Origin of the sequence: Wolbachia endosymbiont (group A) of Hedychridium roseum, assembly GCF_964028325.1 — a bacterium.
GTDB lineage: Bacteria > Pseudomonadota > Alphaproteobacteria > Rickettsiales > Anaplasmataceae > Wolbachia.
This window is the reverse complement of sequence record NZ_OZ034755.1, coordinates 692,059-807,401: the sequence shown is the minus strand read 5'-3', so window position 1 is coordinate 807,401 and position 115,343 is coordinate 692,059. Positions and strand designations below refer to the sequence as shown.

The 115,343-nt window shown below is 35.3% G+C and carries 111 protein-coding genes, 3 tRNA genes, 1 rRNA gene and 9 pseudogenes (2 of these 124 only partly in view); 56 read left to right on the top strand and 68 right to left on the bottom strand.

Annotated elements, in window-relative coordinates; genetic code table 11:
* From ABWU23_RS03905 to der, 5 genes are all read right to left on the bottom strand, one after another.
* Window positions 1-29, bottom strand: the 5' portion of a protein-coding gene (locus ABWU23_RS03905; protein WP_353270831.1) for a hypothetical protein. Its footprint begins 4,207 nt before the window's first position; the window shows 29 of its 4,236 coding nt (coding positions 1-29); it begins with the start codon at window positions 27-29; its stop codon lies beyond the left edge, outside the window.
* Window positions 23-619 carry a hypothetical protein gene (locus tag ABWU23_RS03900; protein ID WP_265045334.1) on the bottom strand — a complete coding sequence of 199 codons (597 nt, stop codon included), beginning with the start codon at window positions 617-619 and terminating at the stop codon, window positions 23-25. The genes ABWU23_RS03905 and ABWU23_RS03900 overlap by 7 nt, the downstream gene beginning before the upstream one ends.
* 170 nt (window positions 620-789) lie before the next feature.
* On the bottom strand, window positions 790-1,332 hold the full coding sequence (locus ABWU23_RS03895; protein WP_265045331.1) for a demethoxyubiquinone hydroxylase family protein: 543 nt from the start codon (window positions 1,330-1,332) through the stop codon (window positions 790-792).
* Window positions 1,307-1,837 carry a disulfide bond formation protein B gene (locus ABWU23_RS03890; RefSeq protein WP_353270830.1) on the bottom strand — a complete coding sequence of 177 codons (531 nt, stop codon included), beginning with the start codon at window positions 1,835-1,837 and terminating at the stop codon, window positions 1,307-1,309. Before ABWU23_RS03890 ends, ABWU23_RS03895 begins: the two co-directional genes overlap by 26 nt.
* Complete coding sequence (gene der, locus ABWU23_RS03885; RefSeq protein WP_353270829.1) at window positions 1,834-3,159, bottom strand: ribosome biogenesis GTPase Der; 1,326 nt, start codon at window positions 3,157-3,159, stop codon at window positions 1,834-1,836. The genes ABWU23_RS03890 and der overlap by 4 nt, the downstream gene beginning before the upstream one ends.
* Window positions 3,160-3,288: 129 nt before the next feature.
* On the opposite strand from der, the gene ABWU23_RS03880 reads away from it, so the two are divergent.
* Together ABWU23_RS03880 and ABWU23_RS03875 are read left to right on the top strand one after the other, a co-directional pair.
* The gene (locus ABWU23_RS03880) at window positions 3,289-4,413 is read left to right on the top strand and encodes a hypothetical protein (RefSeq protein WP_341814311.1); all 1,125 of its coding nucleotides are present in this window, start codon (window positions 3,289-3,291) and stop codon (window positions 4,411-4,413) included.
* 107 nt (window positions 4,414-4,520) lie between these two features.
* Complete coding sequence (locus tag ABWU23_RS03875) at window positions 4,521-6,047, top strand: acyl-CoA carboxylase subunit beta (protein WP_253309552.1); 1,527 nt, start codon at window positions 4,521-4,523, stop codon at window positions 6,045-6,047.
* A 53-nt stretch (window positions 6,048-6,100) separates the two neighbouring features.
* On the opposite strand, the gene ABWU23_RS03870 is transcribed toward ABWU23_RS03875, so the two are convergent.
* A tRNA-Thr gene (locus ABWU23_RS03870) sits at window positions 6,101-6,173 on the bottom strand.
* 19 nt (window positions 6,174-6,192) lie between these two features.
* Here ABWU23_RS03870 and ABWU23_RS03865 point away from each other — a divergent pair.
* From ABWU23_RS03865 to pdxH, 3 genes are read left to right on the top strand one after another with little or no spacing between them, the layout of a single operon-like run.
* On the top strand, window positions 6,193-6,414 hold the full coding sequence (locus ABWU23_RS03865) for a hypothetical protein (RefSeq protein WP_253309551.1): 222 nt from the start codon (window positions 6,193-6,195) through the stop codon (window positions 6,412-6,414).
* Window positions 6,415-6,431: 17 nt separating this feature from the next.
* Window positions 6,432-7,247, top strand: coding sequence for a bifunctional DNA-formamidopyrimidine glycosylase/DNA-(apurinic or apyrimidinic site) lyase (gene mutM, locus ABWU23_RS03860; protein WP_253309550.1), 816 nt, complete (start codon window positions 6,432-6,434; stop codon window positions 7,245-7,247).
* A gap of 16 nt (window positions 7,248-7,263) precedes the next feature.
* Window positions 7,264-7,857, top strand: coding sequence for a pyridoxamine 5'-phosphate oxidase (gene pdxH, locus ABWU23_RS03855; protein ID WP_253309549.1), 594 nt, complete (start codon window positions 7,264-7,266; stop codon window positions 7,855-7,857).
* Between the two features lie 401 nt (window positions 7,858-8,258).
* Here pdxH and ABWU23_RS03850 read toward each other — a convergent pair whose 3' ends face one another.
* Window positions 8,259-8,978, bottom strand: a complete 720-nt coding sequence (locus tag ABWU23_RS03850) for a helix-turn-helix domain-containing protein (RefSeq protein ID WP_253309548.1) — start codon at window positions 8,976-8,978, stop codon at window positions 8,259-8,261.
* 67 nt (window positions 8,979-9,045) lie between these two features.
* Here ABWU23_RS03850 and ABWU23_RS03845 point away from each other — a divergent pair, with 67 nt between their 5' ends.
* Window positions 9,046-10,056 (top strand): DNA-methyltransferase, encoded by a 1,011-nt coding sequence (locus tag ABWU23_RS03845; RefSeq protein ID WP_265017666.1) that lies wholly within the window; start codon window positions 9,046-9,048, stop codon window positions 10,054-10,056.
* Between the two features lie 873 nt (window positions 10,057-10,929).
* Here the strand turns inward: ABWU23_RS03845 and ABWU23_RS03840 are convergent.
* Window positions 10,930-11,006: transfer RNA gene (locus ABWU23_RS03840), tRNA-Met, on the bottom strand.
* A gap of 97 nt (window positions 11,007-11,103) precedes the next feature.
* Here ABWU23_RS03840 and ABWU23_RS03835 point away from each other — a divergent pair.
* The 3 genes and pseudogenes from ABWU23_RS03835 (at window position 11,104) to ABWU23_RS03825 (ending at window position 16,088) form a co-directional block, all read left to right on the top strand.
* Window positions 11,104-13,247, top strand: a pseudogene (locus ABWU23_RS03835) (ComEC/Rec2 family competence protein).
* Window positions 13,248-13,281: 34 nt separating this feature from the next.
* Entirely contained in the window at window positions 13,282-15,132 is a 1,851-nt protein-coding gene (locus ABWU23_RS03830; protein ID WP_353270828.1) for a hypothetical protein, read from the top strand.
* Window positions 15,123-16,088, top strand: coding sequence for an RluA family pseudouridine synthase (locus tag ABWU23_RS03825; RefSeq protein WP_353271039.1), 966 nt, complete (start codon window positions 15,123-15,125; stop codon window positions 16,086-16,088). Before ABWU23_RS03830 ends, ABWU23_RS03825 begins: the two co-directional genes overlap by 10 nt.
* A gap of 177 nt (window positions 16,089-16,265) precedes the next feature.
* On the opposite strand, the gene ABWU23_RS03820 is transcribed toward ABWU23_RS03825, so the two are convergent.
* A complete protein-coding gene (locus ABWU23_RS03820) occupies window positions 16,266-17,093 on the bottom strand; it encodes an EndoU domain-containing protein (RefSeq protein WP_253309545.1) in 828 nt (275 codons plus the stop codon).
* Between the two features lie 58 nt (window positions 17,094-17,151).
* On the bottom strand, window positions 17,152-18,339 hold the full coding sequence (locus ABWU23_RS03815) for a phosphoglycerate kinase (protein ID WP_353270827.1): 1,188 nt from the start codon (window positions 18,337-18,339) through the stop codon (window positions 17,152-17,154).
* Window positions 18,340-18,419: 80 nt separating this feature from the next.
* On the opposite strand from ABWU23_RS03815, the gene ABWU23_RS03810 reads away from it, so the two are divergent.
* Both ABWU23_RS03810 and lepB read left to right on the top strand, forming a co-directional pair.
* Window positions 18,420-18,728 (top strand): hypothetical protein, encoded by a 309-nt coding sequence (locus ABWU23_RS03810; RefSeq protein WP_264688372.1) that lies wholly within the window; start codon window positions 18,420-18,422, stop codon window positions 18,726-18,728.
* A gap of 85 nt (window positions 18,729-18,813) precedes the next feature.
* Entirely contained in the window at window positions 18,814-19,560 is a 747-nt protein-coding gene (lepB, locus tag ABWU23_RS03805; protein WP_353270826.1) for a signal peptidase I, read from the top strand.
* A gap of 7 nt (window positions 19,561-19,567) precedes the next feature.
* Here lepB and hscA read toward each other — a convergent pair whose 3' ends face one another.
* Genes hscA through iscU form a run of 4 tightly spaced genes read right to left on the bottom strand, consistent with a single transcriptional unit; the run spans window position 19,568 to window position 22,588 of the window.
* Window positions 19,568-21,352 carry a Fe-S protein assembly chaperone HscA gene (gene hscA, locus ABWU23_RS03800; protein ID WP_353270825.1) on the bottom strand — a complete coding sequence of 595 codons (1,785 nt, stop codon included), beginning with the start codon at window positions 21,350-21,352 and terminating at the stop codon, window positions 19,568-19,570.
* Window positions 21,330-21,788 (bottom strand): iron-sulfur cluster co-chaperone HscB C-terminal domain-containing protein, encoded by a 459-nt coding sequence (locus ABWU23_RS03795; protein WP_253309542.1) that lies wholly within the window; start codon window positions 21,786-21,788, stop codon window positions 21,330-21,332. Before ABWU23_RS03795 ends, hscA begins: the two co-directional genes overlap by 23 nt.
* On the bottom strand, window positions 21,781-22,185 hold the full coding sequence (locus ABWU23_RS03790; RefSeq protein WP_264328899.1) for a HesB/IscA family protein: 405 nt from the start codon (window positions 22,183-22,185) through the stop codon (window positions 21,781-21,783). The genes ABWU23_RS03795 and ABWU23_RS03790 overlap by 8 nt, the downstream gene beginning before the upstream one ends.
* 10 nt (window positions 22,186-22,195) lie before the next feature.
* The gene (gene iscU, locus ABWU23_RS03785; RefSeq protein WP_114516867.1) at window positions 22,196-22,588 is read right to left on the bottom strand and encodes a Fe-S cluster assembly scaffold IscU; all 393 of its coding nucleotides are present in this window, start codon (window positions 22,586-22,588) and stop codon (window positions 22,196-22,198) included.
* Between the two features lie 190 nt (window positions 22,589-22,778).
* Here iscU and ftsY point away from each other — a divergent pair, with 190 nt between their 5' ends.
* Window positions 22,779-23,690, top strand: a complete 912-nt coding sequence (gene ftsY, locus ABWU23_RS03780) for a signal recognition particle-docking protein FtsY (protein ID WP_353270824.1) — start codon at window positions 22,779-22,781, stop codon at window positions 23,688-23,690.
* On the opposite strand, the gene radA is transcribed toward ftsY, so the two are convergent.
* Window positions 23,677-25,020, bottom strand: coding sequence for a DNA repair protein RadA (gene radA / locus ABWU23_RS03775; protein WP_265045316.1), 1,344 nt, complete (start codon window positions 25,018-25,020; stop codon window positions 23,677-23,679). The genes ftsY and radA overlap by 14 nt on opposite strands.
* 205 nt (window positions 25,021-25,225) lie before the next feature.
* Here radA and ABWU23_RS03770 point away from each other — a divergent pair, with 205 nt between their 5' ends.
* Together ABWU23_RS03770 and ABWU23_RS03765 are read left to right on the top strand one after the other, a co-directional pair.
* On the top strand, window positions 25,226-25,405 hold the full coding sequence (locus ABWU23_RS03770) for a hypothetical protein (protein ID WP_265016489.1): 180 nt from the start codon (window positions 25,226-25,228) through the stop codon (window positions 25,403-25,405).
* Between the two features lie 470 nt (window positions 25,406-25,875).
* Window positions 25,876-26,013, top strand: a complete 138-nt coding sequence (locus tag ABWU23_RS03765; protein ID WP_353270823.1) for a hypothetical protein — start codon at window positions 25,876-25,878, stop codon at window positions 26,011-26,013.
* On the opposite strand, the gene ABWU23_RS03760 is transcribed toward ABWU23_RS03765, so the two are convergent.
* Window positions 25,990-26,604, bottom strand: coding sequence for a hypothetical protein (locus tag ABWU23_RS03760; protein WP_253309859.1), 615 nt, complete (start codon window positions 26,602-26,604; stop codon window positions 25,990-25,992). The genes ABWU23_RS03765 and ABWU23_RS03760 overlap by 24 nt on opposite strands.
* Before the next feature lie 153 nt (window positions 26,605-26,757).
* Between ABWU23_RS03760 and ABWU23_RS03755 the strand changes: the two genes are divergently transcribed.
* From ABWU23_RS03755 to ABWU23_RS03670, 18 genes and pseudogenes are all read left to right on the top strand, one after another.
* Window positions 26,758-28,261 (top strand): 16S ribosomal RNA (locus ABWU23_RS03755).
* Between the two features lie 100 nt (window positions 28,262-28,361).
* A complete protein-coding gene (sdhC, locus tag ABWU23_RS03750) occupies window positions 28,362-28,739 on the top strand; it encodes a succinate dehydrogenase, cytochrome b556 subunit (protein WP_253309858.1) in 378 nt (125 codons plus the stop codon).
* Window positions 28,736-29,092, top strand: a complete 357-nt coding sequence (gene sdhD, locus ABWU23_RS03745; RefSeq protein WP_353270822.1) for a succinate dehydrogenase, hydrophobic membrane anchor protein — start codon at window positions 28,736-28,738, stop codon at window positions 29,090-29,092. Before sdhC ends, sdhD begins: the two co-directional genes overlap by 4 nt.
* A gap of 76 nt (window positions 29,093-29,168) precedes the next feature.
* Entirely contained in the window at window positions 29,169-30,431 is a 1,263-nt protein-coding gene (locus ABWU23_RS03740) for a hypothetical protein (RefSeq protein ID WP_253309856.1), read from the top strand.
* Window positions 30,432-30,548: 117 nt separating this feature from the next.
* On the top strand, window positions 30,549-31,838 hold the full coding sequence (locus ABWU23_RS03735) for a sugar phosphate nucleotidyltransferase (RefSeq protein WP_353270821.1): 1,290 nt from the start codon (window positions 30,549-30,551) through the stop codon (window positions 31,836-31,838).
* Window positions 31,839-31,971: 133 nt separating this feature from the next.
* Window positions 31,972-33,201 carry a lipoprotein-releasing ABC transporter permease subunit gene (locus ABWU23_RS03730; protein ID WP_265017656.1) on the top strand — a complete coding sequence of 410 codons (1,230 nt, stop codon included), beginning with the start codon at window positions 31,972-31,974 and terminating at the stop codon, window positions 33,199-33,201.
* Window positions 33,194-33,925, top strand: coding sequence for a hypothetical protein (locus ABWU23_RS03725; protein ID WP_253309852.1), 732 nt, complete (start codon window positions 33,194-33,196; stop codon window positions 33,923-33,925). The genes ABWU23_RS03730 and ABWU23_RS03725 overlap by 8 nt, the downstream gene beginning before the upstream one ends.
* Window positions 33,922-35,142, top strand: coding sequence for a heme biosynthesis protein HemY (locus tag ABWU23_RS03720; protein WP_253309851.1), 1,221 nt, complete (start codon window positions 33,922-33,924; stop codon window positions 35,140-35,142). The genes ABWU23_RS03725 and ABWU23_RS03720 overlap by 4 nt, the downstream gene beginning before the upstream one ends.
* Before the next feature lie 209 nt (window positions 35,143-35,351).
* Complete coding sequence (gene atpG / locus ABWU23_RS03715) at window positions 35,352-36,224, top strand: ATP synthase F1 subunit gamma (RefSeq protein ID WP_264688382.1); 873 nt, start codon at window positions 35,352-35,354, stop codon at window positions 36,222-36,224.
* A gap of 18 nt (window positions 36,225-36,242) precedes the next feature.
* Window positions 36,243-37,577, top strand: coding sequence for a TldD/PmbA family protein (locus ABWU23_RS03710; protein WP_353270820.1), 1,335 nt, complete (start codon window positions 36,243-36,245; stop codon window positions 37,575-37,577).
* A 174-nt stretch (window positions 37,578-37,751) separates the two neighbouring features.
* Window positions 37,752-38,003 (top strand): cold-shock protein, encoded by a 252-nt coding sequence (locus ABWU23_RS03705; RefSeq protein WP_064124857.1) that lies wholly within the window; start codon window positions 37,752-37,754, stop codon window positions 38,001-38,003.
* Window positions 38,004-38,038: 35 nt separating this feature from the next.
* Window positions 38,039-39,265, top strand: a complete 1,227-nt coding sequence (locus ABWU23_RS03700) for a DEAD/DEAH box helicase (RefSeq protein WP_253309848.1) — start codon at window positions 38,039-38,041, stop codon at window positions 39,263-39,265.
* A gap of 204 nt (window positions 39,266-39,469) precedes the next feature.
* A complete protein-coding gene (locus ABWU23_RS03695) occupies window positions 39,470-41,776 on the top strand; it encodes an AAA family ATPase (protein WP_353270819.1) in 2,307 nt (768 codons plus the stop codon).
* A 64-nt stretch (window positions 41,777-41,840) separates the two neighbouring features.
* A complete protein-coding gene (locus tag ABWU23_RS03690; RefSeq protein ID WP_353271038.1) occupies window positions 41,841-42,737 on the top strand; it encodes a class I fructose-bisphosphate aldolase in 897 nt (298 codons plus the stop codon).
* A gap of 5 nt (window positions 42,738-42,742) precedes the next feature.
* Window positions 42,743-42,814, top strand: a tRNA-Cys gene (locus ABWU23_RS03685).
* 138 nt (window positions 42,815-42,952) lie between these two features.
* Window positions 42,953-44,020: a quinone-dependent dihydroorotate dehydrogenase gene (locus ABWU23_RS03680; protein ID WP_264688383.1), complete on the top strand. Its 1,068-nt coding sequence runs from the start codon at window positions 42,953-42,955 to the stop codon at window positions 44,018-44,020.
* 90 nt (window positions 44,021-44,110) lie between these two features.
* Window positions 44,111-44,809 (top strand): ribonuclease III, encoded by a 699-nt coding sequence (rnc, locus tag ABWU23_RS03675; RefSeq protein WP_253309845.1) that lies wholly within the window; start codon window positions 44,111-44,113, stop codon window positions 44,807-44,809.
* Between the two features lie 81 nt (window positions 44,810-44,890).
* A pseudogene (locus ABWU23_RS03670) lies at window positions 44,891-45,026 on the top strand (IS66 family transposase); the annotation flags it as partial.
* A 417-nt stretch (window positions 45,027-45,443) separates the two neighbouring features.
* Here the strand turns inward: ABWU23_RS03670 and ABWU23_RS03665 are convergent.
* The 6 genes from ABWU23_RS03665 to ABWU23_RS03640 all read right to left on the bottom strand — a co-directional run bounded on the left by ABWU23_RS03665 (window position 45,444) and on the right by ABWU23_RS03640 (window position 49,860).
* On the bottom strand, window positions 45,444-45,986 hold the full coding sequence (locus ABWU23_RS03665) for a hypothetical protein (RefSeq protein ID WP_253309844.1): 543 nt from the start codon (window positions 45,984-45,986) through the stop codon (window positions 45,444-45,446).
* A gap of 109 nt (window positions 45,987-46,095) precedes the next feature.
* The gene (locus ABWU23_RS03660) at window positions 46,096-46,626 is read right to left on the bottom strand and encodes a phospholipase D family protein (protein WP_253309843.1); all 531 of its coding nucleotides are present in this window, start codon (window positions 46,624-46,626) and stop codon (window positions 46,096-46,098) included.
* Between the two features lie 43 nt (window positions 46,627-46,669).
* Window positions 46,670-48,157, bottom strand: a complete 1,488-nt coding sequence (locus ABWU23_RS03655; RefSeq protein WP_253309842.1) for a UbiD family decarboxylase — start codon at window positions 48,155-48,157, stop codon at window positions 46,670-46,672.
* 18 nt (window positions 48,158-48,175) lie between these two features.
* Complete coding sequence (locus tag ABWU23_RS03650; protein ID WP_265016485.1) at window positions 48,176-49,024, bottom strand: AAA family ATPase; 849 nt, start codon at window positions 49,022-49,024, stop codon at window positions 48,176-48,178.
* A 109-nt stretch (window positions 49,025-49,133) separates the two neighbouring features.
* A complete protein-coding gene (locus ABWU23_RS03645) occupies window positions 49,134-49,646 on the bottom strand; it encodes an AAA family ATPase (protein ID WP_353270818.1) in 513 nt (170 codons plus the stop codon).
* Window positions 49,624-49,860, bottom strand: coding sequence for a hypothetical protein (locus ABWU23_RS03640; protein ID WP_264732495.1), 237 nt, complete (start codon window positions 49,858-49,860; stop codon window positions 49,624-49,626). Before ABWU23_RS03640 ends, ABWU23_RS03645 begins: the two co-directional genes overlap by 23 nt.
* Before the next feature lie 127 nt (window positions 49,861-49,987).
* On the opposite strand from ABWU23_RS03640, the gene ABWU23_RS03635 reads away from it, so the two are divergent.
* Entirely contained in the window at window positions 49,988-50,770 is a 783-nt protein-coding gene (locus tag ABWU23_RS03635; RefSeq protein ID WP_353270817.1) for a DsbA family protein, read from the top strand.
* 194 nt (window positions 50,771-50,964) lie between these two features.
* Complete coding sequence (locus tag ABWU23_RS03630; protein WP_253309837.1) at window positions 50,965-52,155, top strand: hypothetical protein; 1,191 nt, start codon at window positions 50,965-50,967, stop codon at window positions 52,153-52,155.
* Here the strand turns inward: ABWU23_RS03630 and ABWU23_RS03625 are convergent.
* Window positions 52,096-53,326 (bottom strand): annotated as a pseudogene (locus tag ABWU23_RS03625) (IS256-like element ISWpi15 family transposase). The gene ABWU23_RS03630 and the pseudogene ABWU23_RS03625 sit on opposite strands and share 60 nt — an antisense overlap.
* A gap of 77 nt (window positions 53,327-53,403) precedes the next feature.
* On the opposite strand from ABWU23_RS03625, the gene ABWU23_RS03620 reads away from it, so the two are divergent.
* Window positions 53,404-54,621, top strand: a complete 1,218-nt coding sequence (locus ABWU23_RS03620; protein WP_353270816.1) for an MFS transporter — start codon at window positions 53,404-53,406, stop codon at window positions 54,619-54,621.
* 243 nt (window positions 54,622-54,864) lie between these two features.
* Here the strand turns inward: ABWU23_RS03620 and ABWU23_RS03615 are convergent, their stop codons facing one another.
* The 5 genes from ABWU23_RS03615 to secG all read right to left on the bottom strand — a co-directional run bounded on the left by ABWU23_RS03615 (window position 54,865) and on the right by secG (window position 58,857).
* The gene (locus tag ABWU23_RS03615) at window positions 54,865-55,245 is read right to left on the bottom strand and encodes a hypothetical protein (protein ID WP_353270815.1); all 381 of its coding nucleotides are present in this window, start codon (window positions 55,243-55,245) and stop codon (window positions 54,865-54,867) included.
* Window positions 55,214-55,870 (bottom strand): hypothetical protein, encoded by a 657-nt coding sequence (locus ABWU23_RS03610; protein WP_353270814.1) that lies wholly within the window; start codon window positions 55,868-55,870, stop codon window positions 55,214-55,216. The genes ABWU23_RS03615 and ABWU23_RS03610 overlap by 32 nt, the downstream gene beginning before the upstream one ends.
* A gap of 601 nt (window positions 55,871-56,471) precedes the next feature.
* Window positions 56,472-56,891: a nucleoside deaminase gene (locus tag ABWU23_RS03605; protein ID WP_253307249.1), complete on the bottom strand. Its 420-nt coding sequence runs from the start codon at window positions 56,889-56,891 to the stop codon at window positions 56,472-56,474.
* A 41-nt stretch (window positions 56,892-56,932) separates the two neighbouring features.
* Complete coding sequence (locus ABWU23_RS03600; RefSeq protein ID WP_265017586.1) at window positions 56,933-58,537, bottom strand: CTP synthase; 1,605 nt, start codon at window positions 58,535-58,537, stop codon at window positions 56,933-56,935.
* On the bottom strand, window positions 58,537-58,857 hold the full coding sequence (secG, locus tag ABWU23_RS03595) for a preprotein translocase subunit SecG (protein ID WP_353271037.1): 321 nt from the start codon (window positions 58,855-58,857) through the stop codon (window positions 58,537-58,539). Before secG ends, ABWU23_RS03600 begins: the two co-directional genes overlap by 1 nt.
* A 144-nt stretch (window positions 58,858-59,001) precedes the next feature.
* On the opposite strand from secG, the gene ABWU23_RS03590 reads away from it, so the two are divergent.
* Both ABWU23_RS03590 and ABWU23_RS03585 read left to right on the top strand, forming a co-directional pair.
* On the top strand, window positions 59,002-59,517 hold the full coding sequence (locus tag ABWU23_RS03590; protein ID WP_253307252.1) for a gamma carbonic anhydrase family protein: 516 nt from the start codon (window positions 59,002-59,004) through the stop codon (window positions 59,515-59,517).
* 10 nt (window positions 59,518-59,527) lie between these two features.
* A pseudogene (locus ABWU23_RS03585) lies at window positions 59,528-59,736 on the top strand (IS256 family transposase); the annotation flags it as partial.
* A gap of 86 nt (window positions 59,737-59,822) precedes the next feature.
* Here the strand turns inward: ABWU23_RS03585 and trpS are convergent.
* The 5 genes and pseudogenes from trpS to ABWU23_RS03560 form a co-directional block, all read right to left on the bottom strand.
* Window positions 59,823-60,821, bottom strand: coding sequence for a tryptophan--tRNA ligase (gene trpS, locus ABWU23_RS03580; protein ID WP_264688393.1), 999 nt, complete (start codon window positions 60,819-60,821; stop codon window positions 59,823-59,825).
* 17 nt (window positions 60,822-60,838) lie between these two features.
* Window positions 60,839-61,408: a nucleotide exchange factor GrpE gene (locus ABWU23_RS03575; RefSeq protein WP_353270813.1), complete on the bottom strand. Its 570-nt coding sequence runs from the start codon at window positions 61,406-61,408 to the stop codon at window positions 60,839-60,841.
* A 61-nt stretch (window positions 61,409-61,469) separates the two neighbouring features.
* A complete protein-coding gene (locus ABWU23_RS03570; RefSeq protein WP_253307255.1) occupies window positions 61,470-62,456 on the bottom strand; it encodes a polyprenyl synthetase family protein in 987 nt (328 codons plus the stop codon).
* Window positions 62,457-62,467: 11 nt separating this feature from the next.
* Complete coding sequence (gene rpsP, locus ABWU23_RS03565; protein ID WP_253307256.1) at window positions 62,468-62,788, bottom strand: 30S ribosomal protein S16; 321 nt, start codon at window positions 62,786-62,788, stop codon at window positions 62,468-62,470.
* Window positions 62,789-63,164: 376 nt separating this feature from the next.
* Window positions 63,165-64,976, bottom strand: a pseudogene (locus tag ABWU23_RS03560) (SurA N-terminal domain-containing protein); the annotation flags it as partial.
* A gap of 334 nt (window positions 64,977-65,310) precedes the next feature.
* Here ABWU23_RS03560 and ABWU23_RS03555 point away from each other — a divergent pair.
* Both ABWU23_RS03555 and rho read left to right on the top strand, forming a co-directional pair.
* Window positions 65,311-65,919: a cell cycle transcriptional regulator TrcR gene (locus ABWU23_RS03555; protein ID WP_064124724.1), complete on the top strand. Its 609-nt coding sequence runs from the start codon at window positions 65,311-65,313 to the stop codon at window positions 65,917-65,919.
* A gap of 192 nt (window positions 65,920-66,111) precedes the next feature.
* Window positions 66,112-67,515, top strand: coding sequence for a transcription termination factor Rho (gene rho, locus ABWU23_RS03550; RefSeq protein ID WP_264328936.1), 1,404 nt, complete (start codon window positions 66,112-66,114; stop codon window positions 67,513-67,515).
* Between the two features lie 121 nt (window positions 67,516-67,636).
* Here the strand turns inward: rho and ABWU23_RS03545 are convergent.
* The 3 genes and pseudogenes from ABWU23_RS03545 to ABWU23_RS03535 form a co-directional block, all read right to left on the bottom strand.
* Window positions 67,637-67,789 (bottom strand): annotated as a pseudogene (locus ABWU23_RS03545) (IS4 family transposase); the annotation flags it as partial.
* Window positions 67,790-68,115: 326 nt separating this feature from the next.
* Window positions 68,116-69,012: an aspartate carbamoyltransferase catalytic subunit gene (locus ABWU23_RS03540; RefSeq protein ID WP_253307260.1), complete on the bottom strand. Its 897-nt coding sequence runs from the start codon at window positions 69,010-69,012 to the stop codon at window positions 68,116-68,118.
* A gap of 203 nt (window positions 69,013-69,215) precedes the next feature.
* The gene (locus tag ABWU23_RS03535; protein WP_253307261.1) at window positions 69,216-70,241 is read right to left on the bottom strand and encodes an extracellular solute-binding protein; all 1,026 of its coding nucleotides are present in this window, start codon (window positions 70,239-70,241) and stop codon (window positions 69,216-69,218) included.
* Between the two features lie 935 nt (window positions 70,242-71,176).
* Here ABWU23_RS03535 and ABWU23_RS03530 point away from each other — a divergent pair.
* A complete protein-coding gene (locus ABWU23_RS03530) occupies window positions 71,177-72,577 on the top strand; it encodes a hypothetical protein (RefSeq protein ID WP_353270812.1) in 1,401 nt (466 codons plus the stop codon).
* Window positions 72,578-72,705: 128 nt separating this feature from the next.
* Here ABWU23_RS03530 and ABWU23_RS03525 read toward each other — a convergent pair whose 3' ends face one another.
* The 10 genes and pseudogenes from ABWU23_RS03525 to ABWU23_RS03480 form a co-directional block, all read right to left on the bottom strand.
* A complete protein-coding gene (locus tag ABWU23_RS03525; protein ID WP_265017346.1) occupies window positions 72,706-72,873 on the bottom strand; it encodes a hypothetical protein in 168 nt (55 codons plus the stop codon).
* A 52-nt stretch (window positions 72,874-72,925) separates the two neighbouring features.
* Complete coding sequence (locus tag ABWU23_RS03520; protein ID WP_353270811.1) at window positions 72,926-73,681, bottom strand: SGNH/GDSL hydrolase family protein; 756 nt, start codon at window positions 73,679-73,681, stop codon at window positions 72,926-72,928.
* A gap of 430 nt (window positions 73,682-74,111) precedes the next feature.
* Window positions 74,112-76,055: an RNA polymerase sigma factor RpoD gene (gene rpoD / locus ABWU23_RS03515; protein ID WP_264688398.1), complete on the bottom strand. Its 1,944-nt coding sequence runs from the start codon at window positions 76,053-76,055 to the stop codon at window positions 74,112-74,114.
* Window positions 76,056-76,178: 123 nt separating this feature from the next.
* A complete protein-coding gene (locus tag ABWU23_RS03510) occupies window positions 76,179-76,505 on the bottom strand; it encodes a cation:proton antiporter subunit C (RefSeq protein WP_253307288.1) in 327 nt (108 codons plus the stop codon).
* A complete protein-coding gene (locus ABWU23_RS03505) occupies window positions 76,502-76,921 on the bottom strand; it encodes a Na(+)/H(+) antiporter subunit B (RefSeq protein WP_164224942.1) in 420 nt (139 codons plus the stop codon). The genes ABWU23_RS03510 and ABWU23_RS03505 overlap by 4 nt, the downstream gene beginning before the upstream one ends.
* Window positions 76,914-77,441 (bottom strand): DUF4040 domain-containing protein, encoded by a 528-nt coding sequence (locus ABWU23_RS03500; RefSeq protein WP_264688399.1) that lies wholly within the window; start codon window positions 77,439-77,441, stop codon window positions 76,914-76,916. Before ABWU23_RS03500 ends, ABWU23_RS03505 begins: the two co-directional genes overlap by 8 nt.
* Before the next feature lies 1 nt (window position 77,442).
* Window positions 77,443-77,730 (bottom strand): monovalent cation/H(+) antiporter subunit G, encoded by a 288-nt coding sequence (gene mnhG, locus ABWU23_RS03495; protein ID WP_096617042.1) that lies wholly within the window; start codon window positions 77,728-77,730, stop codon window positions 77,443-77,445.
* 6 nt (window positions 77,731-77,736) lie between these two features.
* A complete protein-coding gene (locus tag ABWU23_RS03490) occupies window positions 77,737-77,982 on the bottom strand; it encodes a monovalent cation/H+ antiporter complex subunit F (RefSeq protein ID WP_082860906.1) in 246 nt (81 codons plus the stop codon).
* A gap of 28 nt (window positions 77,983-78,010) precedes the next feature.
* A pseudogene (gene rpoZ, locus ABWU23_RS03485) lies at window positions 78,011-78,427 on the bottom strand (DNA-directed RNA polymerase subunit omega).
* A 60-nt stretch (window positions 78,428-78,487) separates the two neighbouring features.
* Complete coding sequence (locus tag ABWU23_RS03480; protein WP_253310011.1) at window positions 78,488-78,784, bottom strand: helix-turn-helix domain-containing protein; 297 nt, start codon at window positions 78,782-78,784, stop codon at window positions 78,488-78,490.
* Window positions 78,785-79,219: 435 nt separating this feature from the next.
* On the opposite strand from ABWU23_RS03480, the gene purE reads away from it, so the two are divergent.
* The 5 genes from purE (at window position 79,220) to ABWU23_RS03455 (ending at window position 86,310) form a co-directional block, all read left to right on the top strand.
* The gene (gene purE, locus ABWU23_RS03475) at window positions 79,220-79,711 is read left to right on the top strand and encodes a 5-(carboxyamino)imidazole ribonucleotide mutase (RefSeq protein ID WP_253307285.1); all 492 of its coding nucleotides are present in this window, start codon (window positions 79,220-79,222) and stop codon (window positions 79,709-79,711) included.
* A gap of 7 nt (window positions 79,712-79,718) precedes the next feature.
* Window positions 79,719-81,578, top strand: coding sequence for a DNA mismatch repair endonuclease MutL (gene mutL, locus ABWU23_RS03470; protein ID WP_265017345.1), 1,860 nt, complete (start codon window positions 79,719-79,721; stop codon window positions 81,576-81,578).
* A gap of 369 nt (window positions 81,579-81,947) precedes the next feature.
* On the top strand, window positions 81,948-82,088 hold the full coding sequence (locus tag ABWU23_RS03465) for a hypothetical protein (RefSeq protein WP_264736007.1): 141 nt from the start codon (window positions 81,948-81,950) through the stop codon (window positions 82,086-82,088).
* A gap of 155 nt (window positions 82,089-82,243) precedes the next feature.
* Window positions 82,244-83,050 (top strand): ankyrin repeat domain-containing protein, encoded by an 807-nt coding sequence (locus tag ABWU23_RS03460; RefSeq protein ID WP_265045295.1) that lies wholly within the window; start codon window positions 82,244-82,246, stop codon window positions 83,048-83,050.
* A 614-nt stretch (window positions 83,051-83,664) separates the two neighbouring features.
* Window positions 83,665-86,310: a 2-oxoglutarate dehydrogenase E1 component gene (locus ABWU23_RS03455; RefSeq protein WP_353270810.1), complete on the top strand. Its 2,646-nt coding sequence runs from the start codon at window positions 83,665-83,667 to the stop codon at window positions 86,308-86,310.
* Here ABWU23_RS03455 and ABWU23_RS03450 read toward each other — a convergent pair.
* The 4 genes and pseudogenes from ABWU23_RS03450 to ABWU23_RS03435 all read right to left on the bottom strand — a co-directional run bounded on the left by ABWU23_RS03450 (window position 86,303) and on the right by ABWU23_RS03435 (window position 88,880).
* Complete coding sequence (locus tag ABWU23_RS03450) at window positions 86,303-86,902, bottom strand: TIGR02217 family protein (protein ID WP_253307282.1); 600 nt, start codon at window positions 86,900-86,902, stop codon at window positions 86,303-86,305. The two genes, ABWU23_RS03455 and ABWU23_RS03450, sit on opposite strands and share 8 nt — an antisense overlap.
* A gap of 52 nt (window positions 86,903-86,954) precedes the next feature.
* Entirely contained in the window at window positions 86,955-87,200 is a 246-nt protein-coding gene (locus ABWU23_RS03445) for a hypothetical protein (RefSeq protein WP_253307281.1), read from the bottom strand.
* 64 nt (window positions 87,201-87,264) lie between these two features.
* Window positions 87,265-88,495: pseudogene (locus ABWU23_RS03440) on the bottom strand (IS256-like element ISWpi15 family transposase).
* Window positions 88,496-88,580: 85 nt separating this feature from the next.
* Window positions 88,581-88,880, bottom strand: coding sequence for an ETC complex I subunit (locus tag ABWU23_RS03435; RefSeq protein WP_253309377.1), 300 nt, complete (start codon window positions 88,878-88,880; stop codon window positions 88,581-88,583).
* 145 nt (window positions 88,881-89,025) lie between these two features.
* Between ABWU23_RS03435 and ABWU23_RS03430 the strand changes: the two genes are divergently transcribed.
* Together ABWU23_RS03430 and pth are read left to right on the top strand one after the other, a co-directional pair.
* A complete protein-coding gene (locus ABWU23_RS03430; protein WP_265044915.1) occupies window positions 89,026-89,634 on the top strand; it encodes a 50S ribosomal protein L25/general stress protein Ctc in 609 nt (202 codons plus the stop codon).
* 2 nt (window positions 89,635-89,636) lie between these two features.
* Window positions 89,637-90,185 (top strand): aminoacyl-tRNA hydrolase, encoded by a 549-nt coding sequence (gene pth / locus ABWU23_RS03425; protein ID WP_253309378.1) that lies wholly within the window; start codon window positions 89,637-89,639, stop codon window positions 90,183-90,185.
* 32 nt (window positions 90,186-90,217) lie between these two features.
* Here pth and ABWU23_RS03420 read toward each other — a convergent pair whose 3' ends face one another.
* The 6 genes and pseudogenes from ABWU23_RS03420 to ABWU23_RS03395 all read right to left on the bottom strand — a co-directional run bounded on the left by ABWU23_RS03420 (window position 90,218) and on the right by ABWU23_RS03395 (window position 93,458).
* Window positions 90,218-90,340: a hypothetical protein gene (locus ABWU23_RS03420; protein ID WP_353270809.1), complete on the bottom strand. Its 123-nt coding sequence runs from the start codon at window positions 90,338-90,340 to the stop codon at window positions 90,218-90,220.
* Between the two features lie 390 nt (window positions 90,341-90,730).
* Window positions 90,731-90,832: pseudogene (locus tag ABWU23_RS07265) on the bottom strand (IS630 family transposase); the annotation flags it as partial.
* 253 nt (window positions 90,833-91,085) lie between these two features.
* A complete protein-coding gene (locus ABWU23_RS03410) occupies window positions 91,086-91,862 on the bottom strand; it encodes a hypothetical protein (RefSeq protein WP_353270808.1) in 777 nt (258 codons plus the stop codon).
* A gap of 65 nt (window positions 91,863-91,927) precedes the next feature.
* Window positions 91,928-92,317, bottom strand: coding sequence for a phage tail tube protein (locus ABWU23_RS03405; RefSeq protein WP_182159821.1), 390 nt, complete (start codon window positions 92,315-92,317; stop codon window positions 91,928-91,930).
* Window positions 92,292-92,702, bottom strand: a complete 411-nt coding sequence (locus ABWU23_RS03400) for a DUF3168 domain-containing protein (RefSeq protein WP_253309381.1) — start codon at window positions 92,700-92,702, stop codon at window positions 92,292-92,294. The genes ABWU23_RS03405 and ABWU23_RS03400 overlap by 26 nt, the downstream gene beginning before the upstream one ends.
* A gap of 207 nt (window positions 92,703-92,909) precedes the next feature.
* Entirely contained in the window at window positions 92,910-93,458 is a 549-nt protein-coding gene (locus ABWU23_RS03395; protein ID WP_264688316.1) for a head-tail connector protein, read from the bottom strand.
* Between the two features lie 141 nt (window positions 93,459-93,599).
* Between ABWU23_RS03395 and ABWU23_RS03390 the strand changes: the two genes are divergently transcribed.
* Window positions 93,600-93,761, top strand: coding sequence for a hypothetical protein (locus tag ABWU23_RS03390; RefSeq protein WP_309166190.1), 162 nt, complete (start codon window positions 93,600-93,602; stop codon window positions 93,759-93,761).
* A gap of 99 nt (window positions 93,762-93,860) precedes the next feature.
* Here ABWU23_RS03390 and ABWU23_RS03385 read toward each other — a convergent pair whose 3' ends face one another.
* Window positions 93,861-94,172: a hypothetical protein gene (locus ABWU23_RS03385; protein WP_353270807.1), complete on the bottom strand. Its 312-nt coding sequence runs from the start codon at window positions 94,170-94,172 to the stop codon at window positions 93,861-93,863.
* A gap of 315 nt (window positions 94,173-94,487) precedes the next feature.
* Window positions 94,488-96,860, bottom strand: coding sequence for an ankyrin repeat domain-containing protein (locus tag ABWU23_RS03380; RefSeq protein WP_353270806.1), 2,373 nt, complete (start codon window positions 96,858-96,860; stop codon window positions 94,488-94,490).
* 69 nt (window positions 96,861-96,929) lie between these two features.
* On the opposite strand from ABWU23_RS03380, the gene ABWU23_RS03375 reads away from it, so the two are divergent.
* Entirely contained in the window at window positions 96,930-97,055 is a 126-nt protein-coding gene (locus ABWU23_RS03375; protein WP_264688313.1) for a hypothetical protein, read from the top strand.
* A 674-nt stretch (window positions 97,056-97,729) separates the two neighbouring features.
* Here ABWU23_RS03375 and ABWU23_RS03370 read toward each other — a convergent pair.
* From ABWU23_RS03370 to ABWU23_RS03360, 3 genes are all read right to left on the bottom strand, one after another.
* A complete protein-coding gene (locus tag ABWU23_RS03370; protein WP_253309385.1) occupies window positions 97,730-98,308 on the bottom strand; it encodes an RlmE family RNA methyltransferase in 579 nt (192 codons plus the stop codon).
* A 76-nt stretch (window positions 98,309-98,384) separates the two neighbouring features.
* Window positions 98,385-98,960, bottom strand: coding sequence for a PopZ family protein (locus tag ABWU23_RS03365; RefSeq protein ID WP_253309386.1), 576 nt, complete (start codon window positions 98,958-98,960; stop codon window positions 98,385-98,387).
* Between the two features lie 19 nt (window positions 98,961-98,979).
* The gene (locus ABWU23_RS03360) at window positions 98,980-100,215 is read right to left on the bottom strand and encodes a TolC family protein (RefSeq protein ID WP_353270805.1); all 1,236 of its coding nucleotides are present in this window, start codon (window positions 100,213-100,215) and stop codon (window positions 98,980-98,982) included.
* Window positions 100,216-100,347: 132 nt separating this feature from the next.
* Here ABWU23_RS03360 and rplM point away from each other — a divergent pair, with 132 nt between their 5' ends.
* The 3 genes from rplM to ABWU23_RS03345 all read left to right on the top strand — a co-directional run bounded on the left by rplM (window position 100,348) and on the right by ABWU23_RS03345 (window position 101,729).
* Window positions 100,348-100,806, top strand: coding sequence for a 50S ribosomal protein L13 (gene rplM, locus ABWU23_RS03355; protein ID WP_253309391.1), 459 nt, complete (start codon window positions 100,348-100,350; stop codon window positions 100,804-100,806).
* A 10-nt stretch (window positions 100,807-100,816) separates the two neighbouring features.
* The gene (gene rpsI, locus ABWU23_RS03350; RefSeq protein WP_253309392.1) at window positions 100,817-101,272 is read left to right on the top strand and encodes a 30S ribosomal protein S9; all 456 of its coding nucleotides are present in this window, start codon (window positions 100,817-100,819) and stop codon (window positions 101,270-101,272) included.
* Window positions 101,273-101,417: 145 nt separating this feature from the next.
* A complete protein-coding gene (locus tag ABWU23_RS03345; RefSeq protein WP_341822256.1) occupies window positions 101,418-101,729 on the top strand; it encodes an HU family DNA-binding protein in 312 nt (103 codons plus the stop codon).
* Here the strand turns inward: ABWU23_RS03345 and ABWU23_RS03340 are convergent.
* A complete protein-coding gene (locus ABWU23_RS03340; RefSeq protein ID WP_253309395.1) occupies window positions 101,722-102,429 on the bottom strand; it encodes a pyridoxine 5'-phosphate synthase in 708 nt (235 codons plus the stop codon). The two genes, ABWU23_RS03345 and ABWU23_RS03340, sit on opposite strands and share 8 nt — an antisense overlap.
* Before the next feature lie 262 nt (window positions 102,430-102,691).
* On the opposite strand from ABWU23_RS03340, the gene odhB reads away from it, so the two are divergent.
* The 3 genes from odhB (at window position 102,692) to secA (ending at window position 107,751) form a co-directional block, all read left to right on the top strand.
* Window positions 102,692-103,864 carry a 2-oxoglutarate dehydrogenase complex dihydrolipoyllysine-residue succinyltransferase gene (odhB, locus tag ABWU23_RS03335; protein WP_253309396.1) on the top strand — a complete coding sequence of 391 codons (1,173 nt, stop codon included), beginning with the start codon at window positions 102,692-102,694 and terminating at the stop codon, window positions 103,862-103,864.
* 103 nt (window positions 103,865-103,967) lie between these two features.
* Window positions 103,968-104,855: an aminoglycoside phosphotransferase family protein gene (locus ABWU23_RS03330; protein WP_353270804.1), complete on the top strand. Its 888-nt coding sequence runs from the start codon at window positions 103,968-103,970 to the stop codon at window positions 104,853-104,855.
* Between the two features lie 235 nt (window positions 104,856-105,090).
* A complete protein-coding gene (secA, locus tag ABWU23_RS03325) occupies window positions 105,091-107,751 on the top strand; it encodes a preprotein translocase subunit SecA (RefSeq protein ID WP_353270803.1) in 2,661 nt (886 codons plus the stop codon).
* Between the two features lie 3 nt (window positions 107,752-107,754).
* On the opposite strand, the gene ABWU23_RS03320 is transcribed toward secA, so the two are convergent.
* From ABWU23_RS03320 to ABWU23_RS03295, 6 genes are all read right to left on the bottom strand, one after another.
* Window positions 107,755-108,654 (bottom strand): ankyrin repeat domain-containing protein, encoded by a 900-nt coding sequence (locus tag ABWU23_RS03320; RefSeq protein ID WP_353270802.1) that lies wholly within the window; start codon window positions 108,652-108,654, stop codon window positions 107,755-107,757.
* 309 nt (window positions 108,655-108,963) lie between these two features.
* A complete protein-coding gene (guaA, locus tag ABWU23_RS03315; protein WP_253309400.1) occupies window positions 108,964-110,526 on the bottom strand; it encodes a glutamine-hydrolyzing GMP synthase in 1,563 nt (520 codons plus the stop codon).
* Window positions 110,527-110,631: 105 nt separating this feature from the next.
* On the bottom strand, window positions 110,632-111,138 hold the full coding sequence (locus tag ABWU23_RS03310) for a DUF2924 domain-containing protein (RefSeq protein ID WP_253309401.1): 507 nt from the start codon (window positions 111,136-111,138) through the stop codon (window positions 110,632-110,634).
* 401 nt (window positions 111,139-111,539) lie between these two features.
* A complete protein-coding gene (gatC, locus tag ABWU23_RS03305) occupies window positions 111,540-111,893 on the bottom strand; it encodes an Asp-tRNA(Asn)/Glu-tRNA(Gln) amidotransferase subunit GatC (protein WP_065094978.1) in 354 nt (117 codons plus the stop codon).
* On the bottom strand, window positions 111,883-112,809 hold the full coding sequence (locus ABWU23_RS03300) for a ribose-phosphate diphosphokinase (protein ID WP_253309402.1): 927 nt from the start codon (window positions 112,807-112,809) through the stop codon (window positions 111,883-111,885). The genes gatC and ABWU23_RS03300 overlap by 11 nt, the downstream gene beginning before the upstream one ends.
* 351 nt (window positions 112,810-113,160) lie before the next feature.
* Window positions 113,161-113,358: a hypothetical protein gene (locus ABWU23_RS03295; protein WP_264688305.1), complete on the bottom strand. Its 198-nt coding sequence runs from the start codon at window positions 113,356-113,358 to the stop codon at window positions 113,161-113,163.
* Between the two features lie 180 nt (window positions 113,359-113,538).
* Here ABWU23_RS03295 and sdhA point away from each other — a divergent pair, with 180 nt between their 5' ends.
* Window positions 113,539-115,343: the 5' portion of a succinate dehydrogenase flavoprotein subunit gene (gene sdhA, locus ABWU23_RS03290; RefSeq protein ID WP_253309404.1), read on the top strand. 1 nt of this gene lie beyond the right edge of the window; the window shows 1,805 of its 1,806 coding nt (coding positions 1-1,805); the start codon lies at window positions 113,539-113,541; only part of the stop codon is in view: it crosses the right edge, with 2 bases visible at window positions 115,342-115,343.

Below are 115,343 nucleotides of genomic sequence, written 5' to 3'. Positions count from 1 at the left end.
TCGAATATTGGAACAACATTATTCAACATACCAACCTTACTACCAGTGGAATTATATACCTCAACACTCCTGTAAGATTGGTATAATTGATTTTCCGATCCCTTAAAAAATTGTCTCCAATTCGTATATCAAGTCTATTGCCAATAAGACTCATATTTTTACTACTTATTACATCTTTTGGATCTATTAAAACCTTACTACTTTCAAGTGGTTTAAATTTTATAGAACGTGTATCATAATCATATACATGAACATATTCACCATTCTTGCGGGATTGAGGTATAAAATCAATAGTAGCTATATTAATAATATTGCCATCATGGTAATAATAGTAATATTCACCTGAGTCAGTAACCAAAGCTAACTTGTTGTCATCTCCTACTTTTTCTAGCTTTAGTTGTAGTCCTTGAGATAAACCATTCAGCACCTTTTGTGTTCCACAGCTATAGTCAATCACAATAAGGCGCTGACCTCTAGGCTCATCAATAATAACGTAAGATGTAGTAGGTAGACTAACTGTTGTTTCGTTATTTACTCTTACTTTAGTAGTTATCACATAACGAGTTGCGTTACTACAGTCTTTACCTGGGGCATCTTCCTTTTCTAGTTTAAAACGCATTTTCCCTTCCTTTGTGGTCTATGTTTTAGACACAGTTAATTTACAAACACTAATTATTGATTAATAATGGTGATATGTAAATATAGTTATAAAATAATTGTTACACTTGAATTCCTTCCTGGTTTCTGTTGTCATCATAACATTAAAAACACTTTAAGAAAGCTGCTTAGTTAAATTAACTTGGACAAGTAAATAGCAGTTTTGCAGCCTGTTTTTATGAATGAAGATAAAATGTTGTAGCCAAATGCGCTTTCAGCATTGTGCTGAATTGCAATATCTTTGTGCTCTAACTCCTCGTCGCGAAATTTACTTATAGTTTCTCTTAATTCCCCATCTTCTAAATGTGAAACTTGCTCTTTGTAGTGCTCCCCTATAACTTCTTCAACTGCAGTAGTGCAAGCCATAGCAGCTTTTTTGCCCATAATGGCAGTTGCAACGCCAAGTGACACTCCTAAAACACGCCAAACTGGCAACAAAACAGTAGGACGAACTTTTTGCTCTTTGATTTTCTCATTAAAATAGTGAAAATGCTTTTTTTCCTGCTCTTCCATTTCAATTATTTCATTGATTATAGAAGATTTTTTAAGAATAAATTTTTGACCAGAATAAATGCAAATAGCTCCATATTCCCCAGCATGATTTACTCTAATTGCCTGTTGCAAGAACTGATTGTTGCTGTACCTTAAATTATTTAGATTTCTTTCTTTCTCCACAATACACCTTACCTGATACGAACAGAGCTGCTATGAGATAAATTAAATTCCATGTTGCTAAGGAAACACCTAGAACGTAATGAGGTCTGTCACAAGATGGAGAGTAATTAGGATTTAGTAGATTATTTCTGAGCTCTTCTATACTAACGTTACCACTTGCTTGCTCTGTACAACCTAAAACATCATGAAATAAGTGGAGTTCAAGACCTACATGATAAAAAGATATTACTGCACCTATGAGGTAGCTGCAAAACGTTGCATAGATTAGAATTTTGTTGTCTTTAAGCATGCATACTACTGCAAGTAACCCTGCAACATAGTAAACTACCCGCTCGTATGTACATAACTTGCATGGCAGCATGTTGAAAAAATATTCTAGCACATATGCAAAAATTAGAGCAAAAGAACTTGATAGCAGAAAGATTGTAGGAATTCTGGAGTTATTACACACGACTTTAAGTAAATTATTATAAAGACCCCTGAAAGTATAAAGCAGAGTATTCATTTTGCATAGGGATTTTTATTTTTTTTCAAAAGTAATCTGACTGGCACACCATCTACGAAGAAATTTTTTCTAAGATCATTAATTAAATAGCGTTTATAACTTTCATCAACACTTTCAGGTATGTTACATATCAAAGAAAAAGCTGGAGGTTTAGTACCAATTTGAGCGATATACTTCATTTTAACTGCTTTACCTTTTGCAAGCGGGTGAGAGTGCCTATCTAAAGCATCAATTAGCCACTTATTCAGTTTTGCAGTGCTGACTTTCTTGTTCAAAGATTCACTCACTTCAAGACACTTATCTATCACATCGCCGCAGCGCATGCCTTTCAATGCAGAAATTGTTACAGTTGGCACTTCCAAGAATAACCGAGTCACTTCCTGTTGTTTGACAAATTTTATTAACTTACTTCTGTCATCCTTACCTATTAAATCCCACTTATTTAAAACAACAATAATCCCTTTCCCTCCCTTAATTGCAGCTTCACCAATTGATAAATCCTGCTGCTCAATACCAACTAGGGAGTCTAGCATTAAAACTACCACATGAGAGCGCTTGATTGATTCTAAGCTTTTTTCAACAAATCTTGATTCTAAGTCATCTATAACATTCGCCTTTCTGCGGATTCCTGCAGTATCAATGAGAGTAATTAGCTCCCCATTATGATCATATACAATATCTACAGAATCACGTGTGGTGCCTGGCTCTGAATTCACTATTACTCTGTTTTCTGTAAGTAGGCTGTTTAAAAAAGTTGATTTTCCGACATTTGGGCGACCGATGATTGCAATTCTAAGTTTACTGGACTCATTGCCCAATAGATCAGTGTTTTCGTTCAAATTTTCAATAACATCAGCTAATGCATCATAAAGATCAACCATGCCAAGATTATGTTCGGCAGAGATATACACCGGGCCAAGAAAATCAAAAAACTGCAAATAATCAACATTTTCAGACTTATGACTCTCGCATTTATTTGCTATCAGTATCACAGGTTTATTTATTTTTCTCTTCAGCCACTTTGCAAATTCTTTGTTTTGCTCATTTTGCACTTTTGCATCAACAAGAAAGAAAATGATGTTTGAATTGGATAGAGAAAATTTTATTTGTTCAATAACTTGTAGTGAAAAATTAGTTTGGTCGTTCCATCCTCCTGTATCTATAACTTTAAACTCTAAATCGCTAATTCTGCCTATTCCTTCTCTTCTATCTCGTGTAACCCCTGGAATATTGCTGACCACCGCTGCTTTTCTTCCCACCAATCTATTAAAAAGAGTTGATTTACCAGCATTTGGTAGGCCTACTATAGCGATTTTTAGCATAATTTAAGAGCACCTTCTATACACAGTAAATTATAACCGAAATCTTGCAATTTAACTATTGACTTTATAGATCACGCGAGCATAATACAACTAGAATTTCTTGTTTTATTATGTCAAGTAGGGGGATATATGGTAGGGCAAGATATAAATGAGCAGCTTAGTTCTCTAGATGATGGCAGGCATTTTGAAGATGAGGCTATGGATGAGTCTGAGGATGAAGATACGCCTGAATTTAGGGCATCGTGTGAAAAACTCGAAGAAGAAATGAACCGTCCAGAAGTGATGTCGGAATTTCAATTAGATGGAGCAATATATGAACAAGTTGATGAACGTATGAAAGAAAATATCTCGAATGTATTGGAAGCTATACGTCAAGCTTTTAGGTTATGTGGTGAGAAGCGACTGACTGTGGGACAAATGATAAAGAAATGGATAAAATCTGTAGAACTTGGAGAAAGTCAAAAGATCAGGTTTGGCATGCCGTACTATGTGTTCTTCGAAGAATTATCAATAATAGATTATCTGATATCTAATGTGCACTTGCTAAAGAAGTTCGAGTTGTCCATTCATGAAAAACATCAACTAGATCTTCTTTCGTTAAAAATATCCGACCTAGTTTCAACAGGCACTTATGTGAGTGAGAAAGTTTTGGAGTTATTGCCAACAAGTCTACTGGAAAAACATAACAGCTATTTATCAAATCTAAAACAAATTGTATGTGAGGGCATTGAAAAAGATGGAGAAGAAAATGTGATAAAAGATGTTATAGTAGAAAGAGATAATAAATTTTATTGTATACAGTGTCCAGAAGCAAGCATTGTGATTCCTGCAAAATTCCTGAGTAATCCAGAATTTCAAAATTTAGATGGAGCATTAAAGATTGGGGAAGGAGATAATGTAATACGAATACAAGATGGAAAATATCATGATATAAAGGGCAGATTACAGATGACTTTTCCAATAAGCAACAGTGAAAAGATTGTAATGACTCTATCTTCTGAAAAGGCTGACAAACCAGAAAATGCCTCAAGCTTTGGCAAAATAATAGTACATATTGATGATAAAAGTTGTGAAATCTTCTCAAAGTACCTAAAAGAGCTAGAAAAAGAACCTCGTATAAGCAAGGTTGTTGAAGCTGCTAAAAGTTTTGCACAAACGAAAAGCAGTAAAGTTAGTTTACCTTCTTCTGTTCTAGAAAACGTTAGTCAACCACAACATTCTCAAAGTAGTGGCCAGGAATTACCAGCGCATTAACAATTATCATACATACACTGTTGCATATAGCAATAGTGTATGTGTATAGTTAATAGGGTTTGTAAACTTAATAAAGTCTACAACTAATTTGAAAACTACTTTATTGTATGCAAGACTTTGAAATACTAGAAAATCTAAAAACCAAAGCACTAGAAGCTGAAAAAGGAGGCGGTTCTAACAGAATCAATAAACAACACGAAAAAGGGAAATTAACTGCTAGAGAAAGGCTCAGTGTATTACTCGATGAAAATTCGTTCGAAGAATACGATAAATTCGTGAAGCATCACGCAACTGATTTTGGCATGCAAAATGCTAATTTTTTAGGTGATGGAGTAGTGATTGGTCATGGTACTATTTATGGCAGAAAAGTTTTCGTTTACTCGCAAGATTTTACTGTCTTTGGTGGGTCACTTGGTGCGTCACATGCAAAAAAAATATGCAAAATTATGGATATGGCAATTAATGCCAGGGTTCCAATTATCGGACTAAATGATTCTGGTGGAGCCAGAATTCAAGAAGGAGTAAATTCCCTTGCTGGTTATGGAGAAATTTTCCAAAGAAACGTAAATGCATCGGGCGTTATACCACAAATCTCTTTAATTATGGGTCCATGTGCAGGAGGGGCTGTTTATTCTCCAGCATTAACTGACTTTACTTTCATGGTAAAGAATAGTTCATACATGTTTATAACCGGACCAGATGTAGTAAAAAAGGTTACCTATGAAGATGTAAGCTTCGAAGACCTCGGTGGAGCAAAAATTCATACAAGCAAAACAGGAGTGGCAGATTTTGCATTCAATAATGATGTTGAGATGCTACTCAAAATGCGTGAATTCCTTACCTTTTTACCAGCAAATAATCAAGAATCACCGAAATCTGTACCAACCTGTAATGATGTTAATGAGATTGATGAATCCTTAAACACTCTAGTTCCTACCAATCCTAACACTCCTTATGATATGTATGAACTCATTGAAAAAGTTTGTGATGAGAAGAAATTCTTTGAACTAAAACCTGATTTTGCTCGTAATATTATAATTGGCTTTAGTAGAATTGGAGGAAATACTGTTGGTATTGTTGCAAATCAACCCATGCACCTTGCAGGATGTTTGGATATTGATTCTTCAAGAAAAGCTGCAAGATTTGTAAGGTTTTGTGACGCATTTAACATTCCGATCATCACACTTATTGATGTTCCGGGGTTTTTACCTGGTACAAACCAAGAATACAATAATATAATACAACACGGAGCGAAACTGCTTTACGCTTACGCTGAAGCAACTGTGCCGAAAATTAGCCTTATCACTAGAAAAGCGTATGGTGGTGCATATATCGTTATGAACTCGAAACATTTAAAAGGTGACATAAATTATGCTTGGCCAACTGCTGAAATAGCTGTAATGGGCCCTGAAAGTGCAGTTGAAATTATATTTAGGCATGAAAAAGATCAGCAAACGTTAATCAAAGAATATAAAGAGAAATTTGCTAATCCATTTTTTGCTGCATCACATGGATACATTGATGACATTATAGTGCCAAGTAAAACAAGGCATCACTTTCACAAAGCATTAGAGCTACTCAAAAACAAGAAAGTAGAAAGGATATGGAAAAAGCATGACAACTTACCTCTGTAACTTTCTTTTAGGCCTTGCTTGCAAGTTATGCAATATTATAAGTGTAATCAGTGTGCCGTTACCAAGACTCGAACTTGGGACCTCGTCATTACCAATGACGTACTCTACCACCTGAGCTACAACGGCAAGTTTATACATTATGATAATGAATAATACAAAAAAGAATAAGGAAAAAGAAGAGGAGAAAAAAAGATTAGCGAAAGCTTTAAAGCAAAATATTTTGAAAAGAAAAAAGCAGCAACAGAGTAGACAAAGCAGACCCCTTTCAAAATTTGTTTGTGGTGAGGAATTTTTAGGAAGAAGCGCCGCAGAATACCCAAACGTATTTGAGGAAGCTTTAACGACAAAATTACCATCAGAAACTTAAGTTTTGAAGGAGGTATCATGCCAGAACTACCAGAAGTAGAAGTAATCTCTAACTTTTTGCTTGATAAAATTAAAAACAAGCAAATTAGCAATGTTATAGTTAATAATTGGAATTTACGTGCCCCAATAACAAAAAATATTGATGATATGCTAAAGGGCAAAGTCATACGCAACATCAAGCGTAGAGGTAAGTATACGATCTGGAATACAGATGGTAGTATGGCTGTAATCATACATCTTGGCATGAGCGGAAAGCTTATATATGCTGACCATGATCAAGTGCGGAATAAGCACGATCACGTGGTATTTTTATTTTCCGATAATACTTCAATAATCTTTAATGATCCAAGAAGATTTGGATTAGTTATTATTTTAAGCAAAGAACAAGAAATAAATTTTTTTGATGGTTTTGGAATAGAGCCCCTCACGGATGAATTCAGTGGAGACTATTTACAGGAGTTGCTGAAAAACAAAAAAGTGAATATCAAATCAGCATTAATGGACAATAAATTAATAGTTGGCGTAGGCAATATATATGCTTCTGAAAGTTTGTTTAGAGCCCGCATATCACCACTCAGGTCAGCAAAAGACTTGACCTATAGAGAGTGCGAAAAACTTGCTGCTGAAATAAAAAATACTCTGAGTGATGCAATTGCTGCAGGCGGTTCAACACTGAAAGATTATGCACAGCCATCTGGATCTGCTGGATACTTTCAAAATAACTTTTACGTATATGGTAAAGTTCAAAAACCTTGCAAAATCTGCAACAATATCATAACACTTATACGACAAAATGGCCGTAGCACTTATTTCTGCAACGTATGTCAGAATTAAGATTTTATTTTTGAATATGACATTTTTACCTGAAAAAGATCCGATTAACTTGTTTTCAAAGTGGTATGAAGAAGTACTTAATTCTCCGTGTAAACAACCAACTGCAATGACGCTAGCAACTTGTAGCAAAGACTGCATTCCATCTGCAAGAGTAGTATTACTAAAGGAATATAGTAAAGAAGGTTTTGTGTTCTTCACTAACATAAATAGTAGAAAAGGAAAAGAACTGACCGAGAACCCTAAAGCTGCATTAGTGTTTCACTGGATAGAATTTGCTAGGCAAGTGCGAATTGAAGGAGATGTTAAACTTCTAAACGATGAAAGAACTGACAAATACTTCTCTTCTCGAGCGCGCGATAGTCAAATTAGCGCATGGTGCTCAAAACAATCGAGCATTCTGAAAGATTGGCAAGATTTTGAGCAAGCTATAAAATTGAAGGAGAAAGAATTTTACAATACACAAGTTTCTCGTCCTGACTTTTGGGTGGGATTTTGCGTAATCCCAAAAGTAATTGAATTTTGGCAAGAAGGTGAATATAGGAGACACACTAGGTTTAGATATACTCTTGTTGAGGGAAGCAATTGGAAAATAGAGCAATTATATCCCTAGCTACATTCGTTGTTGCAGACCCTTCTTAATTTACCATTGAGAATTGGATGACGCCCTACTAATCCGAATTCTGGATTAAGGATAAAAAAGAGCAAATAACTTATAATTTTATAGCTAAAGTGACTTAGGTTTACCGATAATTTGAAAAACAACAAATTCGTCATTCCGCTACTTGTTAGCGGAATCTATCCTTGGCGGTATGACGTAGGGAAACCTTTCTTGGGTTAGTTATAGAAGGTTAAGAATTTTTCATTGGACAGGCTTCTTATACTTTTGGTGAGGTTAAATTTTGAAGTGAAAATTTTAATAAACAGCAAATAAACAAGTTTATCAAAAAAAGAGTTAAATGTTAGGGTTTTCAGCATTCCGGACAATTTAAAATCAACCTGGGATGGAGGAAGTTAGTGGCGGTCACATACTCTTTCATCACAATGATAAAGAAGCTTACCTTTATCTCTGACGTATTTTAAAGGAATTTTGGGATTATTGATGTCTTTACCACCAGTATCATGCCATTTCTTTTCCCATGTAATATAATATGGTTCAAGGTCTTGCGGCGTTAATTTATATATTTCTTTTAGCTCTATTCCTTCATAAATAGCAAATACCCAATCCACCTTTCGGTATTTTGCAATTATTGTAGGATTCATATGATGATGAGTAGAAAAGCTTTTTGTAAGAAGAGCATTTACTGATTTAAGCTCATATTCATTACCATACTCATCAATGACATCATTTCCCTCGCGTGCTGGAAGAATAGTGAGTCCAGTTAGTAATAAGACTTGTAGGATTTTTCCGCCGTTATCCTGAAAGATATCATTTATACCATGCTTAACAGCAAACTCCTGATACTTCCGTATATGAGGAAATATATCTTTCAGACATTTTCTGTCTTGATCCTGATTTAGAAGTGCAGTAGGTTCAACACCAAGGGCATCTGCTATGCGCTCAACATTATCTATAGAGATATTTCTCTCACCACGTTCAACGGAGCCTATATATGTTCTGTGTAATTCACATAAATCAGCAAGAGTTTCTTGGGAAAGCCCTTTTATATTTCTTATCTTTCGTATATTCTGGGAAAGAAGTAACCGCAAAGATTGTTTTTTTATTTTTGTCATCTTTGTAAGATAATAGTTGACAATTATAAGTCTACAGACTATAAGTATCTTTCATATGGTGCACATATTGGAAAAATTTAAATTTAATAGTAAACCCACATATATTACAGATAGGGGAGCTGCATATTGTGGAGACTCTCTTAACCTATTGCCACAATTACCAGACAATAGCTTAGACCTCGTAATAACCAGTCCACCGTTTGCTTTGCAAAGAAAAAAAGAATACGGAAATGAATCCCAAGCCGAATATGTTGCCTGGCTTAGTCGATTTGCAAAATTAGTACATAGCAAACTCAAAGATACAGGCAGTTTTGTACTTGATTTAGGTGGGGCTTATGAAAAAGGCGTGCCATCCAGAAGTTTATATAATTTTAGAGTGCTTATACATTTCTGTGATGACATAGGCTTCTTCCTTGCAGAAGATTTCTATTGGTATAATCCTTCTAAATTGCCAAGTCCAATTGAATGGGTAAATAAGAGAAAAATCAGAGCAAAAGATTCTGTTAATACAGTATGGTGGTTCAGCAAAACTGAGTGGCCTAAAGCAGATGTCACAAAGGTGCTAGTGGAATACAGTGGCCGCATGAAAAAACTTATCGAGAACCCAAAGGCTTATTATACTCCAAAAGAACGACCATCAGGACATAATATTGGTAGTAGCTTTGGTAAAGATAATGGAGGAGCTATTCCATCAAATCTTTTGCAGATTCCCAATTCAGAATCTAACAGCCAGTATCTTGCTGCATGTAAGGAACTAGGTGTAAAAGAGCATCCAGCTCGATTCCCTGCTAAATTACCTCAATTTTTTATTCAGTTTCTAACACAACCAGGAGATGTTGTTTTAGATATTTTTGCTGGTTCTAACACAACAGGTTTTGTATGTGAGCAAGAAGACCGTTACTGGTTAGCATTTGAAGAAAATAGAGAATATCTTGCTGCATCTGCTTTTAGGTTCTTAAAAAAAGAATGCTCAAAAGAAACTATTTATCAACGCATTGTTCATGGTGAAGAGCAAGTGTTAAAGGCTAAGCAGTCTGTATTGGATCCTAAGTTCACTCAGCAGTCATTAGTAGTTTAGTTATGCTCTTTGTTCGTATCCGTTCAGCGGAGCGGCAAAATAAGGTAGACAAGGTAGTATAAAAAGATAACCATAGAGTAAAAGTGAGTTTACAACAAATGCCAGTGCGTGACACTGGGATGACAAAAAAGGGGCTACTCGGATGACAAAAAAAGGAGCACTGGAATGACAGCAGCCCTACGTCATACCGCCGCGGTATCTCTTAACATAGATCCCGCTAACAAGTAGCGGGATGACGAATATACCGCCACGAACCGTCATACCGCCGCGGTATCTCTTAGCCGCTAACAAGCAGCAGACCGTCATACCGCGATTCATTCGCGGTATCTCATCCGCTAACAAGTAGCGGGATACTTGACCTTTACAGGGATGACGGTTGTCGGTAGGCCTAAATTACTTTAGCTACAAACATTAAGAAATTTACCAAATGAAAAAAAAGGCAAAAGAAGCCCTAGTCACTGTCTATTTTCTGTATTGGCGTTTTTTAAGTCTTAAACACTGCAATTTAGCTGCTTTTAAGTGCAACTCACCTTATCTTAAATGTTTAAGAAATTTACTAAGCAGAAAAAAAAGGCAAAGAAACCCCGTGTTAGCTAGTTGTCACTCTCTAATCCTGCAAATCGGCGTTCTATACTGTCTTAAACGACTTATAAGCGCGTTTCAGCTTGTGTAGGTAAAAACCCAGAAATGTTGTGAAGACATAAGGTGCACATAGTGCAAAAAATTAAAAATAAGACGCCAACTACGTTGTTTTTTGCTGTTTAATCTGCACAGATGAAGATAACTGAATACCTTCAGTATTATGATAAGGGGACTGGGGGAATTTGTCAAGTAGTTTCTACCTGAAACCACAATATTCGCACAGTTGGAAAATGGTTGCGGGAGTAGGATTTGAACCTACGGCCTTCAGGTTATGAGCCTGACGAGCTACCGAGCTGCTCCATCCCGCGTCGTTGTTTATTTAGCTATTATACTTGCAATTATAGGATATACAAGGATAAAATCCGCTATGGGTCGTATATTAGTATATTTATTAACTTTTTTGACATAATAGTTAGCTATATACGTCATAACCTACGTAATGAAAAATATAACTTGATACTGTGGTTTCCTGTGTGTCAGTGTGTAGGGATTTTAACCTATTTTTCCCTAAGTTTTGAACCAAGCTGCATTTTCACTATATCTATTTTTCTTTTGCTTCCACCTACACTAACTCTGATTGCGATACTGCACAAAAGGTACACAATACTATGCATTGCTTTAATTGCAGTGCTCATAGGATTTACAGCTAGTAAATTAAGAACAGCTTTAGTTGATACTCAAATTCTTGATAAAGAGAGATACGTAAAAGATATAATTGCCACAGTGAAGGACATTAATGACAGGGGCTCATACAAACAATTTCTGCTTTCTGTCTCTACTATCTCAAAATCCTCTCCTGTCATCCCAGCACCCCTTTTTGTCATCCCAGTACTTGATACTGGGATCCAGAAAAAAAAGATATGGATTCCAGCGTTACGCGCTGGAATGACACCGGATAGAGCTCTAGATAACATCAGAATATCAGTTAGAACCAAAGTGGAAAAAGGCATTAAAATAGGCGATCAAGTAAAATTATCAGCAAAACTCTTCCCTCTAAAGATTGCGCCCTCGGAGCATGCATATGATTTTGCAAGAATAGCATATTATCAGAAAATAAGTGCAACAGGTTTTGCAACAAGCAAAATAGCTTTGCACAAAAAGGCTGAAGCAAGGAAATTTCAAGAATATATAGAATCTTTCCGTCAATACATTTATGAAAACCTGCAGCAAAATATTAAAAAACCACATGCAGACATAATTTCTGCATTACTAATCGGCAAAAAGGACGGAATAGACCAAAAAACTATGGATGCGATAAGAGATTCAGGTATAGCACATTTGTTTGCCATATCTGGTTTGCATTTATCATTTGTTGCTGGCCTGTTTTTTATAGTGTTTCGTAATTTATTCGCAATATCTGAAACTTTGACTCTTAAGTATAACACCAAGAAAATATCTGCATTCCTTACTATCTTGCCAACCACGTTTTATTTGTTGATTACCGGTATGCAAATTTCTGCTCAGCGTGCCTACATCATGGTGATTTTAGTACTCGTTGCAATAATGATAGAGAGAAAATATCGAGGGTTAATAGCAATTGCGTTTGCTGCTGCAGTGATACTCTCAGTAGAACCAGAAGCAATTTTAAAGCCAGGCTTTCAGATGTCATTTTCTGCGATTTTGGCACTGGTTGCCAGTTATCAAATTAATGCTAATAAATTGTTCAAAATAAAAATAATGAAATATTTTGTGTCGATAATGATCAGCTCAGTAATAGCAAGTTTAGCAACTGTTCCGTACACGATATACAATTTTAATTATTTTTCAATTAGTGGTATTATCACAAATTTAGTTGCTATACCAATAGTTACATTAATTATTATTCCACTTGGAATAATTTATGTCTTATTGATTCCTTTAGGTATTGAATGGATTATAGCGCCATTTATAGAGCGCCCAATTGACATATCTTGTATATAACAAATGCAATCGCTAGTCTTCAGTATTTGGTTATTCCCATTCGTACTTTTCCTGCCTCATCAATTATTATCATAACACTTGGTTTATTGTGGCTGTGCTTGTGGGAAAGAAATTGGCGTTTCTTCGGAATTTTCTTTATTGTACTAGGTATTTGCTTTAGCACCGCATATAAAACCCCCGACATCCTAATAAATGCTGATAATGTTGCTGCAAAGGAGAGTGATAACTTACTATATTCTCTCACCAGAAAAAATAGGAACTTTGTTGTCAAAACATGGGCGAAACAAAATGGGCAGAACCAAATTTTGAATCATACAAAATATAGCAATCCAGATAAAAGACTAAAGTGCAACGATTATGGCTGTATATATAATAAAGGAAATAATAAATCAGTACTGCTTGCTTATAAAAAAGAAGATATTTCAGAAAATTGTGATAAAGTTGATTTAATAATTCAATTAAGTGAATTCGACTATTCAGTTTGTAATACTAGAACTATTAAATACACCAATCTAAAAACATATGGCACACATTCAATTTGGTTAACAAATCGTTACGTAAAGATTAATAAAGTGCGCTCTAACCGGCCTTGGCATAAGTTAAAAAGCTTGATTTTAAAGTGTTGTTAACAATAATTAATTAAATTTAAATGTAAGGAAATTTATGTATTTAGATACTCAAGAAGGAAATTCTTTAAACCTCAACCTAACTCATGATCATAATGTAGCCAGAATAAATGATGCCATTGGTTTTCTCCCTAAAGCATGGCATGCAGCAAAAAAATATTCTGTAAATAATACCCTACCTATAGCAGTTGTGAACACTTGGCTTCAATTTTCTCTAGCCTACATAACTGCAATGGTAATAACCCTTAACGATTTAAGCTTTATTGCTACTTTTAACCCAACATTAATGCCAACTTACTTTCTGGTTTCTGTTATTTTTGGAGTAGTTTTATTAACCTCTCTTGCTCTAAGATATATATACAAGCAAGAAATAAAAGATGAGAAATCAAAAGATGGTGATAGCCCAATAGATATAAAGATTAGAGGTGGAAAAAGTGATGAAATAAATGAGATTGCTCAAAATGCATTAACAATAGAAATTGTTCCTGATTTGGTCGATAAAAAGCAAGGTTTTTCAATAATTTTACCAATCTCTGAAAAACAGGGAGAAATATTAGAAAACAAAAGACAAGAGAATAGAAATAAAGTTATTTTGCTTACTGTGCCATATGTGCTGAGCGGTCTAATTGTAGCTGGTGCATTGATACAAAATAAATTTAGCTTTGCCAATGTTCATGGTTGGGAAGAATGGGGTTTCATTGCATTCGTGAGTGCTGTCTTCATTGTTGGAATATGTATAGCATTGAGTAAATTAAAAAGTAATGAAGTAAATAACGCATGCAATATTGTTAAAAAATTCGATAATGTGGATATTTTACTCCCATGGAGAAAAGGTAGTGTTGTATCAGTAATGGAGAATAAATTTAAGAGTGAAGAGGAGAATGATCCGATATCTCGATTGGGAAGATTAGTTAATAGACACCTAACTGACTTTATTGATAAAATTTGCTGTTTATTTAAGAACGATCTTTTAAAGCCTGCAAATATTAACATTAAAGAAACGCTTGGCAGTATAGGGAAGGATCTCAAAGCTTTACTTGATAAATTAGAAAAAGATATAAAGAAAAATGTGGATGAGGTGAAAACAACTGCTAGTAAAGAAATAACTGACTGCCTGAAAAATATTAGTAAAAGTGTGGATGTTCTGTGTAAAGAAGTTAGCGGAGACGTAAAAGGTAAACTGAGTGAAGTGGACGTAGAAAAGGTAATGAGTTTAGTAAACAACTTGAGTAATCTAGCAGAGACTTTAGAAGATAGAATATCTAGACTTAAACCTGGAGCCCGTATGGGATTATCCGGAGCGACTTTTGCAGATGAAAGATTACCTAACGCACCTAATAACCCCAACCCTCAACAAAATGGGCAAGGAAGCAGTAGTCAATCTAATACTGATCGATCTGCAAATAAAGATATGCAAACTAGTACTAATGAATCTGCAGATCAAGAGATACAGACACAGTTATTAGAAGAACACAACCGACCAAGTGAGCCTGATAATGAAGATAATACTGATCAATTAGTAGATGAAGAGAAGAAGCTACAAGAAAAAATGGCAGTCTTAGAAAAACAAGACAGAGTAAGGCAGCTGAAAAAAGATTTATTTGAACGAGAAAAAACAGATGAATGGAAAGAAAAAATCAACGGCAAACCAAGTGACTTTCTATATTATTTATTAGAATCTATTAAGCTGGAAGAAAAAGATAATAAAGAAGAAAAGGTTGAGGCAACACTACGGGATTTTGATAACAAGATAATAATTCACTGGAAAGATGGCTCTCAAACAACTTGCCATATTAAAAAACAAGGTGATCTTCCTAGTACAAAAGTTGATTTCGTAAATCAAAATATTCAAGCAGCATGGGAAATGGCGCGGGGTAAATCACTATAGATCACTCAGTAATAACCTTAAGTGTTAATAATGATAAGGAGAAATTAAGGCTAGATATCTACGTAGCTGAAAAGTGCAACATATCACGCAGTAAAGCTCAAAGATTGATACAAAATGAGCAGGTGAAATTACTTGGCATACCGATAATTAATAATGATCACATAGTAAAACCAGATGAAGAGTATGTGGTGCATCTCGTTCAACCTGACATATCCACATCAATTGAGCCTAATTATGACATAAAACTTGATATCGTCTATGAAGATGAGGACATTATAGTTCTGAGTAAACAAAGTGGATTAACAGTGCACCCTGGTGCTGGGACAAACAATGATACGCTCTTGAACGCAGTTATCGCTCACCTTGATGTAAGACCAAGAATTGTTCATAGACTCGATAAAGATACCAGTGGGCTGATGGTAATTGCAAAAAATGAGGAAGCCCATAGTTTTTTGTCTGAGTTGTTATCAAATCGTAAAGTAAAGCGGGAATACTTAGCAGTAGTTTGGGGAACATTGTCTACTCAACAAGGAACGATAAAGACTAACATTGCTCCAAAGCGTGGTAATAAAGAAATGATGTGTGTAACAAAAATCACAGGCAAATTAGCAATCACTCACTATTTAGTGCAGAAAGTTATAGGACAAGTAAGCCTGGTTAAATGCACTTTAGAGACAGGTAGAACACACCAAATTCGAGTCCACATGAGCCACATAGGACATTCCATAGTTGGTGATCAAGTTTACGGAAAAAATAGTAGTAAAAGCACAAAATATGCTAAAAACTCTAGTTTCATTCATAATTTCAATAGGCAAGCACTACATGCTTATACACTGGGCTTATACCACCCAAAAAGTAAGGAATACATGGAATTTGTCTCTGATTTACCGCAAGATATAAAAACTTTAATTGGTGAGTTTGAAAATATACCTAAGAAAGGTTTACCTAATTTTTGAAGTAACGGCATCATTGCTGGTATAGCTAACCCAAGAAAGGTTTCCCTACGTCATACCGCGATTCATTCGCGGTATCTCTAGATCCCGCTAACGAGCAGCGGGATGACGAATTTTTGTTTTTCAAATTGTAGGTAAACCTAAGCCACTTTAGCTATATATATCTTTGGCTGAAATAAATTAAGATTTACTGCAGCTACAATAAGTACTCTTATCATCACATTTTGGTGTTAAGTCGGGATAGAACGTGAGTATAGCATCATTCTTTCTTACAAACACTGATTGATAATTGTCATCTTCCATTTCATATAGGCACATTCCATCTTTTCCTAATTCCTTGAACGCCTTAGTTGCAGAAATTAAAATATCATCGGCATGAAGGTTATATGCGTATCCATTTGGGCATTTAACTTTCACTTCCCCATCCTTACCCAAATATTTCATTCCAAATGTATAAACTGGTGGCTTAATATCTGATTTATTGCATAGGGACTTATCATTCCAAATTGCACCTGCCCATTTATCTTCTTGAGCTTCAACATATCTACCTACAAAATGCATACCACCTAATTTATCGTTTGGCTCACCACAAAAAATATGTCCAAACCCTATAGTTTCTTTTTCACTTTCACTATTTGTAAACCAAATGTTAGCCAGTTCATCTTTAAATAACTCCAAATCCGCATCTGGCGTAATCACTTGATGATCAAGCTTATCATATATTCCTTTCACTACTTCTTGATGCTGCGGACAACTAAGTAAAATTTTGAAATCTTCTTTATCTGGATGTGCTCCCCAATCTCCACAAACTTTCAACACTCCTCTATCGAAGTCAGTTAATTCTGGAAACGGTGGTATATAACCTGGTTGTGAACTGAAAAATGGTTCAAAATTGACCTTAACATTTTCTTCTACATAACTGGTGTGAAAATAATGATCCTTAATATAAAAAATAAATCCTATTATTGGTATTATTAAACACAAAATTAGTTTAACTGTCTTCGACATAATCACGTTCACAAAAAAGCTAGCTTATAAGAAACAATTTAAAAAAGTTTTAATCTAATCATTTTTGCAGAGCAGCAACTCCCGGCATTTCATCACCACCCAGCCAACTTAAAAACGCTCCTCCACCAGTGGAAACATATGTAAAATCCTTATCGGTAAGGCCTGCAGCGCTTATTGCAGATAGACTATCACCTCCCCCTATTATGCTGGTTAACTTTCCTTTGTGCGTTAAGTCACTTACGACTTTCATTACCCCTATTGTACCACTTGCAAAAGCTGAATGTTCAAAAACACCAATAGGTCCATTCCACAGCAGAGTCTTACTGCTTGCTATTATACTGCTTATTGTACTCAAAGTTTGTGGTCCGATATCCAAAATTATATCACCGTCCAAAATGGACTCAGTTCTTCTTGAAATACTAGTGCTGTAATCAGAGTTTACTGCAACCAGAACGTCTTCTGGCACAACTATTTTGCAATTGTTTTTATTTGCTGTTTCAACAATATTATGTAGAAGGTCGTCAACACCATTTTGAAAGAAAGATTTTCCTATATTTACTTTGCTAAATAACAAAAAATTATTAGCAATTGCACCTCCAAGAACTAGGTAATCAACCTTTTCTGTTAGCTTTATAAGCATTTTTATCTTAGTTGACATTTTGGCTCCCCCAACTATCCCAGTAATAGGTTTAGCTTTAAACGATACAGCTTTTTCAAGATACTTTAGCTCATCTTGTAAGCAAAATCCCGCGTAGGAAGGTAAAAACTCTGTAATGCGTGAAATAGAAGCGTGAGCTCTGTGAGAGCAAGAAAATGCATCATTTACATATATATCCGCTAGAGATGCTAGTTGTTTGGCAAAATTTGAGTCACTCTGCTCTTCCTCTTTATAAAATCTTAGATTCTCTAGTAATATTATATCTCTTGCATCCATAGCACTCACTGCTTTTTGCACTTTTTCACCAACGCAATCATCAATGAATTTCACTTTTTTATTTAGTAACTGCGATAAAGTGTCAATTACATTTTTTAGCGACAGATTATTGTCTCTGGCCTTTGGGCGTCCGAAATGCGATATAATAATAATCTTTGCACTTGCATTCACTAAATACTCAATAGTAGGCAATGCTCTCAAAATACGAGTGACGTCACGAATTTCTCCATCTTTTATAGGAACATTGAAGTCAACTCTGAGTAAGACGGTTTTATTGTGAAGATCACAATTTTCTATACTAGGTATATTCATTGTAAAACTAAAGCTATAAAGCCACTATACAGCAGTTTGACCTAAAGTAAAGTTTTAAGTTTACGAACGTTTAAGGAAATTTGCATCCAGATGGTGTCATGAAAGTAGCTGACACTGGTTCACTCTATAATGGTGTCATCCAAGTAGCCGACACTGGGATCCAGGTTGCTTACAAGCAAATTAGCATAGAAAGTGGTTACAACGTTTTCGATGAGATTGCAGGAACCAGTGTCAGCTACTTGGATGACACCATTCTTTTTTCTGGATCTCAGTGTCAGCTACTTTCATCTGCCACCTGCAAATTGCAATGTTCGTACAGTTATGTGTCACGCTACTTGGATGACACCGTTGAAAGAAATGAACCGCCTTTTCAAAATTGTTTTGAATAGAGGAATAACATTCACAAGTAAAATTTCATATTACCATTTTTTAATTTATGTATTATAATAAGCTTAATCTATAAGAAAAACAAAGTTGGAAGAACTAAGCAAAAACTGGGTGATAAGAACGGGAGGATTTTTATCTTCATTGTTTTTTTTACTGTTGATTGCGCTATCAATACGTAGTTTTTTATTCGAGCCATTTCATATACCTTCTGGTTCAATGAAAAGCACCCTACTTGAAGGGGATTACATTTTTACTAGTAAATATTCATACGGTTACAGTAAACACTCATTTCCATTTTCTCCAAACATTTTTAGCGGCAGGATTTTTTATACCCCTCCAAAGCGTGGCGACATAGTAGTTTTCAAACCCACAAGAAACGACAGTATCCGATTTGTTAAGCGAGTAATAGGAACACCAGGCGACAAAGTGCAAATGATAGAGGGAGAATTATACCTAAATGATCAGAAAGTAGAGCGAAGGCAAATTGAAAGTTTTTTTGATTATGAGTCAAATCGTAACATACCAAGATATATAGAAACGCTTTTAAGTGGCAAGGAGCATGAGATTTTGGTAGATAACATTTCTAATAAGCTATCATATAACACTACGGTTTATTATGTACCTAACGATCAATTTTTTGTTATGGGAGACAATAGAAATAATTCTTTGGATAGCAGGTTTCCTGAGGTTGGTTTTGTACCAATGGAAAATATCATTGGGCGTGTAAGTATAGTTGGTTTATCGTTTAAATTGGGGAAGGTCGATTGGTTACCATTTAATTTCAGGTTACCTGTTGCTTTGAGATTAAATAGGGTATTGCACAAGGTTGTGTAAGCTTTTTCTACCTATTTGTTAATTCACATAACTCTAAAGAAGAATTTTCTAACTCGGCGATAGTGTTGTTAATTTCATTCAAGTCATTGCCTTGTAAAGCGTTTTTTGCATTTTGTAATAGGTTTTTCAACTTTTGATCAGTGGAAAGGTTATTATTGTTTTCAACCAAGTGTATGAGTTTATTTCCATTAATTTTAGCACCTGCAAGGGAACGAGCCTTCATATCTTCATCAAAGCTGTTTATTGACTGGTTAACCATATTTTGAACATCAGCTTCACTCAAGCCAAAACTTGAATTTACTTTAACTGTCTGCTCAATTCCAGTAGTTTTTTCTCTTGCAGTAACAGTCAAGATCCCGTCAACGTTAACTGTAAATTCTATTTCAACTCTTGCAGAACCTGCAGGCAGTGGCGGTATACCTTTTAGTTCAAACTGCGCTAGAGATTTGTTATCCTCGATCATTTCACGTTCTCCCTGACAAACGTGAATTTTCATTGCTGGTTGCCCATCAACATAAGTTGTAAACTCTTTTATCTCTGAAACTGGTAGTGGTGTATTTCTTGGTATGATTTTTTCAACTATGCCTCCCATAGTTTCTATGCCAAGTGATAAAGGTAAAACATCCAGGAGAATATTCCTATCTTTTGAGCTCGAAGTTAAATCATGAGCCTGCAGAGCTGCTCCCATGACAACTGCTTTATCTGGATCCACGTCATTCAGTACTTTATTTCCAAAGAGCTTGACTAGTGAATTTTGAACCAATGGTGTTCTAGTTGCACCACCAACTAAAATTACTCCTTTTATATCATCAATTTTAAGATCTATGTCGCTTATAGTACGAGTGACTATATTGATAGTCTTATTAACTAAAGGACTTATTGCCTGTTCGAACTTCTCTCTAGTTATTTCACATTCAAATGGCTTGCCGTTAATGTTAAAGCCAAAATTGCCTGATGCATTTTCACTTAAGTATTCTTTCGCGGTACGGATATTGCAGGTTCCAGCGTTATGTGTTGGAATGACATTAAGGTGTGTTGTCGACTCCTTGTTTAAACCTACTTTTTCTCTATACTTATCAAGTACAATTGAACTCAGAAGATGATCAAAATCATCACCGCCGAGTTTGGTATCACCACCAACCGCAAGGACTTGAAACACTCCTTGATGTAATTTCAATATTGAAATATCAAATGTTCCTCCACCAAGGTCGTAAACTGCATATATTCCGCTGCTGTTGTTCTTTTCAATGGAGTAAGAAAGTGCAGCAGCAGTTGGTTCATTAACGAGACGAAGAACTTCTATGCCAGCTAATTTTGCTGCATATTTAGTTGCGTTACGTGCTGAATCGTCAAAGTAAGCTGGCACAGTGATCACTGCTTTTTTTACTTCCATTTCTGTAGACTTTTTCACCCTCTCGCATAAAGCTTTTAATATCTCAGCAGAAATCTCAACAGGAGTAAGATACTTTTCCTCTGAGCATTTTACTCTAATAACTTTTTCACTTTCGTTATCTATTTCAAAATTGAGGCCTTCTTTATTTAATTCTTCAACATTTTCACCCATTAAACGCTTTATTGAGTAGATTGCATTTTGACCGACGTCACAGCCAGTTTTCAATGTATTATTTTCATACGAAATAACAGAAGGCAGTAGCTCTCTTCCCTGCTCATCTTTAAATATCTCCACGTTGCCAGCTTTATTTACCATAGCAATTAAAGAGTTAGTAGTGCCAAGATCTATACCAAAAACTACTTTACTTGAATTTGGTTCAGAAATTTGAATTGGTTGCATTCTTTTTCACCTCCTCAAATGACTTATATAAATATTTCAATCTTAAGACTTGTGTAGCAGCTCCATCAAAATTCTTTACAGCAAAAGTGTTAATTAGGTTTTTAACGCAATCTTTTATTTTTTCATCAACCATCCTACTTGCAAATTGTAGATCATCGCAGTCCAGCAAATATTCTCTTATTTCCATTGATTCATTTAATATTTCAGAATTTGGATGATCCTTTGGGCTTTCCACACCAAAAAGATTCAACAAATGCTCGGCACGTTTTAGAGGTGACTTTAGCACCTGATAAGCTTTGTTAATATTAATTATATTTTTAGATTGTCCTTCGTTTATATCAGTCCTGCTTAGCTCAATATATTTTTTCTCTAACTCATCAAAGCTGATATTGAAAGTTGGTTCAATTTCAAACAATGTAAAATAGCTGCTAGACATGAAAACTCTCTCCACAACCACATTTTCCTTTCTCATTAGGATTTTTGAAAACAAAACCCGATGAAAATTTTTCTTCTACATAATCCATTTCAGAGCCAAGAATAAACATGACAGATTTTGGATCGATCAACACTTTAACTTTTTGGTCATCACTGCAGTTTTCCTCAATTATCGACTCTAAAGGACGAGTATCATATGCATATTCAATATCATATTTTAAACCAGAACATCCTTTTTGTTTAATTAGCACTCTTATTCCTATTGCTTCTTCCGGTTTCTCAAGGTTAGTATGCTTCTTTTGGTCCAATAAATACCTTATCCTTTCTACTGCTTTCGCAGTTATAGTAATAAGTTTTTTATCTTTCTTTATAGCGTTTACTCCTTGATATTCACTCATGCTTTAGTTCTCAATGTCCACCTTTACTTTGTTTGCTTTGATAATCATGAATAGCAGCCTTTATAGCATCTTCAGCAAGCACCGAGCAGTGTATCTTCACTGGAGGTAAAGACAACTCTTCCACTATTTGAGTATTCTTTATCTGTGTAACGTCACTGATGGTTCTTCCCTTTATCATCTCTGTTAACAAGGAACTTGAAGCAATGGCAGAACCACAACCAAAAGTTTTAAATTTTGCATCTTCAATAACACCTTTGTCATTGACCTTTATCTGCAATTTCATTACATCACCGCACGATGGTGCACCAACTAAACCAGTACCAACATTTGGATCATTTTTATCCAGAGAGCCAACATTCCTTGGATTTTCGTAATGATCTAAAATTTTCTCATTATAACTCATAAAATTACCTGTGAACCGCTATTCTACATTATAACATATTTAGGTTAAAAACTAAAGTGAAATACACTAGTTTTGTGTATATTTTACTTACAAAATATTACGAAAATGAGTATATTTACTTTACAAATTCACGTAGTGCATGTCATTCTCTATATTGTAATTAAGTTTGTAATTTAAAAGGAGTATTCTCTTGAGTTTATTTGGTAACCTTTATAAAGGCTTGTTAAAAACTTCTTCTCGCTTTAGCGACGGGGTGAAAAGTATTTTTTCTGGCAAAAAAAAATTAGATCAGTCGCTTTTAGATGAGCTAGAAGAATTGCTAATTAGCATGGATATTGGTCATAAAACTTCCAAGTTGATTATTGACAGGCTCACAAGCATCAAATTTGACAAGGAAGTTGAGTATAATATTATCTCGCAGCAGTTAATGAACGAAATAGAAGCTATATTGAGCCCAGTTGTGCAACCGTTAATTTTGAACAAAAAACCACATATAATAATGGTATGTGGAGTAAATGGTAATGGTAAAACCACAACTATAGGTAAGCTCGCATATAAATATAAGGAGATGGGAAAGTCCGTTATGCTTATTGCATGTGATACATTTAGAGCTGCTGCTAGTGAACAATTAAACATTTGGGCAGAACGTTCTGATTGCTTGATTGTTACTGGAGAGCATGGTAGCGACTCTGCAAGTGTGGCATATAGAGCTGTGAGTCAAGCTATAAAAGATAACGTTGATGTTGTTCTAATTGACACAGCAGGCAGGCTACAAAATAATGTGAACCTTATGGAGGAGTTATCAAAAATATATAGAACGATAAAGAAATTGGATGACACTGCCCCTCATGACGTTATTTTAGTTCTTGATGCAACTACCGGCCAAAATGCTTATAGCCAATTAGAGGCATTTAGTAAGATGGTTAGTGTTACCGGGCTAATCATAACAAAGCTAGATGGCACCGCTAAGGGCGGAGTAGTAATTGGACTTGCAGAAGCTTATAAGGTAAAGTTACATGCTATAGGAATTGGTGAAAGTATAGAGGACTTAAAGGAGTTTACTAGTAAAGAGTTTGCTGAAGCGTTATTTAATTGTAATTAAAGACTTCTCTTAATTCCCTTACGTGACCAAGCTTAATTATCTCAATATCATGAGAAGAGTAATTACCATTTTTAGGCATAATTGCTTTTTTGAATCCTAACTTTTGTGCTTCTTTTAGTCTAAGATCAGCATGCGAGACATTCCTAATTTCTCCTGAAAGTGCAACTTCACCGCAGATTATTGAAGAAGTTGGCAGCGGTAAATTTACTACACTTGAAATAAGGGAAGCAGCAACAGCAAGATCAGCCGATGGTTCCTGTATTTTGAGTCCCCCTGCAATGTTTAGGTATACCTCTTTATCATGCAAAAACATTTTACAGCGAGCATTTAGCACCGCGATGATCATAGCCAATCGATTAATATCCCACCCAACTACTGCCCTTCTTGGGGTTGCCATATTAGTCCCTGCTATCAACGCTTGAACTTCCATTAAAATTGGTCTTGAACCTTCAATTCCTGCAAATACGGCGCTGCCAACTACTTCTCTGTCATGGGCCATCAGAAACAATGATGATGGATTATCAACAGGCACAAGTCCTGCTTCAGACATCTCAAAAACACCAATTTCATTTGCAGGGCCAAATCTATTTTTAATAGTACGCAAAATACGGTATTGATTGCTATTTTCACCTTCAAAATATAATACCGTATCTACCATATGCTCCAAAGTTTTAGGTCCAGCTATTTGCCCATCCTTAGTTATATGACCAACTATTAAAAGAGAAACACCATATTGTTTTGCAAGAATGGTTAATTCATGGGCACAAGTACGAACCTGAGTTACAGTTCCTGGTGCCGATGTAATTCTGCTATCATACATTGTTTGTATAGAGTCAATTACTAAAAATTTAATGCTTTTATTTTCCTTTATTGTTGCTACTACATCAGTTAAAGACACTGTAGATAAAAGCTTAATTTTAGGTTCATTTATCTTAAGACGCTTTGCTCTGAGGCTCACCTGCTCTAAAGATTCCTCGCCAGATACATAAAGACATTCAAAAGAGGAAAGTTGCACAACATTAGCTGCAATTCTAAGCAAAAGGGTAGATTTTCCAATACCAGGTTCGCCTCCAATTAGAATGCTAGCACCTTGAACGATACCCCCACCAAAAACTCTATCTAATTCTTCTACTCCTGTTAGAAAACGACTTGGAGTGATAATTTCGCTACCCGATAACGCCTTTATTAAAATTGGCGCAGATATACTTCTTTTGCCCGTTTTTACTGCTATTTCTTCAACAACTGTATCCCAATTGTCACATGCAATGCACTTTCCTACCCACCTACCAGTGCTATGACCACAGGATTGACATACATATACAGTTTTCATCAAAGCCAAAATTATTTTGTTATAATTGTAATAAAAATTAGCTGAATAGGCGAAGTAAATCTAACCACTGAGTCTCACAAACGTTTTGGTGCGAAGATAATTGTCATAAGTTGTGCCATTTAAATTCATGCACAATAATTGCACGAACGCTTCCCTCTAGGATCCAAGTAGCCCATTCTCCTGTCATTCCAGTAGCATCCTTTTTTTGTCATCCCAGTGCCCAGACTACTTGGATCCAGGAAAAAGAATGATGTCATCCCAGTGCCCCGACACTGGGATCCAGAAAAGTTTGCTTGTAAGCAAGCAAACTAGCATAGAAAGTGGTTACAACATTTTCGATGAGATTATATGGAAAACTGGATCCCAGTGTCAAGCACTGGGATGACAGCAGTCCTACGTCATACCGCGATTCATTCGCGGTATCTCTTAACATAGATCCCGCTAACAAGCAGCGGGATGACACCTCTCTTGGGCTCTTTTAGCTACAAACGTTAAGAAATTTACCAAACGAAAAAAAAGGCAAAAGAAGCCCTAGTCATTGTCTATTTTCAGTATTGGCGTTTTTTAAGTCTTAAACACTGCAATTTAGCTGCTTTTAAATGCAACTCACCTTTGTTTAAATGTTTAAGAAATTTACTAAACAGAAAAAAAGGCAAAAGAAACCCCGTGTTAGCTAGTTGTCACTCTCTAATCCTGCAAATTGGCGTACTATACTGTCTTAAACGACTTATAAGCGCGTTTCAGCTTATATAGGTAAAAACCCAGAAATGTTGTGAAGACATAAGGTGCACATAGTGCAAAAAATTAAAAATAAGACGCCAACTACGTTGTTTTCTTGCTGTTTAATCTGCACAGATGAAGATAACTGAATACCTTCACTATCATGATAAGGGGGCTGGCGGAGTTTGTCAAGGAAGTTTTTTCGTTTCTAACGGTTGTTGCCAAAAACTATACAAAAAGTCTAATGAGTTAACTTCCATATATCCTGAGTAGTTCTTGTGCATTAGCTTTGATTAGGATAGGGCATTTTCTGTCATTTAATAGGGAACGCAATATTTCAGTTGCACCTTTAATGTCGTTATTATGTATCTTTACTACAGCGATAGCTTCTTGGCTTGAATAAGGATACACTGCACTTGATTCTAAATTATCAATTTTATCTTTATTTATTTTTTCACCGTTGGAGTGAAGTAAGCTCATTACCTCTAAGTATTGTGCTAACTCACGCAAAACATTAGGAGCATCTTTATCATCTGCCAAATCATTATAAATAGATGCTGTGTTTGTTGGCATTGAATCTGAGATATGATTGAATGCGTGTTCAAAATTTGCTAAATACCCCCAATTTGAATCTATTTCTTCTAGCAGCGGCTTATTATCTTTTTTAAAGAATAATACTTCGTAAAACTTGTCACCCGCAGTTATAGATTGTTTTGTGTTATCAATGTTGCGCAATAAGTATAATGTGATGCCAACTAACATTGGTGCGAGTGCAAGCAGAAAGATGTATTTTTTCATGGTAATATTCCAAATAGTTATATATTTATACATTAATGCTTTTGATTTGCAAAAACATATTGACATAGTGATTATATCACATAATAATGTTCTCAAAGTTGTTTGAATAGTTGGAGATTAAAATATTTCTAAAGTAGAAATAAAGACAGCAGTATTAAGCTAAATTATTTTTTGTCGGATTTATCCGATGTACCCTCAACCTTTTATAGGTTGAAGTCTAAATTTGAGAGTTTGATCCTGGCTCAGAATGAACGCTGGCGGCAGGCCTAACACATGCAAGTCGAACGGAGTTATATTGTAGCTTGCTATGGTATAACTTAGTGGCAGACGGGTGAGTAATATATAGGAATCTACCTAGTAGTACGGAATAATTGTTGGAAACAGCAACTAATACCGTATACGCCCTACGGGGGAAAAATTTATTGCTATTAGATGAGCCTATATTAGATTAGCTAGTTGGTGGAGTAATAGCCTACCAAGGCAATGATCTATAGCTGATCTGAGAGGATGATCAGCCACACTGGAACTGAGATACGGTCCAGACTCCTACGGGAGGCAGCAGTGGGGAATATTGGACAATGGGCGAAAGCCTGATCCAGCCATGCCGCATGAGTGAAGAAGGCCTTTGGGTTGTAAAGCTCTTTTAGTGAGGAAGATAATGACGGTACTCACAGAAGAAGTCCTGGCTAACTCCGTGCCAGCAGCCGCGGTAATACGGAGAGGGCTAGCGTTATTCGGAATTATTGGGCGTAAAGGGCGCGTAGGCTGGTTAGTAAGTTAAAAGTGAAATCCCGAGGCTTAACCTTGGAACTGCTTTTAAAACTGCTAACCTAGAGATTGAAAGAGGATAGAGGAATTCCTAGTGTAGAGGTGAAATTCGTAAATATTAGGAGGAACACCAGTGGCGAAGGCGTCTATCTGGTTCAAATCTGACGCTGAGGCGCGAAGGCGTGGGGAGCAAACAGGATTAGATACCCTGGTAGTCCACGCTGTAAACGATGAATGTTAAATATGGGAAGTTTACTTTCTGTATTACAGCTAACGCGTTAAACATTCCGCCTGGGGACTACGGTCGCAAGATTAAAACTCAAAGGAATTGACGGGGACCCGCACAAGCGGTGGAGCATGTGGTTTAATTCGATGCAACGCGAAAAACCTTACCACTCCTTGACATGGAAATTATACCTATTCGAAGGGATAGGGTCGGTTCGGCCGGATTTCACACAGGTGTTGCATGGCTGTCGTCAGCTCGTGTCGTGAGATGTTGGGTTAAGTCCCGAAACGAGCGCAACCCTCATCCTTAGTTACCATCAGGTAATGCTGGGGACTTTAAGGAAACTGCCAGTGATAAACTGGAGGAAGGTGGGGATGATGTCAAGTCATCATGGCCCTTATGGAGTGGGCTACACACGTGCTACAATGGTGGCTACAATGGGCTGCAAAGTCGCGAGGCTAAGCTAATCCCTTAAAAGCCATCTCAGTTCGGATTGTACTCTGCAACTCGAGTACATGAAGTTGGAATCGCTAGTAATCGTGGATCAGCATGCCACGGTGAATACGTTCTCGGGTCTTGTACACACTGCCCGTCACACCATGGGAATTGGTTTCACTCGAAGCTAACGACCTAACCGCAAGGAGGGAGTTATTTAAAGTGGGATCGGTGACTGGGGTGAAGTCGTAACAAGGTAGCAGTAGGGGAATCTGCAGCTGGATTACCTCCTTGGGCTTTGCGCATAACTTACCATTTTTAATGATGGTGTTGTTATGTGCTATACTGCTGTCTTTACTTCTACTTTATTTTAATTTCCCAATAACGAAATTTTATGAGTGATAGGCCTCTTTCTCCACATTTACAAATATATAAAGTACAAGTTACTAGTTTTTTCTCTATTATGCACAGATTGACTGGTATCTTGCTATTCCTTTTATTAATGATACTTTCTTGGTATTTCATATTACATGTTTACTTTCCTGAGTTACTTATAGTAAGGTACTTAAATGCATTATTATTCACTCCTGTTGCTAAATTAGCTTATGTCTTATGTTTTGTAAGTTTTGTATATCATTTTCTTAATGGTATTCGTCATTTATTGTGGGATGTTGGGCTTAATTTAGAAATTACTGGCGTTTCAAGGAGTGCTATACTGCTGACAGTAACGCTACTTCTTTCTACTATTGCTTTTTTATTTATGTTTATATGAGTCAATCTGGAAATTCAGTACATCATTGGTGGGTCCAGCGTGTTTCTGCAGTAATTTTACTGCTCCTGTTTCCTTGGTTTATCTATTCATTTTCTTGCCCATTTTATACTGATAGCTCTTTGTCTTTTAGTGAAAAATTTATTAATCACCCTCTAGAGCTTTTATTTTTTGTTGTATTGTTGTTTTGCATTTTTTGGCACGCAGTTCTTGGAATGCAGGTAGTGTGTGAAGATTATATACACAGCGTATCTCTAAGGATTTTCACAATTACATGCATAAAGTACTTATCAAGCATTACTTATATAACCCTCGCTTTTACAATCTTTGTCTTCTACAGGCATATTTTCTTGTAAAATTGCCAATTCTGTGTTAATATATTATTAGTGTACTAGTTTTATCATTGAACTATAGCGATTTTGTTTTAGCAATATGTTAGAGACATTGAAAAAGTGGGGAATAGACCTTACGCTAAAGGTGAAGGATCTATTTAGTTCATCTGAGTCTCAAGTTTATGTCAAAGACCTTAGAAAGGTAATGATATATGAGGATGGACGAAAGTGTCAATATCCAAAAAATTATGATCAGATTGTAGATTCTGGGAGAGTTGTAAAAAAAAATGACAAGCTTGTAAAAAATAAAGACGGAAATCCAGAGTACCAGCTTATATATAATGAATACGAATTTGATCTAGCCTTGGTTAAGGAAATTGATAAAAAATCTTACTTTACTATTGACTTTTTAGTTAGTAAAGGTAGGCGTGAGGTTAATGATTATAGTAAATTTTATAAGCCATTTAAGTTTTCAAAAATAGATCTTGAAAAACACTTGCCGGTCTTTGAGGTTGATACTAAGTTACTTAGATTAACTAATTCTTCTTTTCTTGCTAAAAAAGGTTGCTTCATCAATGATGACACGGGAGAAGTTGATGAGAAAGATAGAGATGAAAAAGGAAGAAATGGAAAATTACTATACACTAGTGATTACAAGAAGCTAAGCACCCATTTTTCAGAAATTAGAGATCAGAATAATAACTTGGAGCTAGATAAAAGTCTTATATCTGTTCCTATTATTTTCGTTGCAAGCTTGGCTAAAGTTTGTACTAAATTGTTGACTTCTCTTCCTATAAAGTTAGGGGAGTATTTAATAAGCGAACAAAACCCAATTGCAAAGTCTTTTGGCTATCTTTTGTTCACCCCTGCAATGGCAGTAAAAAATTTAGTGAATATGGGAGCTACCATACTTAAGGCTCCAATTTTATTATTTGTAGCAGATAAGAAGAAGTATGGTGATGCTTACTTCACTATGTGGAAACACCAATTGAAAGGATGTTGGGAAGAAGCAAAAAGTGACTTTAATGTTATTAAAGGTGGAGAAAGGCTAAAGCCAGGGCAAAAGGATCATAAGCCACTTAGTATAGTGGGCACATGGGATGAGCTTAATGCTAGAAGGCCAGGTATTGAAAAAGACTTAGAGAAGCCGTCAAATAAAAGTAGTGAAAGTATAGATAAATCTAGAGAACCAGATATTGGAAAAAGCTTAAAGAAGGAGAAGTTGCAAAACAAAAGTAATGAGAAAATAGCTGCGTCTAAAAAAGCAGATGTTGAAAAAGTGAGTGATACTCCTCATGTTAATGAAGTACTAAGCAGACGGAGTTCATTGCAAGACGAAAAATTTCAATTACCTCCTCGCTAACCGGCCACTACTTTAAATTAACATTTACTTTCTTTATTAACTATTCCACAACAAAAACTTGCATGTATTTTACTATTAGCATAAGATGTTAATTATTTAATTAATTTTCTTAACTATATGCGCCCTGTAATACTATGTGGTGGTAGTGGCAGCAGACTTTGGCCTTTATCGAAGCCAAAGCAATTTCAAAAAATATTTAGCCATAACACTATGTTTCAGAACACTTTATTGAGGCTAAAAAGTGGTTATATGCCACCCATAATTGCCACAAATATACAGTACGAGTTGTTAGTGAAGAAGGAGTTGCATGCGCTGCGAGAATATAAAGTGATTTTCGAACCAGTGAAAATTGGAACAGCAGCAGCGATATTAATTGCTGCGCTTCTCTGCAATGAAAACGAGATAATGTTAATTCTGCCTTCAGACCATTTTATAGGTGATTTGAATAATTTTTATGCTTCTGCTCACAAAGCATCTCAGCTAGCTTCTGAAACTAACTCTATAGTTACGTTTGGAGTTAAGCCTCATGAATTCAATTCTGAATACGGCTATATAAATGCAGTTTATGATTATAAGGAAAAGTATCATATAGTAAAGGATTTCATAGAGAAACCTGAGCATGTATTAAGTAATGATTATTATTGGAATTCTGGAATATTTGTGTTCAAAGCAAAACGCTATATAGATGAGATCAAAAAATCTGCCCCGACTCTTTATAATTTATGTTTTGCAAGTGTGAAACATTTCACACCGCAAGAGAGATTTCTGTATTTAAAACAACGAGATTTTGCAGGAATTGAAGGCGTCTCTATTGATTACTTGGTAATGGAAAAAGCAAAAAACGTTGCAATGATAGAAGCTAATTTCGATTGGCTGGATGTTGGAACTTGGAATTCAGTTTTAGAATTGAGTGAGAAGTTTACGTCGTCATTCCGACATGTAACAAAAAAAAGAGAGCCAGTTTCAACGACAGAAAGTAATAAAAATTTATTGGGTGGAGCTTATAAGCAACCAAACAAAAGCCTAATATCGTTTATTAATAAGGTTAAGAAAGCAAAAGCGATAAGAAGAGAAATCAAGCCATGGGGATTTTGTAGTATAATTTTAATAGGCGAAAATTTTCTTATAAAATATCTTTTTATAAATCCATTAAGCTGCACTTCTAAGCAATTCCATCACTATAGAGATGAATACCATATAGTACTATCGGGAGTTGGGTATGTTAGTTTAGGCGACAAAGAATATGCTATAGTAAAAGACCATATGATAGAAATCCCAAGGGAAGTTTCCCATAGGATTGAAAATAGAAGCACAAGCTCTCCACTTGAAATAGTTGAATTTCAGATAGGAGAGCATTTATCTGATAATGATATAGTGAGGTTGGATGATGTATATGGAAGATTTTGAAATTCTAATGTTAAAGATACTCTATAAGTCTGCTAAATTTAAAGGAGTAAAAATATCTAGTTTTCAAATAAAGAAAAGTCTACAATTATACGAAGTTTCAAGAATATAATGTTTAACCTCAAAATATTTTGTAATGTCCATTGCCTTTGAAATTACTATGGCTGCTTGCTATTTGCGAGCGAAAAATGCCAGATTTTGCTCTATAACGACTTTGTTCTCTATTATCGGCATTGCCCTTGGAGTTGCAACACTAATAGTGGTGATGTCTGTGATGAACGGATTCAGAGCAAAGTTGCTTGACTCAATACTTGGCATTGATGGCCATATTAATGTTTATTTTGATAGGAACATAAATTCAGATTACTGCACAGTTTCGAAATCGATTGAGAAAATTCCTGGTATATTAAAAGCTACTCCTATGACCAATGATCAAGTTATTATTGTAGCAAATGGTAAAATTGCAGGTAGCGTAGTGCGAGGTGTGTCAACTAAAGATTTGCTTGATAGTACTACCATTACAAATAATGTAATTATAGGTGATGTAAAAAAATTTGATGAAGGGATAATAATAGGAGCACGATTGGCAGAAGCTTTGAACGTTGACTATGGCGACAAAATTACGTTTATATCATCTGAAGAATTTGATGCATTACTTGGTGAAATGCCGCGAATGAAAAAATATAAAGTTATAGCAATATTTGATATGGGTATGTTTGAGTATGATAATACCTTGATATATATGCCTCTAAAATCAGCACAAGCCTTTTTTAATTATGAAAATAGCATAAAAAATATAGAAGTACTTGTAGACGACGTTACTAGAGCTGGTAAGCTTGCAGATGCTATAGAAAAAGAAATAGGAATGAAAGCTGAAAGTTGGCAATCACAGCAAAGCCATTATTTTAGTGCTTTAAAAACTGAAAGAAATGTGATGTTTTTAATTCTTACTTTGATTATAGTTGTAGCAGCGTTTAATATTATCTCAAATTTAATGATGATAGTGCAAGAAAAGAAATCCGCGATTGCAATTATGCGTACATTTGGTGCAACAAGTGGAAGCATTATGCGCATATTTTGCGCTTGTGGTCTATTAATCGGTTTTACGGGAACTTGTCTTGGCTGTATTATAGGTGTCGTTTTTTCTCTCAATATCGAAAGTATTAGAGTGTTTTTAGAAAACATTACTAACGTCAAGCTGTTTGATCCTATGATATACTTTTTTTCAAGTTTACCGGTGATATTAGTCCCTCAAGATGTAGTAAGTATTTCTGCACTTGCGTTACTCTTATCATTTTTAGCGACAATTGCTCCTGCATTGCAGGCAGCTGCACAAGATCCTGCGGAGATACTACGTTATGAATGATACTCAGCAAAAGTACATAGGTTGGTTCTTAATTGTATTGTTATTTACCGGTTACATCACAATAAATAACATAATCTTTTTTAAAATAAGTCAGCAAGAAAGCGAAGACAATATAAATGTTTTAACGGAAAAAATAGATGAATTCAGAATGTCACTTGAAGTTAATCAATCCAGGGTAGAAAAAAAGATATTTGACTTAAAGAGAGGTCTGCACACTCAATGTGAGCAAGGTGATGGTAGCTCAAGGTATAAGAACCTCGCAAGATTGCTGCTACTTGTAGTTAAAATGAAGAATTCGTTATTGCGAGAAGCAAAATTTGATAATCATATAAATTCAATAAAGCCTTTGATATCAGAGCTTGATGATCCAGAGATAGAAAATGCAGTAAATGAATTGGAAAGTTTGAAAGAGGTAGATACTTTACGTGAGTTGAAGTTATCTTTTGAGAAGACCATTGCTGTTATTAACTACAATAAAAGTACATTGTCTAAAAAAATCATTTCAAACTGGATTAGAATACAAGATAAAAATGACCCATTAAGGGCAAAATTCGCAGAAATTGAGGAGTCAATAAACGATAATGATTGGCAAAATATAACTGTTACAGTAAGCAATTTAACGCATTCAGAATTCAAGCCATGGCTGAATAAATTGAATGGTTTTATTGTAGCTTCTAAGAATATTTCAACAATATATCATCACTTATTACAATATATCTCATGATTTATTTTATAATTTTCGCTCTTTCGTTTTTATTTGGCATATGGGTCAAGGTAAGTGGTGAAGTAATAAAATTGGAATTAGGCAATTACACTATAAGTATTGATCTATATTTCATTATTTTTACTTGTGTAGTTTTATTATTTTTATTAATTACACTTGTACGCTTTTTTTCCTCCATTTTATCAACATTTGCCAACATAAGAAATAGAAGAAGGGATAGGGAAGAATTGCTTCTCTTTGAAGCTTTTTTTAGCATAGACTTAGACAATATAGAGAATGCTGAAAAGCTAGTTAAAAGTCTAAATGAGAAGAGTGATAAGTTATCTTTAATAAAGCTCTTTAACTCAGGTAAGACGGGAAATTACAGCTTTTTCAGTAACGGTTTAACAAACGTTGCAAATAAAAATCGTAACTTAGCTCTACTTCTGGCCAATAAGCTGATTGTTCACCTCAAACAAGAAAAAGTAGTCTTTCAAAAATTTATAGAATATTGCTCTAGTTCAATTAATGATAAAATGCTATCTATTCCCTTTCAAATAGAGCATTGCATATTGAAAGAAGATTGGATTAATGCAATTTTGAAGTTGAGGGAAGCAGTTAAGTTCAATATTTTTCTTCCCTTTGACCATAAAGAAATGTTTGCAGTTTTTTATTGTGCTTTGGCAAAACAATATGAAAGTAAAGGGGATTTTAAAGGGGCTATAAAGTCTTTACTCAGAGCACAAAGTTATTATGCAACTTTTCGGCCCATTAATTATTTAAAGGCAGAATTATATATTAAACTTGGAAAAATCAGAAAAGCTTCTGCAGTGCTAGAGGCAGAATATGCAGTAAATCCTACTCCTCAGTCAGCTAAAATGTACATCAATTTAAATAGTAAAGGTGCTGAAAGACTATACAACTTACGCCCTGATTATTATTTTAGTTACTGTTTACTTGCTTTGTCCTCAATGAGTTCAGGTAAATATGATCTTGCAAGTCAATATTTAGACACTGCTATGAAAAAGGCTAATTACATGTCAATCTACTTTATTGTAATACAACTTAAGGTTACATTGCAAGAACACGACAAGGTAATTTATTGGCTAAACAAGATGGGCTCAGAAGCTTTGCCTGATCCGGGCTGGAAGTGTAAAAATTGTAACAGAGAACTAAAGCAATGGGATCATAAATGTTCAAATTGTAATAGTTTTAATTGCGTTTATTATATATTATAAGGTTCCACAAAGTGTGATGATAATAATATATGGGAAATTACCATCAAAGACCTCTATTGAACAATTTTTGGAGTAGATCTCTTAATATAACCCTTATTTCAAAATAATAAACCTGCAAGTTTTTTAGTTAGACTTGGTTCTAATGTCAAAAAAACTTGCTTTTAGACACTAACAATTATATATTTTAATAAATCAGGGTTGTATACAAAATGAAGAGCTTAAAGGAATTATCCTTAAGAATTAAGAATATTAGGTCTGTACAGAAAACCACGAAAATAATGCAAATGGTTTCTGCAGCAAAGTTATTACAAAGCCAAAAGAAATTATCAAATTCAAAATTATATATATCTAAGCTGCATAGCATTATTTCTTCATTAATGCTATCAGTTGATCAAAAATTACTGGCAAAAATTCTAAATATCAGTAATGACGGTTCTTACCTAGTATTCATTGTTGCGTCTGATCGTGGCTTGTGCGGCAACTTTAACTCTTCTATTGTCAAATTTAGTCAAGAGCGTGTAAATAAGTCAATCGCAAATGGCAAAAAAGTAGATATTGTATTTCTTGGTAAAAAAGCTTTTGATGTAGGTAAAAATAGGTTTGACTCTAAAAGTATCTTAAAAATTGAAAATAGTAAGGGGATCACGTTAAAGCACGTAGAAGCTTTGGTTGGTGGTATAGATCTAAGTAAATACGATAAAGTTAAAGTTTTTTATAGTAAATTCTATAATACCTTCACGCAAAAACCAATGTTGGAAACAATAAAACCATGGAGTAAAGACTCATCCTTGATTGATAACTCTCTGGCTGGTCCAACAACAGATTACGGCTATGAGTATGAACCACAAAATATTGAATTTATTTTAAAATCTTTGATTCAGGATTACGTTGTAATTGCTCTTTACTCTGCTTTACTTGAAAGTGCAACAAGTGAGAATAGTGCTAGAATGGTTGCTATGGAATCAGCAAACAGAAACACTAAAGAGATGCTGAACAAACTAGCATTGCTTTATAATCGTTCTCGTCAAGCAGCAATTACAACTGATTTAATTGAAGTTATAGGTGGTGCAGAGTCTTTATAAAAATCTAAGGAATAGAAAATGAATATATTAAATATTGCAGCAGATATCACTAAATTAATAAAAAAGCAGAATCAAGATGCGGAAGTTACAATATATGAAACTAATAAGACTTCAGTTTCTCAGCGTCTATCAAAAATTGAGCAAATATCACAATCTAAAAATTGCACTGTAGGAATCAGAGCTATAGCAGGTAAAAACAAAGCTGCGTATATTTCTACAAACGATTTGAATAATCTTAGTGATACGGTAAGCCAAGTGGTAGAAATGGCAAAGAATGCGCCAGAAGATCCTTGCATTAATTTTGCTGTAAATGGTAGTAATTATATCTCTTCTGCAGATTTAAGTATCTCAGATAATAATGTTGTAACCGTTGATAACCTAAAAGAAATTGCTGAAGCTGCAGAAAATTCAGCCCTTGCACATAAGAGTATCACTAATTCTGAAGGAGCCTCTTCTTCATACGCTTTAGTGAATACAGTATTATCGACTGTTTCTGGTTTTATTGGCTCGTTTAGTAAATCAACCTTTGCTAATCAGGTCTCTGTTGTTGCTGGAAGAGAAAGTGAAATGAAGGTTGGTTACGATTATGATATAGCATGTAATTTTAGTGATTTAAAGTTGCCAGAGTTAATGGGAAAAGAAGCAGCAAAAAGAGCAGTTGATCAATTGAATTCACGTACAATTAAAACTGGTAAATTTCCAGTTATTTTTGAAAAAAGAGCAGCAAAAGGGCTAGTAAAAAGTTTTGCTTCTGCTATAAATGGGAGCAGTATTATAAGCAACAGTTCTTTCTTGAGGGGTAGTTTAAACGCTCAGATTTTCAACGATAGAATTAATATTGTCGATGATCCATTGTTGCCAGGAGGCATAGCATCGAGACCATTTGATGGAGAAGGGATAACTAGCAAGAAAAATATATTTGTAAAAAACGGAATATTACAAAATTGGATTTTAGACTTATACTCGGCTAGAAAATTAGACTCAGAAACAACCGGAAGTGCAACTCGTGCAAGTAATGCTGCAGTTATTCCTGCAGCTAGTAACCTCTACATTGAGAATGGTAATGTATCGTTTGAAGAATTAATTCAGGAAGTGAAAGAGGGAATATATGTAACTGATTTATTTGGTTTTGGTGTTAATTTAATCAATGGCGATTACAGCCAAGGCGCTTCCGGATTTTTTATAGAAAATGGAAAAATAACGTATCCAATACATGAGATTACCATTGCTAGCAATTTAAAGGATATGTTTAGCAATTTAGTCGTTGCAGATGATCTAACTTTTTGTGGGCAATTTAATTCACCAACGATTAAAGTTAGCGAAATGACGGTTGCAGGTTCGCTTAACGATTAAAAAATTTATTTGCATTAAGTACAACAATTGTGTATTATTGTCATGTAATGTTAAGAATAGACTATGGAGTATAAAGGTTTAGTTTCAATAGCTAAGCTTAAAGCATTCTCAATCGTAATTTCAAAGTTTTTCATCACATTAGTAATGTTAATTAATAATTTAGGAGTTGTTTAAATGGAATTTGGTAATGTAAAATGGTTTAATGCCGAAAAAGGCTATGGTTTCATCAAGCCGGAAGGTAAAGGGGGTGACGTTTTTGTACATATTAGCACGTTGGAACGTTCAGGAATAAGGCCTGAGACACTTAAAGGAGAGAATAAAGAGAAGGGGATAAAAGGAGAAAGGGTGAGTTATGAGGTTAAAGAGGAGCGTGGTAGAAACGGAGAAGATAAAAAATCTGCAATAAATTTAAGATTGGAAGATTAATCTATTATGAAGTCTTTTAATAGGGTTAACGTATTGTGAATAATTTTTATGAGATGGGTCTCCCAGCTTCGCTTACACAAGCTCTAGATAAAAATAATCTTTTCGTCCCAACTCCGATTCAAATACAAGCGATTCCCTTAGCGCTACAAGGTAAAGATATTCTTGGGTCTGCTCAAACGGGAACTGGAAAAACTTTGGCATTTGCTATTCCGTTGGTTGCTAAGTTGCTGAATGAGCCTAACACTGGTTCAGCTTTAGTCATCGTGCCAACCAGGGAGCTTGCGCATCAGGTAACAAATGAGATAAGAAAACTCTTATTTCAAAATTCTGCACTAAGGGTCGCTTTATTGATTGGTGGTGAGCCTATTTTTAGGCAGCTAAATCAGCTTCAGAAAAAACCACAAATTGTAATAGGTACTCCTGGTCGTATTATAGACCATATTGAGCGTAAAACTTTGATTACTCGCAATGTTAGCGTTCTTGTGCTTGATGAAACGGATCGTATGTTTGATATGGGCTTTGGAATTCAAATTGAAGGGATCATGAAATATCTGCCAAAAATACGGCAGACTCTTATGTTTTCTGCAACTCTTCCTAGTGATATAGTTAAACTTACTGAGAAGTACCTTAATCGACCAGAACGTATTTCTGTTGATTGTGAGACTACAACTTCTGTAAAAATTAAGCAAGAGATTGTTTATGCATCAGAATCAGAAAAATATGAAAAGCTTGTTACACAACTATGTCAGCGCGAAGGATCAATCATTATCTTTGTCAAAACAAAGCAAGGAGCGGATCAGCTAGCTAGCAGATTGCACAAAGATGACTATAGCGCTTTAGCAATTCATGGTGATTTAAGGCAGCACAAGCGCGAAAGGGTCATTAATTCTTTTCGTCGTGGCCGCAATCAAATCATGGTTGCAACAGATGTTGCTTCTCGCGGCCTTGATATTCCCCACATTCAACATGTTATCAATTATGATGCACCACAATCGCAAGCTGACTATATTCATCGTATAGGCAGAACTGCACGTGCTGGAGCTGAAGGGCATGCGCTATCTTTTGTTACACCTCAAGATAAGAGAAGACTGCCTGCATTGGCAGACAAAGAAGGAGAGCCAAATTTTGATTGTAGTGTGCAATTTAAAAAACGTAATAGCAAAAAGGTCTTTAAAAGGCCAAGTACGTTAAAGACTAAATACGGTAGAAAAAAGATCAATGCATTTAAGAAGAAAAGCAGAGTACTAGAAAAAGCATATTAAATAGGATTTACCTACAACTTGATAAGCGTAAAACTCGTCATTCCGCTACTCATTAGCGGAATCTATGTTGAGATATCGCGGTGCTATGACGTAGATCCAGAGTGGGGATTCAAATTGGCTACAGCGAACTGCTGGATTTCAATTTTTTTAATAATTGTGTGCTATTCATTATATATGAGTTCCCACTTTTAAAGAGAATAGGAGATGATTTCCAAAAACTTAGAGGCAAGTTTGAATAGAGCGCTACTCATTGCTTCTAATTTTAATCTAAAATATGCGAAAGTAGAACATTTATTGCTGGCGTTAACTAAAGACGTGGATGTAAATTACGTTTTATCAAGATGTAATATCAGAGCCGATGAAATCATCAATATGGATAACATTCTATCAAGATGCAATATTAAGGCTAATGATTATAATAATAATATAAAAGGGTTTTTACAAAGCAGTTCTGAATTGATTATCAGTGGAGTTAAACCTAGCTCAATGTTTCAATGCATAATACACAGAGCAATAATACGGGCTCATAGCTTGGGAAAAAAAGAAATAAATGGAGCAAGTGTTCTAGTAGAAATTTTGTCTGGGCAAGATTTATACGTTGAAGATCTATTGCAGAAACAAAGTGTGAAAGATTCCAATTTGATTTACCATATATCTAATATGAAATACTTGAGCGATATAGATGAATACACCACCAATCATAAAGTAAAACTTGATAAAAATAATGACGCTCCTACTACAGTAAATAAAGGTGAGCTACTAAAAGATGAGGAAGTTCTACAAAGTTATTGTAAAAATTTAAATGACTATGCAAGAAGCAAAAAAATAGATTATGTTATTGGTCGTGATTATGAATTAAATCGCACTATAGAAATATTATTGAGGCGTAGAAAAAACAACCCTTTATATGTTGGAGACCCAGGTGTTGGCAAAACAACAATAGTTGAGGGTTTGGTACTCAAGATCATTGAAGGCAGTGTTCCGAGTGCGCTCAGGTCCAGTATAATTTATGCTTTGGATTTAGGATCACTCCTTGCAGGGACACGCTACAGAGGTGATTTTGAAGAGAGAATAAAATCTATAATAAAAGCGATTGAGGCAAAACCAGGTGCTATCCTTTTTATTGACGAAATACACACTATCATTGGAGCAGGTTCTACAAGTGGTAGCTTTCTTGATGCAGGTAACCTACTCAAACCTGCGCTTGCAAGAGGTACACTGCGTTGTATAGGTGCAACTACATATAGAGAATACAGCACTAGTTTTGAAAAAGATAAAGCACTAGCGAGAAGGTTTCAAAAAATTAATGTTAAAGAATCTTCTGTTAATGAAACGATAAAGATACTAGATGGTATAAAGCACTACTATGAAGGGTATCATGGAGTATATTATACAAAGAATGCCATTAGGTCTGCGGCTGAACTTTCGCATAAGTATATTACTAGGCGAATATTACCTGATAAAGCGGTTGATGTTATTGATGAGGCAGGGGCATATTGTAAATTGCTAAGAAACAGGGGTAAAATTGTAAATAGTAGAGATATTAAGAATACCATTACTAGAATTACAAATGTGCCTTGCGGATCTGAATCTGATGATTTGCAGAAAGTAAAGTCTTTAAAAGCTAATCTAGAAAAGGTGATTTTTGGCCAAGAGCAGGCAATAGAATCTCTTGTTAATTCTATTAAAATTGCTAAATCTGGGTTGAGAAATTACAATAAGCCTTTAGCAAATTATCTTTTTGCAGGGCCAACCGGTGTTGGTAAAACCGAGCTAGCAAAACAATTAGCAGAAAGCATGGGCATGAATCTTATACGCTTTGATATGTCCGAATATATTGAATCTCATACGATATCAAGGATGATTGGTTCTCCTCCTGGATATGTAGGTTATGATCAGGGTGGATTACTCACAGAGTCTGTATCTAACAATCAATATAGTGTTGTGCTGCTTGATGAAATTGAAAAGGCCCATAGCGATATCTATAATATATTGCTACAAATTATGGATTATGGTTGTGTTACAGACACTTACGGACGTAAAGTTAACTTTTCCAATATAATTTTAATTATGACAACTAATGCAGGAGCAGTTGAACGCAGCAAAAGTTTTGTTGGCTTTGGGCATAAAAATTTTAACATTGGTGATAGCGAAAAAGCAATAGAACAGGTTTTTAGCCCTGAATTTCGTAATCGTCTTGATGCGATTATTTCTTTTTCTGACTTAAGTACGGATGTGATTTTGCATATTGTGGATAAATTTGTCCTAGAACTGAAAAAGCAACTGACGCAAAAAGGCATAAACTGCTTGGTAGAGGATGAAGTGAAATCTTATCTTGTACAAATGGGTTATAGTAAGGAAATGGGAGCACGTCCGATAGAGAGACTTATTGAAAAAGAGATAAAAAGTTACTTAGCGGAAGAAATACTGAATCGTAAATTAATAAAAGGAAAGAAATTAAGAATCTATATGAATAAAGTAGAAAATAAAATTGCTTTTAATATAGTTTAAAATCCTTGTATTGAACTTCATCTTTGTTACAATTTATAACTTAAATTTAATTTGAATTATAGTGATAAGTGATAAAGTAAAACAAGTCCTAAGCTACTACGAAAGTGAAAACCCCGGGGTAAAAGCAAATCTTACTCGTATTCTCATGCATGGAAAGCTTGGCGGTACTGACAAGTTAGTGATTCTGCCAGTAGATCAAGGATTTGAGCACGGGCCAATAAAAAGCTTTGAAGTTAACCCTGATGCTTATGACCCACATTATCATTTTCAGCTTGCAGTTAATTCGGGAGTAAGTGCATATGCTGCTCCACTTGGTATGATTGAAGCTGGTGCTTCAACTTATGCTGGAATGCTCCCACTTATTTTGAAACTTAATAGTTCCAACTCCTTACATTCAAAAAATCTGACTTCTGATCAAGCAATAACCTCTTCTGTGAAAGATGCACTGCGTTTGGGCTGCTTGGCTGTTGGATTTACTATATATCCTGGTTCTGCTAAGTGTTTTGATATGATGGAAGAAGCCCGTGAAATCGTAGCTGAAGCCAAATCTTATGGGCTTGCAGTAGTGCTATGGTCTTATCCACGTGGTGAAGGAATTTCCAAAGAAGGTGAAACAGCAGTTGATGTTATTGCCTATGCTGCGCACATAGCAGCTTTACTTGGCGCTAATATAATCAAAGTAAAGCTTCCAACTAGATATTTGGAAAAAGAAAAGATAGAAACAGAAAATATTGAATCATTATCTAAAAGAATTGAATATATTAAAAAATCTTGCTTTGCAGGGAAAAGAATAGTAGTTTTTTCTGGTGGCGAATCGAAGGAAGTAGATGACATATGCAATGAAGCGAAAGAAATTAAGCAGGGAGGTGGTAATGGTTCAATCATTGGACGTAACACTTTTCAACGCAAAAGGGAGGAAGCTTTATCTATGCTAAAAGATATAATGGATATCTACACATAAAAAACGGCTGGGTGGCAGAATGGCTTATGCGGAGGACTGCAAATCCTTTTATACCGGTTCAATTCCGGTCCCGGCCTCTTTCATTTTCTATATCTTGTAAAAGTTGCTCAATTCAACAGTAGCTTTAAGTGTGTAACCTATAGAGAAAGCTTGTCCATTATTCATAAGTAAAATCAATTTCTTTTCAAGTTATGGTTATACTCTTATAGCGTTTCATGGTAAAAAATAAACTAAAAATAAGCAAAGTGTTTTACAAAATGATATTACGTAATTTATTGTTTTTACTGCCGCCTGAAGTTGCTCACTCTTTGGCAATCATGGCATTAAAGAAAATACCTTATAAGAATCCTATAGAGCTACCAGAATCTTTGAGTGTGAATTTTTTTGGTAATAAGCTCAGAAGCCCCGTGGGCCTGGCTGCAGGTTTTGACAAGAATGCAGAAGTTATAAGGCCTATGCTTTCATTTGGTTTTGGGTTTATTGAAACTGGTACTGTAACTCGTAATCCACAATATGGAAACAAAAAACCAAGAATTTTTCGGTTAATTAAAGATCAAGGGGTAATTAACAGATTGGGATTTAACAATAAAGGAATAGACTATTTTCTTAAACAAATAGATGAAACCAAGCTTGATGACTGCATTTTTGGCATAAATATAGGAAAAAATAGTGCATCGAAAGACCAAATTAGTGATTATGTTGATTTAATAAAGATGGTATATGGAAAAAGCAATTATATAGTGCTGAACATCTCGTCTCCAAACACGCCTAATTTACGCAATCTGCACAATAAGCAAGAATTATCGAAATTGTTGAAATCCATCCGGAAATCAATTGATAATTCTAAATCCATACCAATAATATTAAAAATCTCACCAGATATAGATCAGCAAACGAAAGAAAATATCGCTGAGCTTGCGTTGGAATATAAGATTGACGGATTAACAGTAAGCAACACTACGGTAAGTAGAGATAATCTGCATTCCCACCACAACGAAAGTGGCGGATTGAGTGGCAAACCACTGTTCAAACTTTCAACCGAGTTATTGGGCGATATGTACAAATTTACTAAGGGCAAAATATTATTGATAGGGTGCGGAGGAATCTCAAGTGGTGCTGATGCATATAAAAAAATAAAGGCAGGAGCCTCTTTGGTGCAGTTGTACACTGCTCTCATATACCACGGACCTCAAGTTGTAAACAAAATTAATCTAGAACTTGCAGAACTAATAAGGAGAGATGGATTTAGTAACATTAGTGAGGTGGTGGGTTGTATACATTAATTTTGGAAGTTGGTGGTATTATTTTAATAAAATAAGACTAATTCTCTGGTATAAAGGTGGTAGAAAGTGCTTTTCTTTTAAATAATGGGTATGAAGAGTTTGAATGATGCAATATCTAAGATCATTGATTATAAATTTACAAATTATGCAATATTAGAAGAGGCACTAACTCACCCAAGCGTAAATAAAAGGAATAGCAAAAACCAGATTGTAAGCTACGAAAGACTAGAGTTTTTGGGCGATAGTGTTTTGAATATGGTCGTATCTGCCATACTGTTTAAACTATTTCCTGAAGAAAAAGAAGGAGCATTGGCAAAAAGAAAGACGGATTTAGTTTGTGGCAACACCATTGCTAATGTTGCTAAAGAAATAAAATTAGGCAGCTTTATCATCATGAATAATAGTGAACGCTGCAATGGAGGAAGATGTAACCTAAAAAATTTAGAAAACTCGCTTGAAGCACTAATAGGTGCAATTTATATTGATGGCGGACTTGAAAATGTTGAAAAATTTATTACCCAATATTGGGAAAAGCTAGCTAAAAGCATGCTTGACCCCCCTCAAGATCCTAAAACCTCACTGCAAGAGTGGACTCAGAAAAACAAATTGCCTTTACCAGAGTATGAGCTTGTAAAACAAACTGGACCAGCACACAATCCTGAATTTACTATATCAGTTTGCATAGAAGATTATGGTAAAGTTTCTGCATGTGCTTCTAGTAAAAAGATTGCTGAACAAAAAGCTGCTGAGTTGATGCTAGAAAAAATTGGAAAAGACGCTTCAGTTTAGGCAAAATAGGCATTAATGTAAGTTTTAAGGAAGCTAATAGCGTTTAGGGGAAATGGTCAATTTAAGGAGAAGCATAGTATTATTCATAAAAAAGTTGATCTACCAAAAATTAAGCCTTATGTAGTGGAATATCAATGGCCGTTGTTGGAGATGCGGAAAAAAAAGAAGTAGCAAGTTACCAAAAGGTGTTATGCCAGATACATTTGGTCCAAGAGTTGTTTTGTGAAGTTGACAGAGTCAAGGAGAATGAAAGTTTTAAAAAATAGCATATTTTTTAATTATAAAAATTTAATATTAACTGATATAGCTAACCCAAGAAAGGTTTTCCTACGTCATACCGCCGCGGTATCTCAGCATAGATTCCGCTAACAAGTAGCGGAATGACGAATTTTTGTTTTTCAAATTATCGGTAAATCTAAGTCAGTTTAGCTATATTATCTCTCACACCGCTTAGCTGAACAGATACCATAAAAGATAGCTAGAAAGCAATTGCACTTGCAGCAAATTTCAAGATACAAGCTTCTGTATTTATTTTAAATTAAAAAAAGCTCAAGAAAAATAAAGTCAATTTTTGACGTCCCAAATATTACAGAATGTAATTGATTGATTGAGTAAAAACCAGTGAACGGTCAGGTTAAAACATGTTTTTAAATTTTTGCCAAAATCCTGGTTTATTATCATTAACCTTTGTAAATGTTATATTTAAACTGTATTTCGGATCATTTGGCACGTCGTATTTTATGCTAAATGTTGAAACTTTATCGTTATTGTAAATATGTACATCATCATATGATAGCTTTGTTGTGTAACACTTTACATGCTTTTGCTTATCATACACTAAATCACCTGACTCCCTTTCTAGTTCCACAAATTTCGTTTTTTTCTGACATTCCTTCATTTTTATTAAATCCTTATCTAGTGATATTGAAACTGGCAACGTATTTCCAGCATATTCTTTAGCTAAAAGTTCACTTTGAGGATACATTTTTATTTCCCTGCCAAAATGTGAGTCTATGAAATTATTACTCCAAAATTTATCGCCAGAATGCACGTACTCATCAGTAGCATACGGCACCCCACCATAACTGCATTGAACTTTGTAATCTCCAACACCGTTGTTTTGAAAAAAATCATGAATGGCAGTGTAGCTACCGTCAGCATCATTTATATAATCCATTACTTTATTCCTTAAACTTTTAGTTCATTATATCATAATCATTATGTCAATCAATCAAAAAAGCTCTCTCTTGCTGTTTTTAGAACTGATTTTAAGCAAGCGCTCTCGATTAGTTGGGAGCATATTTATAAGATTGTGACATTCGTGCCTCCCAGTTTTTCACATACTGCTGAATCAATTCAGGATAATCTGTAATAATTAATAAATTTTCAGCATTTCCTTTTTTAGCTGTCTTACTAAGGTTAAATGACCCTGTGATGACTTTTTGATTGTCAACAATCATTATCTTATTATGAGCAATCTTTGGCTTATCATCGATCCAAATTGGTACTCCACCTGAAAATAATTCATTTATAACACTATATTTTGAGTAGAGTTGCGATTTATCTAAGATGACTTTAACATCAACACCGCGTTCTTTAGCATTAATCAAAGATTTTGCAACTGTTCCAAGAGTAAATGTATATTCTTGAACTAAGATAGATTTTTTAGACTGATCTATTACGCTGATTATCGGTACAGCACAATCTTCTCCAGGTGAAAAGCAAACCGTAGCTTTTGGGCAGGGCGAAAATATAAAACCCGCATAGTAATACAGAGAAAAACACATTAACAAGAATAAAAAGTGAAAAAGCCTCACAACAACCCACCCCCGGATATACGGCGATAGGCTACATCATAATTTAATCACCTGTCAATCCATATTCTTCCCACTTCTCCGTGACTTTTCTTACTATTTCCTCACTCATTTTAATTTTCTCTCCCCATTCTCGTTTGGTTTCAGGCGGGATTTTATTTGTTGCATCAAATCCCATTTTACCTCCAAGTCCACTTTCAGGGGAAGCAAAATCTAAATAATCAATAGGTGCGTTCTCTATTGTGATTGTGTCACGCACAGGGTCCATTCTCGTTGATATTGCCCACATCACTTCCTTCCAATCACGTACATTTATATCATCATCAACAACGATAATAAACTTCGTGTATAAAAATTGCTTTAGAAAGGAAAGTATGCCCATAACAATTCTTTTTGCCTGCCCTGGATAAGACTTTTTTATCGATATCACCGCTATTCTATATGAACAACCTTCTGGTGGTAGATAAAAATCCACTATCTCTGGAAATTGATTGATAAGAATGGGCACAAAGATTTCGTTGAGCGCTTCACCAAGAATTGATGGTTCATCAGGTGGCTTGCCAGTGAAAGTGCTGAGATAAATTGGATTTTTGCGCATAGTAATTGCAGTAATATTAAATTCTGGAAATTGCTCAACAGAATTATAGTAGCCGGTGTGATCTCCGTATGGCCCTTCATCTTGATATCTATCCAAACTTACATAGCCTTCCAGAACAATCTCTGCATGAGCTGGCACTTGAAGCGGAATAGTCTTACAATTTACAAGCTCAAGCGGTTTTTTGCGCAGCAACCCAGCAAATTGGTATTCTGACAATGTTTCTGGCACTGGAGTTACCGCAGCAATAATTGTTGCAGGATCACTACCGATCACAGCAGCAGCAGGAAATTTCATATTTTGTTCCTTCTCTTTCCATCGTTTGTGGTGACCTGCACCACCACGATGTGCAAGCCAGCGCATTAGAGTCGTTTTTTTATCTATAACCTGCATACGATATATTCCAAGATTGAAATTATCTTGCTTGTCTTCCGTTGGGCCTTTTGTCACCACAATTGGCCAGGTGATAAGTGGTGCAGGTTCATTTGGCCAGCATGTTTGAATAGGTAGCAAACTAAGATCCACCTCATCCCCAGTTAGCACCACTTCTTGACATGGAGCCTTGCTCACAACTTTACTTCGCATCGACAATACAACTTTTAGTAAAGGAAACATTTTCACGGCATCTTTGAAGTTTTTTGGTGGCTCAGGTGATCGCAAAAATGCTAAAAGTTTACCAAGATCTCTTAGTTCACCAGGGTTTATGTTCAACCCCAATGCAATCCTCTTAATAGTACCAAATAAATTCACCAAAACTGGAATCGAATTTTTACCGTTTTCCGTGACAACATTTTCAAAGATGATAGCTGGTCCTTTATTTGACAAAACCCTACGGTGAATTTCTGTCATTTCAAGAACTGTTGAAACTTCCTCCTTAATCCTAATCAGATCTTTTTTTTCTTCTAAGGCTTTAATGAAGTCGCGTAAGTTGGTGTACATATTAAAATTTAAAATAACTTAAAACAAGTCTTCTAGTGTAATCACATGATGTATCGTATCTTTTAGATATTGGTTCTCAGAAACTCCATTTGCAGCAATTAACACCCAGAATATTTGCTTCTTTGATTTCGTTTTTTCTCTATAAATTGCTTCTTTTCTTTTTAATTGTTCGACAAATTCCTTTGTTACTGTATAAGGTTTATCACTATATTTTATCTCACAGAGCATTACACATCCATCTTCTCGATCGAAAACTAGATCTATTTGAGCACCAGACTCTTTACTGTATTTTTCTGGTTGATATTGCCAATCTCCACATATAACTGCTATATGCTCTATATCTAATTTTTTTCTAATTACATTGGCATGTTTAAAACACACTGCTTCAAATGTTTGCCCTGTCCATGTTTGCCAAGCTGGTTTCTTTATTGCTAACTCCCAATAGTGAGCATCACTTATTATTGCCCTTTTTGTTACTTCCTTAAACGGCTCAATCCACGTTAGATAAAATAATACATATTCGTCCATTACCCTGTAATATACTCCTCTCTTTCCCTTGTTCAATGGTAAAAAACCACCAATAAATCCTGCTTCTTCTAAACTCCTTAATTTAGCAGTTAAGCGACCACCCTCAGTGATTTTAGTCGCTTTTATAAGTTCTTTTCTGCTTATCCCTTTTGGCTTTTTTGCAATCGCACGAATGATATTTAGATATGTCTCTGGCTCTTCATACAAGGAGTGAAACAACATATCAAATTCATCAAATAACAAACCACCCTTCTGAAAACAGATCATATTAATGTTTTGTGCTGCTGATAATCCTTTACTTACTTCCTTAAGGTAATGTGGTATTCCTCCAATAGCCATATAGATCTGTAATATCTGCTGGTGATTAAGGTTGATTCCTAAATATCTTAGATACTCTTTAGTTTCACGTAAGTTAAAAGGCTGCAAAGGTATCCTTGCGGTAATGCGGTTATGCAACCCCCCTTTTGGTATAAATTATATTTTCCAACATCCAAGAAGCTGCTGAACCACATACAACCAAGATAAGCTTCTTTCGGTTTGTCCAATGTATATTCCAAAAATATTCTAACGTTTCTAGAAAACGAGACTTTCTTGTAGCTAACCATGGAAGTTCATCAAAAAATAAGACAATGTGTTCATTCTCATGTGTGTTATCAATAGCAAGTGTTAATTGTTGTAATGCATCCAGCCACACTTCAGGCAAAGCCATTTTTGCACCTTTATAAAAAGTATTTGATAACGACTGTGTAAAAATTGCAAGTTGTTCCTGTATAGTACCATTATTAAGACCTGTTTGTTCAAATAAAACATCGGCATGTTTACTGAAAAATTGTTTTATTAGGTACGTCTTACCCACACGACGCCGACCATACACTGCAATAAACTCAGCAAATGGGGAAAAGAGAAGCTTACTTTCTAGAATGGCTATTTCCTTTTCTCTACCAATTATTGGTTCGCTCATATAATTTACCGCCGCATTTGTTAGCATTATACACGGCGGTTATAAGATGATCAACTTTTTTTACCGCCATGTTTACAGTTGTTATACGCGGCGGTAAAAGATAGAGCATCTCATAATTGGCTATTCTGGCGATGGTTTGGTCATTTGCATCACCAAGTCTTCTGATGAGCTTTTCAGTAATGTGCTTGAGTTCCATTGTACGTAAAGTTTGCATTTGAGGCAAAACTGGTTATAAAATACACTTGATATAAATGTTTTCATATATTAATATTAGATGCTTCTTTTAATATACAGATAAATGTGTACTAAAGTTTTATGTTGTAGGTTTTTAAATAAATTGTATGTCTAGAATATCGTTTTTATTGATCCTTATACTGGCAGTAGCAAGTTTACCAGTAATAAACAATTGGCTTTCAAATCGCAGCCAAATGCTAAGCGATGATTATATAGGTGAGAAATTAGATAATTATATAAGTAGAAATTTTGATAAGATCGTAAAAACTCTCAAAGAGGAGTCGATTAAAAGTAGTTACGCTGCTCGAGATAATGTGACCAAAAGTAAAATTTCACAATACAAGGATCAAATATTTGACCTTACTTATCCTTACTCCGGAAATGAAAATAGTAGTGTTATAGCTGTAGGTTTCTTTGACTATTCTTGTGGATATTGCAAGACTATAAAAGACGATATAAAACAGTTAATTAACGACGGTAAAATTAAGTATATCTTTAGGGATGCTCCAATACTTGGTAATGACTCTTTAAGGGCAGCAAAAAGCGCTTTAGCTGTTTACTTTATTGATAAAGAAAAATATTTCGACTTTCACTATTCTGCTTTAAGTCACAAAGGAGGATTTTCAGACGAAAGCATATTGGATATAGTGAAAAGCATAGGGATTGATGAGGACGATTTTAATAATTCCATGAAAAATAACGCGGACAAAATTGAGCAAATGATAAATGGCAGTAAGCTCCTAGTAAGAGATTTGGGAGTAGGGGGCACACCTTTTTTAATAATTGGGGATAGTCTGTTTGTAGGAGCAACTGATTTGAATGTATTACACAAAAAAGTAGATGAATTAAGTCGCAAGCAAAAACTAGCTTCAGCGATTAATTTGCTATAAAATTTTATTTTTTTACTTGACAACGTAAACGAATCTAATTATGAATGTGATAAATAGCAGTACGTATAAGATACGCAGTAGCTCAAGAAAAGCAGGTGATGCCTACAGTCGAGCATAACCTTAGCCTGCAAAGGTTGACTAATCCATTAAAAAGTGTTAAACTTAACATATAGCTACCATTCTGAGGTTACAATATGAAAGAGCCTAATTATACAAGAGAACCAATTGCTCTTTTTCGACAAATCAAAGAAAAGAAAAAATCAAGTGATTTACTGCATAATTTAAAAAATGCTTGTCCCAAAAATCTAAACATAGGAATTGCTATAAAGACAGGAGATTGCTTTTTTGACTCCGTGGCTCAAGGGTTGAATGAGTTAAATATAAAACCTGGTTATCGTTTTACCGCAAAATCATTAAGAAAAGATTGTGCAGATTATGCTGAAAACAAAAAGGACTCACGATGGGTTTTTAATGAAATAACAAAAAATATTGCTGAAGGATATGCTGTACCTATGATAGGTTCAAACGGAAATGTAATGAAAGATAACCAGAACAATATTATACCAGACAATATTGCATCTTTTGATAGATATTTAAAAGATATTAGAAGTATGGCTACAGAAGCTAGCCCACCTATATGGGGTCGCCCAGGGGTTGAAGGGAGAATGATATGTGATAAGTATGAAGTGGAGCTTTATATTTATTCAATAGAGGAAGATAGTCAAAAAGTTACAGTAACTAAAATTACAGCACATGATGATGATCTAGAAGTTTTTATACAAGATGTGAATCTTGATCAATTAAAGATAGATAATAGTAAAAAAACTGTAGGAGTAGTGAATTACATGCAACATTTTGTACCACTCCTTAGTGGAATTTCTGAAGATATAAAAGAAGATCAACAAGTTTCTAGTGAAGAAATTTTTAGTACAGATAAAAGAGTTCCTCCTTCTAATCAACCAGAGCAAGAAGTACAACAAGAAAGAATTAATACCAGCACTAATGCGACTGTTTATACGGATAAAGAAATCCCTTTTTCTCATCAACTAGAGCAAAAAACACGACAAGAAGGAATTAATGCCAGCGCTAGTGCGACTGTTTATACGGATAGAGAAATTCCTACTTCTAATCAATCAGAGCAAAAAGTACAACAAGAAATAATTAATACCAGTACTAGTGCGCCGGTTTTACAAATTCACATAGATAAAGAAATCCCTTCCTCTCATCAGCAAGAACAAAAAACACAACAAAAAGAAATACAAAAAAAATTAATTAATAATTACAAGAAAGAGGGAGTGTTAAATAAACTGTGTCAAACCGCATTTTTAGTTCAACTCAATTTTCAATCTGCCAGGAAAGAAAACATCAAGTTGAGAGATAGTTAATGCCCAATCATGTACAGGCATCGTCCACTTTTCCTCTGCCTTCTTTATAGCACAATATACCTGCTTATACAAGGCATTTATGCTGGTAAATGAGCCTTTGGTCTTAGTGAATTTCCTAATTTGCCTATGTAGCCCCTCTATGGGATTGGTGGTGTAGATTATCCTCCTAACTGGACCAGAATACTTAAAATAACCAGACAAGTTTTCCCAATTATTCTGCCAAGATTTTATAACCATAGGGTACTTTGTGCCCCATTTTTCATCTAATTCCAACAGATAATTCTCGGCAATTTCCTTGCTTGAAGCTTGATATACCTTCTTTAAATCGCTCAAAAAACTCTTCGCATCTTTACTGGCCACATACTTCAGTGAGTTGCGTATCTGATGCACTATACACATCTGCACTTCCGCATTAGGAAAGACACTGTTTATAGCTGCAGGAAAGCTTTTCAGCCCATCAACGCAGGCAATAAGGATATCTTCTACTCCTCTTTCTTTGAGGTCATTTAGCACTCCCAACCAGAAGTTAGCTCCTTCACTTTCAGCCAAATAAAAACCTAATACTTCTTTTTTGCCATTTTGATCTATGCCTAATATGTTATACATGCATTTACTTACGCAATGCCCGTCCTCTTTGACTTTAAAAAACCATGAAAACTATCGGATATACAGACTGCAGCGGGCGACTACGCCATTCGTTGATTACTGGTAGCAATTTGTCAGTAATACTTGATATCTCTGCCACCGATATTTTGTGATCATAAATTTCCTCAACATGTGACACTATATCTCTATAGCCCATACCACTGGCAAATGTGCTCAAAATCTTCGTTTCAAGCTCTGGATGTAAGTTTGTTTGCCTTTTTTTGACTATTTGTGGTTCGAAACTTCCTTCCCTATCTCTTGGCGTCAAAAGCTCAAATGACCCTGCGCTTGTACGTAAAGTCTTTGCATTCCTCCCATTTCTTCGATTATTCTCTTCGCTTTCAGCCGACAAGTGGTTTTCTATTTCACCTTCCAGGCTTATCTCCAGCAACTTTTTTATAAACGGTGTTAATGCTCCATCTCTTCCTGTCAACGGTCTTCCTTCTCGTATAGACGACAGGATATTTGTTTCTAATTCTTTATAATCTACCAAACCGGTAGTTCTGTTTACTACTTTCTGACTCATTGTCAAACCTCCATTTTTTTATATCAATTTATTACTTTTTTTTCGGTTTGACACAGTTTATTTAACACTCCCATCGTTTGATCGGTAATGCTAACTACGTCAACTTACTTATTGCCGATTTTATTTCCAGTTTAGGTGATTGGATGATAATACCCATTATTGCCTCATTATTCATCTATGATATTGGCTTACCATCACAAATGCTCGCTATTGTTGAGATTGCTATGGCAGCTCCAAGCGTCTTTTTTGGTTCAATTATAGGAGTATCAGTAGATAATAAAAATCCAATACCTATTTTGATTTATTCTGATGTTTTTCGAGCAGCTTTATCTATTATTTTGTATTTTTCAGCTTATCATTATAAGATAATTTTGTTACTACTATTCTTAGAGGGAATATGCCGTTGTTTTTTCTTACCTTCTAGACAAATAGCATTAAAAGTAATGGTTCTTAATGATTTATTGCCAAGAGCATCAGGTTTTTTGCATACCTCGAACCAATTTGCAAAAATTATTGGTCCTGCATTCGGCGGTTTGTTGATCTTATATTGTGATATAGATTTTCTGTTTATTGTTAATGCCTTCACTTTTTTAGTATCTGCATGCTTTATTAAAGCTATTAGCTTACCTGTGGAATTTACAGAAACAAAATTAACTAATAATAAGGTTAGTAAATTGTCTTTTATATATAAGAAGCTGATAAATGTGGGCAATACAATTAAAAATAATAAACTTTTAAATGTTGTTATTATTAACAGTGCATTAAGATTTGCCATAATATTTGTATTCGATTTTTATATAATAGTTTTAAACAAATTCATGAATTTTAATGCATCAATATATGCAATAGCAATAAGTGCTATTGGAGTAGGTAGTGTTGTCGGTTCAGTAATAGTTACTACTTATATTGCCCGTTTTAGATATATTGCATTAATTTCTGAAGGGCAAATCTTTGGTGGGTTATTATTATTGCTTTTAGGGTTATTGGCTTTTTATCAGATAAATTTGTCTGTATATTTTTATGTATTAATATGGATTTTATTTGGGATAACAGGAGCACTTATTAATATACCATACGCTATTCTATTACAGACGGAAGTTGAACAAAATATAATAGGCTCAGTTTCTGCATTCAGTGAATCTATTCAAAACTTTTTCATGATTATATCTCCTTTAATTGGTGCATTGTTAACCAATTTTATTACGATTGATATAATGTTTTTACTAGTTGGTTTGTTGTTAGTATTGCTAGGGCTATCATTAATAATGAATAATCAAAGGTTATCACTTAAGTGACCTTACCCAGAAAAAGTGGAGAGAAAGTTGAGACGTTTTATAGTATAGCTCTTTTCACAATAATCCGATCACTATACGCTGCTTGCCTACTGACTTCCACCATAGCCATGAATCCGTATCTTACCTAATTTGGATTATTATGAGAAGGGCTATAAGTTAATGATTTATAGATTCTTCCAAAGAAATTATCTCATTTTACTTTTTTAAAAAATTTACTTGATGATTATGACCATTTTTTTTGATTTATATTGGGTTTAAAGAAGATTCAATAATTGGCTGTTCTACATCTCTCACTTTCTCGAGCTTGGTATTTGGCTTGAACGAATTGTACAGTGCAAAACCTATACACGCTAATCCAACTATTCCCCCAATCACCGCTATGGCATACATTTTCAATATACAAGCTACAATACCACAGACTAGTAATGCCGCACCAACATTATCAAGCTTTTCTATTGAAGCAGCGATGTGCTCTATAGCTATTGTATTACTTTCATTACTATTTTCGCATGGCTCAAGATATTTATGTTCTATAGATTCTTCAAGACTACTTTCATTATTATTTTCATATGCGTTAGCCGGTGCCTCGATATTACCGATAGTATCTTTGAAGCACTTTTTCACTTCTAGCTGTAGTAGTTTTGGCTGTTACAACAGTGGGCTGCTGGGTTGCTCTCTTATTAAGAATATTTCCCAGTTCTCTTACAGCTTCACTATTTTCACACGCTTCAGCATAGGTGAATGGGGTGTAAGTCATTTCCTTGCTATTTGAATGTTTTATAATTATTCTCTTTTTTAGAATATCTTTCAAAATACCATTTTCCTCAGAGATCTTTAACACTGCTCTAATCATGTCATTGTCTCTACGTGATATAGCATCTGTAAGTATTGTATGAATTTCTTCCCGACCATCTGAATGTTTTGTGGTCATCTCTTCATTCAGAACTTCCTTTAATAGTTTTTGTTTTTTGGCTTCTTCTAAAAGATCTTTTACAGCTTGATTATTTTTATGACTTATAGCATAATGTAGTAGTGACAACGTCTCCTCTCTACCATGATACTCGTAAGTTATTTTTGCTAAAAGAATCGTGCTTGCGTTATAGCTGGACTTTTTGAATATTCCATTTTTGAACTTTTCGGCAACACCTTCCCCTTCTTCTATTTTTCTTGCTAGTTTTTGTATATTCTTTCTATCTTTATCTGTTAACTCATATATATCACATACTAATGTCAGTTTTGACGTTTTCATAATGTTTTCCCCTATTAAGATTTATTGATTTAGTGGTAGTAGTTGCAGTTGCTCACCCCATAAAGTTGGTGCTTTCTTTCAATCAAAGGTATTCTACTGTTTTAAGTTCCCTGTAAAGATTTAGCTTATCTTTTACATCTAAACAGCATTAACACGATTTGGCTTTTTGTAGATGAGTAATTCTCTAGGGATTATCCTATTGAATTCTATGATATTATTTTTTGTAACATTGTCTAAAGTGCCCAGACACTGGGATCCAGCTTCTATGCAACTTAATTAAAAACGTTTGTTTTAGCGTAAGACAACTACCTTTAGCTCATCAGCTCAGTTATAAGCAAAATTTCTGGATCCCAGTGTCTGGGCACTGGGATGACACCATTTGCTGTGCAATTTACCTTCAAAAATGAATGTTCGTACAGCTATGTGTCAGCTACTTGCATGACACCCTGCTGGTGGGACAATGTTTGTATAGTTGTGCGTCACGCGCTGGAATGACGAATTACTTAACCGTCATACCGTCACGGTATCTCCTAGCATAGATCCCGCTAACACGTAGCGGGATGACGAATTTGTATCGGAAAACAAGTAGCATGACGGTTTGTCAAATGTCTCTCAGTTTCTCAAAAAAATCCTTTAACAAAAAAGAGCATTCTGTTTCTAATATCCCACCATAAACTTCAGGTATATGGCTGCAAAATTGAAATATCTTAGCACCATTTTCAATTCCTCCACCTTTTGGATTATAAGCTCCAAAGTACAATCGTTTAATCCTGGCAAAGGAAATAGCTTGAGCACACATCGGACATGGTTCTAATGTTACGTATATGTCAGAATCATAAAGCGTTGAAGTTGAGAGCAACTCACATGCCTGCTTGATCGCTAACATCTCTGCATGTGCAGTTGGATCGTTGGATATGTTGTGTGCAGAAGAAACGACATTGCTTCCACTAACTATTACGGCACCTATGGGAACCTCATCATTTTTTTGAGCAAGTTTGGCTTGCTCTATGGCAAGCTCCATATATTGATACTTGAACACTTTCCTTTGCTAATCTTCTTTTTTTAAATTTTATTAACTGCTGCCTTAATAAACGATATAAAAAGAGGATGAGGAGAAAACGGCTTTGATTGAAACTCTGGATGAAACTGCACACCAATAAACCACGGATGACTCTCTAACTCCACTGCCTCTATACATGTTCCATCTTCTGATATGCCACTGCATAGCAGCCCATTTTTTTCCAAATCATCTTTATAATCTGAATTGATTATGTATCTATGTCTGTGTCTTTCTGAAATAGTAGTGTTACTATATGCATCCATCATTTTAGAGCTTGCATTTATATTACATTTGTATGCCCCAAGTCTCATGGTTCCACCAAGATCGTCATCTTGATCGCCAGCTAACTTAACGATTGGATGTTTACAGTTATGAAATTCTTCAGAGTGTGCATCTTCAAGCTTAACAACATTACGAGCAAACTCAATAATTGCAAGCTGCATACCAAGGCAAATTCCGAAAAATGGGATATTATTTGTACGGGCATAATTTATTGCTAATATTTTACTCTCTACTCCGTCATCACCAAACCCCCCTGGGACAAGAATTGCATGAGAATTCTGTAACTTCTCCCCTATAAGCTTTTCATTTATAGGTTTTTCTTCCTTCTCTCTTGAGTTAACCCAATTTATCTTTACTTTGACTTTATTACTAATCGCACCATGATTTAATGCTTCAACTAGTGATTTATACGCATCAGGGAATTCGGTGTATTTTCCCACTATAGACACAGTAACTTCCTGTGTTGGGTGCCTTATGGAATGCACTATTTGATCCCATTCAATCAAGCTTGGTTTTGGCTCACTTAAATGAAAGTGCTCCAAAATTTGCGTATCAAGCCCACATTGGCTATACAACACCGGTAACTCATATATATGACTCACATCAGGAGCAGGTATCACATTGGACAAAGAAACATTGCAAAGCTTAGCTATTTTCTCTCTCTGATTATCGAAAATTTCTTTCTCACTGCGGCATAATATAATATCTGGTTGTAACCCCGCGGAATTTAACTCTCGAACTGAATGCTGCGTTGGTTTTGTCTTTAATTCTTGCGCTGCGGTAAGATATGGTATTAAAGTTAAGTGAATAAGGATAACTCTTTGTTTTCCTAATGTGTAGTTAACTTGGCGTATAGCCTCCAAAAATGGTTGGCTTTCAATGTCACCTACAGTTCCGCCTATTTCACATATTACAAAATCTAAACCTTCCGTACCATTAAAAATGAACGATTTGATTAAATCTGTCACATGAGGAATGACTTGCACAGTTTTGCCCAGATAATCACCACGCCTCTCTTTCTTCAACAACTCATGATATATCTTACCAGTTGTTATATTGTCATCTTTTGTTGCTTTAATTCCAGTAAAACGCTCATAATGCCCAAGATCCAAATCAGTTTCAGCACCATCCTCGGTAACAAACACCTCTCCGTGCTGAGTTGGGTTCATTGTCCCAGGATCAATGTTGAGATACGGGTCAAGTTTTCTGATACGGATCTTAAAACCGTAAGCTTGAAGAAGCGCACCAACGCTTGAAGCAACTAAGCCTTTACCAAGCGATGACACAACTCCACCTGTGACAAAGATAAATTTAGCTTCCTTCATTAATTTTCAAATGGAACAGAAGTAGGTTCACTTTCTTGCTTTTTTTCTAATATAATTTTCTCTGCAATCGATTTTTTATGTACGTCTTTTGAATATAATCCTGACAATAGCAATGTGTTTATAATAAACAATCCAGCAACAATAGCCGTTATTCTGCTGAGCGGGTTTTCAGAAGATTTTACCGGAATCATCGAATTGACTCCCTGTTGTGTATTACTAAAACCACTTAACGAACTACTCCCAGGCGGCTGCAAGAGCACTAAAATTACTAACACAACAACCAATATTACTTGAAATATACTTAATACCGTTACTGACATTATAGATAGAGCTGAAAATAAAAATTTTAGGAGCATAAAGTGCATAAGTCAAGAACATCTGTCACCCAAGTAGCTTGGAATCTAAGTATGTATTTACTGCCTACCTTATTTTGGTTAGCATATGCATAAAACTGTGGGCTTAATATGTATCACATTTTAAAATACAAAGATTATGAACCAAAAATAGACGAAAGTGCTTTCATCGCAGGTGGTTCGCATATCATAGGCAAGGTTGAAATAGGAAAAGATGCGAGCATCTGGTTTAATTGTGTGGTCAGAGGGGACGTTGGATCAATAAAAATAGGTGATGGAACAAATATTCAAGATGGAACGGTAATTCATGTGGATAGAAACCCAGGTGGTGATACAACTATTGGCAATATGGTAACAGTGGGACATTTTTGTATGTTGCATGCATGTATGGTGCATGATAAAGCGTTTATTGGTATGGGCTCTACCGTGATGGACCATGCAGTTGTGGAGCCTGAAGCTATGGTAGCTGCTGGCTCGCTAGTGACACATGGAAAAGTAATAAAAAGTGGGGAAATATGGGCTGGCAGGCCAGCAAAGTTCTTCAAAAAAATGTCGAATGAAGAAATTAAACATATTACACAATCAGCACAAAATTATATTATGCTAATGAAGGAATATAAAAATTAAAGTTCGCGTGAGGCTAATTTATACTACCAACCCTATTGAGGGACTGCATAGACAGATTAGAAAATTCACTAAAACTAAGGGCTCATTTACTAGCTTGTACAAACAGGTATATTGCGCTATAAAAAAGGCAGAGCAAAATTGGACTATCCTAATTGGGCTTTAACTATATCTCAACTTGATATTTTCTTTCCTGGTAGATTGAAAATTGAGTTGAGTTAAAAATGCGGTTTGACACACTTTTTTGAACATTTCCTTATTGCCTGTTTTTACAATTTTGAATTGATTCCTTAGGTTATGCAAGAGGTCTATTGAGCAAATCCAATAATATCCTTGATTTCTTTTATATTATGGGTTGCAATTTCTGCTGCTTTCTTTGTACCTTTTTTTAATATTTCACGTAAATGGAATTGGTCTTTTAAAAGATCATTCATTCTCTCACGTATGGGTGATATAACACTGATAATTAAATCAGCTAACTCTTTTTTGAAGTGCTTCATGTCATGTTTGTTCACTTCTTCACATACTTTTTCCGCATTTACATTACTAAGCACTGAATAAATGTTTATCAAATTGCTTATTTCTGGTCGGCACTCTAAAGTAGCAAAATCAAAGCCTAGAATTGAATCTGTTTTTGCTTTTTCTATTTTTTTGACAATTAAATCATCCGTATCATCAAGGTTAATGCACGAATATTCTGAAGGGTCAGATTTACTCATCTTGCTTGTGCCATCTCTTAAGCTCATTATTCTTGATGTGCAATCCAAAGTTAAGATTTCAGGTACGATGAAATAATCCAGTTTATAATGATTGTTAAAAGCTGATGCAATATCACGTGCAAGCTCCAAATGCTGTTTTTGATCATCACCAACAGGAACGTATTTAGTTTGATACAACAATATATCTGCAGCCATAAGTACTGGATAACTATATAATCCAAGAGAGGCTTTTTGTTTATCGCCGCCAGCTTTATCTTTAAATTGAGTCATGCGATTAAGCCAACCAATTGGTGTATAGCACCCAAGCAGCCAGCCCAGTTCTGCATGACCACTAACCGTGGACTGATTAAAAATAATGGACTTTTCTGGATCTATTCCACATGCAATATAAGCTGCTGCTGTTTTGAAAATATTACTTTTTAATTCACTTGCGGGAAGCTTATTTGCTGTGATTGCATGTAGGTCGACAATACAAAAAAGAGATTTGTATTTATGCTGTAAGTCTATCCACTGTTTGATTGCACCAAGATAATTACCTAAATGTAGTACGCCACTTGGCTGGATACCTGAAAAGACAATACTTGTCATTATACATTTACCTCATGCTAATCGCTTCCACAATCAGCAGATTTCTTAGAAAGAATAACCATTGCAGGACGGAGCAACCTATTTTTGATAGTATAACCAGTCTGTAGTACTTCTATAATAGTGCCAGGCTCTTTTTCATTGTCTTCTCTTTCCACAACAGCTTGGTGTAAATTACTATCAAAAAGCTCACCAAGTGGATCTACTTCCTCTATTCCATGTTTTTTTAGATCATTTATAATTTTTTGATAAGCTACTTTAATCCCCTCATGAACAGGATCACCGTCTTTCAAAATTTCCATTACTTTTTTTAAATTGTCGCACGAGTCGATCATATCACGTGCAAATTTTGTGACTGCATAGTCACTTGCATCGCTAATTTGCTTTTGCATTATACGTTTGACGTTTTCATTATCTGCAACAGCACGGCGTAAATGATCTTCAAGCTGAGCTGCACGTCCTTTTAATGTATTGAGATCTTCATTTAAATCATCAGTTTGCTTATGGTTATCACTTTGTTGGTCGTCACCTTTCTGCCTATTTACCATATCGGCAAATTTCCTCTTTTTTTCTTTACTGCTGTCTGACATATCACTATCCTTAAGAATCTAATAAATATATAGCAATTAATTCGAAAATATCAAGCACCAGCTACATTTGTCTTTCTATGCTCGCATTTAAAAAGTCAATTAAAGTAATTTTATAAAAAGAATCAGAAAAAGTACTAATATCATTTTGTGCCATATTAATGTAGTATCTAGCTTTTTCCATAGAAAGCTGAATGGCATTATGGTGATTAATATAGTGTAATGCTTGATCAAAATTGTGTCTAGCTGAAGAAAAGCATTTTTCCCAGAATTTTTGCTCTGCTGGACTGCCCTTTTCGTATGCTATAATAGCAGGTAAGGTGACTTTACCTTCGAAAAAGTCTTTTCCGACTTGTTTTCCAGAAGTGCCTTGATTAGCAGTATAATCGAGCATATCATCAACTATTTGAAATGCCATACCAAAATTAAAACCAAAATTCTTTAGCCTCTCTGTTTCGTCATTTGTTGCACCAGATACTGTAGATGCAGCTTCACAGCATGCAGAAAATAAAGATGCTGTCTTTTCTCCAATGATATCAAAATAATTTTCCCTGACTGTGTGGGGGTCAAAACGTGTTGTCATCTGCTTTATTTCACCCTTCACAAGTAAATGCGATGCTTTAGATAAAATAGAGAGAATATTTAAATTTCCACACTCTATAAGCCATCTAAATGCTAGAGTCAACAATAGATCACCAACTAAAATGCTTGATTTATTCCCCCAAATCTTATTCGCTGTTTTAACTCCATGGCGTGCCTCACTTTCATCGAGCACATCATCATGAAGTAAAGTAGCATTGTGTATAAACTCTACCGATGCAGCAACATTGATCCTATCCTCCCCAGAATAGTTTAGCATTTTACATATAATAAAAACTAGTTTAGGCCTTATTTTTTTTCCACCTGAACTAACAAGATGAGATATAATATCAGTAGCAAGCTTAGCACCTTCATCATTGACATTTTTGAAGATAAAGTCCTTCATAGCTGATAGATCAGAAGATACGACATCGTCTAATTTACCATTATTTGTTAAATCAGTATTTAGCATTTTAAAGAGACTTATGCTTCTTGTCCCTGTGCTTTCTCGTTCTCTACTTTCTTCTTTTCTGTTTTCTTTGGTTCTGTTTCTAAAGTTACTATGCCTTTTTTAATGAACCATAGTACTCTTTCAGTTGCTTGCGCGCCTACGCTTAGCCAATGTTTTAATCTATCAGCCTTCACCACAACACGATTTTTATTGTCTTTTGGTAACATTGGATCATATTGTCCTATTTTCTCAATAAAACGCCCATCTCTTGGTGCTCGTGAATCAGCTACAACTATCCTATAAAAAGGGCGTTTCTTTGCGCCAAACCTTGCCAACCTTATTTTAACTACCATGTTAACCTTTATTCATATATTAGTCACAATTTTATACAATGAGCCGTTTTAAGTCAAATGAATTATACAACTTTTGCACCTTATAATATAATTACCAATAATGTAGGGCAGCGCCGGGCGCACAGCTATACGAACATTCATTTTTGAAGGTAAATTGCACAGCAAATGGTGTCATTCCAGTCTGGAATCCAGCCTTTTCATAATCATTAAAACGTTGTATTTTAACATAAAACGGCTACTTTTATACTTAATAAAATTCCTGGATCCCAGACTGGGATGACATCCTTCCTAGTGAAGATTGCTCTCAAATCGCAATGTTCGTACAGTTGTGTGTCTCGGCACTGGATGCGTTTGAAGCAACTTATAAGATTTTTGACTATATATCATCAAGTATAGCGTGATTAACTTCGACTTTATACTTTGATTCCAGATAGCTAATTAATTGCTCTTTTAGCGATATCATCACACGTTTTCCGGTGTCAAGCGTGTTTAATTTACCATTTGATGAATGCATTTCTTTTAGAACACCTATTATAATTTCATTATTGTATTGAATAGGGTCTGTCACTGAACCAGTTGTTTTCATATTGAAAATCTCTTCTACAAAAGAAAAGGGGTAGTTTTGTTGATCCACTTCATTGCGTTGCATCTGCTGACCTTTAACTAATTCCACACCTTGAATTTCTTCCAAATCTGTTTTTTCTCTTAGTTGAACTGCAACCTCTTGCCCAATTTTAAACATTCTTTCTTTTATAAACTCACTACACCAAAGCTCTACCGCTAATGCCCTGCCTTCTTCAAAACTTTGCAATTTGGGTGGAACGATATCAATGATTTTTACACTAACAACAGCGTCCCCAACGCCCTTGAAATAACCTTTCTGATCCTTTTCTCGCGAAAAAATGAAAGAAATCAAATCACCAGAATCTCCTACGTTATTACCGCTTTGATCTTTTCCACTCGCATCTACTGGACCAATAGTTTGTATAGGTAAATTATATTCACTCAATATTTCTTCAATTTCTGAACCATTGTATATCTTATAGTTCACTTGGTTTATGAAATCATTGACTCTTTCAAAAGACTTTTGGTTAGTTAGAACTGACTTTATGTCTTTTTTTAAATCAACTAAGTCTTCATCAGAGATTTGATGCGCACTTTCCACTTTTATTATATGCCAACCAAAACTGCTTGCTAAAACTTCACTTACTTCACCTACTTTGAGAGCAAATACCTTTTCCCTCACGTCTTCTGGTAAAAAATCCTTAGTTATATTATTTACTCTAGTTTCCTCAAGTTTTGCTTTGCCAAACTCTCCTACTATCTGTTCAAAGCTTGTTTTACCCTCCTCAAATGCTCTTCTTGCTGTCTCAGCTTCTTCTTTGGTAGAAAATATTACATTGAATACATCTCTTTGATCTTTTAGTTCCTGTTGTTCTATTATACCATCAACTTCTTCATCTGAGATCTTGATTTGATCTTCAAAATACTTTTGGCCTAGGGAAATATATTGCGCAGTTCGATACTCAGGATAATAAAAATGGGATTTATTTCTTTCGTACAAATCAAGTAATGCTTGATCATCTGGTTCAGGAATGTTTGTAACTGCATCTTCAGTTATTTTAACAATATCAACCACTCTAGTTTGGTAGCGACTTTTGTATATCTGCTCATCAACTCTCTCGCCAAAAGTTACCGGATAATTATCTTTAAATAACGAAGTCATGAACATCATTGCAGGCAGAACTTTCTCTAGCTTTGCTATATACTCTTTCTCTGTCATATGCAGGTCATTTAGCGTTTCATGGAATTTATTTTTGTCAAATTCGCCTTTATCATTTTGAAAGTATTTGGTATTTTTAATATGGTTTTTTATAGACTCTTCTCCAACTGTCAACCCCAGCTCACTAATTAGGTTAAACAATAGTTTTTGCTCTATAAGTGCGTTAAGCAAATCATATTTCAGCTTTTTTACTTGTTCTCTACTCGCATCAGATCCAGAAATTTGCTTTTCATAATTTTGATATAGTGATTTATACTCATCTGACGTTATAACTTCTTTTCCAACCCTAGCTACCTCTTCTTTTTCATCATCACCTGATAAAAGGTTGCCAATTCCCATGAAGACTAATAAGCAAGCTAAAAGGACAACGGTTACTTTAGTGAAAAAATTTTTAACATTCATTTTAAACTCAGTTAATTAATGGTTAATTATAGAATAGTGATAATTTAATTCTTGTAAACCTGTTGCTTTATTAGCCAATATATATAATATTACAATATATTAACTTAAAATTTAACTCTTTTCTTAAATAGAAACATATGTTTGACTAAGTTATACTATACCTTAAGAAGGGAAAATATTTTTTTGAATCGTTTGAAATATGCTTAAACGTAAGCGCATTTAATTAACTTAAGAGGTGGGAAGTGACAAACAAAAAGTCATTGAATGACAAAATTAATGCTTTTTTAGTTTTAATAGCTTATATTTTAGCTCTGTATAACAGTAAGGGATACTTTAAATGGGAGATGCTTTTTTGATGTCAATGGAATCTTCTAAGGGCAATAACGATAGAAATAAACAGTTTCTAATGCAAATAGCTGCTTGGTTAGTAGACAACACTGGTTTAACTTTTAATCAAATAGCACAATGCTGTAGGTTGGCCCTTGAAGAAGTACAAGACATAGCTGATGAGGAAATAGAAGTTGAAAAATATAACCCTATTATTTCTGGGGTAATTACTGAAAAAGAAATCGATGATTGCAAAAAAAATTCAAACCGTGTACCAAATTTGATTATAAAAAATATAAAAAAAAGGAGTAAAGCGATTGGTAGCATTCTTGGCTTTGCCTCTACGGCAAGGCGTAGAGATAAACCTGATGCGATTTATTATTTAGTAAAAAAATTTCCTATCTTGGATAATAACGTTATAGCTAAATTAATTAGTACAACAAATTACACAGTTGAGCAAGTAAGAGATGGATCTCATCATAACATGCAAAATATAAAACCCCAAGATCCTGTACTACTTGGCTTATGTAGTCAAGAAAATTTAGAAGCAGAAGTGGAAAAAGCAAAAGTAGAAGAAGAGAAGCAAGAAAGGTTAAAAAATATAAAGAATAGCTATTGAAAATCCTCAAATTTTTGTGCTTTGTTAACATTAAATTAACTTGACTTGCTAGTGTTTATTAGTATAATGTAAGTAAAATACGGGGTTTAATAATAATTAAGCTTAATACGCACTAAAACTAGCTCAGCCTAATTTATTATCTTATAGTCACATTTTAGGTTAGTAAGCATCAATTAAAATTTTTGGAGGATTATGACAACAATCAATGAAGATGTTTTGGCAAAAGGAAAGGTTACAGCTCAACCTGAAAAAAGTGAGCAAATTCACAATAACGATACAGTAAAACAGATGGTCAATGAAGGTACTGAGAAAAACAGAAAAACATTAGATCTGAGCGAATTAAAAGAGAAAACAGCAGAAGAATTGTTAGAGTTAGCTGAAGAAAGAAAAATTTCAACTAACGGTAAAAGCAATGGTAGAATGCTAAAGCAGGAAATGATATTCAGCTTAATGAAGAAAATGAGCGAAGAAGGAGGCATAACCACAGGGAGTGGAATAGTGGAAATATTGCCTGATGGTTTCGGTTTCTTACGTTCAGCAAGTGCAAATTATGCTCCAAGTACCGATGATGTTTATATTTCTAACGGGCAAATAAAGAAGTTTAATTTACGTACAGGAGATATGGCATGTGGAGAAATAAGGCCACCTGGTGATAAAGAAAGATATTTTACTTTAACTAAGGTTCAAAGTATAAACTCTACTGAAGTCAGTGAATTAAGAAAGTACGTCCATTTTGATAATTTGCTTCCTCTTTATCCTGAGGAAAGCATAGTACTTGAGTGTAATAGTGGTGATGATAAAAAAGGCTTAAGCATGCGTGCTATAGATATAGTAGCTCCTCTTGGAAAAGGGCAAAGAGCGTTAGTAGTTGCTCCACCTCGCACAGGAAAAACTGTATTGCTTCAGCAAATGGCTAACTCTATAGCTATAAATCACCCTGAAATAGAATTAATAGTGTTACTTATAGATGAAAGACCTGAAGAAGTAACAGATATGATACGTTCTGTAAAAGGTGAGGTAGTGAGTTCTACGTTTGATGAGCCTGCTTACCGTCACGTACAGCTTGCTGAAATAGTAATAGAAAAAGCTAAAAGAATGGTTGAGCATAAAAAAGATGTGGTAATCCTACTTGACAATATTACTAGACTTGCACGTGCTTATAACGCTGTTATTCCTTCGTCTGGGAAAGTTCTAACTGGTGGTGTGGATTCAAATGCACTGCAGAGACCCAAGCGTTTTTTTGGAGCGGCTCGTAATATTGAAAATGGTGGTTCTTTGACAATCATTGCTACAGCTCTTATAGACACTGGTTCAAAAATGGATGAGGTTATTTTTGAAGAGTTTAAAGGTACAGGAAACGCTGAGATTATACTTGATAGAAAACTTTCTGATAAACGTATATTTCCAGCTATTGACATTACAAAATCCGGAACAAGGAAGGAAGAGCTATTAGTTGATAAGGCTATACTAAATAAAATATGGGTGTTGCGTAGAATACTCAATCCTATGGGATCTGTTGAAGCAATGGAATTTTTACGTGACAAACTACTTTTAACAAAGAGCAATGCTGACTTTTTTAACTCCATGAATCACTAAAAGTAAGCCAGTTATGATGGATATGCTGAGCAAAAAGTAAAACGCTTTTATAGTTAAAATAATTGTATCCGTTCAGGCAATGGCGAACTTAGGGAGCGTTAAATAAACTATACGCGTCAAGTTAAGAAGCAAAGGTAAGAAAATTCAATGAACTTAAGGTGGATACTCTAGTCTTTCTATATCTGTCTTTCACAGAAAATTGTGACCAGTTTGTGGTAAGTTTTTTCAGGAAAATTCTCAAATTATTAATTTTGCTGCTTAACGCTAAAAACAAGTAACCGTTCACGGATTGTGAGAATGAATAAAGAACTAAGCAGTCGTAACTTTTGGAAGGGATTTTGGCCATTGAGACGTGATGTCAAAAATATCGACAACATTCTTCCACGAACCTTTCCCCACGGTTCCAACCAGGTGAAAAAGCTGTTTTTACGATAGCCGTCTAATTTGCCGTTCTGCAAGGTTGTTGATTGACTTCAGGCTTTCGTAAAAACTTCCACACTATATCCTCGGCCTTAACATCTTAATGGCCATTCTCAAACCATTCTCGTCATTTCATGAAAAAACCCTTCTTTCGCATTAGTTGTGTAGCATCTTTTAATATTAACAAGGCCTATAATAGTGCAGCACTGCCTTACGTATTGCCAATCCAAATTCTACTTGCTGTAAAATAACACAATCTGCTACATCGCTGCTAATCTCAATCCCTCTATTTATTGGCCCTGGGTGCATAACAATCGCATCTGGTTTTGCGTATGATAGCTTTTGTGAATCAAGTCCATACAAATGAAAATATTCTTTCTCTGAAGGAACAAAACAACTATTATTCATGCGCTCTTTCTGCAGTCTTAAAAGCATGATTACATCAGCATCCTTTATACCTTCAATTAATGAATAATGGACTGAATCTACTTCAGGAAAATGCTTACAAATCAAAGTTGGTGGTGCGACCAAGCTTATCTCTGCTCCAAACATTTTTAGCAACCTTATATTTGACCTTGCAACTCTGCTGTGCAGAATATCTCCACATATCACAACTTTGAGATCCTTTATTTGCTTTTTATGACTGCTGATTACAAGATAATCTGCAAGAGCTTGAGTTGGGTGTTCACTGCTTCCATCGCCTGCGTTGATTAGCGAGCAGCTAACATTCTTAGCCAGCATATTAACAATACCGCTATTTTTTTGCCTGATTATTATATAGTCAGGATTCATTGCATTTAATGTTTTGATCATGTCTTTTAGATCTTCTCCCTTGTTAATAGAAGAAGATCTTATTGGCAAAGTTACAACATTTGCTCCAAGGCTTTTTGCTGCTATTTCAAAAGACGCAAGTGTACGCGTTGAATCTTCAAAGAATAAATTTATTACTGTCTTATTTTCCAAGATATGACTATTTGCAGCTTCTTTTTTAAGGTACTGGTTAGCCAACTTAGTTATATTTTCTACATCATCGACTGTAAGGTCTGAGATGTTTAACAAATTCCTTCTCTTGTGCATAGTTTCCTTTTCAACTACTTGAAACTATTCTACTTTCTTATTATTGTTTTTCAATAGACCTCTTGTGCAGCAATTGTTTTGGTGAAAGAACAGAAAAAGATAGTAAAGTCAAAATTAAGTTAGAAGGAAGAAAAAGTTCAGCGAGTCAAGAGTAAGGTACATTAGCATAAATCTTTCATCCCAGTGTTCAGTGGCACTGGGGATTACTTCCACTTACACTCATCCGCTATCATAACAGCCTCAAGAAGATGCTTCTCAAGTTCACTTAGAGGTAAATCACTTTGTGGATAATTTCCCCAAGACTTTAGTATATCGGAAGTTTCAACGCCTTCAATAACAGGGTATTCTTGGTTTTTTTTAGCGTATAGCTCTTGAGCCTGCTTGCTTACTAAAAATTCCAATAAGACTATAGCATTTTCCCTGTTTTTTGCGTTTTTTGTTACTGCTGCACCACTGATGTTTACCATTACGCCGTGATCATTGCGATTAGGAAAAAAAGCCCCTAGCTTGTCTATAACATTCTTTTTATTTTCTGATGAAAGAATTCTTGCAAAGTAATAACTATTTACTATTGCAACATCTCCTTCACCAGCAGCTACAGCATAAATTTGGTCAGTATCACCACCACTTGGTTTTCTTGCCATATTACTCACAATTCCACTTACCCATTCTTTCGTCTTTTCAAAACCATTATTTGCAATCATAAAAGCAATCAATGACCGGTTATATGGACTTGTAGAAGAACGCACTAATATTTTTCCTTTCCATTTTTCATTTGCTAAATCTTCATAAGTACTTAAGTTTTTAGGATTTACTGACTCTTTATTATAAACTAATATTCTGGTTCTTTTTGTAAGGCCAAACCAATAATCTTCACTATCTCTAAATTTTGCAGGTATAACACTTTTTAAAATCTCTGAATCCACTTGAGATAAAAGCCCTCTTTTTTTTGCCAAAATCAGGTTCACTGCATCTGCAGTTAAAAGCAAGTCAGCTTCACCGCCATTTTCCATGCGTGAAAGTAGCTGAGAATAATCATCAATGATGTAACGTACTTTAATGCCTGTATTTTTTGTAAATTCATCAAATAAAGTACGTACTAATTCTTCTTTGCGCGATGAATAGACATTCACTACTTGTGAATTGTCAGTTCCGCTGTTTTTATACAAAAAAGTAATGACTATTAATACAACTGCTATTAAGGATGTGAATATAAAGGCTTTTTTCATATTGGATAAAAAATAACTTCTTTCAGTTAAAGATACTCAAATAGCGCAATCTTAGCAAGTGTAAAATTCGTTAGATGTAGCTAATATAATTTGGATTTACCGAAGTCAATGTATGAAATAATCGAAATTGTCATTCCAGCGCGTGACGCTAGGCCATAAAACCTACTTGACAAACTCCGTCAGCCCCCTTATCATGAAACTGAAGGTATTCAGTTATCTTCATCTGTGCAGATTAAACAGCAAAAAAAACAACGTAGTTGGCGTCTTATTTTTAATTTTTTGCACTATGTGCACCTTATGTCTTCACAACATTTCTAGGTTTTTACCTACACAAGCTGAAACGCGCTTATAAAGCGTTTAAGACAGTATAGTACGCCAATTTGCAGGATTAGAGAGTGATAACTAGCTAACACGGGGTTTCTTTTGCCTTTTTTTCTGCTTAGTAAATTTCTTAAACATTTGAACTAAGGTGAGCTGCACTTAAAAGCAGCTAAATTGCAGTGTTTAAGACTTAAAAAAACGCCAATACAGAAAATAGACAATGACCAGGGCCTCTTTTGCCTTTTTTTCGTTTGGTAAATTTCTTAAATATTTATGGCTAAACGACAACCGTCATCCCGCTACGTGTTAGCGGGATCTGGAGATACCGCGGCGGTATGACGTTCTGCGGCGGTATGGCGGTTCGCGGTGGCATGACAATAACTTCGTCATCCCGCTACTTGTTAGCGGGATCTATGCTAAGGAGATACCGCGGCGGTATGACGGTTCGTGGCGGTATATTCGTCATCCCGCTACGTGTTAGCGGCTAAGAGATACCGCGGCGGTATGACGTATTACTTATTATAGCTATAGTTCTACATGAATTACAAAAGTAATATTTACTAGATCTTAATATTTTAGATCTATATTTTAATAAATAATGAGCTGTAATTAGTATGAATGATCCATTTAAAAGTGAGAACTATAAAAAAAATCTCGACTCCTTGATAGAAGCTATAAAGCTGAAAAATATTGGTGAACAATATAATAAAACAGTGAGAGATTTATCCCAGACATTAGAGAGTTTTACAGATAAGGCAGAAGATGTAGCTAAGTTTGTTATATGTAGTGACTTGAATAATTATATAGAACCGGTGAACAAAAAGCCATCAGGTTTTTTTGGAATATTCAAGGAAACATTTAATAAAATCTTGGGAAAAGATGCTTCAATTCAGGATAACGATATAAGAAATTTTGCTAATGATAAATTGCCCAGTCTTGCTGAAAAAATAACATTCGAATACCTAAATGTTTTAAAGAAAATTTCAGATTTAGAGCAAAGTAAAAAAAATCAGGAGGAACATAGATTGTATGGAGTGAACTTAGAGGATAGAACAGCGTCAAAGCAAGAAGAAAATCCTTTATATGATCTACAAGCAGGAGATTCAGGCTATGGAAGTTCATTAAATGAAGAGCATGAATATGAAGACATATCACATTATCAAGAGAAAAAGCAAAAGGAAAATCCTTTATATGAGCAGAGAGAAGATTTAGGCTATGGAAGTTTCTTAAATGAAGAGCATGAATATGAAGACATATCAAATTATCAAGAGAAGAAGAGTAAAATTTTAATAGAAAATTCGCAGAGTTCAAAATCGCCCAAAGAAGAGCCAATTTATGCAACAGTTTCTAAAGAACATATAGAGGCAAAAAGAAAACGTAAGCAGAAACAACAACCTCAATCCCTCGTACTACCAAAACCACCAAGAGCATCGCAAGTGCCAAAAAAAATGTTTACTACTGGTCAAGAAGTTAGACAAGAATCGAAAGTGGTAGTCAAAGATAAACCTGCAGTACCGCCAAAGCCTAAAAATCTAAGCCGTGCTGATCAAAAAGTAAGCACAGAGCCAAAAGTAGTAGAAGTAATTCTTAAAAAATCAGCTGAAAGTAAACCTACAGTACCACTAAAATCTGAAAATCAAGACAATAGGAAATCAGCACAAAAAGCTGCTGGTAAGGCGATACCAAAAGTAGCAGCAGCTACTATGAAAGGAGGAGCTAATCGCGAGATGGGCAGTAAAGTAAAGGCATTAAAAGAAAAATTTGAGCAAAATCAAGCAAAAGGAAATGCTAATGTACGGCTTGCTGAAAGCAAAACTACCCCAGCAGCACAAGCGGATATCGGTGTGAAGAAAAAACAATCTCATTCATTTCTAACAGAGAATAAAAGATCTGCAACGAAACACATAACAGCAAAATCTGATCCAAAATCTCATGTCAGCAAAAATCCTCCTTCCACACAAGTAAGTGTTAAGGAAATGGTTGCACAAATTGAGAAAGGAAAAGGAGGAAGATAGTAACATTTGGGAAAAAAACATATGGTCAAGTCAAGAGATTGTGAGCAAACTTAGGAAGTTATAGCTAAACTGACTGTATCTGTTCAGAGGAGTGGCTAATGTGCAAATATTGAAGCAAAGTGCGTGACTCACAGCTGTACGAACATTGCAATATGGCACATAGTAAACGATGTCATCCCAGTGCCCAGACACTGGGATCCAGTTTTCCATATAATCTCATCGAAAATGTTGTAATCACTTTCTGTGCTAGTTTGCTTGTTCACAAGCAAACTTTTCTGGTTCCCAGTGTCAAGCACTGGGATGACATCATAGGGACACTGGGATCTAGGGAATGTTCAAAAAACTGTGTCAAATCAACTCATACACTTCATTACCAACTTCATGATGAAGTTCTGCAGTTGGATGGAAATAATCAAAAAAGAAATAATCCTTTAGTGTTTCTTCGCTACACCCAGGGTTATAGTGAACGTCAAGTTCCCCTTTAAATATCAACTTTAAGAGTATTTTTATATTTTCTTTAAATCTCCCAATTTGGTCTGCAATGTTCGATGTGCATGCATCTTGACAATTTAAACCTTTGCTCTTGTATTCGCTAAGCATACTTTTCATTTTAGAGTTAAGATCAAATGCTTTTATTTCAAGATTTGTACTTTTCTTCATATAATCTAAGCCATTAGCCAATTTTGCATTGAAACTCTCTGTGAGCTTCGTAGCTAGTTCCCTTGCTTCTTCATCTCTATTAAAAGCTGGTATTGAGCCAACTTCAGGTGCGTTTGCAACAACTACATGCTTAACACCATGTTCATTTAGAACCTTAAGTGCATTACATATTTCACTCACTGCTTGTTCCAACACTTCTTCCGCTTTAGTATCGTCATAAGCAGTGGCAACTATAACATCATTTCCGCCGATTATGATGCAAAATAAATCTTCTTTACCTATATCTGGATGATGTTTAATTACCGCATCTAGCTGGTTAGCTAAACGAAATTTATTGAAGAAATAATAAAAAATAGGGTCAAAAATTTCAGATGCTGTTGCACATGAAACTGCATAGTTTTGACCTTGCTGTTCGTGGCATTTCCCAAAAATGAATAACTCCACCCAGGTTTAAATTCGTCTAAATCTAAATATTTTGCTACATATTCAACAGCAGTGGGGCCATTGCTAAAAGATCCTCCTTGATAAAAAGGGTCATCAAACTTTACGCTTTTTGCAAAGGATAAGTTATTTAAAATTCCAATGATTGCGCCATTATCGGATAAACTATCACCCAGAACATAAAAATTTCTATACTTTGAATTAGAATTGTCATTTTTGTTCGTCATAATATTTACCGTAGATTAGCATGTTGCTTCATTAGATTCATAAAAAAAATAGCGGTGCAACTTTTTTACAACCCCCATTTTAAACTTTATTGTGCATTTCCTTCATATCATACCTTTTTGAAAAAACGTTTTATTTTAAAAACGCTCTGACTTTTTCTCCACTTTTTCCGGGCAAAATCAGCTTCTTCTTAACTTGACACGTATACTTAAAAGAACCCTCTAAGTTTTCTAGCGCGGCTTGGATGTTTCAACTTGCGCAGTGCTTTTGCCTCTATTTGCCTAATTCTCTCACGTGTTACATTAAAAATTTTTCCTACTTCTTCTAAGGTATGCTCCTTCCCATCTTTACCAAGGCCAAAACGCATTCTTAGAATTCTTTCTTCCTTTGGTGTTAAAGTTGCAAGAACATTGGTTGTAATGCCACGCAAGTCAGCAAGTATTGCAGCATCCTCTGGTCTGGAGACTCGCTTATCTTCTATACAATCACCGAAGGTACTACTATCATCCTTTCCTGTTGGAGCTTCAAGACTTACTGGGTCCCTTGCTATTTTCATAACTTTGCGTATTCTTTCCAGTGGCATTGTCAGTTCTACACTTAATTCCTCTAACGTCGGCTCTCTTCCCATCTCATGAGTCATTTTTCTTAATGCTCTGTTGATTTTACTGATAACTTCTACCATATGAACTGGTATTCTAACTACTTTAGACTGCTCAGGTATTGCCCTAGTGATTGATTGTCTTACCCACCAAGTGCCATAAGTTGAAAATTTATATCCACGTTTGTAATCAAACTTATCCACGGCCTTCATAAGACCAATATTGCCTTCTTGTATCAAATCAAGCAGATCAAGGCCTCTTTTTGAATACTTCTTAGCAATGGAAACTACTAGCCTTAAGTTAGCCTTAATCATCTCTTGCTTTGCTTCAGAGACTTCTCGTTCGTGTTTTTGTATTCTCCTGATTAGCTCCTTAAATTCTTGCACGTTATCTTCCTGTATATGCTGCTTAATACCGTTCAAAGTACTAGCTATATGTTCAGAGTTATCGTCTATAAACCTTAAAAATTTGTTTTTTAATTCACCTGTAAAAGAGGACTGATTTTCATTGATCTTTAAAAGAATTATCTTTTTCAATTCGTGCTTTAAAAGCACGTCATCATAAACTTTATAGAAACTTTCTCTATCGATATCGTATTTTCTAGCCTCAGCAATAAGATTAGCCTCTTCAAGCGTGATGGATCTATTTATCTTATAAAGTTCTTGTGTAATTCTGGCAACAGCAGCATCACTTAACTTAATTTGTAATGCTATAGACCATATTTGACTATATAAATTCTCTAGTTCATCAGAGGAATCTTTAGAATTTTTTCTTAATACCAATGCTTCATTTGTTAAAGTAATTATCTCATCCAATGCAACTATGACCTTTGGCAATAAGTCACTTTCCATTTCAAGAATAGAAACATTTAAATTCGCTGAATTTATATCTTCATTATCACCGTCTTTCTCATCATCACTTTTTTTACTATCTTTCTCATCATCACTACAGTACTCAGCATCTTCAGAAACATCCTCAGAATCCTCAACATCTTCAGCACTTTCTTCACTCTCTTCTTTGGGTACCACATTAAAGTCAGAGTTATAAATTGCATCCAGATCTATAATTTCTCTCAGTAAGAGAGCTCCACTACTTAAATCATCACGCCATACTTTTATCACCTTTAATGTTACTGATGTTTCAATTATTGCACGTAACATGTTATGCTTTTCAGATTCAATTTTTTTTGCTATCTCGATTTCATCTGCCCTTGACAAAAGCTTTACAGAGCTCATGTCTTGTAAATAAATCCTCACTGGATCATCATTTTGTACTAAAGTTGCAGTAATATTTGGCGATGTGTCATCATCATCAAGTTTACTATCATCACTGTTGGAAGGAATATCTTCTTCATCTTCGCTACTTTCAAGCACATTAATTCCGGAATCCTGCAATAAAGATATAGCATCATCTATAAAATCAGACGAAAAATTTTCATCTGATAATTTATCATTTATATCATCAAAGGTGACAAAACCACCTTTTTTTATACTTTTAGTTACAAGATCTCTGATAACTTTTTTCTTATCTTCTGCATCATTAATAGTTGACATCATTACCTTTATAGTTTATAATTTTATTTCTTATTAACAAATAAACTTACAACGAGCAAGTCTATAATTTTACTTTTAACTTGTGGCTATTCGTTACTTCATATAGTTTAAGATACTGTTAATTTATGTACACTTGTCTTGATCAATTGTTCCATACTTTTCTTCCATTTTTACTGCTATGGACAATCCAACTGAAAATGTTGCAATTCCAACCACTATAGCAGTAAGCATTAAAACATGAGGTATAGGATTGCTATATGAATAAAAATTTGAAACCAATATAGGAGGCAAAGAACTTTTTATATATCCTAGAGATATGTAAAACAACAAAACAGATGCTTGGAAGACGCTTACCCCTATCATTTTCTTGATTAAATTTTTATCGTTTATAATAATATATAAACCTAGCACCATTAATACAATAATAATCGTATAATTATATAAAGTCATTGTTTTTTCCTACGAGCAAAATTCATATATATAATTAACATAGAGGAGCAGACAGTAAATGCTACACCTAATTCCACCAAAAAAATACCCAATTTTTGACCGGTTCTATTATTGGCTGACAAGATATCATAAGATAAAAAATTTTGGCCAAGTAAAGTTGTTGCAACGCCCGTTCCTCCATAAATTAAAATACCTAACACGTTAGTCAATCTAATCACAGAATAAGGTATTGCTTTTAGAGTTGTAGATACACCAAATAGCATTGAATATAATATTATCCCGGAGGCAATAATTATTCCTGCTTGAAAACCTCCACCCGGAGTGTAATCACCGTGAAATTGTATGTATAAACCAAATAAAATGATAAAAGGTATCATCAAAAATGTTACTGCATTTAATATCGGATCTTTAATCATTGTCTTTTTCTTCTTTTAATATCAACGTTATACAAAGCGCAGCAGTAAAAACTACTATAGTTTCTCCAAACGTGTCATAACCACGAAAGCTTGCCAAAACAGCTGTCACTATATTAGGAATACCGGTAGCTTTTTCGGTATTTTCCACATAATAAGGAGCAACATGCAAGTGGATCGGAGCATTGTGGCTGCCAAAATCTGGCAATTGAATCATAAAATATGACAAACATACAGCCAGAAATAACATAAAAAAAAGCGTTATAGGGTTATGAGATAGATTTACTTTATGATTCTTTATCAAGGAGAGTGCTGCAAACGTAAAAATCGTACTGAGCCCCGCACCAACAGAAGCTTCAGTAATTGCAACATCAGGTGCATTCATAATTAAGTATATAAGCGCAATAAGTGAACTAAATACACACATTAGAACAGCACTTACGACTAAATGTCGCGAGAAGACTATAAAAACCGTAACTGTTAGTAACAACAAAAGTAGCACTACATTTAATATTTCTAACACCTTAACCTTCTTTAACAGTTTTTTTCTTAACTTTATAATAAGTGCGCGCTAAAATATAGCCATTAGTTGAGCTAGCTACCCATATTATAAGAATTAATAATATTATTTTAACAGTATTGATTGAAAATCCATTCTGCAAAGCAAAACCAATTAACAATAGCGTTGCACCGCTAGAATCTGTAATACCTGCTGCATGTAACCTAGTATAGAAATCAGGAAATCTAATTACTCCCACACTTGAAATGATTACTGAACAAATGCCTAAAAATATAAGAACGGATCCTATCATAAATTATTAAAACAACATTAATCTCATTAGTGCTATAGTTGATATAAAGCTAACGCTAGCATACAACAATGCTATATCAATTAAAAAAAAATTATTCAGAATGATTGATATTGCTGTTATGAGTACAACTACTTGCGTTGAGAAATTATTGAACGCTAAAACCTTATTGTACACATCACTTGACTTAGACACTATGCGGCACAACATTATACTCATACAGAACAACAGTGTATAGATAGCAATGTGAAGCATTTAAAGACTATGTAACTTCAGTAGATTTCTAAACGGATACTTCTTCATCGCCATCTTGATCATTTATTTCATCATCTATTTCACCATCCACTTCATAATCTTGGCTTTCTTAACTTGCATCAAGATCTGTGTTAAATTGACCATCAGAAAAATTTAATAAATTCGCTAGCTTACTTGTATTACTGCTGTAAACATTATTCATATTTCCTTTCATGTACTCCTTGCATCTACCTACCAAAAGGTTAAATAGCTCATGAGTATCCACCTGTTTTTCTGCTATTTCATATAAGGAAACTATGGTGTTTTTATGGTCTTTAAACTGAACTGTTTGAACTGGATTACTTGCTCCTGTATTTAAATCATGTGTTCTTTGACTTGCCAATAGAACCAATTTGAAACGGTTACTTACCTGTTCTGTACACTTTTCTACAATAGACTCAGCCATAAGATACTACCTTAATAAGTTTTATACTATATCACAAAAAACAAGTTGTCAACTTTGTATCTATTGCGATTCAACTTCATGTTTTACTTTTTCTGCCTCAGATTTTATTTCTTGGCTTTCTGTCATCGTGATTGTTATTTCATGATCAAGTTTTTTTAGAAATCCTAACAATCGCTCTAAAGAAAAACCATCTATTTTACCATTTTTAATTTGTGATACCTTTGGCTGATCAATACCAAGTTTCTCAGCTGCAAAAGCCTGAGTCCAAGCATTTTTTTCTATAATTTTATTTATTATATAAAGCAACTTTGTTTTTATTGCTGCACTGTCTAAGTTATTTAACGATATTATTTCCATAATTCTTACACTCACATATCAATTAACTTTATTAAATATTATAGCATAATATTTAATATACCAAGATATTAATATCATATAACTTGTCAATAATTATATGATATCAAATTTAAAACTTTAAGTTGATTGTATATTAATATTTCAATCAAATTTCTAGTAATTTTAAATTACCATTTTACCATCAGCCTCTCTGAAAAAATCATTTACAGAAAGAACAAGCTAAAATTACAAAGCTTGAAATACAAAAATAATTATTTTATAAATTTATCTTACATAAGAAGTTTATATCTCTATATCTTAACATAGATATTTATTTAAATTTTTAAAATTTCTATTTTAACGAGAATTCTATATACTATATTTATAATATAACTTAAATATTTGTTGCTTTTTAGCTGGAACACTATTTAGTTAGTAAGTAAAATTGTGTTGAATATGACAAAAATAAAAAAAGATGTTGCTGTTATTATGGGAAGTGAGTCAGATTACACCACTATGGTCCATACCGTCGATATGCTAAAAGCATTAGAAGTTTCACATGACATATTCATAATATCTGCACATAGAACACCAGAAAGGCTCTTCAATTTTGCTAAATCTGCACAAGAAGAAGGTTTCAAGGTTATTATAGCTGGTGCAGGAGGTGCAGCTCATTTACCTGGTATGGTTGCGTCATTAACTTGTTTACCAGTTATCGGCGTTCCTGTGCATAGTAAACAATTAAATGGGCTGGACAGTCTACTCTCTATAGTTCAAATGCCAAAGGGTGTTCCAGTTGCAACCATGTCTATAGGAGAAAATGGAGCATATAATGCTGCCATTACCGCCGTATCTATATTGTCAATTTCCAACAGTGAAATTGCAGGTAGGTTAAAAAAGTGGAGAGAGAGACAGACCAAAGAAGTAAAAGAAAAACCAGTTTCATAATAAATCTATGGCAATAATCCTTCTAGACACAAAAACCATAAACCGTATAGCAGCGGGGGAGGTGATAGAAAGGCCAGCAAGTGTAGTAAAGGAATTAGTTGAAAATGCAATAGATGCTGGAAGTTTAGAAATAGAGATCAAAATAGAAAGTGGTGGGCGTAACCTTATTATTGTTACAGATGATGGTAACGGAGTAGAAAAAAACGATTTAGAACTTGCGTTTATGCGCCATGCTACTTCAAAATTGAGCGATAGTGAGTTGATAGAAATCAAGCATCTTGGCTTTAGAGGAGAAGCTCTGCCTTCAATAGCAGCAGTAAGTAGGATAAAATTATCGTCTAAAGCAAGCGGAGCAAGTGAAGCATGGTCTATAAGTTATGAGGGTGGAGAAAAGATGGGGGAGCTAACTCCTTACTCTTTATCACAAGGGACACATATTGAAGTACGAGATTTGTTTTTCGCTACCCCAAATAGACTAAAATTTCTAAAAACCGAAAGAGCAGAAACTCAAAGCATTGTTGATATTGTAAACAACCTAGCAATGGTTAACTATCATATAGGGTTTACTCTCACTTCAGGTAATAAAAAGCTCTTAAAATACGCTAAGCAGACTTCGTTATTTCATAGATTGTGTGAAGTAGAAGAAGAATTTCAGGGCAATTCTTTGGAGGTCAATGAAGAAGAAGACGGCATCAAACTTACGGGACACATCTGTAAGCCAACCGTCAATCGTGGTAAGTCAACTCAGATCTATACATTTGTTAATGGAAGGCCAATTAAAGATAATTTACTTATTGGTGCGGTTAGGTATGCATATCATGATTTTATTCCAAGCGATAGGTATCCTTTTGCAGCGTTACATTTAGAGATACCTTATGATCAAGTAGATGTAAATGTGCATCCAAATAAGTCAGAAGTAAGGTTTCAGAATAAGAAGCTCATATATGAGATAGTGACAAGAGGATTAATCAAAGCATTGTCAAGAAGGATAGGCACCTTTGATGTCATTCCAGCTAGTGACCAGAAAACTACTAATACAATAGAGGGTTTTTTGAAAGGTTCATTATCAGATCCTTTTGATAAATCTGATGTTCAAAATGAATTTTATGAAAGAAGGCCAAGTCCTTTTGAAAATCAACTAATAAAAGAATTTGCTTCTCCAAATGAAAAAGCAAAAGGCTTATCAGAACAGTCAAAATCGTTTGATTATACCGGCATACAGAAATCCCCATCACAAGCGGAAATTATGGTTCTAGAAAAAAAGGTGTTAGAGCAAGTTGATTTGATAGAGAGCCACCCGCTCGGGTTTGCACGCTGTCAGGTCTATAATACTTACATTATTGCCGAGGTAAGAGACAAATTGATTATAGTTGATCAGCATGCAGCCCACGAGAGATTAGTATATGAATGCCTAAAACAAAAATCAAGTATAAAAAGACAAAAACTACTTCTTCCTGAAACGGTTGAAATCAAAAATCAAGCTGGAATGGAGATGATTGAAATCTATAAAGATAAGTTATTTGAAATGGGTTTTGATATTGAAATCAAATCAGAGAATAAAGTGATAGTAAAAGAAATCCCTGCAATTTTGGGAGCAATAGATGTGAAAGAGATGCTAATTAATATAGTGGGTAGATTAACGGAAATAGAAGATACATTGCCAGTAGAAGACAAAGTGAACAAGATATTGGCTACTATCGCTTGTCATGGATCAATTAGAGCAGGCAGGAAAATGAGGTTAGAGGAGATGAATGAGCTGCTGAGACAAATGGAAAAAACTCCATATTCCGGGCAATGCAACCACGGAAGACCAACTTATATAGAAATGAAACTCAGTGATATTGAAAAACTGTTTGAGCGCAGGTAATGAGGTTGCCATAAATATGTAAGTGCTCTTTCCTCGTCATCCAAGTAGCTCATAGAAACGGATTAAACGAAAAACGACTTGACAAACTCCGCCAGCTCCCTTATCATGACAATAAGGGTATTTATGACTCAAAACTTGTTTTTGACCTGCAGGCTCAATGACAAAATTCAGTAAAAAACTTAGGGTATTTATTGGCGGATTACATAAAATTATAGCGGCTGCATGTCTTTTTTATTTTTTCTACATTCAGCCAAATCGCGCTTATTTTAAGCGTTAGCACATTATTACAGCGCCACTTACAGTAATATAGAGTCAAAACTCGCTACTCGGGGCTTCTTTTGCCTTTTTTTTCATTTGGTAAATTTCTTAATGTTTATAGCTCAAAGAGAGGTGTCATTCCAGCACTTGATGCTGGAATCCAGGAATTTTATCAAGTATAAAAGTTATGTTAAAATGCACCATTTATGGAAAACTAGATCCCAGTGTCTGGGCACTGGGATGACATCATAGGGGCACTGGGATGACACCCTTTCCTAGATGGAGATAAATTACAATGTTTGTACAGTTATGGGATTGCGCAGTGGATGCAGTTTAACATAAAAAGCTTTGCTTTTTGAAATTTTGGGTTATACTCAACTTCAACACTATTAGCAGGGGTAATGATCATGAATAAAGAAGAAGCTTTAAAAATTTTGGAACTAACAGATAGCCATGACGTTATCTCTAAAGCCAGAAAGAAATTATTTGATAGTGAAAAAAACTCAGATGTATTAAAAACGCAGATCGAGGCATATAAATCGCTTACCGATAGTCAAGCAGAAGCTTTTTCGGATCTTGTAATATCAGCTATTAACAGTAATGAGCTAGATTTTCTGAAGTTGTTGCTGAAGACAGTAAAAAATGATGATAAATTTAACTATTTGAATACAGAAGGTACTGGTGGCAGTATACCATTGAACTTTGCATTAAGATATACAGGTTATAAGAATGAGTCAAGAGTTAAGATCATAGCTTTGCTTTTAGAGCATGGTGCTAATCCTAATACGAGAGATCGAGAAGGTAAATCATCATTACACTATGTTATTAATAATAGTGATGGCGTTTCTTGCCACAAAGTTACTGAATCACTTTTAAATAAAGGTGCTGACCCTAATGCAAAAGATAGTCAAGGTAAAACACTGTTGCATTACTTATTTGAAGATAAAAGTCACGATCGTGTTGAAATTGCAAAATTGCTGTTGAGGAAAGGCGCTAACCCAGACTTAAAAGATCATTACAATAAAAGACCAGTAGATTATGCTGAACACAACAGTAAAGTTGGGCAGCTATTTGGTGCCGTTGATCGTGATACGGTGTTACTATACTCTGGTGGTATAGTGATTTTTCGCTTTTTAGTATCTGCTGCGCACTTGAGGCTGCAGTTGGAGATTTCAGAAAAGCAGATAAAATCGGGTTTGCCATTTTTACAGTAAGTACTGCTGCTGTTGCATTATATTGCGCATACTGTGCAATAAAAACTGCGTTTTTTTCAAAACCCTCACCAGATTTTACCGAAGCTAGAGCAGAATTTCTTAATAGTCAATCACCAAATCCAGCAGGTGCAGCTTAATAATTATAGCTAAAGTAATCTAGGTTTACCGTCATTCCGCTACTTGTTAGCGGATGAGATACCGTGAATAAATCACGGTATGACGGTTCGCGGTGGTATAGTAATTCGTCATCCCGCTACTTGTTAGCGGGATCTATGCTAAGAGATACCACGGCGGTATGACGGTTCGCGGTGGTATAGTAATTCGTCATCCCGCTACTTGTTAGCGGGATCTATGCTAAGAGATACCACGGCGGTATGACGGTTCGCGGTGGTATAGTAATTCGTCATTCCGCTACTTGTTAGCGGGATCTATGCTAAGAGATACCGCGAATGAATCACGGTATGACTTAGATTGCTGATAAATCGTCATTCCGCTACTTGTTAGCGGATGAGATACCGTGAATAAATCACGGTATGACGTATAGAAACTAAAAAAGTTCTTTTTTAAAAAACTTAAGTTATACTTATAAGTATTTGATACTTTTTATAGTGATTATGTCGAATTTAAGCTGCCTTTATGGTGATAATGCAGAATTTGTGGAAGAAATGTATAGCCGTTATCTGCAGGGCGATAAATCAATCGGGGAAGATTGGTATAGAATTTTTTCAAGCAATTTAGAAGTTAATAAAGCAGAGCCCTGCAATGCAACTAAGGTAGATGATTCAGTTTCTAGTTTAGCAAATTTCTTCAGGTCCTATGGTCACTTTTTTGCAGACTTAAACCCATTGTCACCAAGTGAGAATCAATTAATAGATTACCAAAAATATTCAAATCTATCTCCGGCAAGTGACGCTGAAATCTATAGAGATATTTACTGCAAGAATATCGGTTTTGAATTTATGCATATCTCCTCTTATGAGGAGAGAATATGGCTGCAGGAAAAGATCGAAAATCAAACCTATACGCTGAGTTCACAAGATAAAAAGGAAATCCTGAGGCACTTGATCGAATCTGAGATGCTCGAGCAATTTCTCCATATGAAATTTCCTGGATATAAACGTTTTTCTATCGAAGGTGGGGAATCAGCTATCGTTGCTATTGAAAAAACTATTAGTGATTCTGCAGCTTTTAGTATTGAAGAAATAGTCCTTGGCATGGCTCACCGCGGACGGCTCAATGTTCTAACCAAAGTTATGGGCAAAGAATATGCGGCAATGCTATCTGAATTTCAAGGCAACCTTGCATACCCAAGTGGTCTTGAGGTGTCTGGTGATGTTAAATATCACCTTGGCTATTCTTCTGATCGAGCACTTACAGGTGGCAAAAAAATACATTTAAGTTTATGCCCTAACCCATCTCACCTTGAAGCGGTGAATCCGGTTTTGGCTGGAAGAATAAGAGCAAAACAGAATATAAGGTCTGTGCTTGGCATATCAATTCATGGTGATGCGGCTTTCATCGGTCAAGGTGTCGTTGCCGAGACCTTGAGCCTAAGCAACATTGAAGGTTATAAAGTGGGTGGTATTGTGCACATTGTTATAAACAATCAAGTTGGTTTTACTGCTAACCCATGCTGCGCACGATCCTCTTTTTATTGCACTGACATAGCAAAATCAATAGAAGCTCCGGTTTTCCATGTGAATGGAGATAACCCGGAAGCTGTGAGTTTTGCTGCAAGTCTGGCGATGGAATATAGGCAGAAATTTAAAAAGGACGTAGTGATTGATATAATATGCTACCGCAAATACGGCCATAATGAAGGCGATGAACCGAATTTCACTCAGCCACTTATGTATAAGCTGATATCAAAACATAAAACTCCTGGAACATTGTATGAAGAAAAATTGACTGCAGAGAAAGTATTAGATGGCGATGAAGTAAATAAATTGCGCAGTGAGTTCAGGGCAAAATTAGATAAAAGTCTTGCTGAATCAGTGACTTACACTCCAAAAAAAGCTGACTGGTTCGGTGGAGTGTGGTCAAAATTAAGAAGAGCAAAGCTGAACGATTTGAGCGAATACTACACAGATTCTGGTGTTCCGCCAGATGAGTTGAAAAAATTGGGTGTGCATATAAATAGCAATATTCCAAGTAGCTTTAACATTAACAATAAGGTTAGAAAAATACTCGATGGAAGAATAGAAAGCATAAATTCTGGTAGCAATATAGACTGGGCAACTGCCGAAAGTCTTGCATTTGCGTCACTGCTTACAGAAGGAATAGGAGTGCGTTTATCAGGACAAGATTCTGGTCGTGGGACTTTCTCGCACCGTCATTCAAGGCTTGTTGATCAGGCAACAGAAGAAGCGTTTATTCCGCTAAACAATATAAATGAAAAGCAAGCTCACTTTGAGGTCATAGATAGCGCTTTATCAGAGTATGCTGTAATGGGCTTTGAATATGGATATAGTCTTGATTCTCCGTATTCACTGGTGCTCTGGGAAGGACAATTTGGTGATTTTGCAAATGGTGCACAAATTATGATCGACCAGTTTATCGCATCTGCAGAAACAAAGTGGTTGCGATCAAGCGGTCTAGTTCTATTGTTGCCCCACGGTTATGAAGGGCAAGGACCTGAGCATAGCTCCGCACGTATAGAGAGATTTTTGCAACTCTGCGCAGAGGATAATATGCAGGTAGTTAATTGTTCCACTCCGGCGAATTACTTCCATGTCTTACGCAGACAAATGCATAGAGACTTTCGTAAGCCTTTAGTAGTGTTTACACCTAAATCACTATTGCGTCATAAAAGAGCAGTTTCTAACCTATCTGACTTTGAAGGAAAATTCCTCACGGTAATTCCAGAATGTAGAACAGGTTTAGTTTCAAATAATGAAATACGTAAAGTTGTAATATGCAGTGGTAAAGTTTATTACGATATAATTGAAATGCTTGAAACACAAAAAATAAACGATATAGCAGTGATACGTTTAGAACAATTCTATCCGTTTCCAGCCGATAAATTAAGCAGCGAACTTGAAAAGTACAAGAACGCTGAAATTATATGGTGTCAAGAAGAACCAAAAAATATGGGGGGATGGTTTTTTGTCAACCCATTGATAGACGAGGTGTTATCTGACCTCAATATTCAAGCAAAAAGACCTAAGTGTATCGCAAGACCTGCTGCTGCATCTCCTGCATGTGGTTATGCTAGTGTTCACACTCAGCAACAGGAGGAAATTTTAAAGCAGCTTAATTAAACTTCACCTCTACTAGTGGAATGTTATTCCAGCTATTGCTTCCATAGTCATCAATAGAAGCGTTTAAGTAATCTGTATCAAAGCGCACGGGCACATCAAATTCGAAGCTCGCAGTGATTATCGCATCTTTTACTGGTGGCTTCATAAATGTTATTTCTCCCGTTGAATAATTTACTGAATATTCACTCTCTTCTTTACCATTTAAATAAATCTTTACTGTCCCATGTACTGGCTTTTTGATCATACGTATATGCTTATCTTCCCCACTTACATAAGTTTTGATTAGCTGAAAAGTCGTTTTTTTGTTATCTCCTATACCAATCTTTTGATTAATGGCTATAAAATCTGACCAATCCTTAAAACGAAACCCTATTGCTTTACCTTTTCGTGCATGAAAAAATGTTATGAGTTCTGTTAGCTGCTCGTTTGATCTGACCCCGTAAGCTATGTTGTATCTAGTGCGTGCATGAGACCAATTGATGTTGCGCTGTTCACAACCGTTATGAGTTGTTACAACGTCAGTGGAAAATTCCGGTCCTCCAGTGGAACCATAAGATATATTTTCTGGAAATCTAATTTCTGTGAATGACATATGTCCTCCTATGAAAGTAAAATTGAGGTGGTGTAGTAAAACAGGAAAGATCTTAAATTTTTAAAGTTGCTTTATTAATAAGACCGTGCATTTTTAATCCTATTTCTTCTAGAAAAGTAAGGGTACTATTTTCTTCTAACTCACTTTTCAGTTCGTTAATGTTCTTATGACTCTGCGTTAATTGATATACACAAACACATCCAACGACTAAAGCAATTCCAGTAAGACATGCAAAAGGAATTGCTTGAGTAATGATAGCAGCTATAGCAGATGCTGTGAATACTATAGCAGCTATCACAGCAACTGTGCCATAAACAGCTTCTTTCTTGGGAGTGTTAAATAAACTGTGTCAAACCGCATTTTTAGTTCAACTCAATTTTCAATCTGCCAGGAAAGAAAACATCAAGTTGAGAGATAGTTAATGCCCAATCATGTACAGGCATCGTCCACTTTTCCTCTGCCTTCTTTATAGCACAATATACCTGCTTATACAAGGCATTTATGCTGGTAAATGAGCCTTTGGTCTTAGTGAATTTCCTAATTTGCCTATGTAGCCCCTCTATGGGATTGGTGGTGTAGATTATCCTCCTAACTGGACCAGAATACTTAAAATAACCAGACAAGTTTTCCCAATTATTCTGCCAAGATTTTATAACCATAGGGTACTTTGTGCCCCATTTTTCATCTAATTCCAACAGATAATTCTCGGCAATTTCCTTGCTTGAAGCTTGATATACCTTCTTTAAATCGCTCAAAAAACTCTTCGCATCTTTACTGGCCACATACTTCAGTGAGTTGCGTATCTGATGCACTATACACATCTGCACTTCCGCATTAGGAAAGACACTGTTTATAGCTGCAGGAAAGCTTTTCAGCCCATCAACGCAGGCAATAAGGATATCTTCTACTCCTCTTTCTTTGAGGTCATTTAGCACTCCCAACCAGAAGTTAGCTCCTTCACTTTCAGCCAAATAAAAACCTAATACTTCTTTTTTGCCATTTTGATCTATGCCTAATATGTTATACATGCATTTACTTACGCAATGCCCGTCCTCTTTGACTTTAAAAAACCATGAAAACTATCGGATATACAGACTGCAGCGGGCGACTACGCCATTCGTTGATTACTGGTAGCAATTTGTCAGTAATACTTGATATCTCTGCCACCGATATTTTGTGATCATAAATTTCCTCAACATGTGACACTATATCTCTATAGCCCATACCACTGGCAAATGTGCTCAAAATCTTCGTTTCAAGCTCTGGATGTAAGTTTGTTTGCCTTTTTTTGACTATTTGTGGTTCGAAACTTCCTTCCCTATCTCTTGGCGTCAAAAGCTCAAATGACCCTGCGCTTGTACGTAAAGTCTTTGCATTCCTCCCATTTCTTCGATTATTCTCTTCGCTTTCAGCCGACAAGTGGTTTTCTATTTCACCTTCCAGGCTTACCTCCAGCAACTTTTTTATAAACGGTGTTAATGCTCCATCTCTTCCTGTCAACGGTCTTCCTTCTCGTATAGACGACAGGATATTTGTTTCTAATTCTTTATAATCTACCAAACCGGTAGTTCTGTTTACTACTTTCTGACTCATTGTCAAACCTCCATTTTTTTATATCAATTTATTACTTTTTTTTCGGTTTGACACAGTTTATTTAACACTCCCTTTGTTGTGCAACTTACTTTAGTATGAAATTGCTTGCGTAAGATTTTGGCAGCCTCTTAACATTTTTTGGCATTTCAATTACGTATTTAACGTTGCGTTTTTTTGCGTAGAATACTGCTTTTTCAAGAGAATCAAACTTTAATACAATCTGTTTTTTTGGATCTTTTGAGCCAACCCACCCCATTAAAGGTTCAATGTAGTAAGAACCAGATTCAATTTTTAGGTGCCAGAGATTTGTATTACCTAAACCAGATTGTGTTGCAGTTTTTGTTGGTTTATAAATCCTAAAAACTACTTTATCATCAATGCCCATAGTTCTTGTTAAATAAGCTTAAATATACATCTAAATAAATCCTTTCACAAACAATTAGTATGAAAGAATGAAGTTTGAAATAAATATTTTTATGTTATATTATTATTAAATTATATTAAAAGGATTAGCTGAATAGGAGTAATCGATGACGCAACAAGAAATAGTAACAATTAATGCAGAGTTACGTGATATAACAAAAACAAAAGCGATGCATTCTCTAAGGAAGAAAGGAAACATCCCTGGAATCATATATGGAAAGGGTCATGATAATGTAAATTTAACATTGTCTGCAAAGGAATTCACGAAGCAATATAAATCAGGCTCTCTTTCTGCACATTTGATAGAGCTGAATATTTCGGGCAAAAAGGAATATGCTCTTGTTCGCGATATCCAATTGCATGTAGTAAAGGATACTGTGCAACATGTTGATTTTCAATTTGTTGATAAAGGCAGCGAAATTAAAATAGAAATACCTCTATCATTTGTGAATGAAAGTAAAGCTCCAGGGATCAAGTTAGGTGGAGTGCTTAATGTTTTGTGTCGTTCTATTGCTGTTAAATGCTCTCCTGATAAAATACCTCAGGTTATTGAAGTTGATTTATCCGGTAAAATGATTGGCCAGTCTATACATATTAATGATGTAAAATTACCAGAAGGTGTTAAGTTTGTAGCTCATGAAGAAGAAAATTTTACTATTGTTACAATTTCTGCTGCCGATAGTGACGTTGAAGAACCTCAAGCAGAAACAGAGTAATAGTGCATCTGATAGTTGGACTTGGTAACCCTGGTGGTCAATATGAGTTAACTCATCATAATATCGGCTTCATCGTAGTTGATAAAATTTACAAATATTGGAATTTCCAGTCGTTTTCTAAAAAAGCCGATTATCTAATAACCTCTGGCATAATTAATGATAATAAAATCATGTTAATAAAGCCTTATTCATTTATGAATAATTCAGGCATCCCTGTTGCAAAAATACGAAACTTTTACAAATTATCGCTAGATAATATTGTTGTCATACACGATGACGCTGATTTGGAAATTGGAAGAATAAAAATAAAGAAAGGTGGTAGCTCTGCTGGACATAATGGACTTAAATCCATAGATAGTTTTATTGGTAATGATTATTGGCGCTTGAGATTTGGAGTGGGTAGACCTGAAGATGAAAAAAGCTTAGCAGATTATGTATTATCAAAATTTTCAAATTTTGATAACGTTACTCCCTTAGTGGAAAAAATAGCAAAAAATATACACTTAATGCTGCAAGGAGATAATACAGCTTTTATCAATTTGATTGTATAATATTATGAAACACAAAACTAAATTTCACACAATTAAAATAACAGATTTCTTGTACTACCTCCCAAGCCACAACTGTCATTCAGTGGAAACAAAAAACTTCCTTGACAAACTCCGCCAGCCCCCTTATTATGACAATAAGGGTATTTATGACTCAAAACTTGTTTTTGACCTGCAGGCTCAATGACAAAATTCAGTAAAAAACTTAGGGTATTTTTTGGCGGATTACATAAAATTATAGCGGCTGCATGTCTTTTAAATTTTTTCTACATTCAGCCAAATCGCGCTTATTTTAAGCGTTAGCACATTATTACAGCGCCAGTTTAAATTATTATAGGGTCAAAACTCGCACCACGGGAGTTCTTTGCCTTTTTTTTTCGTTTGGTAAATTTCTTAATATTTATGGCTTGGGTTAGTTACAAATTAAGAGCAATATTCACTAGGGAGGATGTCATCCGAGTAGCTTGACTACTTGGATCCAGGAAAGTTTGCTTGTGAGCAAGCAAACTATAGCTAACCCAAGTAAGGTTTCCCCGAGTGCTAAAATCAATAGCCGAATTGATATCGGGCCAAAAGTTCTGCAGAGCTTTTCTTATGGCATGCTTGATGGCAAACCATAACTTTTCAATTGGATTTAAATCCGGCGAGTATCTTTGTCTTTGCACATATTGCCAAATTTTTCAATTATCTTTTCTCTTGATTATCTTCTCCATAGTCATTTTTTTCTCGTCTACTACTTTCAAAACACGTTCCCTCAGATCCTCACTTTGGCATCATTCTACCTTATCTAAAGCCATTTTATACCTTTTTATCCCTTCTGGGGTAACCTTTTTTCAGTTAGCTATATAACCCTAATTATGAATTAACAGACAGTAGAATCGAAAGATTATTACAAGGAAAAGTCTACACAGATCGACCTTTTTGTGAATCTGCGTTTCTGCTTTCTTCAACTTGTTTTGCAAAAGATGTTTCCTGTTTGCTGATATGCTGAAGTGGCTTAGCAATTTCGCGCACAACGGTAGTAACTGCTGTTAAAAATGTTTTTAACAATGCACCTAAAGCTCCACCAACTGCTTCCCTGCCATATATATGAGCTTGCTTTTCGTTATCGTCAGCAGTTTCTCCTGCTCTCCTTCTTGGATCCATCCTATGAGCAATCACCGAAAACAACACTCCCCTGATTGAAGACTTCACTCGTTTTTTTGCTTCATCATCATGTGCTGTTTCATGTCCATGACTTAAGTGTTTAGCGTTCATTAGCTCCTTTTGTTGCTGGGCAAACATGCTACTTAATACTTCTTCTATTGCTTGCTTCCTTCTTTTCTCTCTAACCCTTTTCATAGATTCTGATTTATCGCGAGTATGCTTTGTGGTTTCAAATTCTGCATCAATATCTTCAGACGCAGCCTGACTATATAAAGTCTCTATGAGCCTGTCTATGCTTCGCTTTATTTGCATAGTCCTTTCGTAACTATCCAAATTATCAATTCCTTCGTCGATCTGATTTAGAATATCCTCAAAAACTTTTAAATAGTCTTGAATATACTGTATTATGTATTGCTTATCTTCCTCTTTGTATTGTTCTTCTTGATTTTCATTTTCTAAACTTCTCTCTCTTCTGTCATTGTTATTTTCTTCAATATTACCACCGTCTTCCTCGAAAAGGTTTTCGTCGTTCATGATTTTTTTTAATTTAGTTAAAATTCTCACCAGTTACTATTGTATATGAAAAAATTAAATTAACATTAATGAAAAGCGTTTACAACTTCAGCACTCGCTAAAATTACAGTAAAACTGTCAAAAGCAGCGGGGTCATAATATCTCTCATACAGTTCAACTGAACACCGTAATCTGATCTTTTCCTTAGTGTTAAAATTAATTTCATAATCATTATTAGAGTTTAATATAGCAGAATTACGTAATAATTCATCAGCTAATACAGAGTCTAAAATTCCATTAATTTTTATCGTAATGTGTCTGCTTCCAGCACAATCGAGCACTTTTCTCCAGCCAAAAGAAGAAATATCTTTCACCTCTTCTCTGTTATTACGCAAAGTAAACCTTAGGTTTCGTATATTATTTAACACAATAAAATTATTGTCATGATCTTTAATTTTTAGCTGTAATTTGCTCATTATCGCCTCCTTTCATTAAAATATCAAAATTAATTGTTGAATGTAAAATTTCATCGTGCTGACTAATAGCACAATTACTTTCCAAAATAGTTTCATTATCAGAATATTTAATACTCTTAAGTATCAAGTTAATATGCCTTATAATGGCAAACATACTGCCTATATGATGGGTATATATGTCGCATGAAAATCTTGCCTTTGTAGCAAAATTGGACAGCATGTGCAGATTATTATAATTCACTACATGCAATCTCAGATAAGGAATGGTGACCTGTTTAGGTAAGTAGTCATAAATGTTAGTAACATATTTCCTTAAATCAGAGTTTGCTTTTAGTGCTGCATAAATACTATTGTACAACTCGTTTATAGCTTGAATTTTTTCCATGATTAATCCTCGAAAGATATATAGCTAAAACATAAGCAGCGTTTCCCGATACAAACTCGTCATCCCGCTGCTTGTTAGCGGGATCTATGTGAGATACCGTGACGGTATGACGTAGGACTGCTGTCATCCCGCTACTTGTTAGCGGGATCTATGTGAGATACCGTGACGGTATGACGTAGGTAGCCCAGTTTGGATGACAAGAAAGAGCTACAAAACAACCTTTGGTTCGCGAAATGGAGAATACACCTTCTTCACTTCAGACAAATGGCTACTTACCCCCGATTCACGATCTTTGTAAATAGCAGAAACATGCCGCATAATACCTAGTTTTATCTGCTCAGGAACATTGTCATAGCCAGCCTCGTATACAACATCAACTCTTATTGCATTCAAATAATTGAAAAACTCAACGTAGCCCCCTACATCACTAAAATAATACTTAAGTGTTCTCTTCTCTTGACCTTTAGACATCATTGCAGTAGCCAATACTATCTTACTCACAGGGCCATAGCTTAAATAGATCCTACGAGGTACATAATCTTCATATGAAACTTGCCATGTTTGTTTCACCAGTGACTTTTCCATATGCCACTCAGCATAATCAGTTGCCATAAAAATTAGATCTGAAATCAACTTATCATCTTGATCGTTCTCAATGCGTAAAAAAGATTTAACCTCTTCTAAAGTAACTGGAAAAGATTCAGGCTTAGATTTACGTTGCACATGTATTCTTGGTGAAGTAGATCTTGTTGACATGATAACCCTCCTTATAAATATATTTTTGTCATTCTAACGCTCCTTATTTTGTCATCCCAGCACCTTCTTCTGTCATCCCAGTGTCACGCACTGGGATGACAAAAAAAGGAGCACTGGTTCCTTTATGACGGTGTCATCCAAGTGGCTGACACTGGTTTCTTTATGATGGCAGTGCTTGACACTGGAATCCAGCCTTTCACTGTCAAAGATGTTATTTTTAATATAAGGTTAGTCACTTTCGTGCTCACCAACTTAATCTCTAATCAAAATTTCTGGATCCAAGTAGTCATGGCACTGGGATGACATCTTTGTGTTTGAGGCAAAACCGGCTATAATATTTCTTCGCAAACAAATGTTCGTACAGAGCTACTTTCATGACACCACGATTATGCTATAAATTCTTTATCGTATGAATATATTAAGAAGAGAACGTATTAAAGCTGTTTCTCCTTTTTTATTGATAAAATTTGAACTTATAGTATATTCAACTAGGCTGGATTTTAGTAGATTAACATTTTGAGAATGAATATTATTGAAGATGGAGTTTAACTCTTTAGCAAGCAGACTGCGAAATTTTTGCACACTGTCATATGCGATATTTTCAAGTTCATGTGCAAATTTATCTTGAGCTATAGTTGTTATATCTTCAATTTCCTTATTAAACTCCTCTAGCTTTTTTTCGTTATTTTTAAAATTTTTCGTAAAAGTTTTCATATCAATTAAACTCAACTACTATTATGATTATAATGATAATGAAAAACTACCGAAGTAAAAAATTCACACTACTGTGTAACTTGCAAATACTTTTTACTAGATTCCAGCGTCATGCGCTGGAATGACATGGTATCCTGCTGCTCCTTTCTTGTCATCCCGCGCGGAACAATTAACCGTCATACCGTCACGGTATCTCTAGATCCCGCTAACAAGTAGCGGGATGACGATTGCCAGGGTGTCATGCAAGTAGCTGACACATAACTGTACGAACATTACCTCCTGGGACAATGTTCGTACAGATGTAGGTGCTAAGTTTTACAAACACTGTCGTGCTGAACCTTGAATATCCACTTCTTTCAATTCAGTGTCAGGAGCGATGGGTTTTGATATTGTGTATGTAATGCCACCGGCTATCAGTGCAGATACCACAGAAGCTGCAACTATTAATAGAGCAGACAATCCAGAAGCAATACTAAGAGCAGCACCTACTACTAACATAGCTGCAAGGCTCGCATAGACAACTTTTGGGGAAAATTGTCTTTTTCCTACTTTTTCTAGCGACACTTCATTTGTTTTAGTTTTGCCTAATTCACCCTTAAGTGGTGTGTTTTCATTTTTCAGATTTTTTATTTCTTGTTTTAGTAATTCATTCTCTTTATTGAGTTGTTTCAACTTAGTCTCATGTCCAGCTATGCAACTTTTTGATTCTTCTAGTTCCTTTTGCGTTTTTTCTAACAACGCTTCTGCTTTAGAATACTGACTTTCTGTTTTGTCTAATTTATCCTTAAGCGTTGCGTTTTCATTTCCTAGCTCTTGTATTTTTTGTTTTAGTGATTGATTCTCTTCGTCGAGTTTATTAAGTGTTTTCAGCCTAGCCTCATGTCCAGCTACGTCATCCTTTAGTTCTGCTAGTACTTTGTGCGCTTTTTCTAGTGACACTTCATTTGTTTTAGTTTTTGTTTTTTCTAATTCACTATTAAGCGTTGCGTTTTCATTTCCTAGCTCTTGTATTTTTTGTTTTAGTGATTGATTCTCTTCGTCGAGTTTATTAAGTGCTTTCAGCCTAGTTCCATGTCCAGTGACACAATTTCTCAATACTTCTATTTCCTTTTGCGCTTTTTCTAATGGTACTTCATTTGTTTTAGTTTTTGTTTTTTCTAATTCACTATTAAGCGTTGCGTTTTCATTTCCTAGCTCTTGTATTTTTTGTTTTAGTGATTGATTCTCTTCCTTTAGCTGAGCACATAATTTTTTTAATTTAACTTTACGTTTTTTAACCTTTTCTGTTTCTTCTGGAGTTTCCGTTGCATTGTGTGTTTTGGAATGGGAAGAAGTACCAGATACAACCTCAGATAGCTGACCACACATACTGTTTAGTCTATCTATTATTAGGCCTTCATCCTTTATCAATGAGCGATCTGCTCCATGTTTTATCAAAAGTTTTGCTAATTCTTTATTGTCATTTGCAAGAGCGTAATATAATGGAGTATACTCAGCTTTATCTTGTGCATCAACATCTGCTCCTTTATCTATTAGATATTCTGCAATCTCCACATAACCAAGTGCAGCAGCATAGTGTAAAGGGGTATGGCCATCTTTACTCTGTACATCAACTTTTGCTCCATATTCTAACAAAAGTTTCACTGATTCTTTATTATTGTTTCCAGCAGCACGATGTAAAAGAGTCAATCCATTTTCATCCTGTGTATTGTGTTTTTCTAACTCTTTACCGATGTCTTCTGTGGAAGTATTTATTCCACTGTCACTACTATTACTTTCATCAATAGTCGAATCTAAAGAGATCTGTTCCCCATTATGTATAGTATACTGCTGTTCTGTGTGTTGATTGTGCAAATAAGTTTGTTCTATGCGCTTCTGATTATTGGCAAGTCGTTGTTCTGCCTCTTGCAACTTTTGCGCCACAGCATCTCTTTTAGCCTGTTCTCTTTCTAATGTATCACCTACTTTGTCTGTATTGTTTTCATTAATGATTGAGTTTGAAGAAGTCTGTTCATTCTCATTTTGTACATAGATTTTTCTGTTGTTTGGTGTAGTTCCATTGTTCTCTCCCTGACCTTTTGCATTCCATGCTTGCACTGCAGCAGTTATTTTATTTCCGCCCACAGCTAAATTTCCTGGAGTTTTATTATTAGGCTGCGGTAAAGTGCCTTGTCCATAAGTTAGTCTTTTCTTTCTTGCCTCAGCATAACGTTGTTCTCCTTCCTTTAACATTTCTACTATGATATCCTTATTTGGTATATTGCTAACCATATCTCTTGGAGTTCGGCCTTGACTATCTTTTAGTAAAGGATTTGCGTTAGCATCTAATAAAAGCTGAACCATCTCTTGATGACCATGCAAAGCAGCAATGTGCAAAGCAGTGAATTTAGAATTAAAATCACCCGATATTTGTTCATCAACTTTTACTTTCTTTTCTAGTAGGAGTTTTACTATTGGTACACTGTTACATTCCACAGCAAGATGTAACAATGTGTAACTTGCAATTTTATCTAAATCTTGTATCATGAATAGCTTATCTATCTTCAAATTGTTATAAGTGCTATATGCTTCTGGGTTTACACCTTTTAGCTTACTCCCTATCCTTTCAAGCAAATTATCCTTATTCAAACCTTTACTCTCACTCACATTGCGTATTATTTCAAAAAACTTTTCCTTTTCTATTGCCACAACCTTTCCTCTCAATTTATTTATTATTGCTGAATAGTCTCACAAAAAAGTTAAGTTTGTCGAAATTCGATGTTTGATCTAAAAATTAGTCATAAACATTTTCTTCCAATTCGTTGTCATTCAACTCCCCTGTCATCCCAGCACCTTCTTCTGTCATCCCAGTGCGTGACACTGGGATCTCATTTTACTTTATGATGATGTCATGAAAGTAGCTGACACTGGAATCCAGAAGACAACCAAATAATAAAGGCTAGATCCCAGTGTCACGCACTGGGATGACAAAAAAAGGAGCACTGGAATGACACCCTACTTAACCCGTCATACCGCCGCGGTATCTCCTTAGAATAGATCCCGCTAACAAGCAGCGGGATGACGATTGTCGTTTAGCTACAAACATTAAGAAATTTACCAAGTAGAAAAAAAGGCAAAAGAAGCCCCATGGTTGGCTAATTACTTACATTATACTTTCAAGTATGGCGTTTTTTTATTCTAAACGTTTAATAACCGCGATTCAGTTGCTTTTAAGCCGCAACTAATCTAAATTATAAACATTAAGAAATTTACTAAACAGAAAAAAAGGCAAAAGAAACCCTAGGGTAGCTAATTATTCACTATCCATTTTTTAAGTTGGCGTTTTTTGATGTTTTAAATAGCGTATTTCAGCTTGTATAGGTAAAAACCTAGAAATTTGATAAAGACATAGAGTGCACATAGTGCAAAAAATTAAACATGAGACGCCAGATACGTGAGTTTTTTTGTCATTTAATCTGTACAGAGAAGATAAATAAATAGCTTCAGTTTCATGATAAGGGGGCTGGCGGAGTTTGTCAAGGAAGTTTTTTCACTTCTGCGGGCTACCTGGGTTAATATTATATAGGAGGTCTGCTGCCAATAAAGCCTAAACTTACCAAATACATTTCTGTAGATTCAGATCTACTTGACTTTGGTTTAAAATATTTTACTGTTTTAAACATTTTTTTTAGCTTGTTACAAAAATCTTTATCAGATTCTCCTTGGAAAATTTTTACTACAAACGTGCCACCATGGCTCAAGAAATGCTTTGCAAAATTGAGCGCTGCCTCACATAAAAGCATAATTCTGATATGATCCAACGATTTTAAACCACAAGATTCGGGCGCCATGTCAGATAAAATTACATCAAATTTTTGATCCTTGAATTTTTCTCTTAAAATTTCAAGCCCATTGATAATATCACATTGTATAAACTCTACTCCATTAATTGCGTTCATTGGTTTCATGTCAAGAGCAACTACATTTGCACCTTTCTGAGACGCGACTTGTGACCATCCACCAGGAGAAGCACCAAGATCAATAATTTTTTGCCCTTCTTGGAATAATTTAAATTTATTATCCATTTCTACCAGCTTATATGCTGAGCGTGACCTATAACCATCCTTGCTAGTTTTTCGCACATACTGATCATTCAAATGACGATGTAGCCACCTTGTTGAAGATAGTTTTCTGCCTCTAGCCGTCTTTACTCTAGTTTTTATTGCTAATACCCTACTTATTATTGATTATATCTTTGAGCTCTTTTTCAACTACTTCTTTTACCAGTGCATGTAGATATTTATTCAGCCATTCTGAGAGCTGAGGTTTTAAAAGAGATGTAACTAATTCTTCAACAGTAAGATTCGCTCTTTTTTGTTGTTTATGCTGCAATTCGTTTTGCATTTTTCCAAGCAGCGCTTTGATCTCTTCCATATTCTCTTTTAAAATTAGATGATCATTATTTTGCGCTTGTAAGCCGCTATTACTCGCTTTGTTATTACTCATTTGGATATTATCGTACAAATCAATGTCTTTTTTTTCTTCTGAATTGTAGCTATGGCCATTAAATTGGTTGTTGTTGCAAGCCATTTCCTCACTTTGGTCATCATTATCAATGTTCTCTTCTTTACCATTTTCTTTTTTGCCATCTTCTTCCATGTCTTCTGGATACTCTTCTTCAAGGCATAGCACATCATCATTTTCATCCTTTATTTCTGCTTTATCGTTACTTGCGTTTTTACCCGATATAGCTTTTTTTATATCTTCTAGAATATCTTTTACAGATTGATTGCCTTGTTCATCATGCATAGTGCTAATACCATTAAATTTAGAGATTTATACTATTTATTATAAAAAGCAAATTATAAACACTAGTTACATAATTGCTTTTTGCTTCAACTAAGTCTGAACGTGCTTTAAATAATGCATCTTCAGTGTCCAAAAGGTCAGATGTACTCTTTAAACTTAAGTTTACCTCTTGCTCAACTCCTTCCAATGCTAAAGCTGCTGCTTTTTCCGCTTCTTGACTTGCTTTAATAATGGCTTTTGCTGTTAGCACATTATTCCAAGCATTTACAACTTCTTGTTCTATATTTTTTACCGTTTCATAATAATCATAGGTAGATTTTTTTGCATCCATTTTAGCTTTACTGACACCAAAAGCATTCGCTCCTTTTTTAAAGATTGGAACATCAAGAGTAAAAACTATATGAACATTTTCTAATAGCTTGTCTAATTTTACACCATCCTTCCCAAAATTTTTGCTTGCGCTTAGATTTAAAGAAGGAAGCCACTTGGAGCTTTCAGCGATCACTTCCATTCCGGCTGCTCTTTTTTGATAAACTGCTGCTTTTAGAGATAAATTATTGGTTTTTGCTAATTGTAAACATTCATTTAGCTCTGGGACAGAAGGTAGTTTATCATTAGCTTCAGAAAGGTCATCAGCATCTTCGCCAATCAAATGATAATAAGCAATATTTGCCAATTTTAATTTACCTTCAGCATTAACTCTTTCGGATATAGAAGACGAAAATTTTGCTTTTGCTAGCAAAACTTCAGCGTTAGTAACTTCTCCAAGGGAAAAGCGTTTTTTCATAGCTGACAAATGTTCCAAAGAAACGCGTTCTTTATGTTCTCTGAGCTTTAATATTTCTGTCTTTTGTAAAACACCAACATATGCTTTCACAGCATTAAGTGCAACCTCTTGTTTTAATTGCTGAAATCGCATTTTTTCTGCTTTGAGAAGATGACTTGATCGACTGAATGTGGCAAAGGTGCCACCTCCATCTATTATCCTTTGGCTTAATATCAGACGTTTTCCAGGTAAATTAGGTTGATTATAAAGATTAAAATTACTATCAAAATTGTACTGCAAACTAATGTCAGGTAAAAATCCAGCTAACCCAGAAGACTTAAGCTGTTTTTCTGCGCTTTTATATTGGTAAAATTGAGACTTTATTTTTGAGCTATTTTTGATCGCTTTGCTTATAACTTCTCCCACATCGGTTGCATAGCAACTTATAGTACCAAAAATTATCGCAAGTGTAATAATCAATCGAAACATTCTACTTCCTGTGCATATTGGTTGCGCGGCTCAATTACTAACATAAATTACTTTAATAATCAATAACTAATATTGTTGACACTATTGAGAAATTAAGTATATAGTAGCTTACTATTGTTTAGTTAAATTACAATGAAAACTTTTTTCTTAAAAGAGAAACAAATCGACAAAAAATGGTTTGTCATAGATGCAGAAGGATTAGTGGTAGGAAGGCTTGCAGCATTTGTAGCGACACTATTGCGTGGAAAGCATAAACCTGAGTATACACCTCATATGGATTGTGGCGATAATGTAATTATTATCAACGCAGAAAAGGTGCATTTTACCGGGAAGAAGCTTAAAGATAAAATTTACTATAAGCATACAGGTTATTCTGGTGGTTTGAAGAAAACTACTCCAGATAATATTTTAAATGGCAAATTTCCTGAGCGTGTAATAAAAATGGCAGTGAAAAGGATGCTTGATGATGGCCCTATGGCGCGTAGACGCTTTGAAAATTTGTATGTTTATTCTGGTTCAGAGCATAAGCATCAAGGGCAGCAACCTGAAAAGATAGATTTTGCCTCTTTGAATCGTAAAAATAAAAAGTAATGGAGTAAAAATGAAGAGTTTTACAATAAATAATAATGATTGGTCAGAAAAGACAATTAAATCAGCAGTTGATTCGCTTGGTCGTTTATATGCTACAGGCCGAAGAAAAGAATCTGCAGCAAGAGTATGGATAAAGCCGGGAAGTGGAAAATTTAGTGTTAACAAAAAAGGCGATCTAATTTCTTATTTTAAAAGAGAGTCAGTGTGCCAAATAGTGAAAATGCCATTTGTAGCAACTTCTACGTTAGACAAATATGATGTATTCGCAACTGTAAAAGGTGGAGGGCTATCTGGTCAAGCAGGTGCTCTAGCTCATGGAATAAGCAGAGCTTTAAGTAGTGTAAGCCAAGATTTGCATTCTATATTACGTAATGGTGAGTTCTTAACTAGAGATTCGCGTGTTGTTGAACGTAAGAAATATGGTCAACATAAAGCTCGGAAAAAGTGTCAATTTTCTAAGAGATAGTTATTTCATAGTGGTGTTTTTTTGTAAGTATTATACAAATATTTGCAAAAGTGTATAATATCCTCTATTTTTGTGATGAATTTAGTTGACTATCGGTGTCAACATAATATGCTATTTGTGTGATTTTTCAATATTAAGGTAATTTATGAGTAAAGAAGATATAATAAAACAATTAAAGGAAGATTGTTCTGGTCAGAATATAGATATAACAAAATCTGATTTGAGCAAGATTCATGATGCGTTTATTAAAATAATAAAGGATGAGCTGCATGGGAAAGGTGAAATACGTTTGCATGGAATAGGAACATTTTCTACTGCTATAAGTCAGGAGAAACAATGTCGTAACCCCCAAAATGGTGAGATCATGACTGTTCCTGAAAAGATAAGGGTAAAATTTAAAGCAAGCCAAACTCTTTTAAGTATTTTAAATGAGAAGGAAAAAGCAGCAGTTAGTTAGACATTATCATTTTCATTGTTTTTACTACGCTGTGTAAGCCATAAAATACAGCTTCGCTAATTAAATAGTGGCCTATGTTAAGAGCTGAGATGTGAGGTATTCTTGTCATCTTCTTAGCGTGTTTATAAGTTATGCCATGTCCTGCGTGGCATTCTATTCCTAATTTATTGACGTACTCTGCAGCATTAGTAATTAACTGTAACTTTTTCTCTGATGGATTATCACAGTAATCCCCTGTATGAATTTCTATTATGTCAGGTTTTATCTCTAGCTTCTCAAGATATTTTAGTTGATTAATATTTGGATCGATAAACAGTGAGACTTTTATGCTAGAGCTATGCATTTCCTCTATTATACTAGAAAGTTTGCTGTGCATATTAATGATATCCAGGCCACCTTCGGTTGTTAATTCTTCTCTTTTTTCTGGTACTATACTAATCGAATAGGGTTTTACCTTTTTTGCTATTTTAAGCATTTCTTCCGTGGCTGCAATTTCAAGATTTAGCTCAGTGCTAATGCTTTTTTTTAGGTTAAATACGTCTTCATCTCTAATATGCCTTCTATCTTCTCGTAAGTGTACAGTAATAAAGTCTGCTCCAGCGTCAATGGCTATTTCTGCTGCTTTCAATAGATCTGGGTAGGAAGTTCCGCGTGCGTTGCGGAGGGTTGCAACGTGATCAATATTAACACCTAGTTTCACAATCTACCTCAAAAATTATTTATGGATTATACATGTTATTAGGTCTTTTGCATAGTCATTGTTTGATTAGCAATACCATAGCCGAGAGACGGGGTTGGCGAAATGTGTCAAGATGGCCTAGCATCACGCGCTGGAATGACATTTGGGAGTATATTATCCGTTTGTCACTTCTAAATGATAAAAGCCTCAATGAATTTATTAGTTTATTACATGTCTCTTTTCATGTATAAATCTATAGAAAGTTTTATACGGAAGTTGTTTTATGAGCAAAATTATAGAAATCAGAGCGCCAAAAACTCTTGGTGGTGAGTCAGTTACGGAAGGTATAGTAAAAATAAAGAAAAATATTGGAGAAGCAGTAAAAGTAGATGACTTGATCTTTGAAATTGAGACTGACAAAACAGCACTCGAATTAACTGCAGAAGCTTCAGGGCAAATAACTGAATTTCTCGTAAAGGAAGATGATGTAATAAGTCCTGATCAATTGTTAGCGAAGTTTTCCGTGGGGGAAGTAAAAGAGGAAGCGAGAAAAGAAGATAAAAGCGAAAGTTCTGCCAAAAAAGATGCTCCGTCAGCTCGTAAAATTATGGAGGAAAATGCAATCAGCGCAGAAAGTGTCAAAGGAACTGGCATGGGAGATAGGATAACAAAAGCAGATGTAATAGGCCATATAAACAAAACAGAACAGCCTGCAATAAAACAATATGAATTGCCAAAAAGTGTAGTAAGTGGAGAGCAAAGAGAGGAACGAGTAAAAATGAGTAAAATAAGGCAAGTAATTGCCGCTCGTTTGAAAGCATCGCAAAATACTGCTGCAATACTGACCACGTTCAATGAAATTGACATGAAAAATGTCATGGATCTAAGAGCAAAATATAAGGATGCCTTTGAAAAAAAATATGGAATAAAACTTGGTTTCATGTCGTTTTTTATAAAGGCAGCAGTGCAAGCACTGAAAGAGATCCCTGAAATTAACGCTGAAATCTCAGGCGATGAAATCATATATAAACATTACTATGACATAGGTGTTGCTGTTGGCACTGACAAAGGCCTTGTTGTACCTGTTATTCGGAGTGCTGATCAGATGTCATTTGCAGAAATTGAGTTGACTTTAGTTGCTCTTGGCAAAAAAGCACGAGAAGGCAAATTACAAGTATCAGAAATGGAAGGTGCAACATTTACTATTTCAAACGGTGGAGTATACGGTTCACTTCTTTCCACTCCGATAATAAACCCTCCGCAATCTGGAATACTTGGAATGCATTCGATACAAAACAGGCCAGTTGCTGTTGGTAATGCAGTAGAAATCAGACCGATGATGTACATTGCTCTCTCTTACGACCACAGAATAGTTGATGGCAAAGGAGCAGTTACTTTCCTTGTCAAAATAAAAAATTATATAGAAGATCCAAATAGATTAGTTTTGGAAGTGTAAATTGGTATTAACTTAAACAATGTCAGCAATTAAAAATGACAAGCAAGTTTTTCTAGAATCAGAAGGTTTCTAAGGCGGATGGTAAAATAGGAAAAATCGGCAAATGGCATCAAAAATTGATAGTCGCTCTTGGTTATTACTTGTTACCGAACTTGTTGCACAGCAATTTCCAAAGTGGGCTCACTTAGAGATCAAACCTGTTGAACTCAGTGGTATAGACAATAGAACTTTTCGCTTGGGTGAAGAGATGTTGATCAGGCTACCAAGCGCAGAAGATTATGCGCTACAAGTTCTAAAGGAGCAAAAATGGCTTGAGATACTTGCATCACATTTGTCATTTTCTATTCCTAAGCCACTTGCAATGGGACAACCATCAAAGCATTATCCCTGGAATTGGTCAATATATAAGTGGATCGAAGGGGAAAGCATAAATGCATTGTCTATAGATGATCTGGATTTACAGATTATTGCTTCTCAGCTTGCACAATTTTTGAATGAGTTACATAAAATTGATGTTAAAGGAGGCCCTAATCCTGGACTCCATAACTTCTGGCGCGGCGATCACGTATCAGTCTATGACACAGAGGTAAGATCGGCCATTAAGGAATTGCAAGGTTTTATTGATGCTAGAACTATAATGTCCTTTTGGGAAAAAGCTATAAGCTCAAGATGGAACAAGAATCCAGTATGGATTCATGGTGACTTTGCAAGCGGGAATATCCTAGCGAAAGATGGATGTGTAGCTGCTGTAATCGATTTTGGATGTGTGGGTGTCGGCGATCCAGCCTGTGACTTGGTAATTGCCTGGACACTTTTGAACAACGAAAATCGGAGAATCTTCAAGTCACATCTATGTTTAGATCCAGACACGTGGGCCAGAGCAAGCGGCTGGGCTTTATGGAAGGCACTAATTACAATGCGCGACTGGAAGACAACAGAAGTTATGAAACAACAGAAAATTATTAATGAAATTCTAAATGAAGAAGCTTAGTTTAACCAAAGATTTTCAGTCCTATTTTTGCATACCTACCTTTCTTTGCTGTTCTCAAGTGAATTACTCTTAATCTAGCATAACTAACAACTTAAACGAACAACTATTTTCAGCAAACTAAACAATGCCTGTGATAGGTTCTTAATTTGAAAAGACTCCCCGAATCTAATATGTCATTGCTGTAGGCTGCATTTAGTAATATAATCTCATATTAAATAAGACGTTACTTAAGTTTATGCTAGATTATCCGCTAATTTTGACAGCCATTCTTATATTTTTCATTTTTACGTTGTCATTCTTTTTTATAAGAAAGATATTTGGGTCAACAAACAAGAAGATAATAAAATCCTTTAGGAAAATTGTTCAGCAAATAAATGCATTAGAAACAGAAATGCAGAGCTTATCTGATGAGGAGCTTGCTGGTAAAACTCAAGAATTCAAACAGGAATTGAAAAATGGGAAAACGTTAAATGATCTTCTCGTACCTGCATTTGCAGTTGTGCGTGAAGCCTCTCGCAGGTTTCTTAACATGAGGCACTTTGATGTTCAGTTGATTGGTGGAATGGTGCTCCATAACGGCATGATATCAGAAATGAAAACAGGAGAGGGAAAGACACTCGTTGCAACTTTAGCTGCATACCTTAATTCTTTAGAAGGGAAAGGCGTGCACGTCGTAACTGTTAACGACTACCTTGCGAAACGAGACACAGAGTGGATGAGCAAATTATATAATTCTCTTGGGGTTTCTGTTGCGTTTATCACGAATAACTTGACAGACGAAGAGAGAAAAGAGGCTTACAGTGCAGATATCGTGTATTCCACAAATAACGAGCTTGCCTTTGATTACCTGCGAGACAATATGAAATTTTCTCAAGAAGACATGGTTCAGAGAGGCTTTCACTACGGAATAGTTGATGAAGTAGACTCAATACTCATTGATGAAGCTCGCACTCCGCTTATTATTTCTGGCCAGATTGAGGAAAACAATCAGATATATAAGCATATCAATAAAATAGTAACCAAATTAGTTGACTCTGATTATGAGGTGGATGAAAAGGGTAGGGCAGTGTTCCTTACTGCAGATGGTATTTCACGAGTGGAAGAACTACTCAGGTCATACAATCTCATTCCTGAAAATTCCTCGCTCTATGATACTGACAGCATGATAATGACTCATTATATAGACCAAGCATTACGTGCACATAAGCTGTTTACTGCTGATAAAGATTATATAGTAAAGGATGGCAAGGTAGTGATTATTGATGAATTTACTGGGCGTATGATGGAGGGCAGGAGATATTCCGATGGTCTTCATCAGGCACTTGAAGCAAAGGAGAATCTTGAAATTCAGCATGAAAACCAAACTTTAGCATCGGTCACATTTCAGAATTACTTTCGTATGTACAATAAACTTTCCGGAATGACTGGAACAGCAGCAACAGAGGCAGAAGAGTTTCGTGATATATACAGACTAAATGTAGTAAAAATTCCAACCAATGTACCTGTAAAAAGAGTTGATATTGATGATGAAATTTATGGCACAGGAAAAGAAAAATTTAATGCTGTGTTGAAGTTTATAGAAGAATGCCATAAACGCCTTCAACCGGTCCTTGTTGGCACGGTAAGCATCGAAAACTCTGAGAAGCTTTCTGCGCTTTTGCAAAGCCATTCTCTTAAGCATTCAGTATTGAATGCTCGTTATCATGAACAAGAGGCGTACATAATAGCACAAGCTGGAGTGCCAGGTAGTATCACTATAGCAACTAACATGGCAGGACGTGGAACTGATATTCAACTCGGTGGAAACGCTGAAATGATTGCAAAGGTAGAGCTAAAGAAGATAAAAAATGCTGATGAAAGAGAAAAAAAATACCAAGAAATAGTCGAAAGAGTAAAAAAAGATAAGGAAATTGCTATAAAAGCTGGTGGTTTATGCGTGGTTGGAACCGAAAGACATGAAAGCAGGAGAATAGATGATCAATTACGCGGCCGTTCTGGTCGTCAGGGGGATCCTGGACTTTCTAAGTTCTTTTTATCGCTTGAAGATGACCTAATGAGAATATTTGGTTCTGATAGAATGAGAAGCTTTTTACAAAAAGTAGGGTTAAAGAATAACGAAGCTATTCATCATCCATGGATCAATAAGGCACTTGAGAAGGCGCAGAAGAAAGTTGAAGCTAGAAACTATGATGTGCGGAAGTCTTTGCTTAAGTTTGATGACGTAATCAACAACCAACGTAAAGTTATTTTTAAGCAGAGAAACAATATCTTAGGCAACGAAATTAATGATTTACTTGAAGTATATAGCGAAGTAAATGAGAGCATAGTAGAAGGTATAATCCAAAGTGGCTATTATGAGGATTATATTGAAGATATAGTCAAAGAATTCCATACAAAGTATGGAATAACGCTTGATAAAGAAGATTTAGCAAAGTTTTTAAACAAACAAGAAGCTTTGAATTATATAAATGATAAGATACAAGAATTTTTTACTGAGAAAGAAAAATATTTCAACAGTCAGCACACTACAGATTTGTGGAATACGATCGTGAAGCAAATGATGATAATGACACTTGATCATTTATGGAGGGAACACCTTTCAACTTTAGAAAGCTTAAGACAAAGCATAAGCTTACGTGCCATGGGGCAGAAAGATCCACTGAATGAATTTAAACGTGAAGCTTTCTTGATGTTTGAGTCAATGCTTGAAAAATGGAAGGAACTCACCATTCATCGCTTAGCACACTTTAAGTTGGCAGACAACCAAGAGATAGGCAATAGGGTACATTCTGCTAGAAATAGCAGACTTTCCAAAGTCTCAAGAAACGACAAATGTCCTTGCAACTCCGGAAAGAAATACAAGCACTGCCACGGCGCGGTTACTGTGGTAAATTAGTAACTATGGTTGTACAGTTTGTTTATTTCCATCAACATTACTGCAGCTAACCTCACTTAGCTTACTGTTTAATGAATGCTCTGATGACTTATACGCAACCCCATAGGAAATTCCACCAACGATCAGTGCAGATGCCACAGTAATTCCAACTATTGCTAGTGCAGATAATGCAGTAGCGTAAACGAGTCCTAATGGAACTACAACAGCAGATATAACAACCCCAACGGCTCCTGCTTTTGTAGCTTTAGGCCTATGTATACATGATGGGTCTGCACCATAATTTAGCAGAAGTTTTGCCATTTCTGGATATTTACTATGCCAAGCACAACTCAAAGGGGTATATCTATTTTTATTTTGTAGATTGATATTAGCTCCATTTTTTAGTAGAAGTTTCACTGTCTTTATATGCCCGTGCTCAGCAGCATAATGCAAAGGAGTTCTTCCACCTTCATCTTGTAGATTGATATTAGCTCCATTTTTTAGTAGAAGTTTCACTGTCTTTATATGCCCGTGCTCAGCAGCATAATGCAAAGGAGTCCCTTTATCTTCATCTTGTGCATTAACGCCTGCTCCTTCTTCTAGCAAAACTTCTACTACTTGTGTATGCCCATGCTGAGCAGAATAATGTAAGGAGGTTTTTTCCCATTCATCTTGTACATTAACATTAGCTCCGTTTTTTGTTAAGTATCTTACTACTTTTTCATAGCCATTTTCAGCTGCTATAAGTAATAAATTGCACTTGAGTATTATAAACGTGTAATTTATATCAAATTCGCTTTTTTTCCACTCATCATATATAAGTTGATTTTCCTGCTGCAGCTTATCTTTAATTCTATCAATTAAATTTTCCTTACTCAGATCTGGACTACTGTTGACTTCTTGTAGTATTAACCTTAATGTCATTTCCTTCTCCAAGATATAAAATTTTATTATGGCATATGAAGTGGATTATGTCAATGAAGAACTAAGAAACTGGTTCTTCTTTTTTTCTATAGCTTTAGGTTTACCTACAATTTGAAAAACAACAAATTCGTCATTCCGCCGCAGTATCTCTAGATCCCGCTAACACGTAGCGGGATGACGAGTTACTTAACGTCATACCGTGATTTATTCACGGTATCTCAACCGCTAACAAAGCGGGATGACAGCAATCCTACGTCATACCGCCGCGGTATCTCTAGATCCCGCTGCGGGATGACTAGACTTTTTGATTTACTCCCACTCAATGGTTGCTGGTGGTTTAGAAGTTAAGTCATAGACAACTCTATTTACTCCGGAAACGTTATTAACAATTATACTGCCAACATTCTGTAAAAAGTCCCAAAACACTAGCGAATGCTGATCCTTATCTTCAAATGGAAATGCATCAGCCGTCATACCATCGGACGATGTTACAGCCCTTAAAGCACAAACATATCCGTATGTACGACCATCTCCCATGACGCCTACAGTTTTTATTGGTAATAATACAGCAAAAGCTTGCCATATCTTATCGTATAGATCGTAATTTTTCATCGTATTAATATATATTTCATCTACTTCTTGCAATATTCGCACCTTTTCTTCATCGACTTCACTTATAATCCTCACTGCAAGTCCGGGTCCAGGAAATGGATGTTGAAATATTATCTCGTCTGAAAGCCCAATTTCTTTTCCAAGTAGCCTTACCTCATCTTTAAAGAGGTAGCGTAAAGGCTCTACTAGCTTCAGGTTCATCTTTTCTGGCAACCCACCAACATTATGGTGAGACTTAATTGTACTAGTGTTGTCTGAGGCATGCCCTGACTCAACTACATCAGAGTAGATGGTACCTTGCATCAAAAAATCCACATCACCTATTTTTTTTGCTTCTTCTTCAAACACTTCAATGAAAGCGTTACCGATAATTTTTCGCTTTTTTTCTGGATCAGTTATTCCCTTTAACCTACTCAAAAATAAATTTGATTTATCAACGTAGTTTATCGGAATTTCTTTCAACATAGCAATGGTCTGGTTCTTGCGTAACAACCCAGTATCGATAAAAATACAGTTCAATTGTTTTCCTATAGCTTTATGTGTGAGAGCCGCTGCAACACTTGAATCAACCCCACCACTTACTGCAGCGATTACTTTTTTCTCTCCTACTACATTTTTGATTTTTTCCTTCTGCTTTTCAATAAACGATTTCATTGTCCAGTCTCTCTCGCAATTTGCAATATCCAAGAAGTTAGAGAGCAATTTACTGCCATTTGTTGTGGGCCTCACTTCAGGATGGAACTGAGTACAGTAAATCTTCCGCTGTTCGTTGACAATTATTGCAATTGTTTGATTTATCACACCTGATGCGATAACAGTAAATCCCTGTGGTATAGTATCAACACTGTCCGCATGGTTCATTAATACATCCACTTCAGAATTAACATCCCAGGTATCCTTTATAATGGGGGATTCTTTTAGTATCTTGATTTTAGTTCTGCCAAACTCCTGTTTGAAACTCTCTTTTACTTTTGCTCCAAAATAATGACAAATGAGTTGCTGTCCATAGCATATTCCAAGTATAGGAACGTTTGTTGCCTTATTAAGTTTTATAATTTCATGTACTACTCTACTTGTTTCAGAACAATCATCATTTACAGATTGTGGTCCTCCAGAGAGAATAAACCCATTGAATTTTGATATTGTTTCAAAACTGATGTTGCTTGGAAATATTTCGCAATACACACCCATTTCCCTGACTTGTCTTGCGATAAGCTGTGTAAATTGTGAACCAAAATCAATAATGGCAATTGCTGACAATTTGCTCCTCCATATTACTTAAAAGTGATATCTGATAATAAAGAAAATAAAGAAGTAAGTAAACTAAGACCTCTTAAAAGCTTTGATGTATGACTTAAACGTTAGCTATGATTTATTTTGAGTTGACAGAAACTTTGCACGGCGGTGACTCAGAGTCCTCAGTTTTTCTTTGGGGTCAAGGCATACTTTAAAAAAATCCCAACCGTTGCAACTTTTACCGGTAATTCTTGTGCCAGCCGTAGAAGGAGCACTATATTCTTCCCCATTGTAAATAAACTTTCCCTCATTACTGACTGTAACTTCATACATTTTCTTTTTATATTCTCCAACAAGTGTTCTACCTATAAAAAGAGCTTTAATAACTTTTTGATTTTGCGTTAAGCCATCATCATCAACTTGCACAATTTCTTTAGGTTTATCTATTTTGAGCTCATTTAGTGGCTCATTACCCACCATATTGTTTAATACTTTATTTATTATATATGTTACTGCCTCATCTTTGACTTCTTCTACCCTTTTATCTACATATTTTTCTACTTCACTACGCACATGCCTTTTCAAACTTTCAAGCAAATCCTGTAAGTCGAGTAAAGTTAATTCAGATGTTTCCATAAAAACCCCCAGTTTTATTATCACGTATCAATAATACATCTAGTATACTTAAAATATCTTTAAGAAAGGCGACTCTGACCCTCAGGTAGCTAATGTTAACTACCGATATCGTACGTGAACCAAAATCAATGATGGCAATTGCTGACAACTTACCCCTCCATATTATTTAAAGCAATATCTGATAATAAAGAAAATCATGGGGCAAGTAAACTATAGCTAAAGTGGCTTAGGTTTACCTACAATTTGAAAAACAACAAATTCGTTATTCCGCTACTTGTTAGCGCCGCGGCGGTATGACGTAGGGAAACCTTCTTGGGTTAGCTATATCTGTTTTGCCACTCTGCTGAACGGATACTTTGAAAGTAGATCTATTATAGAATTGATATGAGCCTTATTTTACCCTAATCGTTTATAACCTTTGGCACTACGAAATACCCATGCTCAGGTTTTGTATTGGACAATATCTCTTCTTTAATGTTTTGAGAATTTATAACATCATCGCGTACATGAATGTCCTTGTCTATACTGCCATAACGCATAGGAGAAACACCTTCAGTATTAACTTGTAATAAAGTATCATGTATCCAATCCAGCATTGTCAGTTCTTTGGAGTAGTGATCAATCTCGTCATTTGATAACTTAATCCTTACAAGCTGTGCAATTTTAAGCATTTCTTCCTTGGTAATTGTTATTTTTCTCTTATTTGCAAATTCTATTAGTGAAGTAATAACGTCTTCTGTTGACTTAGCTGGCATCTTTACCTCCTTGGATGAAGTGAGTTAAAATATCTACGACCGAAACAACTTCTATTTTACCAGTTTTTTCAAGTTTGTGAAGTATAGTATCCGTAATCACTAATTTATCTAAAGAAGAGGAAGAAATTTTTTCAACTGCACTTCCTGAAAGCACACCATGTGTGATGCATGAAATTACGGACTTTGCTCCGCAATTTTTTAAAGCAAGGGCTGCATTACACAATGTTCCACCAGAGTCAACTATATCATCAACAATGACACAATTTTTATTCGCAACTTCTCCTATTATGTTCATTACTTGAGATGTGCCTGCTTTCTCCCTATATTTATCTACTACAATAATCTTATCACTTAACCCTATCTTGTACTTTTCCTCTAAAGTCTTTGCAAAAGCACGTGCTCTGCCAATTGCTCCAACATCAGGTGCAACAATTGCCAAATTTTCCGTGTGTATACAGTCAACAAATGCTTCAAAGCAGTTCAAATTAGTTATCGGTACATCAAAGAATCCTTCAATTTGACTTGAGTGCAAATCAATCACTGCAACACTACTTGCACCTGCAGTTTGAATAAGATTTGCAACTAATTTGGCATTTAAAGCAGATTGCATATCATTGTTCTTGATAATTCTATCTTGTCTGCTATATCCATAATAAGGAATAATTACTACTATCCTTTTGGCTCCTAATCTATTTACTGCATCAATTATAAGCAGAAGCTCCATAAGGTTATCATTCACAGGGGGAGAAAGAGATTGTACTATGTATACTTCTTGATTATATAGATCATTTGCTACTTCTACATTTACCTCGCCATCGGTAAACTTTGATATCCAAGCAGAGGATGGTTGAACATCTAGCCGGTTAACTACTGATTCCCCTAATTCTTTACTAGCATTACCTATTATTATCTTCATAATATACCAATTGAGCTTGTAAGATTATACAGAAATTATGAAATAATTGAAATGTAAGTTTCTTTATCTAGCATTCTTGTCGGCAAATTAGGTACCTCTTGTACAATGACCTGTCATTTTCACGCATTGTTTCAATATACAGACCCAAATTGAAACAACTATACAAAATCCTGCTTATGTTTCAAGATAAATGACTTTAATGAAATATAATTTACCTTACCACTTCGTTTTGATTCTCCAGTTCAACATAGGATAAATTACTCATACATTCTCCTAGTATTTCCTCCTTTTTATCATTATCTAGTCCACTGCTAAACCCCTGACACTTTTTCTCAAGAGCTAAGCGTGTAGCTATCTTACTGTTTCAGACGATAATTCCGGCAACTCATTACGAATCTTTTCCTGCTCTTCCTCAGAGAAATTGCCAAGGTTTTCCCTGGCCATTTCAGAAAATTTTTGAGTAATCGTTTCTTTTATCATTCCACCAACTTCCTGTTTATTTAGTGTAATAACTACCGATGGATGCAAGCCAGATAAAGACTCAACCATTTTATTGTATGTTCCACCTGAAGTAAGTAAAATAGCGAGGTTTAAATGGCATTAAGATCAAAATTATTGGATGAAAAAGTGGTTCACTAATAATGAGAATTGGTATTAGCTATAGAAAACTTGTATAGATTTTTTCTACTTCTGTGATATCATAAGCCTGTAATGATAAAATAAGCAAATATGGATAAGTCAGCGTATGAGATCATAGAACATGAGTATGATGTGGTAGTAGTGGGTGCAGGTGGAGCAGGGCTCAGAGCAACGCTTGGGATGGCTGCAACTAATTTTTCAGTTGCCTGCATTTCTAAAATTTTCCCTACACGAAGTCATACAGTTGCAGCACAAGGCGGAATTAGTGCAGCTTTAGGTAATATTGGTGAAGACGATTGGCGCTGGCATGCATATGACACAATAAAAGGTTCAGACTGGCTTGGTGATCAAGATGCAATAGAATATATGTGTAAAAACGCTGCTAAAGCTGTTATTGAACTTGAAAATTTTGGCGTACCTTTTTCTCGTACAGAAGATGGCAAAATATACCAGCGCTCTTTTGGTGGAATGACAACTCACTTTGGTAAAGGAAAATCAGCGCAGCGCACTTGTGCAGCGGCAGATAAAACTGGGCACGCAATCCTTCACACTCTATATCAGCAGTGTCTTAAATTCAACGCTGAATTTTTTGTTGAATACTTTGTGATTGATTTAATTATGGATAGCGAAACCGGAGCATGCTGCGGAGTTCTTGCTTGGTCGCTATGCGACGGCACATTACATAGATTTCGCGCACATTCGGTGGTGCTAGCAACAGGTGGATATGGACGTGTTTATTTCTCTGCAACAAGTGCGCATACCTGCACAGGTGATGGTAATGGCATGGTGGTGAGAGCTGGGTTACCACTTGAAGATATGGAATTTGTACAATTTCATCCAACAGGAATATATGGCTCAGGGTGCTTGATGACAGAAGGGTGCCGTGGAGAAGGGGGGTACCTCGTTAATTCTCAGGGCGAAAAGTTTATGGAACGTTACGCACCAAAAGCAAAAGATTTAGCTTCCCGTGATGTGGTAAGTCGTGCAATAACAATTGAAATTAGAGAGGGAAGGGGAGTTGGACCGAAAAAAGATCACATGTATTTAACTATAGCGCATCTTGATCCGGAAGTAATAAAACTCAGATTGCCGGGCATCAGCGAAACCGCAAGAACTTTTGCTGGAGTTGATGTCACTAAAGATCCAATACCTGTTATTCCAACTGTTCACTACAACATGGGCGGCATTCCAACCAATTATCATGGAGAAGTGATCACGCTGAAGCAAGGTAAGGAAGAAGTGGTAGATGGACTATTTGCAATTGGAGAAGCTGCATGTGTCTCTGTGCACGGTGCAAATCGACTTGGTTCTAACTCACTTCTTGATCTTGTGGTTTTTGGTAGAGCTGCAGCGCTCAGAGCAAAAGAGAAACTAAAATCCGGTACACCACATAAAAAATTGAGCTCAGATTGTACAGATTGGATAATAGATAGGTTTAATAAAATGCGATTTGCTTCTGGGAAGCTCAAAGTAGCAAAAATACGCAGCGAAATGCAGAACACTATGCAAAAGTACGCATCAGTGTTCCGTGTTGCTGAAGTTTTAGAAGAAGGTAAAAAAGCTATAAAAAAGGTAGCAAAAATGATGCCTGATGTTTCACTTGAGGATCGCAGTATGATATGGAACAGTGATTTAGTTGAAGCACTGGAGCTTGCTAACATGATCCCACAAGCGGTTATTACCATGGAATGCGCAGCCAATCGAGAGGAGAGTAGAGGTGCTCATGCTCGTGAAGATTTTCCTGAGCGTGATGATAAAAACTGGATGAAACACACCATAGCGTGGCTTGAAGAAAAGAAAGGTCAAATTAACGTAAAAATTGATTATAAAAAAGTGGCTGAAAAAACTCTGAGCGATGAAATTGACTTCATCGCTCCGGAAAAGAGGGTATACTA

Excerpts from the sequence above, each read along its gene's own strand:
- ABWU23_RS03900 (WP_265045334.1), bottom strand. The coding sequence starts at position 619 with ATGCGTTTTAAACTAGAAAAGGAAGATGCCCCAGGTAAAGACTGTAGT.
- ABWU23_RS03890 (WP_353270830.1), bottom strand. The coding sequence starts at position 1,837 with ATGAATACTCTGCTTTATACTTTCAGGGGTCTTTATAATAATTTACTT.
- der (WP_353270829.1), bottom strand. The coding sequence starts at position 3,159 with ATGCTAAAAATCGCTATAGTAGGCCTACCAAATGCTGGTAAATCAACT.
- ABWU23_RS03880 (WP_341814311.1), top strand. The coding sequence starts at position 3,289 with ATGGTAGGGCAAGATATAAATGAGCAGCTTAGTTCTCTAGATGATGGC.
- ABWU23_RS03875 (WP_253309552.1), top strand. The coding sequence starts at position 4,521 with ATGCAAGACTTTGAAATACTAGAAAATCTAAAAACCAAAGCACTAGAA.
- ABWU23_RS03865 (WP_253309551.1), top strand. The coding sequence starts at position 6,193 with ATGAATAATACAAAAAAGAATAAGGAAAAAGAAGAGGAGAAAAAAAGA.
- mutM (WP_253309550.1), top strand. The coding sequence starts at position 6,432 with ATGCCAGAACTACCAGAAGTAGAAGTAATCTCTAACTTTTTGCTTGAT.
- pdxH (WP_253309549.1), top strand. The coding sequence starts at position 7,264 with ATGACATTTTTACCTGAAAAAGATCCGATTAACTTGTTTTCAAAGTGG.
- ABWU23_RS03850 (WP_253309548.1), bottom strand. The coding sequence starts at position 8,978 with ATGACAAAAATAAAAAAACAATCTTTGCGGTTACTTCTTTCCCAGAAT.
- ABWU23_RS03830 (WP_353270828.1), top strand. The coding sequence starts at position 13,282 with ATGTATTTAGATACTCAAGAAGGAAATTCTTTAAACCTCAACCTAACT.
- ABWU23_RS03820 (WP_253309545.1), bottom strand. The coding sequence starts at position 17,093 with ATGTCGAAGACAGTTAAACTAATTTTGTGTTTAATAATACCAATAATA.
- ABWU23_RS03815 (WP_353270827.1), bottom strand. The coding sequence starts at position 18,339 with ATGAATATACCTAGTATAGAAAATTGTGATCTTCACAATAAAACCGTC.
- hscA (WP_353270825.1), bottom strand. The coding sequence starts at position 21,352 with ATGCAACCAATTCAAATTTCTGAACCAAATTCAAGTAAAGTAGTTTTT.
- ABWU23_RS03795 (WP_253309542.1), bottom strand. The coding sequence starts at position 21,788 with ATGTCTAGCAGCTATTTTACATTGTTTGAAATTGAACCAACTTTCAAT.
- ABWU23_RS03790 (WP_264328899.1), bottom strand. The coding sequence starts at position 22,185 with ATGAGTGAATATCAAGGAGTAAACGCTATAAAGAAAGATAAAAAACTT.
- iscU (WP_114516867.1), bottom strand. The coding sequence starts at position 22,588 with ATGAGTTATAATGAGAAAATTTTAGATCATTACGAAAATCCAAGGAAT.
- radA (WP_265045316.1), bottom strand. The coding sequence starts at position 25,020 with ATGAAAACTGTATATGTATGTCAATCCTGTGGTCATAGCACTGGTAGG.
- ABWU23_RS03765 (WP_353270823.1), top strand. The coding sequence starts at position 25,876 with ATGAAGATAACTGAATACCTTCACTATCATGATAAGGGGGCTGGCGGA.
- ABWU23_RS03760 (WP_253309859.1), bottom strand. The coding sequence starts at position 26,604 with ATGTCAATATGTTTTTGCAAATCAAAAGCATTAATGTATAAATATATA.
- sdhC (WP_253309858.1), top strand. The coding sequence starts at position 28,362 with ATGAGTGATAGGCCTCTTTCTCCACATTTACAAATATATAAAGTACAA.
- sdhD (WP_353270822.1), top strand. The coding sequence starts at position 28,736 with ATGAGTCAATCTGGAAATTCAGTACATCATTGGTGGGTCCAGCGTGTT.
- ABWU23_RS03740 (WP_253309856.1), top strand. The coding sequence starts at position 29,169 with ATGTTAGAGACATTGAAAAAGTGGGGAATAGACCTTACGCTAAAGGTG.
- ABWU23_RS03735 (WP_353270821.1), top strand. The coding sequence starts at position 30,549 with ATGCGCCCTGTAATACTATGTGGTGGTAGTGGCAGCAGACTTTGGCCT.
- ABWU23_RS03730 (WP_265017656.1), top strand. The coding sequence starts at position 31,972 with ATGTCCATTGCCTTTGAAATTACTATGGCTGCTTGCTATTTGCGAGCG.
- ABWU23_RS03725 (WP_253309852.1), top strand. The coding sequence starts at position 33,194 with ATGAATGATACTCAGCAAAAGTACATAGGTTGGTTCTTAATTGTATTG.
- ABWU23_RS03720 (WP_253309851.1), top strand. The coding sequence starts at position 33,922 with ATGATTTATTTTATAATTTTCGCTCTTTCGTTTTTATTTGGCATATGG.
- atpG (WP_264688382.1), top strand. The coding sequence starts at position 35,352 with ATGAAGAGCTTAAAGGAATTATCCTTAAGAATTAAGAATATTAGGTCT.
- ABWU23_RS03710 (WP_353270820.1), top strand. The coding sequence starts at position 36,243 with ATGAATATATTAAATATTGCAGCAGATATCACTAAATTAATAAAAAAG.
- ABWU23_RS03705 (WP_064124857.1), top strand. The coding sequence starts at position 37,752 with ATGGAATTTGGTAATGTAAAATGGTTTAATGCCGAAAAAGGCTATGGT.
- ABWU23_RS03695 (WP_353270819.1), top strand. The coding sequence starts at position 39,470 with ATGATTTCCAAAAACTTAGAGGCAAGTTTGAATAGAGCGCTACTCATT.
- ABWU23_RS03680 (WP_264688383.1), top strand. The coding sequence starts at position 42,953 with ATGGTAAAAAATAAACTAAAAATAAGCAAAGTGTTTTACAAAATGATA.
- rnc (WP_253309845.1), top strand. The coding sequence starts at position 44,111 with ATGAAGAGTTTGAATGATGCAATATCTAAGATCATTGATTATAAATTT.
- ABWU23_RS03665 (WP_253309844.1), bottom strand. The coding sequence starts at position 45,986 with ATGGATTATATAAATGATGCTGACGGTAGCTACACTGCCATTCATGAT.
- ABWU23_RS03655 (WP_253309842.1), bottom strand. The coding sequence starts at position 48,157 with ATGTACACCAACTTACGCGACTTCATTAAAGCCTTAGAAGAAAAAAAA.
- ABWU23_RS03650 (WP_265016485.1), bottom strand. The coding sequence starts at position 49,024 with ATGGCTATTGGAGGAATACCACATTACCTTAAGGAAGTAAGTAAAGGA.
- ABWU23_RS03645 (WP_353270818.1), bottom strand. The coding sequence starts at position 49,646 with ATGAGCGAACCAATAATTGGTAGAGAAAAGGAAATAGCCATTCTAGAA.
- ABWU23_RS03640 (WP_264732495.1), bottom strand. The coding sequence starts at position 49,860 with ATGCAAACTTTACGTACAATGGAACTCAAGCACATTACTGAAAAGCTC.
- ABWU23_RS03635 (WP_353270817.1), top strand. The coding sequence starts at position 49,988 with ATGTCTAGAATATCGTTTTTATTGATCCTTATACTGGCAGTAGCAAGT.
- ABWU23_RS03630 (WP_253309837.1), top strand. The coding sequence starts at position 50,965 with ATGAAAGAGCCTAATTATACAAGAGAACCAATTGCTCTTTTTCGACAA.
- ABWU23_RS03610 (WP_353270814.1), bottom strand. The coding sequence starts at position 55,870 with ATGAAAACGTCAAAACTGACATTAGTATGTGATATATATGAGTTAACA.
- ABWU23_RS03605 (WP_253307249.1), bottom strand. The coding sequence starts at position 56,891 with ATGGAGCTTGCCATAGAGCAAGCCAAACTTGCTCAAAAAAATGATGAG.
- ABWU23_RS03600 (WP_265017586.1), bottom strand. The coding sequence starts at position 58,537 with ATGAAGGAAGCTAAATTTATCTTTGTCACAGGTGGAGTTGTGTCATCG.
- secG (WP_353271037.1), bottom strand. The coding sequence starts at position 58,857 with ATGTCAGTAACGGTATTAAGTATATTTCAAGTAATATTGGTTGTTGTG.
- ABWU23_RS03590 (WP_253307252.1), top strand. The coding sequence starts at position 59,002 with ATGTATCACATTTTAAAATACAAAGATTATGAACCAAAAATAGACGAA.
- trpS (WP_264688393.1), bottom strand. The coding sequence starts at position 60,821 with ATGACAAGTATTGTCTTTTCAGGTATCCAGCCAAGTGGCGTACTACAT.
- ABWU23_RS03575 (WP_353270813.1), bottom strand. The coding sequence starts at position 61,408 with ATGTCAGACAGCAGTAAAGAAAAAAAGAGGAAATTTGCCGATATGGTA.
- ABWU23_RS03570 (WP_253307255.1), bottom strand. The coding sequence starts at position 62,456 with ATGCTAAATACTGATTTAACAAATAATGGTAAATTAGACGATGTCGTA.
- rpsP (WP_253307256.1), bottom strand. The coding sequence starts at position 62,788 with ATGGTAGTTAAAATAAGGTTGGCAAGGTTTGGCGCAAAGAAACGCCCT.
- ABWU23_RS03555 (WP_064124724.1), top strand. The coding sequence starts at position 65,311 with ATGGGAGATGCTTTTTTGATGTCAATGGAATCTTCTAAGGGCAATAAC.
- rho (WP_264328936.1), top strand. The coding sequence starts at position 66,112 with ATGACAACAATCAATGAAGATGTTTTGGCAAAAGGAAAGGTTACAGCT.
- ABWU23_RS03540 (WP_253307260.1), bottom strand. The coding sequence starts at position 69,012 with ATGCACAAGAGAAGGAATTTGTTAAACATCTCAGACCTTACAGTCGAT.
- ABWU23_RS03535 (WP_253307261.1), bottom strand. The coding sequence starts at position 70,241 with ATGAAAAAAGCCTTTATATTCACATCCTTAATAGCAGTTGTATTAATA.
- ABWU23_RS03530 (WP_353270812.1), top strand. The coding sequence starts at position 71,177 with ATGAATGATCCATTTAAAAGTGAGAACTATAAAAAAAATCTCGACTCC.
- rpoD (WP_264688398.1), bottom strand. The coding sequence starts at position 76,055 with ATGTCAACTATTAATGATGCAGAAGATAAGAAAAAAGTTATCAGAGAT.
- ABWU23_RS03510 (WP_253307288.1), bottom strand. The coding sequence starts at position 76,505 with ATGACTTTATATAATTATACGATTATTATTGTATTAATGGTGCTAGGT.
- ABWU23_RS03505 (WP_164224942.1), bottom strand. The coding sequence starts at position 76,921 with ATGATTAAAGATCCGATATTAAATGCAGTAACATTTTTGATGATACCT.
- mnhG (WP_096617042.1), bottom strand. The coding sequence starts at position 77,730 with ATGATAGGATCCGTTCTTATATTTTTAGGCATTTGTTCAGTAATCATT.
- ABWU23_RS03490 (WP_082860906.1), bottom strand. The coding sequence starts at position 77,982 with ATGCTTCACATTGCTATCTATACACTGTTGTTCTGTATGAGTATAATG.
- ABWU23_RS03480 (WP_253310011.1), bottom strand. The coding sequence starts at position 78,784 with ATGGAAATAATATCGTTAAATAACTTAGACAGTGCAGCAATAAAAACA.
- purE (WP_253307285.1), top strand. The coding sequence starts at position 79,220 with ATGACAAAAATAAAAAAAGATGTTGCTGTTATTATGGGAAGTGAGTCA.
- mutL (WP_265017345.1), top strand. The coding sequence starts at position 79,719 with ATGGCAATAATCCTTCTAGACACAAAAACCATAAACCGTATAGCAGCG.
- ABWU23_RS03465 (WP_264736007.1), top strand. The coding sequence starts at position 81,948 with ATGTTTATAGCTCAAAGAGAGGTGTCATTCCAGCACTTGATGCTGGAA.
- ABWU23_RS03460 (WP_265045295.1), top strand. The coding sequence starts at position 82,244 with ATGAATAAAGAAGAAGCTTTAAAAATTTTGGAACTAACAGATAGCCAT.
- ABWU23_RS03455 (WP_353270810.1), top strand. The coding sequence starts at position 83,665 with ATGTCGAATTTAAGCTGCCTTTATGGTGATAATGCAGAATTTGTGGAA.
- ABWU23_RS03450 (WP_253307282.1), bottom strand. The coding sequence starts at position 86,902 with ATGTCATTCACAGAAATTAGATTTCCAGAAAATATATCTTATGGTTCC.
- ABWU23_RS03435 (WP_253309377.1), bottom strand. The coding sequence starts at position 88,880 with ATGGGCATTGATGATAAAGTAGTTTTTAGGATTTATAAACCAACAAAA.
- ABWU23_RS03430 (WP_265044915.1), top strand. The coding sequence starts at position 89,026 with ATGACGCAACAAGAAATAGTAACAATTAATGCAGAGTTACGTGATATA.
- ABWU23_RS03410 (WP_353270808.1), bottom strand. The coding sequence starts at position 91,862 with ATGAACGACGAAAACCTTTTCGAGGAAGACGGTGGTAATATTGAAGAA.
- ABWU23_RS03405 (WP_182159821.1), bottom strand. The coding sequence starts at position 92,317 with ATGAGCAAATTACAGCTAAAAATTAAAGATCATGACAATAATTTTATT.
- ABWU23_RS03400 (WP_253309381.1), bottom strand. The coding sequence starts at position 92,702 with ATGGAAAAAATTCAAGCTATAAACGAGTTGTACAATAGTATTTATGCA.
- ABWU23_RS03395 (WP_264688316.1), bottom strand. The coding sequence starts at position 93,458 with ATGTCAACAAGATCTACTTCACCAAGAATACATGTGCAACGTAAATCT.
- ABWU23_RS03385 (WP_353270807.1), bottom strand. The coding sequence starts at position 94,172 with ATGAAAACTTTTACGAAAAATTTTAAAAATAACGAAAAAAAGCTAGAG.
- ABWU23_RS03375 (WP_264688313.1), top strand. The coding sequence starts at position 96,930 with ATGTTTGATCTAAAAATTAGTCATAAACATTTTCTTCCAATTCGTTGT.
- ABWU23_RS03365 (WP_253309386.1), bottom strand. The coding sequence starts at position 98,960 with ATGCATGATGAACAAGGCAATCAATCTGTAAAAGATATTCTAGAAGAT.
- ABWU23_RS03360 (WP_353270805.1), bottom strand. The coding sequence starts at position 100,215 with ATGTTTCGATTGATTATTACACTTGCGATAATTTTTGGTACTATAAGT.
- rplM (WP_253309391.1), top strand. The coding sequence starts at position 100,348 with ATGAAAACTTTTTTCTTAAAAGAGAAACAAATCGACAAAAAATGGTTT.
- rpsI (WP_253309392.1), top strand. The coding sequence starts at position 100,817 with ATGAAGAGTTTTACAATAAATAATAATGATTGGTCAGAAAAGACAATT.
- ABWU23_RS03345 (WP_341822256.1), top strand. The coding sequence starts at position 101,418 with ATGAGTAAAGAAGATATAATAAAACAATTAAAGGAAGATTGTTCTGGT.
- odhB (WP_253309396.1), top strand. The coding sequence starts at position 102,692 with ATGAGCAAAATTATAGAAATCAGAGCGCCAAAAACTCTTGGTGGTGAG.
- ABWU23_RS03330 (WP_353270804.1), top strand. The coding sequence starts at position 103,968 with ATGGCATCAAAAATTGATAGTCGCTCTTGGTTATTACTTGTTACCGAA.
- secA (WP_353270803.1), top strand. The coding sequence starts at position 105,091 with ATGCTAGATTATCCGCTAATTTTGACAGCCATTCTTATATTTTTCATT.
- ABWU23_RS03320 (WP_353270802.1), bottom strand. The coding sequence starts at position 108,654 with ATGACATTAAGGTTAATACTACAAGAAGTCAACAGTAGTCCAGATCTG.
- ABWU23_RS03310 (WP_253309401.1), bottom strand. The coding sequence starts at position 111,138 with ATGGAAACATCTGAATTAACTTTACTCGACTTACAGGATTTGCTTGAA.
- gatC (WP_065094978.1), bottom strand. The coding sequence starts at position 111,893 with ATGCCAGCTAAGTCAACAGAAGACGTTATTACTTCACTAATAGAATTT.
- ABWU23_RS03300 (WP_253309402.1), bottom strand. The coding sequence starts at position 112,809 with ATGAAGATAATAATAGGTAATGCTAGTAAAGAATTAGGGGAATCAGTA.
- ABWU23_RS03295 (WP_264688305.1), bottom strand. The coding sequence starts at position 113,358 with ATGGTTGAGTCTTTATCTGGCTTGCATCCATCGGTAGTTATTACACTA.